Genomic DNA, 115,343 nt, shown 5'->3' on the forward strand with positions numbered 1-115,343 from the left:
TCAAGGTGCTTGCGCTTTTCTTGTGAGAAATAAATTTTTTCTTAATTTATTGAATAAAGAAATTTTTTTTATTATAATTCTTTATAGAGAGAACATTTTTTAGCGTACGAAGTCAGGCTACCAAAATGTAAGCTTCATTTTGTAGGATCAATCATAATGATTGAATCACGAGGAGGAATAAAAGCAGTGAATCAAAACATTGAATTATTAGCTGTCAATACCATTCGAACATTATCCATCGATGCCGTAAATCGAGCGAACTCTGGGCATCCAGGGCTTCCTATGGGAGCTGCGCCGATGGCATATGCATTATGGAACAATCATTTAAACCATAATCCAATAAATTCAAAATGGTTTAACCGGGATCGATTTGTTCTTTCAGCAGGTCATGGCTCAAGCTTGTTATACAGCTTGCTTCATTTGACTGGTTATGATGTATCTATAGAAGATTTGAAGAGTTTTAGGAAGTTAAATAGTAAAACACCTGGTCATCCCGAATTTGGGCACACTGATGGAGTCGAAGCTACAACAGGTCCTTTAGGACAAGGGATTGCGACTGCGGTAGGGATGGCAATGGCTGAAGCTCATTTAGCAGCGAAATTCAACCAAGAAAGCTATTCTGTAATTGATCACCATACTTACGCATTAGTAGGAGACGGCGATTTAATGGAAGGAATTTCCTATGAGGCTATGTCTATGGCTGGTCATATGAAACTTGGGAAATTGATCGTATTATATGATTCAAACGATATTTCGTTAGACGGAGCTTTAAATCTTTCTTTTTCAGAAAATATAAAAAAAAGAGTAGAGTCTGTTGATTGGCATTATTTACGTGTAGAGGACGGAAATAATGTAGCTGATATTACAGAGGCTATTGCATTAGCAAAACAAAACATTGACCAACCGACTCTTATTGAGATTAGAACTATTATCGGTTATGGCAGTCCAAAAGTGGCTGGAACGAATAAGGCACATGGGAATCCACTTGGTGTAGAAGAGGCGCAAGCAACAAAGAAAGTATATGGCTGGAATTATGATGAAGACTTTTTTGTTCCTGATGAAGTTAAATCCCACTTTGAAGAAGGTAAACAAAAAGGAGCTAGACAAGAACAGCAGTGGAATGAATTATTCCAAGCTTATAGTGAAGCTTATCCTGTGCTGGCAAGTGAACTAGATAGCGCCATCAAAGGGGGAGCTTTAATCGATGCTGAAAATATTTTGACCTTTGATGCAGAGAAAACCATTTCAACTCGGGTTGCAAGTGGAGAAGCGATTAACGAATATGTAAAACTAGTACCTTCGATTTTTGGAGGAAGTGCCGACTTATCACATTCGACGATGACCGATATTAAGGGTGAACAAGCATACGCAGTAGAATCATTTAGTGGCCGCAATGTTTACTTTGGGGTGCGTGAACACGCAATGGGAGCTGCAGGCAATGGGATGGCTCTTCATGGAGGAGTGAAGCCTTTTGTAAGCACGTTCTTTGTTTTCAATGATTACCTTCGCCCTTCTATTCGATTAGCAGCATTACAAAAGCTGCCGGTAACGTATGTGTTTACCCATGATTCGATTGCAGTAGGAGAGGATGGACCTACGCATGAGCCAATTGAGCATCTGGCAGCTCTACGCGCGATCCCAGGGCTGACAGTTATTCGTCCATCAGATGCGAATGAAACAGCTAGTGCATGGGCTTATTCATTGCAACAAACGGATGGTCCAGTTGCTTTGATTCTTAGTCGTCAAAATCTACCAGTATTTGAGGAAACAAAAGCAAACATCGACAATCTTTCTAAGGGAGCTTATGTGTTAGCTGAAACGAATGAACAGCCAGATGTAATTTTATTGGCGACAGGCTCTGAAGTATCATTAGCTGTTAACGCGAAAGCTGAATTGGAAAAAGAACAAGTATCGGTGCGTGTTGTAGCCGTCCCAAGCTGGGAGTTGTTCCAAGGCCAGTCAAGCGAGTATAAAGAGCAAGTTTTACCTTCTTCCATTAAAAAGCGTGTATCGATCGAAATGGGGATTTCCCTCGGCTGGGAACGCTTTGTAGGATTTGAAGGGAAAGTATTATCAATTGACACTTTTGGGGCTTCAGGTACAGGAGCTGATGTAATGGAGTTATTTGGATTCACGACAGATAACGTCGTAAAAACCGTTAAATCGGTATTAAATCTTAATTTAGTATAATGATTAGCCCGATTTTAGAATGATTGGTACTAAAGATGAATGTAAACATTCTTTTAAGGATCACTTAAGGGGGATTTCATATGCAAATAGGGTTAATTGGTTTAGGGAAAATGGGATTAAATTTAGGGAAAAATCTAATCGATCAAAACTATGAGGTTATGGCATTTGATATCAATCCAAATACTGTAGAAGAAATGAAAGCATATGGTGCAGTAGGTACGACGAGCTTAAAGGAACTTGTACATTCATTGGAAACACCAAGAATTTTATGGGTGATGGTCCCACATTCTGTAGTGGATTCCGTTTTGAAGGAGATTACACCTTTCTTATCTAAAGGGGATACTGTGATTGAAGCGGGGAATTCGCACTATAAGGAATCTATTCGTCGATACAACGAACTAAGAGAGCTTGGCATCAGCTATTTAGATGCTGGTACTTCAGGTGGTACGGAGGGAGCCCGTAATGGTGCATGCTATATGGTTGGCGGTGACCGTGAAGCATGGGAAGCTGTCGAGCCGATTTTCCGCGATACAGCTGTTGAAAATGGCTACTTATATGCAGGAAAAGCCGGCAGTGGCCATTTCTTAAAAATGGTTCATAACGGCATTGAATACGGAATGATGGCTTCCATCGGTGAAGGATTTGAAGTTCTAGAAAAAAGTGATTTTGACTTTGATTATGAAAAAGTAGCGAAAGTATGGAACAATGGATCAGTCATTCGCTCTTGGTTAATGGAATTAACAGAAAATGCCTTTTCTAAAAATGCTAAGCTGGATGAGCTTAAAGGGACAATGCATTCATCTGGTGAAGGAAAATGGACACTTGAAACCGCTTTGGACTTACAGGCGGCAACTCCTGTAATCGCTATGTCCTTATTAATGCGCTATCGATCTCTTGAGACAGATACATTTACAGGGAAAATCGTAGCAGCACTTCGCAATGAGTTTGGCGGGCATGCTGTGGAAAAGGAAAAAGTAGTTTAATAGAAAGAGGGGCTTCATCAGTGGGGAGTATCTACCACTGATGAAGCCCCTTTTTGGCTGTTCAAGGCGCTTTCGCTTTTGTTCCTGTCTAGCTCCATGCGCTTTCGGCTCTATGGTCTAGTCAAACTGGCAAGACAAGAAAAGAGCATCTTTCCAGTCAGTTCGTCTTATGCTTGTCGCCGATAGGCGGCGCGCCTTTCACTTTTCTTACTAAATTCTTGTTTCTGTAATGACATCCCGTACTTTTTCAATGGAATATTTAGCTTTGTCTTTATTTGTTATCATTAAGTTCACATAGAGGGCATCAATAAGGCTTAATTGGGCAATTCTAGAAGACAAAGCTTCTGACCTATATTCCGTTTCTTCAGCGCTTGTATATAAGGCAACATCTACATGTTGACCGATATAGGATTTTGGAAAGCCTGTAATTCCAATGGTCTTTGCACCATTTTTCCTTGCCGCTTTTAAAATATTAATAGTATCCTTATTCGCTCCAGAGTGAGAAATCACAACAGCAACGTCATGTTCACTTAATTGTGATGCTGACATTAACTGGAAATGAGAATCGATAAAAGAAAAGGCTTTTATCCCCGTTCGCAAAAATTTATGGAAAGCATCCATGGCAATAACAGAGGATCCGCCTGTTCCGTAAAGTTCTACATTATTGGCTTGAATAAGCATGTCAACTGCTTTAGCGATTGCCTTCCCGTCAATAATTTGTAAAGTATTTTCAAGCGTCCTAATATTCGAATTAAATACTTTTTCCGCGATTGTTTTCTCATCATCCAGGTCATTAATATCTTCATGAATTTGCTGCAAAGGAGTCATGGTTTCTGACGCTAATGCAATTTTAAGCGCTTGATATCCTTTAAAACCAATGGTTTTACAAAATCGAAAAACGGTCGCATCAGCTACATTTAAATCAACGGCCACTTCGTTAATCGTACGATGAACGATCCTTTCGGGGTCTTCCAATATATAGTTAGCAATCTTTTTTTCTTTTTCGCTCAATCTAGTATAATAGGAGCGAATTTTTTTTAAACTGTTCTGTGACATCAAAATTTTCCTCTCTAACGAATGTACTATTTGTAGTGTAACATATTCGTTCTAAATGAAAAATTTTTTCATCTCTAAATTAATCTAAAGTTATACTTTTTTTATTATTAGAAATCAATATCATATACGGATTCTTCAAATAAGAGCCATGTATTCAAGGGAGATGTAAGTAAACAGCAGCTTTAGTTAATTTTCCTTCGCTGACACAGGGTATTCCACCACTTCACCAGTTTCAGCATCTTCAATCACAATGCCATCAACATCATCTGCATTTTTAGATGCAAATAATAAGATTGCTTCCGAAATTTCTTCTGCCTGGCTATATGTACAACAACCAACCGTATTAGCGATTGCCCCGTCATTAAAAGTATAACCAACGTTATATTTAAAGGTAGGTTTATTATTTTCCATTGTTCGCTCCTATGTTTGTATTTTATTTTACTAAATAACATTATTGACCTTAGTTATGGGGTTTATTCTTTTTTCAATAAAACAATGGGAAATAAGGTATGTGTTATAGAAAATAGATTTTGATTACAACGGTATTATTTTCGTATACGACATCGACCCTTTTCAATTTGACTATCACTCCAGACCAATCTATCTTAAAAGTCAAATAACAAAACAATAACTATTCTCCAATTCTGCTTCGTTATTTGACTATAGGAAACCACAAATATATTTCAAAATTGTTTATAATCATTATTTCTCATGATCAAATTCAGTTTTAATGACTTGCAATTTATTTTCACCATTGTTTTCTACTACATGTTTAAGCATGGACAATTTATTATTCCAAAATTGTTCGTAAAAAGAAAGCCACTTCTTTAATTCTACTAATGGTTCAGGCTGCAGCCGATAAATTTTCTCCCTTCCTACCTTTTCACCGTTAACCAATCTTGCTTCTGAAAGGATATGAAGATGCTTTGCAATGGCCGTACGACTGATCGGAAAATGGGAGGTGATTTTTGAAATAGGCAGCTCTTTTTCAGAAAGTAATCGAAGGACTTCTCTGCGAGTTGGATCTGCAATCGCTTGAAATACATCATATTTTTCAGCTGATGAAGTCATTTAACCTTCAACAACCTTTTTAAGGCGATCATGAACAATCCCTATCCAACCATTGTCCATTCTATCGCGAATAACAGAACTTTTCTCGTTTGCTTTCGGAAGAATCGTTTCAGGATCTTTCCATCCACTATGAATAAGTGTAAACTCCGTCTTGCCACTTAAATCCTTTAAAATAAACGAAACAATCCAACCATCAGTATCCCATGCAAAAGAAAGTCGATAAGGTTCATTAATTTCTAATACTTTACATGGTGATGGACCAAAAGGGGATTGCAAGTGAAATTCATGTCCAACTATCGGCTCAAAATTATTTGGCATAAACCATGAAGAAATTCCTTCTGATGTGGATACTGTATCCCAAACTTTTTGAATAGGTGCATCAAAAATAACCGTTTGTTTAATATCTTGCAGCGTATTTTGATTATTTATTTCCATATTCATTCTCCTTCAATTTCAAATTTGATATAACACCATTTGGTTTTGTTTTTAATATATAACACCAAAAGGTTTCATGTCAAAAAATTTATTTTAAACATACTTTTTTAAATGAAAAGAATAAACTTTTAAAGGTAGAATGATGTCTATCTTCAGGGCTGAACAAGGTGCTTGCGCAGTTCTTATCACTAAAGAAATTTTTTAAATACGACACTTAAGTTATCTAATCGTTCTACTTGTACAAATATCCTTTGCTGAATTTTTTCCCTTTCTTTTTCATTCTCTAAAAATAAAAGCAAGCTATATTCCAGCTCATCAAGATTTATTTTAATGGCCAATTTCTCATCCAGTAAATATTGCTGATTTCTTTCTTCGGGGCCTGGTAATGGATCTAGTAGACAAAGTGGAATACCTTTATGTAGGCATTCGCTAATCGTAATTCCTCCAGGCTTGGTTAACATGATGTCCATTCGCTCGTAAAGCTCGTTCATTTCCTCTCTTGAAGATATGTATGATATTGATTTAAGAAAAGGGCTTTGAAGCTGCTCGATTTTCTTAAATAGCTGTTGATTTTTCCCACATAGTACAAAATATTTAATTTTTCCTGAAAAAAGGGTTAGGTCAAGCATTTTTTCTATTGGCCCGACCCCTAGATTGCCGCCGGAGACCAGAACATGAAATAAAGGAGCCTCTTTTCCATATGTTTTTTCAGTTTTTTTTGTAATTAACGGATGAATAGGTATCCCTGTAACTGCAATTTTTTTTGGGGAAACACCACGAAGTTCAAGAAAATGTTTCACTGCTTCACTTGGGACAAGGTGAAAATCAATCTGAGTAATTCCCCATACATTATTAATAAAATAGTCTGTATAAGCGTTAATCACAGGAATCGACAACTGCTCTTGTTTCTTTAATAGATTTAATAAATAGGAAGGAAGGCAATGGGTGCAAATAATGAAATCTGGATTTTCTTGCTTGATTAGCTTCTTCATACTATTTAAGAAGATGCGGTCATAGAGGAAATAACGATTATCAGCTTTATAGCTTTGGCTGCGGCATGCATTATGTCGATAGAAATAGCTATAAACAGATGGAATTATTTTTATTGCTTTTAAATAAAATTTGGAAGTAATTTGCTCAACGAAACGGGAAGTATAATGGAAAATATCTACTTTTTTTACCTTTACAGAATCGTCCAATTCTTTAAGGTAAGCACTGATCGCGTCCGCTACTTGATGATGTCCTGAGGGCATTTGTAAAAAAGGAAGTATAAGTATTTTCTTCATGTGATCCAAATCCTTTTTTACTTACTATTCGTATCTATCCCATTTTCCATACCTTAAATTTAATCCGTATTTTACCATTTTTAAAAGACACATGAATTAAACATCCTATTTATTGTAGTCCAATGAAAGGAGAAAGAGTTTGAATGTTGGTGCGTCTCGTTATATTAAATATTTGGAAATATTTAGATCCTATTTATTTTTCTTTTACCCGCCTGCAATATCTTTGTCCAGACAGAAAAGGAGAAGGAGTTTTTCGGGTGAGGTTAACAAAATACAAAGGAAAGGAAGTGTTATTATCAGATGGTATCATGATCTGTAAAAACGATCTTTTGCTGAAAATCCATTTGCATAACGTAAGGCTAATGCAGGATTTCTCATACATTAAAAATGAATTATCAAAGGGAAGAGGCGTATTTAGACGAGTGATGAACTCTATGCCACTTTTGGCTGAATTTATCGATAATCATCCCGAGAAATCCAAGATAAAAGGAATCATTGGAATCACACTCATTAACAAGGGATTTCGGCCGCTTGGATTTGAATGTGTACTTCCGGAAAGTAAACTCTATTCATGGTTTAAAAAAACATCACAAATACCCATTTATTTACTAACATGTTCAAAGATTTCTATTGCACACATAAAAAAACATCATCCAGTTTACTTGATGATGTCTAAAGAGAGGCTAATGGAGAAATACAAAAGAACGGTATAATTAGTTTCCTTCAACTTCCACTAGGACTGTCCCCTCATCCTTACTATAATGTATAGAAGGGAGGGGATATCACAATGGCAGTTTATTTTATTCTGATTGTTTCTGTCTTATTTGGATTAATGATTTTTAAAGCATATAAGAATACAAGAAAAGTAGCAGTAAATACGATTTCCGTTTCTCGACCAAACATTACAGTTTCAGAAAAAAATGTTAAGGTACTTCACCTATCTGATTTGCACCTTGAAAATATATCAATTAACCCAGCAGAATTATATAAAATGATTTCAAAACAACCAATTGATCTAATTGCTCTAACAGGTGATTTTCTTGATCGTAAACGAAGTATTCCTAAACTAATTCCCTATCTTCATGTATTGCAAAAAATAAACCCGAAATATGGGGTTTATGCCGTGTTTGGCAATCATGACTACGTTTTAAAAGGGAAAAACTTTGAAACTTTGAAAAGAACACTTACAGAAAACGGCTGTAAAACACTTCAAAACGAGAATGTTACGATTAAGGTTAATGGTGAGAATTTGAATATAATTGGAATTGATAATTATAGTACTAATCACAGCGATGTTAAAAAGTCCTTTCAAGGGCTGCAAGAAGGCTATAATTTAGTGCTGACCCACGATCCGAATGTTGTACTTGATATGAAAGACATTCCATTTGATTACTTATTATCCGGTCATTTTCACGGTGGTCAAATTCATTGGCCGAAGCCTTACCATTTGATTAAAATGGGTAAGCTTGTACGAATGAAAATGGTTAAGGGGCTGCATTACCACGGTGGAAAGCCTTTTTATATAAGTGAAGGATTGGGTCAAACTGGAGTCAATATCCGTATTGGCAGTCGTCCTGAAATCACATTCCATGAAATTTCATAATGAACTTTTTGTTTTAGCTCTCAGAATTCTGAGGGCTTTTCATTTTCCCTCGAACGGTTTATTATTCGTAAAAGTTAATAGGGTTATACATTTTCAGTGTTGAGTTGGCGTATCATATGAGTTTTAGTATGTTAACAAAAATTGGGCAGCATATTTCTTTTTAAAAATTGACATTCTATATTTTGTTCGATTGATTTAAAAAGGAGGAATATAAAATGACAGTAATCTCAAACTTAAAACAAACGATAACAGGGTTAAAAAGTGCCCAAGCAAGCTTAGAAGGCTTTGCGCTTGATACTGACAACCAACAGGCAAAACAACTTTATCAAAATACAGCTCAACAAACACAACTTATCATTGACCAATTATCTCCACGTCTGCAGCAGGTTGAACAGGAAGAACCACAATACAAACAATAAGAAACACACAAAAATACAATTAGGCTGTGATTATTCAAAACGACATGTATAGGTTTTGAAATTCAACAATTGCCTTAAGACCAGGTAAAACCTAAAGAAAGCTATTTACAAACAACTAGAGGCAAAAAATGCCCACTCAAAATGTGGGCATTTTTGTGAAATTTATTGATGGAAAAATAACTCTAGAAAACGTCAGTTTGAAACCATTATAAAAATAGGGTGATTCAAGTGGTATCTTTATTAGAAAAAAATGCTGAACAATCAAAACCGGTTATTATGCTTGTTATAGATACATTAATGGACCCACCTCTACAAGAAGCTCTAAAAAATAATCAAGCACCAGCATTTAAATTTTTAATAGAGAATGGCATGTATATTCCAGACATGGTTAGTCCTTTTCCAACTATGTCAGTTAATGTTGATACGACGATCCTTACCGGAACCTATTGTAATGAGCATCAATTACCTGGACTTGTTTGGTTTAATGAAAAAGAAAATCGTTTAGTTAATTATGGCAGCCATATTCGAGAATTATGGAAGCTTGGTCTTAATCAATCTCTAGAAGACATCTTATTTAATATGAATGGTGTTCATATAAGCAACAAAGTAAAGACCATACATGAGGAGTTAGACGGTACAGGGAAGGATTCCGCCTCCATAAACGCGCTTGTGAATCGAGGAAATACACCCCACATTTATAAATTACCTTTATTATTAACGTTATTTACTTCTTTTCAAAAAGACCGTTCGACATTAAGTGCAAAAGTTTTTACATATGGTTCATTAAAAAACATAAGTCTATCTAATCGGTATCAACGATTTTGGCAAAAGCTTGGCTTTAATAATTCTTTTTCGGTTCAAGAATTAACTTATTTAATGAAAAAAGATCAACTTCCTTCTTTTACCATTGCCTATTTCCCAGAACTTGACCAAAGTGTACACAAGCATGGACGAATGGATGTAAAGGGAATTAAAAAGGTTGATCAACATTTGCAAAAGATCCTGAATGTTTATCATTCATGGGAAGAGGCTTTACAGAAAAATATTTGGATTACGATCGGGGATAATGGACAAGCATGGATTGATGCTGATCGCCAAATGGCTCTTATTGATCTTAGAAAAATCCTTGGGTTATATCGCATAATGAAACTAAGAGATGGAGTTCAACCAAAAGACCAGATTGTTCTTGCAGTAAATGAACGTATGTCCTATATCTATTCTTTAGATACGAACACGTTACCTATTCATAAACTAATACAAGAGGTAGAAAAGGATAAGCGAATTGACGTCATTGCATGGAAAGAAAATTCATTTATAAAGGTTAGATCTGGTGAACAAAAAGGAGAGCTTGTTTATTCTAAAGACGGGGAATTTGTTGATGCATATAACCAATCATGGTTTATAGAAGGAGATAAAGAAATATTAGATATTACCGTAAATAACCAACAAATTAATTACGGTGACTATCCGGATGCGTTAGCCAGAATAAATAGCAGCTTACATTCTCATGAAGGAAATTTTATCATTGTTAGTGCCAAACCAGGATATGAATTTATTGGTGAAGGTTCTCCGACCCATATAGGAGGGGCAAGTCACGGAGGCCTGCATAAGCAAGATTCTTTAGTACCCTTAATCATCACAGGCACCGAGTCAACACCTTCTTATTCACGATTGGTAGATGTAAAAGAGTGGATATTATCGCTGATAGGTTAGATTGATTCTAACCTTTTTTTAATGGTAGTGAAAGCTGCATTCTTATTAGCAAGTAAGGATTTTTTAAGAGGAGTATACAGGGAGTCAGAGGAAGTTTAAATAATGATCTACGGAAAAGAACAACAAAAACAAATCAATAAAGTACTAGATTATATAGAAGAGAATTTATATGCGTTTATAAAGCATGGCGAAGCCATCACCATCGAAATACAAACATTTATAGCGATCTTTACTCCAACCACTTAACAAGAAAATGGAATCGCCGTATGGATCCAGTTCAAAAGAATCTTGAATCAGTGTGGCTAATCCGTCAATACCTTTTCGCATATCGGTCTTTCCGCAAATGATGTAAATATTTTTCACACTTGTATAGTCGTATTTCACAGATGTTTCAACTCCCTCATGACCGTTTGGATGATGCACGCCGTTGAAGAAGGAGATTTCCGCGTTTGCTGTTTTGATCGTGCAAGCGTTATTGGAAGAGGTTGGTGATGAAGTGGCTGTAAATGAAACTTTATTTTCGGAATGTAGTGTAACGGGGATAATTGTAAGTTTTTGTTGCGACATGTGAATAGCACCTCCTTAAATTGATACGTTCATCGTACCAGGAGGTGCTGCATGTTCATATGCGTTGTTTGATTGGGGGCTTACGAATGAAAAGTGTCTTTTCTTCTGTTTCAAAGGTGTTGTCTCATATCTATTTAGTTGATCATCTGTGGTTAAAGGTCCTTGAAGGTCGGAGTATGAATGAGGCAAGGCAAACTTCTTTTCCACTTCAAGAGAAGATGGAGAAACTGCCCATTGAAGAAATAGAAAAGGAATTTCACACTTTATCAGCTCGTTATATATCTTTTTTTAACAGTCAGGAAGATATGGAAAAGAAATTTATGTTGGATAATCCATATGCAGGATTAAGAGAAACAAGTCTATCTGAATTGGTCTTACATGTAGTGAATCATGGGACCTATCATAGAGGGAATATTTCAGCTATGCTGCATCAATTAGGTGATTCTTCCGTTATGACTGATTATGTTTTTTATTTATATAGAGAAAATCTTCTACATCGTAAATAGGCATGTGAGATAATCCATTTTTTAAAAGTGGAATATTTTTGATCAAACTTTAGAGTTACTCTTACGGTAAAAAGAGGTGCCTTTCTTTATATTTTAAGGCACCTTTTTGTATCATTTTTATATTTTTATCAAGTTAAGAGTTGGGATAGGGCCTCCTGGGAATTTCTATAATTTTCCGCCGGTTGCAAGATCTCCAAGATCTACAGTGGCAAATCCTACTCTATTATTAATATGGGTAACAGCTTCTTTTGCATCAATATCATCGCCGGAAATAAAAATGACACGGTGTCCGCCATTTGTGATGGGATTAGATCCTAGTGTACCAGGTGTCAGCGTGTTGTAGGCTTTCACTACACGTGCCCCTGGAACAAAGTCGGCAAAGACTTGACTTGAAGTTCTTCCGCCTAGATTGGCAATGTTGAAACCAGGTTGAATAATCGGATTTGTTGCATCAATCACGATTCGGCCATTCCATTCAGGTAAGTCAGAAAGTGCTGTTTCTAATTGCTGCCACTGCACAGCAACTAATACAATATCAGCTGTTGCTGCCTCTTTAACAGTAACCGCTTTGCTATTGCCTCCAAGTGATTTTACTAGTAGAGCAAGAGATTCTGGTCAACGTCTATTGCTTAGTAATACTTCATAACCAGCATCTACTACATGCTTTGCAAATGCCTGCCCGATGGCTCCTGTTCCTATAATACCGATTGTTGTCATGTTAATCGCTCCATTCATTTTTTATTTTTTGTATTTTAGATGACCACTCCACCGTCTACATTAATCGTTGCACCAGTCACAAAAGCGGCTTCTGGTGAGGCTAAATAAGCAACCATGCTTGCAATTTCTGCACCTGTACCATAGCGTCCAATTGGAATCATATCTGTAACGATTGGTGCATAAGGACCGTCAGCAGGATTCATATCTGTATCAGTAGGACCCGGTTGAACGTTATTTACAGTTATCCCTTTTGGAGCCAAGTCACGGGCAAGACCTCGGGTTAGACCAGCGACACCGGCTTTAGACATTACATAAAGGCTGTTTCCTGGGAAAGGATTGCTGTCAGCGTTGATGCTCCCGATATTAATAATGCGTCCGCCTTCACCCATTTGAGGACCAGCCGCTTGGACAGCAGCGAAGATTGCGCGTACGTTTACTGCTACCATTTGATCGAATTCTTCTATAGAGAATTGATCATAAGGTTTTAAGTTGGCCATCCCTGCATTATTTACAAGGATGTGAATTCCCCCAAATGTTTTTACTGTCTGTGCAACTGCTCCTTTAACTGCATCTACGTCTGCGCTATCAGCATGAAGTGCTAAGGCGCGTCCGCCTTCTGCTTCAATTTCCTTAACCAAATCCTCTGCTTTTTGTTGTGCACTTACGTAAGTGAAAGCGACAGCTGCACCTTCGCTTGCTAAACGCTTCACGATTGCTTTCCCAATACTGCGTGATCCCCCAGTTACCAATGCTACTTTACCTGTTAATTTTGTTTCTGCCATACCTTAACAACTCCTTCATTTTAATTTTGAAACGATCGGTTCATAATTGCAAATTAAATATATCCCGTGAAGATATAAAATGTCAAGATATTTTATGGAAAAATTTTTAGCTGATTTTACAAAAATGATGGAGATATATTGTTTAAACCCTTGACAGGAGAAAAAGAAATTGAAAATATAAACAAAAGAAGGATTTTTTTAGGGAAAGCAGAAAAAAGATTCATACAATAATACGGTCAGAAATGAGTTGAAGAGAATGAATCAAGCAGCACAAACCTATTGGGATGAATTTTGGAAGGATAGTGTAAAGCCCCGTATTGTAAGTGCCTGGCAGTTTGGTGCGAATCCGGACCATCTTGCAGACTTAGTAATAAAAGGGATCAAAACAGCTACATGCTCAGCTTATGTTTTTTATGAAAGGGAACAGGAGCTACTTCCCTCGACAGGTGATTATAGCATCATTTTGAACAGTAAGGATGAGCCTGTCGCGATTATTAAAACAGTGGACGTCACGTTGACGCCAATGAATGAGGTGAAAGAAGAGTTTGCTTTTGCAGAAGGAGAAGGTGATTTGACCTATCCATATTGGAAGGATGCCCATGAAAAATTTTTCAAAGAAGAGTTAAGTCAAATCGGCCTTAAATTTACAGAAGATTTGCTGCTCGTTTGTGAACGATTTGAATTGATTGATGTTAAGAAGTGAAAAAACGATCTTATATGGGTAGAGTTGATTCCCTCTTTTCTACATAACTAAATATTCTTCCGAACCTTCCTGCATTGATCATTTCGTATTCTGTTTAAGGTGTGATACAATTTTCCTCGAACAATAGATACGGAATTTTTGTGTAAAGGAAGAAACAGATGAACAAAACAGTACCAGTTCAAAAAAACGATTATATAGAAGTTGTATTTGAAGATTTAACACATGATGGAGCGGGAGTGGCAAAGGTTGATGGCTACCCCTTATTTGTGCCAAACGGGCTTCCAGGCGAAAAAGCAAAAATTAAGGTCATTAAAGTAAATAAAGGATACGGGTTCGGTAGATTAATGGAGCTTTTGGATCAAAGCCCTTACCGAGTAGAAGCACCTTGCTCGATTTATAAGGAGTGCGGCGGCTGTCAGCTTCAGCATTTAAGCTATGAAGGACAAATTCAGGCGAAGGAAAAGCATGTTCAAGATGTGATCGCTCGTATTGGAAAACTCAATAATGTAAAAATTCATCCTGTTTTAGGCATGGCCGAACCTTGGCGTTATCGCAATAAAGCTCAAGTTCCTATAGGTGAACAAGAGGGTGGATTAATAGGCGGCTTTTATCAACAGCGTACTCATAAAATTATTGATATGACGGAATGTCTTATCCAGCAAGAAAAAAACGACGAAGTGGTACAAGCAGTAAAAGAAATTTGCAGCAAATATGGAGTCCGTGCCTACGATGAAGGAAGACATAAAGGAGATCTGCGTCATATTATGACAAGATACGGCCTGACGACAGGAGAAGTTATGATCGTTCTTGTTACTCGTACTAGTGAGCTTCCGAATAAAAAGAAAATTGTTGAAGAAATTAATGCACAAATAAAAGGCGTCAAATCCATTATTCAAAACATCAACCCGAAAAAAACCAACGTGATCATGGGGGATGAAACGAAGGTTTTATCAGGAGACGAAGTCATCTATGACTACATCGGTGACATTAAATTTGCCATCTCTGCGCGCTCTTTTTATCAAGTAAATCCAGAGCAAACAAAGGTATTATATGAAAAAGCACTAGAGTATGCGGGTTTAACTGGTGTAGAAACGGTCATCGATGCTTACTGTGGTATCGGGACTATTTCATTGTTTTTAGCTCAAAAAGCTAAAAAGGTACACGGAGTGGAAATTGTCCCTGAAGCGATTGCTGATGCTAAAAGGAATGCTGAATTAAATCGGTTAACCAATGTTGAATTTGCAGTTGGTGGAGCAGAAACAGTAATACCGAGATGGTATAACGAAGGTGTAAAAGCAGATGTTCTTGTTGTAGACCCTCCACGAAAGGGCTGTGATGAAAAGTTATTAGAAACGATTTTAGCAATGAAGCCTAAGAAAGTCGTATATGTTTCGTGTAATCCAGCAACCTTGGCAAGGGATTTGAGAGTGTTGGAGGATGGAGGATATAAGACGGTTGAGGTTCAGCCGGTGGATATGTTTCCACAGACGATGCATGTGGAGTGTGTGGCGAAACTAGAGTTAAAATTATAGAAAACTAATAAACAAAAGAAATCCTTAGTCATATTTCTTTTGTTTTAACTTGTGCTCATTCTGTCTTTCAACATTATGACGAATTGAAAGAATTTGAAGTAGGGTCTTGGGATAAAGAGTGCATGAATGCGTTTCTTAATCAGAATTACGCTGAGATTACTTGGGCTTAGAGTTTTTAGTGAATAAATAAGTAAGTTATAATCAGATATGGGTAAGGAAGTATTGGAAATAATGTAATAAAATAGTGAAGTGAGCATCTAAAGATAGTCAAAATACGAATATACTCCCATATTTGAAAATGATTTAAAAATAAGGAGGAAATCATGGGAAGATTAATTCATTTTGAAATTCATGTGAATGACATGGAGCGGGCAAAGAAATTTTATGGAGAGGTATTCGGATGGTCTTTTCAGGATTGGAGTGATTATGCAGGAATGCCTTACTTTGGAGCGGTGACTGGTAATGAGAATGAACTTGGGATCAATGGTGCTTTGATACAGCGTCAAAGTGCTCCACCGGAAACAAACCAATCTTTAAATGGATTTGCTTGTACAATGGGAGTGGAAAATTACGATTTAACGGAAGCTAAAATTATTGAGAATGGCGGCAAAGTAGCAATGTCCAAATATGCACTCCCTGGAATGGCGTGGCAAGGATACTATATTGATACCGAAGGCAATATATTCGGAATTCATCAACCCGATGTGAAGGCAAAATAGAATCCATGGTAGGTGAATAAAAATATAAATCACAAGTCACGACAGGCATGTCTGAAAATGTGCGTAATATCTGTCTTGCACTTCCTGAACCTGTAAGTCGTAATGATTTCTAAAAGGCTACCAAGCGGTAGCGATAAAAAAACTATAAATTTTTGTGTCTGCTTTATTGAACTAATATCACAGATTTGTTTGAAAGCCTAATAATAAACATATTTAATAGAGGACCTCGTTTCGTAAATAAAACTTTTCCGAAACGGGGTTTTTTGTTATACACTGATACCAAATAATGTGCAGGGATTGCTCTTTTTTGGTCGAAATATTGCATGAAAGGAGAGTATTTCATGGCAGAGGTTAAAACGGTAAAAATTGATGGAGAGAGTGTCCATATATTTAATAGCGTAATCTACATTTTTGAGTCAAGTACAGGATATACCTTGGAATTAGATATGATTGTAAGTGAAGTTGCTGTAAAAAGATATGGAAATGAGGAAAATCTAATTTTAGAGATAGAATTACAAGATGGTAGAGTCATAAATTCATTTATGCATCTAAAAAGCTTTTCAGGAGGATTGCCTCAGCTTAATTTTTTCTGTGAATTGAATGATATTGATGATTATCAGGATTTTCACATAGTGAACGAAAACGATCTTTTGTTTCCGAATATAGAAGAAGGGATCACTTTAGAAGATATTAGAAAATATGAAATGCCTAATGAAAAAATCATACTAAAATTAAATTTACCAATTGTTCAAACTGAATGGCTAAAAAAGAAGAAAAACAAGGAATTAGCTGAAATTTTCAAAGAGGCAATAAATGATTACTGGGAAAAACATGCAATTGGATAATCATTATTCTTACAAGGATGATGAAGGGGGAATTCCGATGGATCTTAGAGATAAGGCAAAAAAGCTTCCTTCTTCACCAGGAGTCTATTTAATGAAAGATTCTGCTGGTAGTATCATATATGTGGGGAAATCGAAACATTTAAAAAATAGAGTTCATTCTTACCTCCAAAACTCCAAGAACCATTCTAAAAAGGTTGAAAAGCTAGTCAAACATTTAAAGGATTTTGACTATATTCGAACTGATACAGAATTTGAAGCTTTTATGCTTGAATGTCGATTAATAAAGGAATTAAAACCAATTTATAATAAATTGATGAAGAGCCCCCAATCATACACGTATATTATGATCCGGATGGATAAAAGGCTTTATCGGATGGAACTGACCAATCATATTAATGAATATGACAGCAATCTTTATTTTGGCCCTTATACAAGCAAGAATACTGTAGAAAAAGCGATTAAAGGTATAAAAGAATTCTTTAAAATGGACTGTAATAATCTATCCAATAAAAGTACTCCATGTTTAAACTATTCATTGGGATTGTGTATGGGGATATGTTTTGAAAAATCAGCGATTGAACAGTACCATCACATCATAAATAGAATCATTGCTTTACTTGAAGGGACTGACACAAGCATCCTTGAAGAATTAAAACAAAAAATGGTCGATGCTTCTAGTAATGTTGATTTTGAAAAGGCAGCAAAGGTTAGAGACTGTATAGATGCAATAAATTCCCTTTTAAAGAAAGAAAAAGTAATTGAATTCACAAAAGAAAATAAAAATATTATTGTGGTTGAATGCGTAGATAACCTCAAGATGAAACTGTTCCTTATTAACAGGAACAAAATTCTTTTTAATCAAATATATGAAATAGAGCCCGCAAATATGGATCTGCTATGTACATTGATTAAATCAAATATTTTAGCCTATTTTCAAATTAAATTCCCTCCATCACCTATTGATATTAGGAAAGATGAGATAGATGAAGCACAGATTATATACAGGTATTTAGAAAGCAAGCTTTGTGAATATTTAATTATACCTGAAAATTGGCTTTATCCTGAAAACCATGACAAAATCGACATAGCCATTAATGAATTTCTAAGCTCTATACTTGCTAAATTTAAAATAAAAATGAAAGAGCATGTGATAGAAACCTCATCCTGCTCTGAAAAAGATTAATATTTCTCTTTATTAAACTTTCAATAGTGTAGTAGTAAAAATGAACATGGAGAGGGGAAATTCCGTGCAAACGATAAAAAAGATTGGTGTGAGGTTTTGGTATCAAACGCCAGTGTCTGAGACGGACCGTCCAATCCTGGGAATGGTGGTTGGTAATGATAAAACGTTAATAATTGATGCGGGAAACTCAGAAGCACATGCGCAATATTTTCTTCATGAGCTTTCTAAAAGGCAGGTTTCTAAACCAAACATCGTTGTTCTAACACATTGGCATTGGGATCATATATTTGGTCTTTCTTCTTTAAGTGAAGCCATTTCTATATCGTCTAATCAAACGAAACATGAGATGGAAAAATTAATTCCTTTATCATGGTCAGATGATGCGTTAAATGAGAGAGTGAAAGAAGGAACAGAAATCGAGTTTTGTGCTTCGGCCATAAAAAAGGAGTTCGCTAATCATCGAAATATTCAAATTACCCTGCCAGATTTAACATTTGAAAATCGGATTGAAATTGATCTTGGTGGTATTACCTGTATTTTGCAGCAAGTAGGTGGCGATCATGCCATTGACTCTGTTGTTGTGTTTATAAAAGAAGAGAAAATCTTATTTTTAGGAGATTGCATTTATCCAGATATTTTTTCAGCGAAAAGAAAGTATACAATCGAAAAAACACTGGCGCTTTTAGATGTATTAGAAACATTTGACGCAGACACCTATGTGCTTTCACATTGGAAACCTATCTCAAAAGCAGAATTCAATGATGAAGTTAATCTCTTAAGAACGATTGCAAAGTTCACTGATAAGTTCAGTGGAGATGGAATGAATATAAAAAAAGAGTATGAGAAACAGTTAATGCGGGAGCTTAATGAGGACGAGATAGAGGTAATAGAATATTTTGTTAATGGTTTCTAAAACGTAAGGATTAATTTAAAGATTTGCAAATAAGAAATTTTCTATAACCATCATAATAATGAAACCTAATCTAGTATTTTCCGTATTAATGATTAAATGTAATTAAAGGAGATGTAAGAATGTTTCTAGCAGAACTTCAGATAGAGGAAAGAAAGGCATTTCTTGAATTAGCTTCACTGATTGCCTCGATTGATGGGAAACTATCTATATATGAAAATACAGTTCTTAAAAAGTATAAAAAGGAAATGGAGCTTGAGAATTATACAATAAAGGGTAATAGCATTGGCGATATTCTTAAGGAATTCAAAGATGATCGATCGAAAACGATCGTTTTAACTGAAATTCTTCAACTTATTTTTTCGGATGGTGTTTTTCATGATCTAGAAAGAGAATCTGTCCAACTAATAAAGAAGTATTTTGAATTCAATCCAAATGAATATGAAAGCTTTAAAGATTGGGTATCAAAAATAAAAGAATTATCAAGCTACCATGAGAGTTGAATATGATTGAACGTCAAAACGTACTTTTCCGTTTTCCTTAATGAAATAGAGCTTATTTAAACATTGTAATGGGTGAGCCAGCTGAGTCATATTGACTCAGCTAGTTAGGCTTTGAATTATTTATCTTGTTAGCCTGAACCATTATTGTTCCATTTTTTTTCGAATTAACGCGATGAGTAGCAATAGTATTGGAATAAGAAGGAAAATAAATGTTTCCAAAAAAGGAATGACCGTTTCAATAAATTTAGATAGTTCTTGCATGCTAGGGGATGCCCAAATACCAAAAAGAGTCATTAATAATCCAAGCGGGAATACAAGAGATCGGTAGTCCGTTATATGTAACCATTGAGCTGTGCCAAAAGCCAGTACATAATAAAATATTGAAAGCTTTAGGAAGACACCCATCACCCAAATGACAATTACGACTGACTCAAATCGTTCAAAAAAAGTGGCAACGCTAATGTATCGGAAAGCAGTAAAGACCGGATACGTATAAGTGGTGACGGATTCTCCAAATAAGAAAAGATTTACAATATTGATATATACCATTGTGATCATGCTGATAACCACTGCGACTACGCTATATTTCATCCCTTTTATGCGATCAGTTAAAAAAGGAAGAAGCATAGAGATTAGAAAAATTTGGTTGAACCAAAGTGATGGTTGAATGGCTCCTTTTAACGAAGAGGTGACACCATGTTCCATTATAGGAAACATATTCTCTACTTTAAAGTCAGGTATAAGAAGAAGAAATAGAATAAATGGAAGCAAATAGACTGGAACAAAAAGTTGGGCAACTCTACCTATTACCTCTAATCCGCCTCGTACAGCGAAGGCACAGACTAGGACCATACTTCCAATGACTACTGGCATCGGTGTGTTAGGGAGAAAAGAGGTAATAACAAAATCTGCATATTCTCTATCAATTAAACCTGATACATATAGAAAATAAAATAAAATGACAAATCCAATTATTTTTCCTAGAAATCGTCCCACAATATGTTGACTATATTGAATAATGGTCTCCTTTGGGAAAATTTTATGCAATTGATAAACAATAAAAGCGGTAAACAAACCACTTAAGGATGCCCAAATTGGAGAAATCCACATGTCTCGACCTGCCTGCTTGCCGGTAACGGAAGGAATGGTCAGAATGGCAGTTGATATGATTGGCATAAGGACGAGAAACATCATCTGAATTGCAGAAATTTTAATTTTTTCATTCATAGTCTTGCCCCTTTTTTACAACTATTTTTCTTCAAGCAGTTTACTAAGTGGCTTAAAAATATAATCAAGCAATTGTGTAGGACCTGGCATATTCGGGAAAAAAAGCAGGAGGACAGCAAGCAACCATCCAAGTGTAGTTAAAGTCACAAAAGTTACTTTCTCCTTTTTCTGATTCGGATTCATTTTTGGCCATTCATAAAATGTTAGAACAACCGCCCAAGTTGTGATCCCAAGTACTGCTAGCCATTTCATTTTTCTTTTACCTCTTCTTTCGTTAATCCTGCTGGTGTAGTAGATAACCCAGATCGCAGCACCTTTGCTTTAATATCTATTTTCACGTCTATCTGCGGAAGAATCTCATCCCAACGATTTTTCTCTTTCTCCCATTGTTTGGGATATTGGCGATGAAACGCATCTGCAAAACCGAATGCATCCACTTTCATCTCTTTCTGCACTTGGTTAAGAGCCTTATTGATACGTTGTTTAATGGTTATTTCTATCTCTTTTTCTATCCGTTTGATGACGGATGGATTCATCATATCCAAATTTGTTTCATTTTGAGTAATCATCCCTTCTAAATCGATTTTTCCAATAATTCCCCATTTATCTTTTTTTATTTTGGGGATTAGCTTCACCGTTTGTTGAATGGGATCTACGGATATTCCTTCATCATTTTTCAGATTTACTGTGATCGCACTCACCTCAATTTCATTTCGTAACCACAATAATCCTCTCGTTGCATATTCATCAATGTTACCGACCATTTTATCTTTCTTAAAAATAGCCGTATCAGTGATCGTAATCGCCTTTTTTCCTTTTTTGCCAACCTTTGACGGTACCATCTTCATGTAAGGCAAGAGAGCTGACTTTGTATCACTTGTTAACATTTGCTCAACATCCTTCACTGTTATCTCTATACCAATACGTTTTTCCGATAATTTTCGAATTCCTTCACCTGTGTAAAGTTCTAACGATGGAGCTGGATCTAGAAAATCAGCTGCTTTTCCATGACTAACAAATAAATAAGCACGTTCCCGAGGTTCTGGGTGGCGAAGTAAAAAGTCCATTTGCCTACGAATTCCTTCTTCTTTGGCAAGCTTCTCTCCAATTATGTACATTTTACAGTGTCCCCAGAAGATTTTACGTGAAAATTTCCCTTCCAGTTTTGATGTAGCATCTGCTATATTTTTTCCAACTACCGATCTCACTAAAGCTATAGGACCCCCTCCACCGCCTCCGCCTCCACTTCCTCCTGAGCCTTGTTGTCCACCACTTGCAGCAGACCGAGGTATCAACACTTGGAGAGTAAGTTCAATTTTTTTGTCTTTATACTTATCAATAGCAACTCCTAGTACTAGTGCCATATCATTGACTTCTTTTCGGTCCCAGCAGCCGGTTAACAAGAAACTACTTGAAATAATGAGAAGAAGGATAAAAATTTTTATGATTTTCTGAAATTGAAAGGGCTTCATCTTTTTCATATCCTCCTCTTTATTCACGCACTCTCTACTGTTTATTCCCTCTGTTTGAACCTGGTTTTTGCATTGGACCTTGACGATATTTGTTGAAATCACCAGTTAAGTGAGGGCGTGTATTCATCTTCCACCATGGAGCTCGAATCAAAGTATCTTTCAACTCACGATATTTCATCGGTGCGTATGGTGAAAGGTATGGAGTCCCAAATGAGCGCAATGAACATAAATGAATGACAATGATAATAATTCCAAGCATAATTCCTAACAAACCAAACATTCCAGCCAGGAAAATCATTGGAAATCGTAACATCCTTAATGTCATCCCTTGTGTATAATGGGGCATCATAAAAGAGGCTATTCCAGTAATAGCAACAACCATGACCATCGGAGCAGAAACAAGGCCAGCTTGTACGGCAGCTTGACCGATAACTAAAGCACCTACAATACTGACAGCAGACCCAATCTGTTTAGGAAGGCGAACTCCAGCTTCACGAAGCGCTTCAAATGTAATCTCCATTAGCAATGCTTCCACCAGTGCGGGAAAGGGAACAGATTCTCTTGAAGCAGCCACACTAATAAGCAAAGCGGTTGGTACCATCTCCTGGTGATACGTAAGGACAGCTACATAGAGTGAAGGTAAAATTAGAGACACGGCCATAAACAAGAAGCGCAATAAACGAATGCTTGAACTAATCAAGGAACGTTGATAATAGTCCTCCGAAGATTGCAGCAAAGAAAAAAAGGTAACAGGTGCAATTAAAACAAAAGGGGTACCATCGATTAATATGGCCACACGTCCTTCTAGAAGATTTGCGGCGGCGACATCAGGTCGTTCCGTATTAATTAGTTGAGGAAAAGGAGAGTAGGGATTATCTTCAATCATTTCCTCAATATATCCACTTTCGAGTACACTATCTATTTCGATGCGCTGCAGTCGATTTTTGACTTCCTCAATAAGAGCTTGATCTACAAGTCCTTCAATATAGGCAATGACAACATCTGTATTCGTATAGCGCCCAATTTTCATTGATTTCATTTTAAGATTCGGACTTTTTATTTTTCGTCTTATGAGGGATGTATTAACCCCTAAAGTTTCAATAAACCCTTCTCTTGGTCCTCGTACAACACTCTCTGCAGTTGGCTCTTCAATTTGTCGTTTATCCCAATTAGCTAATCCTAAAGCAAATCCTCGTTCTTCTTGCTGCATTAAAAGTATAGGGTTCCCATTGGAGATATTCCCTAAGCAATCCGTAACTGTTTGTATTTCTTGAATCTTTGAAATATGTATTTTTTCCTTTAGCGTCTCAAACGAACTGCCTTCGTTTCCTTCAGTATCTGCTGTAAGTGGAGCTAGTATATTATCATTAATTTCTTCTATTTTGGATAAACCCTCTATATAAATCAGAACTGCTTTTGTTTTTCCAGCAATTAAAAACGTTCGAAAGACTACATCAAAGCAATCTTGATATACAGAGCGAAGAACGCGTAGATTATCATCGAGATTGGAAGAAAGCAAATCTTGCTGCTTCGTAATCTGTTGCTGTATTTTTTGCTTGCGAAATCGTTTTCTTAGAAGTTTTCGAAGCAATATTAACCACCCTTTTTTAAAATTAACATATAATTTTAATAATTCTAATCCAATTCAATTCAATGGAAAGCTTTTCTATGTAATAGTTTGCTTTTGTTTCTTACAAATATGTGGTAAAAAATATATTTTCCTGCTTCGAATCCTTCCTTGTAATAGATGCTTACTTTTAATTAGGTGTTGAATAATTAGGCACCCTTTAATTACAGCATGAGCTAAGATGGGAATTGTAAGAAGGAATCAAAATGATTGTGTCCAAATAATGATGTGAATTAACCATATAAACCAAAGAAGCATAAGGTTAAATCGTATACCTTTATTTTGAAGGGATTATGGAACGGCTAAATAAAATAGCCAACACATGGTTGGCTAAAAAACTAATAAGGAATCGGTTGATTAAAAAAATTCGGCTTTTTAATCTCATTTTTATAAGGTTTATGAAAAATATGCGTTGTAGCGGGGGACATAGGAGGGATAAGCCAAGCCCAATTTCCTGTAATTTGTCTTCCGCTTTCCTTTTCTCTTTCTTCAAAAAGCTTAAATTGTTGAGCCGCTGTATGATGGTCGACAATACTTACGCCATCTTCCTTAAAGGAATGTAAGACAGCAATATTTAATTCAAGCAGGGCTCGGTCCTTCCAAAGAGAGCTATTCCTTTTGATGTCTATGCCCATTAATGACCCTATTCTTGGAAGTGTATTGTACCGCCCTTCATCTGCTAAATTCCTTGCACCGATCTCAGTACCCATGTACCATCCATTAAAAGGAGCTGCTGGATAATGAATTCCTCCTATTTCAAGACGCATACTTGAAATAATGGGGACAGAATACCATTTGAGATGTAAATCCTCAAACGAGCTAATATCAGGATGACGAATCGGAACCTCAAGAACGAGTTCGTCAGGTATATCATACATCTTTGGAGCGTTGTTATTTACTTGAACGACTAAAGGCAATACATCAAATGGACCTTCTGATCCTTTCCAGCCTAGCTTTTGACACTCTTCTGTAAAAGCGAAGGAATCTGGATCCCCTATTATTCCTTGTTTAGTGTTGTAACCAGCATAACGAATTAGCTGGTGGTTCCATATGCGTACTGAATTTTGAACGGTTTCCTGTGAAAATACAGTAATGACAGGTCGTATACGTCCTTTATTTGTTGCATAATCAATATGTTCCAATAAGGCATCTTTCATTTCTTCCTCTGTTTTTAAATGCCGTTTATCAATGACATATAAGCTTTCCCAAAACAATCGTCCGATACATCGGTTGCTATTCCGCCATGCCAATTTAGCCCCATATTCCAGCTCTTTAAAGGTATGCTTATAGTATCCTTGCAATTGTATGGCCTCTGTGATCTCAGCCAATCTAATTTGCATATCTATTTCAGACTTATTTGTTTCTCTATAAAAGGTATGAATAAACTGCTCCGCTTCTTTAAGCATTTCTTTATCCAAAAATGAATCCTCCTAAAAAGCTAATGACTATATGATACCATATAGAGTTTTAAAAGGATTATTCATTAGAGTGTAGGCAGTATCCCAGCTATGTTCTAGGTTTCTGTCCGAATTTAAGTAATTCCTTTTGTTGAACGTTTATAATAAAGTACTGCTGTTAGACTAAATGGCATCAAATTTTAATGCATATTTTTCCAAAATGATTTCCTTTTTCCATATATCTTAAAGCTTCTACTGATTGTTCGAAAGGAAATACTCGATCTATGACAGGGCGCATTTTGTTTTGTTGTATTGCTCGGTTCATCGATTCAAACATTTCACGGCTCCCGACAGATATCCCTTGAATATTGACGTTCCGCTGTATGGCAGTGATTATATTAAATCCATCAGCGTGAAAACCTGATAAAATACCAATAATCGTAACTTGACCGCCAATACGAATGGCGTTCATCGATTTATTCAGTGTGTCAGCACCTCCAAGATCCAACACATGATCAGCGCCAATCCCTTGTGTAAATTCAAGAACTTCTTTTTCCCAATCGGGTGTTGTTTTATAATTAATACCAAAGTCTGCTCCTAGTTTCATAGCTTTTTCCAATTTCTCATCACTGCTTGAAGTGACAATGACTTTTGCACCGTGCATTTTTGCAAATTGTAGAGCGAATAAGGATACACCACCGGTTCCTTGTACGACGACAGTATCACCTGCTTGAACTTTACCTTTTGTTACAACAGCATGCCACGCTGTAACTCCCGCACAAGGAAGGGCAGCAGCTTCTTCATCCGTCAAGTGCTCGGGTACATGAACTAATCCATCCTCATGAATGATTGCGTATTCTGTCAATAGTCCATCTTGGGGACTTCCGAGTGTACTTTGTAAACCAACATTATCCGGTACTCCAGAAATCCATTTTTGGAAGAATGATGCGCTAACCCGATCGCCCAGCTTTACACGACTTACGTGATCCCCAATTACAATTACCTCTCCTACACCATCAGAAATGGGGATAAGAGGAAGGGGTAGATTAGGATTATAAAAGCCGCTAATGACACCTAGGTCGCGATAATTCAATGAAACTGCCCGCATCTTTATTAATACTTCATTCGGTCCAGGAACTGGTTTTGGACGTTCCGTTGTCACCAAAGAGTCTAGGCTAAATGTTTTTTGAATCTCAAATGATTTCATTATTAACTTCCCTTCTGCTGTGATATATTTCTTTTACAATACTTTTATAGAACATAAATAAACATTAATATAGAAACTTACTTTTTGTAAGGAGGCACTTTAAAGTGGCTTACGAACCTTGAAGTACGGAGGAGTGGTTTTTATGATGATCAATAATAAAAAACTAAATGCATCGACTTGCAGTTATCGGCTTGTGCTTGAAGTGATCGCTAATAAATGGACTGCACTTGTTTTCTACGCATTGGAAGACGAAAAAAAGAGATATAGCGACTTGAAAAAGCAGATTACAGGGATTTCTCAAAAAATGTTAACCGAGACTTTACGTAAAATGGAGAGGGATGGACTAGTTAAACGTGAGGTATATCCATCCGTGCCTGCGACTGTTGATTATTCATTAACCCCTTTAGGCGAAACATTAATTGAGCCGATGAAAATCCTGCACAAATGGACAGAAACAAATTATGATTTAGTCGTACAAGCGAGAGAAGACTACGATCAAGGAAATTACAATGAAGGCAATGCTTAACAATGGTAGTATAAAGTGCATTATGCAAAGGGAGGCTTTTGATGCAGGTTTATCAAAAAAACATAATAATTAACGAAAAAAAAGTTCCATACACTCATATTGAAAACGGGGGTCCAGTTGTATGTTTTATGTTTTCTGGTGCGGGTTACACGTATGAGAAGCCCTTATTTTATTATTCAACAATGACAATGCTTCATAATGGATATGATGTTGTTCATATCCATTATTCTTACGGGCAGGATATTTTCAATCTTTCATTAGAGGATATCACAAAAATTATTATTAATGATGTAAAGCCCATCATAGCGGAAGTGCTTAAAAATAACCAATATCAAGAAATTGTGTTTTTAGGAAAATCACTTGGTACCATTCCAATTATCGACTGCCTAATGAAAAGCGATAAGTATATGAATTCTAAAATGATTTTACTTACGCCATTATTAAAATATGATTCAATTTTTGAATCACTCTTAACTAGCAATGATTCAATTCTTCTTGTGATAGGAGAAAAAGATCACCATTATATTTCTAGTAAAATTGAAGCTATTGAGAATAAAGCCAATATAATCGTTGAAAAGGTCCCCAATGCTAATCACTCTTTAGATATTGAACCATTTAATACGTTCATGTCCATTACAGCTGTAGAAATGGTAATGAAACGATTAGATGAGTTTTTAAAAGATTAACTTGTTTCATTTATTAAGCAGATTAAATTTTAGGAGGATCTTATGCACATACTTTTTGAGTACAATTGGCAAGTAAGAAAAGAATGGTTAGAATGGTGCACTCAATTAACAAATGAAGAGCTGCTTCTTGAACGTGTTGGGGGAGTAGGCAGTATTCTTCGCACGTTCGTTCATATAATAGACGTTGAATACAGCTGGATAAGGGATCTTCAGGGAAAAGCAGATTGCGAGATAAATATTGACGATTACAACACAATTGAAAAGGTTAAAGAACTGTCAGAAAGTTTCCATAGTGAAATAAAGGGATATCTCCAAAGCTGGTCGATGGAATTAGATAATAAAATCGTGAGAGTGTCTTGGAGTAAAGAGGAGTATACGGCTGGAGAAATTTTAAGGCATATTATAGCACACGAAATCCATCATATTGGGCAACTATCTGTTTGGTCAAGAGAATTGGGTTTACAACCTGTTTCAGCAAATTTGGTGGGGAGAAATCTTTTCGATAAAGAAAGATAAAAACTGAATTTCTTTAAAAAGTATGACTTTAACATCTTTATCTGATTCCATGCAAAAAATTCATTACCTTTGATATTTAACCTTAAACACACATAACCCCGTTCTTGATTTTTTTGACGGGGTTAAAAAATTTGTAACAAAAAAGTAGTTTAAATATAAGTGTTTTTGCATAATCGTTCCTTTTAGCATAAAAAGAATATAACTCATGAGTTGGTTTAGATGAACAAGTTTTATTTAAAATCTGCAGGTTTAAAAAAATTTTCCAACTACTCTTTTATTTCTTTATCATCATATTACTATACAAATTTATTTTTTGATTAATCATTGATTGATAAGACATTAGTTCATCCACTTGTGTTTTTAAGTTTTCTTTTTGTTTTTTAAGCATGAGGATGCGTTGGTCAATTGTTTCGTCCCCCTTTATGATCAGACGAACAAATTCCTTTATGTCTGAAACGGCCATACCAGTCGCTCGGAGGCAGCATACAAATTTTAGTAATTCAATATCTTTTGTTTCAAAAATACGTATGCCGCTTTCATTGCGGTTAACGATTGGAATAATGCCTTCTCTTTCATAATATCTCAAAGTGTAGATAGATAAACCTGTTTGATCTGATACTTGGCCAATCGTATAGCACATAGGTAATCCTCCTGTGTTTATTTTTCCACAATTCAGTTTAAAGTTGGGTGGTTTGTTCAATTTTTAAAGTCTATATATAACTTCTTGTTATATGAGTCTAAAAGACTCTGTACATCTATTCTAGTACTTCCTAATATTACTCTAGCTAATAACTTAAGTTTAAGGCCCACCTATGAAAAAGGTAAGCCTTAAACTTCTCTTATATTATATTTCTTGGTTAGTTGGTCTCACTATTATTTCATTGACAGCTGTATTGTCTGGTTGAGAAATAGCATATAGAATCGAATGGGCAATAGCTTCTGCCGGCAATGAAATTTTCATTGACTCCTCAATACCTTTTTTAATTTCTTTATTCGTAATGATATTTGCCAACTCTGTTACCACTGCTCCGGGTGAAATAATCGTTGTACGAATGTTATTTTTTGCTTCTTCTTGTCTTAAGGCTTCTGTAATGGCCCTAACTGCGAATTTTGTACCTGAATAGACGGCCCATGATTTGTTAACGATGTGTCCTGTTACTGAAGAGACGTTAATAATATGTCCTTGTTTTCGAATTCGCATATACGGAAGAACGGCACCAATTCCATAAAGTACACCTTTCATATTTACATCAATCATTTGATCCCATTCAGCTATTTTCTTTTCGTGCAAGAAAGAAAGTGGCATAATACCCGCATTGTTAATCAACACATCAATTTGTCCAAAGGTATCGTTAGCAAAACTTGCAAGCTCATCTACTTCCTCATGGGAAGTAACATCGGTTACTTTAAATACAGCTGTTCCACCTTGTTTATCAATGTTTGATTTAAGGTCTCGCAAGCGCTCCTCACGCCTTGCAGCAAGTACAACCTTAGCTCCGTTATTAGCTAGAACTTTCGCAGTTGCTTCTCCGATGCCACTTGAAGCTCCAGTTAAAACAACTACTTTCCCGTCAACGTTTAACATGTCTAACCATTCCTTTCTGTTTGTAAGATGTTTTTTAGTATAATACCTCGAGTGAACTCCAGATCAAGGTTTATGTAAAAAATTGTTTATATCAAATGAAATATCGTTATTTTCATTCAAAAGTAGGAAGATTATAGACACAGATTTAGTTCTAGTATTATTCTAATCTAGAATGCAAAAACCTTAGAGCGCCCCAATTAAATAAAAAAAGTTAATGCCTGAACATCGATGGTTTTATTCCATGAGTTCTTGCATTAACCTTTTTTTATTAAGCAAATTTGAGTCATTAATCAAAATTCAATTTATAATCTTCCGCTTTAATCATTTTTAATTTTCTAGAAAAAATGTAGATTAAACCAAGATTCAATGCAATCGGAATAACAAAGAATGTACCTACCATGATTGAAATATTTTTAGTTGTCCATCCATCCTCAGTTAAATTCATATAATTTAAAGGTCCAACTAATCCTGATAACCCGAAGCCTGCGCTATAAGGTGTTCCTTGAATATTTAATATCCCTGCCAATGCCCCAAGAATTGCTGCTGTGATCAACATAGGAAAAGCAATTTTCGGTTTCATAAAAAAGTTTCTCATTTGAATTTTAGGTGAGCCTAATACATGAGCCAATGCCGTTCCAAGTGAATTGGCTTTATAACTAGCCAAGGCTAAGCCTACACCCGCTGCAACAATTCCAAGATTTGCTGCACCAGAACCGATTCCTGAAAGTGAAATCACCGTTGCTACACCTACAGTTGAAAGAGGGGACAAAATAATAAGACAGAAAATAAGTGAAATAATAACACCCATTAAAACAGGCTGTAGTGTCGTCACATTTGCAATAGCGATACCAATTATACCCGTTGATGATTTAACAAATGGCAGAATCAAATAACCAATCATCCCTGGTACTAAAATACTTAAAGCTGGCATTATAAGAATAGAATAGGCTTTTAATCGGTCGCCAAGCAATTGAACAAATAACACGGCCAGTGCAGCTGTAAGACCAGTGTTCACAACGATCCCAATTCCGCTTAAGGCGAATAAACCTTCAGCCGTTTTTTGAATAGAACCACCGCCTACCATTGCAGCTAAACCTACACTCGCTGTTTGGATAGAAGTTAATTTAAACGACATTCCTACCATTACACCAATCATAACAGGAAGCAAACTCATGACAATTACTGTGATATCGAATAAATGTTGTAAGGCAGGAAAATGAGGAATCAAAAGCTTCAGTATTTCTCCTAGCAAAGCATTCGGTATCAACGCAACCACAATCCCAATACTCATTCCATTTAACAACTTGCTAAAAAATTCTTTCATTCTACTAATCTCCAATCTCGAGCACGTTTCATAACGGAGATAATTATAGAAAAATTTCCAGTAGCAGTCAATGGATTTATTAACACTTTACCGCGAAAGTGCGTAAAAGTATTTTTGGTTATAAAGTCAATGGGTTGAAAAAAGTTGCATTTTGTTGTTTTACTGTATCAAGAAAAAGACAAAAGCTCCAGTTTTTAGTCCGGAGCTTTTTCATCTTCCTAAAGTGCTTCTTTAATTACTTTTTTACAATAAAGAACAGATAATAAACCAAAAATAGAATATAACACGGTATAAAGGACCATAACAATAATCATCGGTGTCCAAAGCTCTGCTCCAAATAAGAACCATCCCGACTGAACGGCGAAATAACTATGGAGAAGTCCAATGACTAAAGGAATTCCGAAATTAAAACTTTGTTTTGCTTGAATTCCTATTAACAGGTCTCCCTGTGTGAAACCAAGTTTTCTTAAAATCGTATAATTGGACTTCTCATCTTCACTTTCATCCATTTGTTTAAAATAAAGGATGCATCCAGATGTAATTAAGAAGGTTAATCCTAAAAAGCCTACGATAAACATAATTAGTCCCATGTTTTTTTTCTGATCGTTAATCATATCAAGACGGGAATCATTTTCCTCGCTAAAAGCCATTTTATGAAAAATAACATTGGCTTTTTCAATTTTCGCTTTATCTGTTATATCAATCCCGATATAAATCGATGATTCTTGTTGAATGTCTGGATCTAAATCCTTCTTCAATTGTTCGAAGATCGTTTCGTCCACAATGGCAACGGGTAAGCCTCCTTTTGTAAAATAATAGGAAACGACGAAATCTTTATTTAAACCTACATAATTTTGTGGGATTACATTATTTTTTCCTTTTAGTTCGATTTGTCCTGATTCCTTAAAGCTCATAAATTTTTGCATCAAATCACTATAGCCTGTAAAACGGGTTTCCTCAGGTGACAAATCGATTCCTTTAACCGCTTGCTCACTAATTACTGGAAGAGGCATCTGTTTAGGATCAACGTATAATCCTTTTCTATTTTTTTCTTCTAGTATTTTTTCTATATTGATATTTACCTCAATAACATCAATCTTTTTTTCGGTAGATTTTATGTTATTTGCATTTAATGCTTTTTCAAAATCTGCTGCATTTTGTATATTTGTAATCGAAAAATCGGCAGGTACATTATTTTTAGCCGTTTTTTCTGCGGAGTAGTAAGAGATATAACTTAAGGATAATAAACCAATCGCAAGTGCGGATACGGTCGTAATAATTGTTAATAATAAAGCATTCGATTTTATTCGAAACATAATCGATGAAAGCGATAATACCTCATTAATATTTAAATAACCATCTTTCTTTTTTCTAATCATATTCGCTATAAAACTGACAGATCCTTTATAAAAAAGATAAGTCCCGATTATGACAGTACCTAGTATAGAGATCATAGCAAGGAATAGTTCTTTCATCGTTGTATGGTCTCCATCAAATAATTTTGATGAAATATAATAACCTGCAATAATCAAGATTATGCCAATCACTCCGATGAGCGTTTCAATAAAGGATATCCTTTTTACTTTTCCTTCTGCCATCGAAATTACGCGGAATAGAGATAAAATCGTTTGTCTTTTAATAAATGAATAGTTCATTAGCATAATAAAAAGATAGATAACAGTAAAAACAGCAAGTGTTTGGATTAGTGCCTTCCCAGAAAAATGCAGTCCTGCAATTCCTTCAACATCCGTAATTTTAAATAAGATCATAATGATTAAGCGTGAAGCTGAAAATCCTATGAAAATTCCTATGACTAAGGAGCCGAAATAAAGAAAAAAGTTCTCAGCACTAAGGGTGCGAAATATTTTATTTTTTGTCATGCCAATTAGTTGAAATAAGCCAATTTCTTTACTGCGGCGTTTTATAAAAAGGTTATTGGCATATAACAAAAATATGGCGACAATCACGACAAGTAAGATCGATGCTGTACGAATGGCAGCTGCCCCTTTAATCGAACTTTTTACTTGATCAATGGATGGATCATATTGCAATGTGACAAAGGCGAAGTAAAGCGCAGCACTAAAGCTTAAGGCAAAAACATACAGGTAATAATTTTTCAAATTTTTTTTCAGATTTCGAAGGATGAGTTGATTAATGTTCATGCTGCACCCCGCCTAGTACACCTTGTGTTTTCATAACATCTTTAAAGAAAAGCTGTCTTGTTTGCTCCCCTCTATGTAATTGCGTATAAATTTGCCCATCTTTTATAAAAATGACTCTGCTGCAATAACTGGCTGCAACGGGATCGTGAGTAACCATAATGATGGTTGCTTTTCGTTTTTGATTTAGTTCGCTTAGTTTGTTTAATAAATCGGAAGCAGATTTCGAATCGAGTGCACCTGTTGGTTCGTCAGCGAAAATAATACTAGGTTTATGAATAAAGGCTCGAGCTGCAGAAGTACGTTGTTTTTGACCGCCGGAAATTTCATTTGGATATTTATCTTTTATGCTATAAATATCTAATTCACTTGCTACCTCCTTGAATTTTTGATCAGCTTCTGCTTTGGGAGTTTTTGTAATGGATAATGGCAAAAGAATATTTTCTTTTACTGTCAGAGTGTCTAATAAATGATATTCTTGAAAGATAAAGCCTAGGTGATTTTTTCTGAATTCAGCTAGCTGTTTTTCCTTCAGGCTTGTCATTTCTTGTTCTCCAATTTTGATGCTCCCTTGACTAACCTTATCTATAGAGGAAAGAACATTGAGCAAGGTCGTTTTTCCTGACCCAGATGCTCCCATAATACTAACGAATTCCCCTTTTTCAATGCTAATATCAATTCCCTTTAACACTTCTTGTTTATTAAACTTATTGCCATAGCTTTTATAAATTTTATTTGCTTCTAAAACAATCATGTTGGCACATCCTTTCTTTGATGATTTTATTATAGAAGGTTATGGAAATTACTTCCTTCGATTATCCGAACAAACAATAAAAGCATGTGACACTTTTGTCACATGCCCATGATATTTATGAATTCATTTCTTTTTGGAAAGGTTAAAGTAAAGGATGTACCTACTTCTAGTTTTGATTGTACATGTATATTTATTAATAATGGTTTAGCTGCTTTTTTTGTTAAATATAGCCCCATGCCTGTTGCAGCATTGTCATGATGCTTTGTCGTTGAAGTAAATCCTTTATCAAAGATGCGCGGTACATCCTTGGGATCAATCCCCCGGCCAAAGTCCGTTACTTCAAGGATTGTTTGATCATTTTTCTCATAGCTTTTAATCATGATATCGGTTTTCTCACTATATTTAACAGCATTTGTTAAAAGCTGTCTAAGGATAAAGGCTAGCCATTTCGCATCACTAAGCACTTCCGTTATCTCTAACTCAATATCAAAGCCAATCCCTTTTTGAATACACCATGATTGTAACGTTTTGATCTCGTTAAACACTAAGGTGTTTAAATCTGTCTTTTCAATGTATAAATCATTCTCGATAAAAGATATCCGTTTTTGATGTAGCTGCTGGTCAAGCAGTAGATGAATTCGCAGCCATTCATAAATCAAATGAGATTTTAGCGATGCATCTTCTAATCTCTCAATCATTAAATGCATCGCTGTCAAAGGTGTTTTAACTTCATGAATCCACGACAATAAATCATCCTTCTCTTGAGCTACAGTCATTAGGTTTTGTGATGTGATTTGATTAAGCAGATCTGCTTGGTGAGTGATGCTTTTTTCAATCATTTTTTCAAAAGGACTTTCTGGGTCAGCTAGACCCGCTACGTCAAGATTATACTCCCATTCTTGTAAGCTTTTATAGAATTTCGTTTCTTTATTGTAGCGGATGATTAAAAAAATAGAAAAAATGATAATGAATAAAAAGACGATATACAGAATAGCTTTTAATGGGATCGTCGAATCAATATAAGCAATAAAGATAATAAGGAATTGCATGAATAAAAAAAGGATAATCCAACTGCGCTTTTCTATTAAATATCTTTTAATCATATGTATTTGCCTCTTCAGTAGCAATGTATCCTTGTCCAACCTTCGTTTCAATGAAATGCCCTAAATGAAGCTCATCTAGACGTTTGCGCAGTCGATTAACATTAACCGTTAAAGTATTGTCGCTTATAAAACGTTTATCATCCCATAAGCTATTGATTAATTTTTCTCGACTGACGATTTTATTTTTTTGTTCAATCAGCAGTTTTAAAATGAAAATTTCATTTTTGGTTAGCTCGATCGATCCCGCATGATTGGTAACCGTATTTTTTTCATAGTCCACCGTTGCACCACACCATGTTTTGAGATTTACTTGTTCTGTATTGTAGTTATATACACGGCGAAGAATCGCTTGAATCTTTGCAATGAGTACATCAAAATGAAATGGCTTTTGGATGAAATCATCTGCTCCAAGCTGCATAGACATGACCATATCAGTAGGGTGGTCGCGGGATGATAAAAAAACGATTGGAACGTTTGAATGGGATCGAATCATTCGACACCAATGAAAGCCATCAAATTTGGGCAATTGAATATCAATGATGACTAAATCAGGCTTGATCTCTGTAAATTCTTGAATTACTTTACTAAAATCAATAATCCCATACACATCATATGACCATTGAGTTAACCGTTCTTTGATTTCATTGAATAGAGTTGTATCGTCTTCAATTAACAAGAGTTTAAACATTGGTACCACCACACTATTTGCTTATCTTTACATAAATTTTATATCAAATCCATTATTTGTGCTATATGTGTATGTCTGAAAATAACTGCCTAAATACTAAATACATAGTTAATCATCCATGCTGTCTATTAAAGACGGAAGCTCAATGATTGGATCTAATTTTGGATCCGCTTCAAATGGAAGAATTTCGATCTTGTCTAGTTTAGTAGCAACATCATATTCACCGATCAACGTATCTAATAGAATAAAAGAAGCAGTGATCATGTCGTCGTTTTGGGAATCAAACCCTTTTATATATAAATATAAATTTATTCCATCATCTTGTTGGTCGTATGTGAAAAAAACGTTCTCAGGCAGTAATTCTATTTCATTGAACTTTATATTAAAATCTTCTCCTCTTTGACGGAAAGCGATAATCTTGAAATCTTCAAAATTGGGTGCTTCATTCACAAGACCTTCAACAGCTGGAAATGCAGAAAGAATCCCATCAGCACTTATAATAAATTCCCGTTTTCCATCTACTAAATCAACACTAAATTCAAATGTTAGATCAGGATTTATTTTTGAAAGCTGTTTTTCAAGTTTGTGAAAAAGAGTACCTAGATGCTCCTCATTAAGTTGTAAATAATCATCGGAGTGTTTTACAAACCAAGTCCAAAAATCTTTGTAACTATTTTTCATTTGTAAGTTACCCTTATTAAACATAATAAGCCCGTTAAATCGCTCGTATAAAGCATAGACAGGATATAAAACACCTAAAAAAACAATGACAGCAGGTATTTTGTCAATTGCTGGAAAAATATCTGATAACAAGTCTTTAACCTTTTCCGTTATATAAATAAAAATAGGAATCATAATAACTGCTATAAGTAATAACCAAGGTGTTACACGGCTTTCTTTTAACTTCGTTTTGCAATGAGGGCATTTCATTGTAAAAGGTGATGAAAAGTCTTCAAAGTCATCCAATGTTATCGGAACCTCACATTGAGGACAAGGGACAGATGTTTTCATTACAAGTTCTCCTTTTTATTAAAATGCTGAGTGAAAAGGATGGAATCAATTCCATCCAACACCGAAGCAATTATAACACAGGGAGGTAGATTTTACTAAAAGTTGGAAACTTACTGTCTATTAAATATGAGATAAATATATGAAGAATAAGTAGTGTTAACTAAATAGATCTTAAGGGGAAAATAAATAAGTTTGGTAAAGGAGTCTAGGGCCTCACTACGATCTTATACACTTGCCATAGCATAGGTAAATCAAAAATGCCAAGCTTCCTCGTAAAAAGCGCAGGGCATTTTTGATTTATTGTTTCCATTTTTATTAATGTTGAAAAGCCATGTAATCTAGCGTTTTTCTTTACGAATAGTATGTAACAAATTCACCAACAGGTTTTCTAAGAACATCCCCTCTATAAAAAGAAAGTACCCTCGTAGTAACACGGGGGCACGGAACTCATATGAAATTGAGGAAAATCTTGATATTAAAAAGTTAAATCTTTTTTGGAGTTTATTTTTTTCAAAATATTAGAATGGGAGTAGGAAATCAAAGTATAATATTGTCCTCTAATAGTTCCATGTTAGTAATAAATACTCGATGATTTTTAATAGTTATAATATCATTTCGCTTCAATTGTTTTAGAATTCTGCTAACACTGCTTGCTGTTGATATGCCGCAGAACTTTGCAATTTCTTCATTCGTAACTGGAAAATCAATCATCATTCCATCAGGTGTTCGAACACCAAAAAGATCATACAAATCGTAAAGCTGTGTACAAACAGCACCAAATTTACCATTTAACAACATCTGTTGCATTTTCTTCATAACATAAAGCAAACGGTATCTATAGAAATCTTTTACGTAACGTTGTAATTCTGAGCTCTCATTAATGTCCTTCCAAAATTTCACACGATTAATTCGATAAAATTCAGCAGTCTCAGATTCAACTCGGATATTGTAAGGTGAATCAATAAATTGTGAATACTCATCCCTTAATATTGAAACAATTTCAAGATCTGTAATGTATCTAAGATTAAATTCGCGACCATCATTAGAAATTACACTTGCCTTTACAATACCACTCTTCAAAATATAAGTATAACAATCCTCTACACCTTCAAAGGTTAAATACTTATGATACCTCTTTTGGACAATTGGTAAACGTTTTTTTTCAACATATTCCTTTAACACTCTATTATCCAACAATTTCCCCCCCATCAATGATTAGACCTTAAAAATATGTCAAAATCCGATCTTTTTTTAAATTCATTCGTAATTTACAAATGAAATTAACATTTGTTATGTACTTAAATATATTACCACTGCGTTTTTAATCATTCTACATATTCGTTATACTTTCACTTGTAATTTTATATAAAGAAGGCGATCGAACATGAATTTTTGGATGAATGCAATTATTGATCGACTAGAAACAGCATACCGAACAAGATTCGATATGAAAGCATCGTTCGTATTTTTGAATGATGCTCACCAAGACTCAATAGTATTGGTAAAAATAATGGGAAGTGAATCAAATCAAGACTGTAAGGAATTTCTAGACTTATTCATGTCCACACGTGATCTATTTATTCAACAATTAGTAGATAGATACCCCTCAAATTATCATGATGTAGAAGTACAAATCGAAAAATTAAAAGCTTATTCAAATTAAGGAGATACGAAGTTACATGGAAAAGAAACTTTTTAACAAACACTTTATCGGAATTACATTAATTAACTTTATTGTCTACTTGGTCTATTATCTTTTGATGGTTATCATCGCAGTAATTGCTCAAGATAATTTACACGCTACTTTAAGTGAGGCCGGATTTGCTTCAGGAATATATATTATTGGAACATTGCTAGCTCGCTTATTTATGGGTAAACAGTTAGAACTATTGGGGAGAAAAATCGTTTTACGCGGTGGAGCAATTTTTTATCTTTTTACAACGATCGCCTATTTATTTACCCCAAATATCAGTATTCTATATTTAATTCGGCTTTTAAACGGCTTCGGATATGGAACAATCTCTACGGCAACCAATGCTATCGTTACAGCCTATATTCCTGAAACTAAAAAAGGGGAAGGAATAAACTATTATGGATTAAGTACAAGCTTAGCTGCGGCTATTGGACCTTTCATTGGAATGATTTTAATGAATATGACAAACTTCTATTTTATTATTTGGTTTTCCATTATTTTAATTTCTTTAGTGACTCTTTCTTGCTTTATATTTCCCGTTAAAAATATTCAGTTATCAGAAGTACAAAAAGCTCAATTAAACTCTTGGAGTATTCATAGCTTTATAGAAAAAAAAGCTCTATTTATAGCAGGCATCGCTTTTCTAATGGGACTTTCTTATTCTAGTGTGCTAGCATTCTTGTCTTCTTATACTAAAGTGATTGATCTAGTCACGGCAGGATCTCTTTTCTTTGTGGTATATGCATTAGTAATCACATTCACTCGTCCTTTGAGTGGTCGAATTTTTGATTTAAAAGGTGAACAGTATGTAATGTACCCTAGCTATTTCTTCTTAACAGCGGGTTTATTTTTATTAAGTATAACTACTAATAGTACGATGTTGTTAATCTCTGGCGCATTAGTCGGATTAGGGTATGGTACCTTTATGTCAAATGGTCAAGCCGTTTGTCTCAAAGTTGCTAACGCACACAGAATTGGAATTGCCTTATCTACTTACTTTGTTGGTTTAGATTTAGGATTGGGTGTTGGTCCCTATCTTATGGGTACTTTAAGATCTCTCACTTCTTTTAGGGGTCTATACATCATCGCAGGAGTCATTCCTCTTGTTTGTACTGCTTTATATTTTACTAACAATAAAATTTCACTGAATAAGAGTAAGGGCTATGAAATTAAACTTAATCGGTAAATTTGGACTATGTCAGTTGAAAAACAACATCGAATATATTATGTATACTAAAGAAAATTACGCTTCGATCGTTAGATGGTTTTCTGATTACTATAATGCCAAAGAAATATCTAGTGGTAAGCAAATTTCCTCTAAGTTAAAACCTATTGAATATAGAGATATTTTGGTCTTCTGTCAAGAAAGTGCGGTCCCAAGTCATTTTATCTATAAATGGACTGTAAAATTATTTGGATGGGGCCGTAAAAGGAATGTATGAAGAGCAATTTGAAAATTTAGTAAGATTTATTGAAGAGAAAGCTGAATATGAGTAAAAACCACCGCAAATTTGTTTTGCGGTTTTTTAGTTTCTTAATAATCAATATGGATATAAAAATGCTAATATGAAGAAAAAATACTAAAGGAGAATAATAATAAAATGAAGCTTTTTGAATTTGAAGAGCAAATAGATGACGTCATTTTGCAACGTGGTCGGGATTATTTTAATAATGGAAATGTTGAAGAAATAAAAGAAATAGATAACAATCGATATATTGTCGAGGTTGCTGGTTCAGAGATTTATACAGTAAGTATTAAATTAAATGAAAATGAAGTGATTTTGGAAACCGATTGTGATTGTCCGTATGATTGGGGAGAGTTTTGCAAGCACCAAGCTGCGGCATTTTTTGCATTAAAAGATGAAAAGGAAGGAAATTCAAAGAAGTCCAGAAAGAAAAAAACTACAAAACCTGAAAAAAAAGTTAACCTAAAAACAATTGTATCAAGTCTCTCAAAAGATGATCTCATTAATATTATCCTTGAAAGCTCATACGAATATCCTGAAATAGAAAAGAAGCTTCTATTCAAATACGCTCCAGCTAAGGATGAAATTTCTGTAAGCAAAAAATTGATAAGGGAATATATTAATCGGTCAAAACGTCATGGTTTTATCGAATGGAGATATGTAAGTGATGCGGTACAGGGAGCAGAGATAACACTTGAAAAAGCACAAGCAAAAATAGAGGATGGGGAAACGGAAAGTGCTGTATTGTTGTGTATTGCTGTTTTATCTATTGTTGTAGATATGCTCCAATACTGCGACGATTCAAGTGGAATTGTAGGTGACATCATAAACACTAGCTTAGAGATGATCGATGAGGCAGTATCAGAAGGGATTGATCAACTGAATCAACAACAAGAAAAAACGTTGTTTACGGCTATTTTGAAGGAAGCACAGAATTCACGCTATGAAGGGTGGACGGATTGGAGCATCAGTCTATTAAAAGCTTGTGTCTATTTTGCAGGCAATGCTGATTTAAGATTAACATTGGAAACCTTGTTTAATAGGATGATTGAAAAAGCAGGAAACGATGCATGGAATTCAAAATATATAAAGGAAAATGTAAAGCTTCTTCAGTTGGAACTATTAGAGCAATTCGATGGAGATGAGAAAGTAAAGCAGTTCATCAATGAAAATGTCTATTATAGTCCAATAAGAGAAATAGCGATTAACAGATTGCTTAAAAAAGAAGATTATCATGAAGTAATTCGTCTTTGTAAGGAAGGAGAAGAGGTGGATAAGGAATACCGGGGTCTTGTTTCTCGATGGAAAAAATATCGATTTCAGGCTTATGAAATGATGGGAGCCATATCTGAACAAAAGGCCTTAGCGTTAGAATTTTTATATGTAAGTCATTTTGAGTATTATGCTAAACTGAAAAAATTATATCAGCCAAATGAGTGGGACGAGGTCCTAAAGGAAATTATTTTATATTTTAAATTACAGTCTCATCGTCCATCTGTCTTTTTACAGATATTAATTGAAGAAAATTTAACAGAGGAGATTCTTGAATATTGTAAGAAAAATATTTCTTCCGTACAAACCTTATTTCCATACTTAGTAAAAGATTATTTCGATGAAGTAAATGATCTTTTTATCACTTATATCGAAGCATCAGCTGCCCAAGCGAGTGATAGAAAAAAATATAAGAATGTATGCAGTCTCATCAAAACATATAAAAAGGCATTTGGTGATCACCATGCACATGAAATGATCCAAAGTTTAAGAGAAAAATATATCAGAAGACCAGCGTTTGTCGATGAGCTTGGGAAGATTAAGTAAATATGAACTATTTAAATATCTCTTACCGAATTCGAACTCGTAGACTTTCAGCGTTAGGAGACATATATTGACACATGATAAAATATATGTTATTAAAATAGTGATTAGCACTCAAGTGAATAGAGTGCTAAAATATGATAGTTAAAGTAGTAGTAGCTACCTTTTTTAGCGCATATTTTGAAAGGGGAAAAATAACATGGAAAAAAAGCAATTTCAAGCAGAATCTAAACGACTTTTAGACATGATGATTAACTCCATCTATTCTCAAAAAGAGATTTTTTTACGAGAGTTAATTTCAAATTCCAGCGATGCAATCGATAAAATTTATTACAAAGCTTTAACCGATGATACATTAAGCTTTAACAAAGATGATTACTACATAAAGGTGATTGCAGACAAGGAAAATAGAACATTGAAAATCTCTGATACTGGGATTGGGATGACGAAGGAAGAACTTGAAAATAATCTTGGTGTTATTGCTAAGAGTGGCTCTTTAGCCTTTAAAAAAGAAAATGAATCAAAAGATGGACATGATATTATCGGTCAATTTGGAGTAGGATTTTATTCCGCTTTTATGGTAGCGGACGTCATAACCGTTATCAGTAAAGCTCTAGGATCTGACGTTGCGTACAAATGGGAATCAGAAGGGGCAGATGGCTACACGATTGTTCCATTCGAAAAAGATTCTGTCGGTACAGAAATTATTTTGAAAATCAAAGAAAATATCGAAGATGATCAGTATGATGAGTATCTAGAAGAGTATCGATTAAAGTCTATCATCAAAAAATACTCTGATTTCATTCGCTACCCAATTAAAATGGATGTCACTGGCAGCCGTCCAAAAGAAGGCAGTGAAAACGAATTCGAGGATTATCAGGAAGAACAGACTATCAATAGCATGGTTCCGATCTGGAGAAAAAATAAAAATGAGCTGACTTCTGAAGACTATGAGAATTTTTATCAAGAAAAGCGTTACGGTTTTGACAAGCCGCTAAAACATATCCATACTAGCGTTGATGGTGCGATAAGATATAATGCTATTTTATTTATTCCCGAGAACATTCCGTTTGACTATTATACAAAGGAATATGAGAAAGGGTTGGAGCTCTATTCAAATGGTGTTTTAATCATGGAAAAATGCGCCGACTTACTTCCTGACTATTTTAGCTTTGTAAAAGGAATGGTTGATTCCGAGGACTTATCTCTTAATATATCAAGGGAAATTTTACAGCAGGATCGCCAATTAAAGCTAATTGCAAAAAACATTAAGAAAAAGATCAAAAGCGAGCTGCAAAGCTTATTGAAAAATGAAAGAGAGAAATTTGAAGAGTTCTATAAATCCTTCGGCAGACAGTTAAAATATGGCGTTTATAGTAATTTTGGAAGCGATAAAGAAGTATTGCAGGATTTATTAATGTTCTACTCCTCCAAAGAGAAAAAGCTCGTTACTTTAGATGAATACGTATCAAGAATGCCAGAGGACCAAAAATATATTTATTACGCATCTGGCGAATCAAATGAAAGAATCGAAAAATTGCCGCAAACAGAAGTTGTATCTGAAAAAGGCTATGAAATGTTATATTTCACAGATGATATCGATGAATTCGCCATCAAAATGTTAATGACGTATAAAGAGAAAGAATTCAAATCAGTGTCTAGTGGCGATTTAGGGATTGAATCAGAAGAAAGCAACGAGAACAAAGATTCAGAGACAAATGAAAACAAAGACTTGTTTGACTATATGAAAAATATTTTGTCTGGAAAAGTAAAGGATGTCAGAGTATCCAAAAGATTAAAATCTCATCCGGTATGCTTATCTGCAGAGGGTGAAGTAACGATTGAAATGGAAAAAATATTGAATGCTATGCCTGATAACCAAAATGTCAAAGCGGATAAAGTGTTAGAGATTAATGTAAATCATGAAGTATTTCAATCATTAAAAGATGCGTTTGAAAAAGATAAAGAAAAAGTATCTTTATTTACAAATCTTTTGTACAACCAAGCCTTACTAATTGAAGGATTGGCAATTAATGATCCTGTTGAGTTTTCAAATAACATCTGTAAAATAATGGTCTAAAAAAAAATGAAGCGTGGGCTAAAACCCATGCTTCATTTTTTTAATAATCGTGACTTAATCCTTTAAATTTATGACTTAAGAAAACTAAAAGAATAAGAAATTTCTATGAAATAATTTCATGGAACGCTTTTGAAAATCTTTGTTGTAAAATGAAAGCGTTTTCGTTATAGTGTAGAAAGACATATATCATTCACTGAAAAAAGAAAGTGTTTTTGATCTTTTATTCCTATTTTTCACTCTTTTGATGTTGGTTATCAAATTTTTTACTTTGTGATGTCTAGTCAGTTGAAGGGGAGATCTCATGAAGATTAGAAAAGGCAGCAAGGAATTAATAAAAGACATTAATCGTTATAAGGTCATTAATATTTTAAGAGAGCACCCCTGGATAAGTCGAGCAGAAATTGCCTCCAATAGTGGTTTAAGGCAATCAACGCTTACTTATATTTTAGATGAATTAATGAGTCAGCAGGTCATTGTTGAAGTTGGTGAGTCATTATCTACTGGAGGAAGGAGAGCGAAATTACTAGAATTCAATAAAAATTATGGATTAATCGCTGCGGTAAAGATTGAAGAAGTGCGCAGCTTAGTAGCTATTACGAATATGGATGGACAAATACTAAAAAAAAGTGAAATCCTTTATAAAGAAGATCCAATACCTGAAGACGTTGTGAATATGATTTCCCAGCAAATAAAATGGCTTTTAAATCAAGTAAAAAAGGAGAAGCAATCATTAATGGGGATCGGTGTCCTTTCATCTGGTCTTGTGAATCGGGAAGAAGGCTTCATTATTCGGTCTTCTATTTTAGGTTGGGCTAATATCCCGATCGCCAAAATGTTAGAAAAGGAGTTTCCTAACCTTCCAGTTTTTGTAGATAAAAATATTAATGGTTATGCTTTAGCTGAATTATGGGTTGGAAAAGGAAAAGAATTAAAAAATTTTGCCTTAGTATCCGTTGGGGCAGGATTAGGATTATCGATTGTGATGAATAGACGTATTTATTACGGAGCGATTGGCGGAGCAGGAGAGTACGGTCATACAATCATTCAGGTTGGCGGCTATCCATGTCACTGTGGGCAGCGAGGCTGCTTAGAGATGTATGCTTCAGAATTTTATTTTAAAAACAAAATGAAAGAGCTGCTGCCGGAATATCCAGAAACAATATTAAGGGACTTTCTTTTTGAAAACGTTTCCAAATCAGTAGAAAAAAAAGATGCTTTAGCCATTCGGTTAATGCATGAGATGAGTGAATATTTAGGTTATGGCATTCTGAATTTAATCAATACGCTAAACCCTGAAACAGTTATTGTAGCTGGAGAGGGGATGGAGTACGAAGAATTGTTTATGCCAAAAGTAAAAGAGATCGTGAGAGAGAATTTTTTTTCAAAGGCTGAAATTTATACAGATATAAGAAATAGTAAATTGTCATCAGATGCATGGTTAACTGGTGCTGCGTTACTTGCAATCAATCATTTGTTTAAGGTACCCATATTTGAAGCAGATAGAGTACGAATTTATTAAATAAATCATTGGGGGAAAAAGTAATGAAGAAAAAAGTATCGGTATTGGCTATTATCGGAATGGCATTGATGTTAATTGTTGGATGTTCCAATTCTTCGAATGGTAGTGAGAAGAAAACAGTTAAATTTTTTAATGGGAAAGTTGAATCTGTGGATTATATGAATGAATTAATTGATCAATTTAATAAGCAAAATTCTCAATATAAGGTCGTACAAGAATTTCAAAAAGATGCGAGCAGTGCAATGCAAACGAAACTAGCTTCAGGTGATGTTCCAGATTTAACAAATACAGATGTGACACAGGAATATATTGATGCAGGAAAATTTGAAGATTTATCAAAAGAAGATATTTGGAATCATATTAACCCTAATATTAAACAATTGGTGACAGATATTAAATCAGGAAAGCAATATAAAATAGCTACGAACGAGACAATGGCAGGAATTTTCTATAATAAAGACCTGGCTCCAGAAGGGATTGCTTTTGATACGTGGGATCATTTTATTACGAGTTTAGAAAGCTTGCAGGCTGCAAATGAAGGAAAAGATGCATTGTATCTTGGAGGAAAGGATTCCTGGACCCTTGGTCATTTAATGGAGTTCTGGGGACATGGGATCGTAAAAGAACAATATAGTGTATTGGAAGCGAAAAAATTATTTATTAACAATGATCAATCGGTGTTAAATTTTGCTTCTAGCGATGGACCTATTTATACGTTTGCTGAAAGGTTAGCAGAGTTAAAAGAGAAGGGGCTCATCAATCAAAATGCGATTACGGCCTCCTATGATGAACAAATTGAGAAGTTTGCAAAAGGTGAAGCGATTGCCATTCCTCAAGGATTTTGGGCAATGAGTGCCATTCTTCAAAAAAACAAAGAAATGAATATCGGTTTTATGCCATTTCCATCTATGAAGGATGGTGAAAAACCACTCCTATTGGTAGCCGAAGATTCAACCTATGCGATTCCTAGTCAAGCAAAAAACAAAGAAGGAGCAAAAGCGTTTTTGAAATTTATTCTGAAAGAAGAGAATTTAAAGGGATACAGTGAATTCATGAAATCTCCATCAGCCTTTGAAAATATCGATTCAAACTGGAGTGACAAGAAGAGTGAATTTGAAAACGCCAAAAAAGAAAGTGTAAATATTGGCTTTACCAGCTTTCCATCTGGTTTTTCTGGTGATGATAGCGGTCGATACGTTCAAGCCTTCCTGTCAGGACAATATAAAACTGCACAGGATTTTACTGAAGCTTATAGTGAAGCATGGAATAAAAGTAAGAAGTAGTGAATAGTGGAGGCGTTGTTATCATGAACGTCCGAAATAAATTGAAGCCATTTAAAGCTCGCTATCTATTTGCTTTACCCGCCTTAGTCCTTTTTGCTGTTTTTTTTCTCTATCCTTTTTTCAATGGATTTTGGTTAAGCTTGACCAATTGGGATGGGTTTACAAAGCCACGGTTTATTGGTGTGCAAAATTTCATTGATTTTTTCAAAGATGAGCGGGCCATGTCAGCTGTTAAGAATACGATATTGTTTGCCCTGTTTAGCGCTCCATTATTAAATATTGCTGGCTTGATCTATGCATTGCTTTTAGAAAATAACCGTATCAAAGGAGTGAAGCTGGTACGTACACTTGTGTATTTGCCAGCGATCATTTCTCCTTTAATTATGGCGTATATTTGGACGTTTATCATACAAAATGATGGTTTTTTACCGTCCCTATTTTTACACATGAAGCTAGGATTCTTAGTAAATGATTGGCTAGCAAATCCAACCTCGGCATGGGCGTGGATAATTGGAATCAACGTATGGCAATTCTCTGGAATGACGATGGTGATTTACCTATCAGGGCTGCATGGGATTCCTCATGAAATGTATGAAGCTGCAGAAATTGATGGAGCTGGGTATATTCGTCAGCTTTTTTCTATAAAGCTGCCTAATTTGATGCCTGCTATTACGATCAATGTCATCACCAATATAATCGGTTCGCTTGCCATTTTTGATGCAATCGTTGCGTTGACAGATGGGGGACCTGGCTATGCAACGGAATCGTTAAGTATTTATATTTTACGTATGGTGTATGGAGGATCAACTGGATATGCTGTAGCAGTTGCAATGGTTATGTTCTTTATTACAGTTATTCCTGTGATCACGTATATTTTGCTAACAAAACGGAAAGGGCTGGCCATTTAGGGGGTAAACATGAAAGTATATAAAGTTGCACATTATATGACGTTATTGCTCCTTTCACTCGTGTCAATTATTCCTTTTGGTGTTTTGCTATACCTTGCGTTTACAACAGAGAGTATTAAAAGAAAAGAGGGATTAGGACTTACTTTTTCTAATTTTACAGACACAATTACTAAATTTGATATTATTCGAGCTTTGACGAATTCCTTTGTTATTACTTTCGGAGCCATTCTTATATTAATTATGGCATCTTCCTTCGCTGGGTATGCAATTGCCCGTTTTAAAATCTTTTTTAATAAAGCGATTTACCTATTATTTTTATTTAGCATGATGATCCCAGCGATTATCAATAGCGTCCCATTATATAAAGTTATGCATGCGATTGGCGGAATTAATTCTCGTTGGGCAATGATGCTTCTGCTTGCAGCGAATGCCTTGCCATTTGCCACTTTTTTATATGCAGGATTCATGTCTTCTATTCCTGAAGAATTAGAAGAAGCAGCAATTGTTGATGGGGCAAATCGTTTGCAGGTATTCTTTTATATTGTATTGCCTCTTTTAACACCAGTCACAGCAAGTGTAGTCATCATTAATGGAATTGGCATTTGGAATAACTATTCTCAAGTCGTTTTCTATTTACAGGATCAAGAAGTACAAACCATTCCGCTCGCTATTTCGATGTTTTTCCAGCAATACGGTGCACAATGGCATTTAATGGCCTCAGCAACGACTATGGCTATGATTCCAGCAGTCATCGTCTTCGTATTAGGACAAAAATATTTTATGAAAGGTTTATCTGCAGGTGCAGTTAAAGGGTGAAAACTAAATGTTAAAATATGCAGATATTTTCCCAACGAAAGCACAGTTTCTATCCGATGAAGAGCTTTCTTTTCAGCTTGAATGGTTCGTACTAGAAGCGACGTCCATTCGAGTTCAAGTAGAACTGATCGATCTGGATCAAGTAGTGGATCGGAAAGAGGCTGTATTAGAATCTGAAGGTGGCTATTTTTCACGAGAAATAATTGTTTTTGATAGAAGATCAGAGGGTTTTAAGGGATTTGGAGTAGAAGCAAGTTTATATAAAAATGATAAATTAATAGGATTTGCATCAACTGCATGTGACATCGTTGATTCCCATAAAAAAACAGTACGGTATGGATTTTTAAGTGATTTTTTCGTGGGACAAGAAGAGGATACTGCAAGCTTAGATTGGATGAATAAAATGCATATTAACTACGTTCAATATTATGATTGGATGTATCGACATGATGATTTCATTCCAAAAGAGGAAGTGTTCGCGGATTTATTGGATCGAAAGCTTTCCTTAAAAACCATATGCAGCCGAATAAAACAAGCTAAAAAATATGGAATGCAAAATCTAGCTTACGGGGCTATCTATGGAGCAACGAAAGAGCTATTTGAAATGCATCCAGAGTGGGCACTTTATAACTCAGCGAATGAGCCCATTACATTCTTCGATTTTCTTCATATTATGAACATACATGAACATTCTCCTTGGCACCACTATATCATCAATGAATATAAAAAAGCGATTGAACTTGGTTTTAATGGCATTCATATGGATACGTATGGATTTCCTAAAGTAGGCTTCTCAATAGATGGTATCCTTCAGAATCTAGAAGATCAGTTCCCTGTATTAATAGACCATACGAAAGAACAACTGAAAAGCGTAAAAGAGGATGTTTCATTAATTTTTAACAATGTGGGAAATTGGCCAGTTAATACGGTTGCAAAGGCAAATCAAGAGGCTATTTATATTGAAGTTTGGGATCCTTATACGGATTATGAACATATTCGTAAAATCATTGTGGATGCTAAATCGTGGGGAGGTCATAAACCCGTAGTTTTAGCAGCATATTTGAAGCCTTTTAACGAAGACAACATCATAGGTGCAGAGAATGCGGCTCTTATATTAACCGCGACTATTACGACATGTGGTGGATATCATTTGTTAATAGGAGAAAATAATGGGTACCTTACTGAAGGCTACTATCCTAACTATTATAAAAGCCAAAATAAAGGCTTTAATAACAGAATGCGTAAATACTATGATCATATTGTTCGCTTTATGAATATATGGTTTGATGAATCTTTACGTGATGTATCATTAACTCATTGTAAGGGAGATAATCAAGAATATATCATTGAAGGTGTTAGCTACAGTCCAAATCCGATTTCTGATAAAATTTGGGTTACTATTAAAGAAAATAAAAATATGCAAATGATGTCATTTATTAATTTGAACGGAAATCAAGATACAATATGGAATAAAGAAAAAGTGGTTGTTCCAACGTCCTCATTCAAAGTAAAAGTTCAATTGAATTATAAAGTAGAAAGTGTTTTTTATTCTTCACCTGACCAGGACAATATTATGAAGAAGCTAAAATATGAAATCGTGAAAAACGATCGAGGCATGTATGCTGTTATCGATGTCCCTTCTATTGAAGTATGGGGTACATTAGTTATCAAAAATCAATAAGGGCAAATATATAGTATGGAGGAAAGACGGATCTATTTAGATTCGTTTTTTTTCGTGCATTATATATTCAATGGCCGAAATGTTTAGTTATTGCTTAATAAATTGATTGAAAATTCTGTTGACTCTTTAGCAACGATAGAGTTTATAGTATGAGTATTAAAAATACTTCATCAGTATTTCTGCAGGGCTTGATAATATAGAGGATCTTACTTTTTAATTTGAAACATTGTTACCGCTTATCAAATCAGCAATCCATAAATAATACATAGCATAGGAGTACGTTTAGAATGAAAAAATATTGGGTCATTTTATTTCTTGTTATCGCTAATTTATTTTGGGGTGGGCATTACGTGTTTGGAAAATATGTTGTTGCAGAAATGGATCCATTACAAATTACTTTTATCAGATGGATTATTGCGGTTGTTTTTTTGTTTCCTATTGCCCAAATAATTGAACGCCCTGATTGGAAAAAAGTGTGGAGGAAGTGGAAGCTTCTATTAGCAATGGCTGCTTTTGGAATTATAGGGTATAACTTTTTCTTGTATACAGCGTTGCAATATACATCATCTTTAGATGCAGCGCTAATAAACTCTTTAAATCCAGCGTTAATTGTCTTGTTTTCGGTTATTTTTTTAAGGGAAAAGATCGGTCCGATAAATATTGGAGGCTTGTTGATCTCGTTGCTCGGCGTGTTGCTTATCTTAACGAAAGGACAATTACAGCAAATCTTTAGCATTCATTATAATCAAGGCGATTTAATCATGCTGTTTGTGATCTTTAATTGGACTGTTTACTCCATTTTAGCAAGGAAAATAAAAGGAATTCCTCCAATTTCAGCAACGGCAGCATCAGTCTTCATTGGGATCATTTTATTAATTCCATTTATGATTTTCAATGGTGTTCATTTCCCACACAGTGAACAAGCTATAGTAGGTATACTTTATATTGGTATTTTACCGTCGGTAGGATCCTTTGTATTTTGGAATATAGCTATTCAGAAGATAGGAGCAAGTCGTGCTGGAATCTATTTGAATTTTATCACCGTTTTTACGGCCATTATAAGTGCTTTTCTAGGACAGCCTATTACACTTATCCAGCTTGTTGGGGGTCTACTTGTCTTTTTAGGAGTGTACTTATCTAGTAAAAAAAGTCGTACAATAGAAGTTAAACCGCAGACTTCGTGGGAATTGCGTAAGACAAATAGTTATTAATCTTTTTTAACTTTAAAGAAGGATGATCAATGTCAATAGGATCATCCTTCTTTGTGTTTCATTTATTTGGGAGTGGGTACACAAAAGAAGTGAAAAAATCTTTTTGTTTAGTTGTGAAAAAAACATGTCAATTTTTCTGACAATATAATTGTACACCTTATGAAAAGGTGATATCTTATAAAAAATACAATATACAATATATATAACACAATATATTTATTGGTGTGTAATAAAGATATATTGCATAATGGTATGAAAAGGAGGTACAACACAATTAGCGCAGTCTCTCCTAGTAGCACCTGATTCAAGGCACTAGATTTTTTTATGAATTACCATGTTGGAAAAAAGTGAAATTACTTAATGTTATTAAAAATTTAGGGGGTTATTAAGACGATGAAGAAATTTTCTATATTTATTCTAGTACTTATTTTTACTTTAATTTTATCTGCATGTGGGACAAGCAAAGATAAAACTGAAGAGAGTGCTAGCAGTGGAACAGATTCTAAAAAGACGTTAAGAGTCGTAACGGATGCTGCTTATGCTCCATTTGAATATATGGATAAAGGTAAAATTGTTGGTTTTGATGCCGATTTTCTTAAAGCTGCAGCAAAAGAAGCAGGTTATAAATATGAGCTAGTTCATGTTCCATTTGAGCCATTGTTGTTAGAGTTAAAAAATAAGACAGCAGATGTGGGGATTTCTGCTATTACGATTAATGATGAAAGAAAACTAACATATGATTTTTCAGTTCCTTATTTCTTATCAACAAATAAAATTTTAGTTCCAGAAGACAGTACTATTAAAAGCGCGAATGATCTAAAGGATAAGATTGTTGCGGTGCAAAGTTCAACAACTGGACAGGAAGCAGTTGAAGGACTTTTAGGGAAAAATAATAAAAACATTAAAAAATTCGAAAATACGAATTTAGCGATCATGGAATTAACAAGCGGTGGGGCGGATGCTGTTGTTGCGGATAATACCGTTGTAGAAGAATATGCAAAGAATAATCCAGATAAAAAATTAATTGTAATAGAAGATAAAGGTAGCTTTGAACCTGAATATTACGGTCTTGCTTTTCCAAAAGATGCGAAGATAAAAGCTGATTTTGATAAGGCGATTAATACATTATACGAGAATGGAACTTATGCAAAACTTTATCAAGAATGGTTTAAATCAGAACCAGATATTGAGGATTTAAAAGCACAGCAATAGAAATATATTCAAATAAAAAAAGTTAAGGATTTAGAGAAAAACTGCGTAGCTCTAATCAAAAGCGTTACGCAATTTTTCAGTTTAAAGGGGGAAAATAAATGGACTTTCGAGCGGATATCATCATAGAATATGCTCCTTTTTTATTGGAAGGAACATTGCTGACTGTTGGATTAACTATTGCGGGTATTTTGATTGGAACGGTTTTAGGGCTATTAGTAGGTTTAGGAAAAATAAGCAGAAATAAGCTGATTGCATTTCCTTTTATCAGTTATATTACTTTCTTTCGCGGTACACCGTTATTAGTACAGATTCTTATTGTTCATTTTGGTTTAGTCCCATTATTTACAGGGGGTACGAATGCGATTGCTGCCGGAATTATTGCACTTTCTTTAAATGCCTCAGCCTATATTGCTGAAATTTTTCGTGCTGGAATTCAATCAATTGATAAGGGGCAAATGGAAGCTGCTCGTTCCCTTGGAATGAATCATATCCAAGCGATGAGATATATCATTTTGCCGCAAGCATTTAAAAGAATGATTCCCCCTCTTGGAAATGAATTTATCGTATTAATAAAAGATTCCTCCTTAGTTTCAGTTATTGCAGCACCAGAGCTTATGTACTGGGGAAGAGCGATGGGGGCACAATATTTCCGCGTGTGGGAGCCATACCTTACAGCTGCGTTCATTTATTTATTGTTAACTCTTTCTCTAAGTTTCTTTTTAAATCGTCTTGAAAGAAGGTTTGTAACAGAATGATTAAAGTTGAAAAATTAAAGAAGTCTTATGGTGAACATGAGGTTCTAAAGAATATTAATATTGAAATAAAGCCACAAGAGGTTGTTGTCGTTATCGGTCCTTCAGGCTCTGGAAAATCAACCTTTTTAAGATGTATAAACCTATTAGAAAGCATTACAGATGGACATATTTATATTGAAGGCACAGATATAACAGATGAAAAAACGGACATAAATAAAATTAGAACAGAAGTAGGAATGGTATTTCAGCAATTTAATCTATTCCCTCATATGACAGTTCTTGAAAATATTATGCTTTCTCCAATAAAAGTAAGAAAAATGGAAAAGAAGAAATTAGTTCGGGAAAAGGGATTAGAGCTGCTGAAAAAAGTAGGATTGGGAGAGAAAGCACACGTTTATCCAAATTCATTATCAGGTGGTCAAAAGCAGCGTGTTGCAATCGCAAGAGCTCTTGCAATGGAACCGAAAATTATGCTATTTGATGAACCAACCTCCGCATTAGATCCAGAAATGGTTGGAGAAGTGCTTGAAGTTATGAAACAGCTTGCAAAAGAAGGAATGACCATGGTTGTTGTAACGCATGAAATGGGCTTTGCAAAGGAAGTAGGAGATCGAGTAATTTTTATGGATGGTGGATATGTTGTAGAGGAAAATATTCCAAGTTTATTATTTGCCAATCCCCAGGAAACAAGAACAAAATCCTTTTTGAGTAAGGTACTATGAAAAGCTAACAATGATTCAATATACACTATTGTTACTGAAAAACTGATTGCTATTAAAAAGTCTTTCATTTAATTATATATAAGAAATTGGAAACAATTCTTTAATTTGAGTGTTTTTTTGCTAGTTTATTAATAAGGTAATTGCAGATTAATAGTATAAGTGGTAAATTATAAAATATACATTATACAATATACAATATTATATATTTTAGACTAGTTCAGTTAACTTACTAAGTATTTTCAAATGTTGAAAAGCATAATCGGAAAAATAAAGAAATTTAAACTGAAAATGTTCCATTAAAAAATGGAGAAAACAACAAATATATAAAGTTATAGAAATTAGGAAATCATGTAAACTTGCAATTTAATAAAGTTGAAATTGATTACGATCAAATGATCTCTCTTCGTATTGTATTTGGAGGCGACGAAATGAAGCAAAACTTTAAAACAATGTTAACCAGACTAGGAAGTCATAATCCGAAATCATTGTCTGTTCCTGAAACGATTCCTCTCACTTTAAGTTCAGTGTTTGCCTTTGAAGATGTTGATAGCTTAAATAAAGTTTACGATGGTGAAGCTGAAGGCTTTATTTATTCAAGAATGACAAATCCTGTTCATGAAGCGCTAAAAGAAATGATGTTTACGATTGATGGTGGGGAAGACGCACTTGTTTTTTCTTCAGGAATGGCTGCTATTACCTCTACACTAATAACACATCTAAAGTCAGGTGACCATGTTTTGGCATCTCATGTGTTATATGGGGAAACCTATGAATTTTTAAAATATCAATTAAGCAAATTTAATATTGATGTGACCTTTGTTGATTTTGATCAAGAAGATTTTGAACAGCACTTTAAGCCAAATACGAAAATTGTCTACACAGAAACGATCTCGAACCCGATGATGGCAGTGAACGATATCACAAAATTAGCAAAAGTTTCACATAAACATCATGCAAAGCTAGTAATTGATAATACTTTTGCGACACCTATTGTATGTCAGCCGTTAAAGCTTGGAGCGGATATTGTTGTCTATAGCGCTACGAAGTATTTATGTGGACATGGAGATGTGACTGGCGGCATTATCGTATCGGATAAGGAGACGATTAAAGCCATTGATAAGGTCGGAACGCTTTATGGTGGTTGTATGAGTCCGTTTGATGCATGGATTCTTATTCGTAGTTTAAAAACATTGGAGCTGCGAATGAAGGAACATTCTAATAATGCCTTGAAATTAGCAGTTTTTTTCGAGAGTCATCCAAAAATTAAGAAAGTTTTTTATCCAGGACTACATTCTTCTCCAAACTTTCAGCTGGCTAATTCATTTTTCAATAATGGGTTATTTGGAGGAATGCTAACCATTGATTTAAAAGGAAATGACGAGAGCTATCGTACATTTATTGACAATTTAGAGGGAATAAAATTTGTACCTAGCTTGGCAGATGTTAAAACCTCCGTTTGTTCACCAGCGATCACTTCTCACCGTAATTTAAATGATCATGAACTTAAAGAGGTAGGCATTTCAAAAGGTTTGATTCGAATATCTACAGGTCTTGAAAATATTGAGGATCTCATTTCTGAATTTGAAAAAGTGCTACAACTTATCTAATCTACGATCCTTAATAATACTAAAAGCATAGGAGTACGTTTAGAATGAAAAAATATTGGGTCATTATATTTCTTGTTATCGCTAATTTATTTTGGGGCGGGCATTACGTATTTGGCAAATATGTTGTTGCTGAAATGGATCCGTTGCAAATCACGTTTACGAGATGGATCATTGCCGTTGTTCTTTTGTTCCCAATTGCACAAATAATTGAACGTCCTGATTGGAAAAAAGTATGGAGGCAGTGGAAGCTTCTATTGCCAACGGCTGCGTTTGGTATTATAGGATATAATTTTTTCTTATACACAGCGTTGGAATATACAACATCTGTAGATGCCGCACTTATTAACTCTTTAAATCCAGCCTTAATCGTTTTGTTTTCGGTAATTTTTTTAAGAGAAAAGCTGGGCCTGATCAACATTGGTGGATTGTTTATCTCTTTGCTCGGCGTGTTGCTTATCTTAACGAAAGGACACTTACAGCAAGTCTTTAGTATCCATTATAATAAAGGTGACTTAATTATGCTGTTTGTGATCTTTAATTGGACCGTTTACTCCATTTTAACAAGAAAGATGAAAGGGATTCCTCCCATTTCAGCAACAGCAGTATCTGTTTTAATTGGGATCATTCTATTAATTCCTTTTATGATTTTCAATGGCGTTCATTTACCTTATAGTGAACAAGCTATTGTAGGTATCCTTTATATTGGTATTTTACCGTCCGTAGGATCTTTTGTATTTTGGAATATCGCAATTCAGAAAATAGGGGCAAGTCGTGCAGGCATCTATTTAAATCTAATCACCGTTTTTACAGCCATTATCAGTGCCTTTCTAGGACAGCCTATTACACTTATCCAGCTTGTTGGAGGTCTACTGGTCTTTTTAGGGGTGTACTTATCAAGTAAGAAAAATCAAGCTGTAAAAGTACATGAGAAAACTTCGTGGGAAATGCAAAAGACAAATAGTATTTAATTAATAGATTGATTATTGTCTAAAGTTAAATTAATAAATCAAAAGCCCATTTGACAGAAATGGTTAATGAACCTTTCTGTCAAATGGGCTTTTATTCATAAAATCAGAGTTTATATCTGAAGTTAGATTACTGTCTAGCTCCAGCGCCTATCGACTATCAAACTTCAGGTCTTCTCCCTACGATAAGTCAACATCGATTCGCTGTCGCTCATCGTGTTTCCTTTATCTCAGTCGAAGCCCCTCCAGTTTGTACGTCGATGATCAAGGCACTTACGCTTTTCTTATTTAGAAGTAGGTATATTGTGAATGTCTTGCCGAGCCCATTCTTTAATCTGATGAATATCTTGTGGAGTTGTTCTACAGCAGCCACCAATTAAACTTGCACCATTTGTATACCAATTTTTTGAAATGAGTCCGTAATTTTCATACTGCTGTTCCTGATGCCATGATTTCGTCTGCGCATCGTAGATTTCCCCTGAATTTGGATAAATAATGATTGGTTTGGATGTCACTTTTTTTAATTTTGAAATAACCTGTGGGATATGTGAAATAGATGTGCAGTTCACACCAATTGCACAAATATTAGGGTATTCATTAAAATATGCAACAGCTTCCTCCAAATCAGTTCCATCACTAAGATGTCTGTCATCTGCAATACTGAAAGATAACCAAGCGTAATCATTTGGAAAATAGGATTTAAGTAATTGAGCAAGGACCTTGCTTTCTTTAAATTGAGGAATCGTTTCAAAAGCAAATAAATCAATATTTGCTTCTTTTAGCAACTTCATTCGAGGTAAATGGAATTGTTGAAATTCATCGTCAGATAAATCATAGTTTCCAGTATATTCTGAGCCGTTTGCTAAATATGCTCCATATGGTCCAATGCTGCCTGCTACTAATGGGAACGGTCTTGTGAGCTTCTCTTGTTCTGATAGAGATTCCCAAAATTCATCCCGGGCTGCTTTTGTAATCAGTACCGTTTTTGTAATAAGCTGCTCTGCATCTTGCTCTGACCAACCATTTTTTTTAAAGCCTTCAATAGTGGCTTGGTAAGTGTTAGTCGTCGCTATATCTGCACCTGCACGAAAATAGTCAAAATGGACTTGCTTGATACTATCGGGGGTATCAATAATGGCCTTCGCAGACCATAAATCATGCTTGATATCCACTCCTTTTTTCTCAATTTCTGTTGCTATTGCACCATCTAAAATAACCACGTTGAATTGGTTAATAATTTGTAGAATTGGGTTATTGTTCATCTATAATATGCCGCCTTTTTTTATATAAAGTGAAACTGCCATCATGAGGTTTTCGTTAATTCCTCCTGATGGCTGTCTATTAGATCATATCCTTATGTTTTATTTCCCAATGTTTCTTTATCATCTTCTCTAATTGACTGCTATCTTTGTTTTTAAAGTGCTCTACAATTTCTTTATGATCTTCATTCATTTGCTCTGAAACAGCAAAAAGCTTATTTTGATCATTACTTACATAAACTTGTCTGACAAAACTATTTTGCAATGATTCCAGCATATCAGTAAGCGTGGGATTATTACATTTTTGTTGATAAACATTGTGGAACTCTTTTTGGTATTTCTGATAATCGTTATAGTTTTTTTCTGAAATGGAAATGTTTATTTTTTTTACGTACTCTTCCATTTTTTCAATATCATCTTCAGTAATTTGTTCTAATGATAGAGTAGCCGCTAATGCATCTAGCACACTGACTACCTTGAATACATCAAGCTTCTTTTTTGTATCAAGCTCTTTCACGATAAACCCTCTTCTAGGCAGATACTCGAGATAATTCTCTGAGGCTAATTGGATCAAGGCCTCCCTAACAGGTGTTCGACTAACTTCTAATTTTTTACTTAATTCAACTTCATTTATTTTATGATTAGGAAGTAAAGTACCATTTTGAATTTCAGTTGCAATATAATCATAAACATGGTCTTTGAGTGATTGATATACCTTTTTGATAAGGGGTTCCTCCTTAAGAATAATATTAAATACATTATATAATATATTGAATGTATATGCAGGATTTCAATCTTCTTTTATCTTTCATTTTTTAATTTAACCATGTTCAACAACATAGTTGAAAAAAGCTTGTTATATTTTCTGACAATATAGTTGTGTCTTTGATGTAAGAGTGCTATTTTTTATGTATTATACAATATACAATATATATTACACAGTATAATTTGTATTATCCAGCACGAGTCATGATAAAAGGAGAAGAATCCATGAAAATTTAGTTTTGAATAATAGAAATAGGTATGTTTTAATTTAATTCTGTGATTAGCGATCTTAAAAATTATTAAAACATTAGAAATAAGAGGAGGTTCATTGATGGTAGAGACAAAAAATACAAACGACAGTCCATTAAAACGAACGATGAAAAGTAGACATTTATTTATGATTTCACTTGGTGGTGTTATTGGAACAGGGCTTTTTCTAAGTTCAGGTTATACGATCAATCAAGCTGGTCCAATAGGTACATTACTCGCTTACCTGATTGGGTCTGTTATTGTGTATCTAGTTATGCTCTGTTTAGGTGAATTGACTGTGAAAATGCCTGTCACTGGGTCATTTCATACATATGCCACTAAATTTATTGGTCCGGGAACAGGTTTTACGATGGCATTACTTTATTGGTTAACATGGACAGTAGCGCTAGGTTCTGAATTCACAGCTGCTGGCTTAATTATGCAAAGTTGGTTCCCGGCAACTTCAGTTTGGGCATGGTGTGTATTCTTTATTGTATTCCTTTTTTCCCTAAATGCTTTTTCAGTCCGTTTTTTTGCAGAAACAGAATTTTGGTTTTCTAGTATTAAAGTAATTGCTATTATTTTATTTATATTAATTGGGGCATTAGCTATATTTGGTGTCATCCCTATGTCTGGATACACAGAAGCACCTTTGTTTTCTAATTTTGTAAAGGATGGACTTTTCCCGAATGGATTCGGTGCTGTATTTTTAACCATGCTTGCCGTTAACTTTGCTTTTTCCGGTACAGAATTAATTGGTGTTGCTTCTGGTGAAACAGCTGACCCAGAAAAAGTAATTCCTAAAACGATTCATACAACGCTTATACGACTGATTATCTTTTTTATAGGAAGCATTACCGTGATTTCAGCTTTAATTCCTTGGAAGCAAGCTGGAGTGGATCAAAGTCCTTTTGTTTTAGTGTTTAATAGCATTGGAATTCCATATGCTGGTACCATTATGAATTTTGTTGTTTTAACAGCTATTCTATCATGTGCAAATTCTGGTTTATATGCTGCTTCTCGTATGCTTTGGTCTTTATCAAATGAAAAAATGATTCCAAAAACCTTTGGAAAAGTAAATAAAAGAGGAGTTCCATTTACTGCACTTATTGTCACTACTTTCGGTGGAGTTTTATCTCTAATTTCTAGTGTTATTCCAGCTCAAACTGTATATATTGTATTAGTTTCGATTTCTGGATTAGCAGTTGTGATTGTTTGGATGGGGATAGCTGCATCTCAATTTATGTTCCGTCGTTCCTATATAAAAGAGGGGAATGATGTAAAAGATCTGAAATTCAGAACACCGTTATATCCAATTGTTCCTATTGCAGCTTTCATCTTATGCTTCTTATCTTGTATCTTTGTTGTATTTGATCCAGCACAAAGAATGGCACTATTTTATACCATTCCGTTTGTTGCTTTTTGCTATATTTTTTACTATGTGAGACAAGGCATCATCAATAAGAAGAAAATCCGTTATACAGAAAAAGCTTCATAGACTCTTTTATAATGATAGGATGAAAAAAGGAACTCAAGCTAACATTTCTTGAGTTCCTTAATTATTTACTTATCCTCTAGGTAATCTGTTTTGAAATAAACATCATTTCAATTTAATGATTATTTCTTTATTCATTATAAAAAATCCTCCATATACAAGTTTTTATGATTGAAATTAAATGATACATCATTTACTATATAAATAGATGATATGTCATTTATTAAAAAGGAGAGATTCATAATGACAAAAACAAAAATTCATGTACTTCACACTGGTACTGTCAATGTTGATCGAGCACTGCCATTTCGTGAGAAAACGCTGCATCCACTTCCATTTTCAGGATGGCTTCGACCAAAAAGCTGGAGAATGTGGGTACCCGTCTCCGCCTATTTGATTGAGCATCCAAAGGGTTTAATTTTGGTTGATGCTGGATGGAATGAAGAAATACGCACTAATGAGCGCAAGCATCTTGGCTTTATGGCAAGCACGATGATTAAAGGGGATTTACCAGAGGGCAAATCCATTCGAGAACAGCTTCTGCATTTAGGATATCATGATCGTGATCTTGATCTTGTAATACTTTCTCATATGCATTCAGATCATGTCAGCGGAATTAAACATGTTGCTGGTGCAAAGAAAATTCTCGTTTCTGATATAGAATGGAAAGCTGCTAATAACGATGCCAATTATATTCGCTCTATGTGGGAAGGCGTACCAATTGAAACATTTGAGCTGAAATCAATTCCTTATGGCCCTTACAAATCAGGGATCGATTTATTTGGAGACGGTTCGTTGTATGTAGTATTCACACCTGGTCACAGTAAAGGTCAAGTCTCTTTTCTTGTTAAAACCGATGACGGATGGATCTTGCTTGGGAGTGATGTGGGCTATGCAAGAAAATCTTGGGAACAACATATTCTACCAGGAGTAACAACAAGTGTAGATGAAGCAGATCAATCTTTAATCTGGCTAAGCGAATTTTCAAAACGAGATGATTGTAGAAGAGTAATAGTGAATCATGATACAGAAATTCAGCCACAAGTGATTGTGTAAATAAAAGAATTGCTAAAAAGGAGGTAATATAATCATGGAAGTTTCATTTCATAATGAAATCATTATTAATAACAGTGTTAATAGAATTTACGAATATCTTAGAAAAATGGAGAACTTCTCTAATTGGAATTATGCTGTTATGAATGTAGAACCGATAGGTGATTACAAGGAAAGAAATACTTACAGATTAAAAAGAGATTTAGGTCAGTCGGTAGAAGTAGAAACGGTAACTTTACTAGAGCTTCAACATAATCAGTACCTGCATTTCGAAGCAACCGGTGGAAGATTTCCTTATGAAGCAAAATATGAACTGAAGCAAGTAGGAAATAGGACGTTGCTAAATAATATCGTGAATATGAAGCCAACAGGTTTAAACAGCTTTTTGCTTAAGCTATTCAAAAGTAATATTCAAGCAGAAGTAAAGAAAAATCTAACGGTTTTAAAAAACATCCTTGAATAACGATGCATTATTAGAAAGATTTGTATCTTATTTATAAAATCATTTCTGGTTAATTAATATATTAATATAATTAATATGTATAAATATAAAAAATAAATGCATGAAACCCTCACAAGAGAAACGAAAAGGAGAGGGTTTTTTGTATTATTTATTCCTAACCTGATGCACAGATTGAAAGATAAGAAAATTCATGTATCTTAATAAAATTCAAAAAATATTGAATTAAAACTATTTTCAAATAAGGTAAAAAATACTATAATAATACAAATAGTAGAAAAATGATACATAATCTGTCAGGTTTTTTGAGTTTACAAGAGTTTCTAATGCTAGTTTTTTTCTTAAAGTGATTGTAACTTTACGAAAGGAGGAAAGTGGTGGAAAATCCAATCTTAGAAATAAAAGGTTTACGAACAACTTTTCTATCAGATGATGGTGTGATCCCTGTTGTGAATCATATTGATTTTGAAGTAAGTCCAAAAGAAATTGTTGGGATAGTAGGTGAATCAGGCTGTGGAAAGAGTGTTACGTCCTTGTCTATCATGGGATTAGTTCCTTCTAGTAATGGGAAAGTGGAAGGTGAAATTATCTTTAAAGGTGAGAATCTTGTCGGTGCATCTGAGAAAGCGATGAGAAGTATACGTGGTAATGACATTGCTATGATCTTTCAAGAGCCAATGACAAGTTTAAATCCAGTATTTACGATTGGGGAGCAGCTGATAGAGTCTCTTCAAATTCATAGGAAATGGTCAAAAAAGAAAGCGAAGGAACATGCAATCCTAATGTTGAAAAAAGTTGGCCTGCCACGTGCTGAACAATTGATAAAAGAATATCCTCATCAATTATCTGGTGGAATGAGACAACGCATAATGATTGCAATGGCAATGATCTGTGAACCAAGACTATTAATTGCTGATGAACCTACGACAGCCTTAGATGTAACTATTCAAGCACAAATTTTGGATTTGATGAAGCAGTTAAATCAAGAAACAGATACAGCAATCATTATGATCACACATGATTTAGGCGTAGTCGCTGAAATGTGTCAAAGAATTATCGTTATGTATAGTGGGAAAATTGTTGAAGAAGCTGATGCACGTACGATGTTTAAACAACCAAAACATCCGTATACGATTGGCTTGATTCAGTCTGTACCTGATATGCGTGAGAAAAAGGAACGATTGTATTCGATTCCAGGCCATGTCCCGAAACCGGGTTCCATTGAAGTAGGCTGCCACTTCGCACCTCGCTGTCCTCATGCCAATCATCAATGTGTAACAGAAACTCCCCATTTAACTGTTTTAGAAAACAGACAAAAGGTTAGATGTTGGCTATATCAAGATGGGAAGGAAGAGGATGCGCATGTCAGAACCACTCTTGGAAGTTGAACATTTAAGAAAGAACTTCCCAATTCGTGCAGGGGTATTTGGAAAAAAGATTGGTGATGTTAAAGCTGTAGATGATGTTTCATTTACCATTCAAAAAGGGGAAACGCTTGGACTTGTTGGTGAAAGCGGATGCGGAAAATCAACAACAGGTCGAATGCTGCTAAGACTTCTTGAACCTAGCGAAGGTAAAATCATTTTCGAGGGTAAAAATATTACGAATCTTCCAAAGCAGGAGTTGAGGAAGCTGCGCAGTCAAATGCAAATGATCTTTCAGGATCCATTTGCATCATTAAATCCAAGGCACACAGTAGAAAAGATTCTAGAAGAACCATTAATTGTACATGGGGTAAAAGATAAGGAAGAACGGAAAAACAAAGTTCGTAAGTTATTGGAGATAGTTGGCTTAAATGGTTATCATGCAAATCGCTATCCTCATCAGTTTAGTGGAGGTCAACGTCAGCGTATTGGGATTGCTAGAGCATTAAGCTTAAATCCAAAACTTATTGTGGCAGATGAACCTGTTTCAGCACTGGATGTTTCCATCCAAGCCCAAGTGTTGAATCTAATGAAAGACTTGCAAAAAGAATATGATCTTACATATTTATTTATTGCTCACGACTTAGGGGTAGTTAGGCATATAAGTGACCGAGTTGGCGTCATGTATCTTGGTCGTATCGTTGAACTAGCGGAAAGTGAAGAGCTGTACCAGAATCCAAAACATCCTTATACGAAGGCATTACTTTCAGCAGTTCCTATTGCTGACTTTGATTATAAAAAAGAAAGAATTGTTCTCCAAGGAGATGTACCAAGTCCTGCAAATCCGCCGACCGGCTGTTCTTTTCATACCAGATGCCCTATGGCGATAGAAAAATGTTCTCTTGAAAGACCAATATTTAAAGAAGTTAAACCAGGTCATTTTTCAGCATGTCATCTTGAGGGATGATTTTGCTAAAAAATAAAATTAACAAGAAATAATAATTGGGGGAAAGAAAGAGATGAAGAAAAAGCTTACGGGACTACTCATTTTTATCCTAGTTCTTTCACTTGCTTTAATGGGTTGTTCATCATCCAGTTCTAGCAGTGATGAAGGGAAAGACAGTAATAAGTCTGGTGGTGTATTAGTTTATGGGCGCGGAGGAGATGCTGTTAGTCTTGATCCTGCAACTGTAACAGATGGAGAATCACTAATTGTTGCAAATCAAATCTTTGAAAATTTAGTCTCTTACAAGAAGGACTCAACGGAAATCCAGCCAGAACTTGCAAAATCTTGGGAAGTTTCAGATGATGGTTTAACTTATACATTCAAGCTTCAAGAAGGTGTAAAATTCCAAGATGGAACCGATTTCAATGCTGAAGCTGTTGTGACAAACTTTGATCGCTGGGCAAATGGAAATGTTGAACAATTTCCTTATTATCAGTCGCAATTTGGTGGTTTTAAAGGGGAAGAATCAGCTGTAATAAAAGAGGTAAAAGCGGTTGATAAGAACACAGTTCAATTTACATTATTTAGACCACAAGCACCTTTTTTAAAAAATGTAGCCATGACTCCATTTGGGATCTCAAGTCCTGCCGCAATTGAAAAATATGGAGATAAATATATCGAAAATCCTGTAGGAACAGGTCCATTTAAGTTTCAAGAGTGGAAGCGAAATGATACGATCACAGTGGTTAAGAATGATGATTATTGGAAAAAAGGATTGCCGAAGCTTGATAAGGTCATTTTAAAAGTAATTAAAGATAATTCTGCTCGATTGAACGCTTTAACCAAAGGAGAAGTCGATTTAATCGATGGAGTAAATCCTAGTGATATTGAAAAAGTGAAGTCATCAAAGAATTTGCAATTATTTGAAAGACCATCCATGAACATAGGCTATCTTGGCTTCAATGTTGAAAAGGCTCCATTTGATAATCCCAAAGTACGTCAAGCTATTAGTCATGCTGTTAATAAAGAAGGATTAATCAAAAATTTCTATGAAGGAACAGCTATACCAGCTAAAAATCCAATTCCGCCTTCCATAAGTGGGTACAATGATGACATTAAGGATTATGATTATAATTTAGACGAAGCGAAGAAATTACTAGCTGAAGCTGGATATCCAAATGGATTTAGTGTTGATTTTTGGACAATGCCTGTTGTACGTCCGTACATGCCTAATGGTCAAAAGGTAGCAGAGGCTCTTCAAGCTGATTTTGAAAAGATCGGCATTAAAACAAAAATCGTTACGTTTGAATGGGGTACTTACTTAGACAAGTTAGCAAATGGTGAAGGACCGATGTTCATCGCAGGATGGACTGGGGATAACGGGGATGCAGACAACTTCATGTATGCACTTTTAGACAAAGATGCCATAGGTTCAAATAACTTCTCTTATTATGCAAACAACGATTTTCATGATCTATTAATTAAAGCACAAACAGAGACAGACGAAGCTAAGCGTAATGATTATTATAAGCAAGCGCAAGTCATCGCTCATGATGATGCACCTTGGGTTCCAATTGCGCACTCCACACCGCAATTAGCTGGAAAGAGCACAATTAAAGGCTTTATTCCACATCCAACTGGTTCACAAAGTTTTGCTGAAATTACTGTAAACTAAAATTCATGGGGAGTGCATACTCCCCTTTTTATTAGGCATTAGATACATAAAAAAGGTACCAAATGAAGATAATGCATGTCAATCTTCCGTCTGTAATAGGAAATCAGACAGCGTAAAACTCAATACATTGCTCATTCATTAGACAACTTTTGAAAAAATATTAATGCTAGAAAGGAGTTGACCAGGTAATTGGTTGCTTACACCATACGTCGCTTACTATTACTTATTCCTGTTCTTTTAGGAATGGTCGTCATTGTATTTTCTTTAATTCATGCCATACCTGGGGATCCAGCACAGCAAATTTTGGGGCAGCTTGCAACAAAAGACGCTATTGCTGACCTCAACAAGCAATTGGGACTTGATAAACCACTTACTGTTCAATTCATTGATTATATAAAGGAACTAGTTACCGGAGATTTAGGTACCTCTTTAAAAACGAAGTCACCGATAAGTGAAGAAATTTGGCCTTATTTTGGAGCAACTGCTGAATTAGCCATAGTGGCTATGGTTATTGCCATTATTATTGGTGTGAATGCCGGAATTATTTCTGCGTGGTTTCAAAACTCTTGGTTTGACTATATTTTTATGCTGATCGCTCTAATTGGTGTTTCTATGCCAATTTTCTGGCTTGGATTAATGGAACAATACGTTTTCTCCATTCATTTGGACTTGCTGCCTACCACAGGGCGTGATAATATTCGCAATCCTGTAGAAGCAATTACGAATTTATATTTAATTGATACCTTACTACAAGGAAGATTTGATCAGTTTATCGAGGTGATCCAGCATTTAGTTTTACCAAGCATAGCATTAGCTACCATTCCAATGGCTATTATTGCTCGTATTACAAGATCAAGCATGCTTGAGGTCATGCGTTCAGATTACATCCGGACAGCAAGAGCGAAAGGAATGAAGATGTTTTGGGTAGTTTATAAGCATTCCTTAAAAAATGCGTTTATTCCAGTCTTAACTGTTATCGGTTTACAAACAGGGCTTTTATTGGGTGGAGCGATTTTAACAGAAACCATTTTTGGATGGCCGGGGATGGGAACGTATATTTTTGAAGCCATTCAGTTTCGGGATTATCCAGTGATTCAGTCTGGGATTCTGATTCTAGCGCTAGTATTTGTTCTAATAAACTTAATTGTGGATTTATTATATGCGGCCATTGATCCACGAATTAAATATAGTTAGGGGGGGTTATCAATGCAGCAAGTTTCAACAAATGTAACGCAAGTAAAAGTGGTTGAAGAACAATTGATATCTCCTTGGAAAGAGGGCTGGAAAAATTTCAAGAAAAATAAAGCAGCATTATTTGGATTAGGACTAGTTATATTCTTTATTCTAATTGCCATTTTTGCTGATTTCATTGCACCTTACAGCTATAAAGAAGCACAATTAGGGGATAAACATCTTCCTCCATCTGCAGAACATTGGTTTGGAACGGATGATTTTGGCAGAGATATTCTTAGTCGTGTCATTTTTGGAGCAAGAATATCATTGACGGTGGGCTTTTTTTCGGTAATTGGATCTGTCCTTGCTGGATCATTCCTTGGGATTATTGCTGGTTATTATGGTCGTTGGATTGACGGTATCATATCACGTATATTTGATATATTACTAGCTTTTCCAAGTATCTTGCTTGCGATAGCGATAGTAGCAATGCTTGGCCCATCATTGCAAAATGCATTAATCGCTATTGCTATTATTAATGTGCCTACCTTTGGCCGATTAGTTCGCTCAAGGGTGTTGTCAGTAAAGGAAGAAGAGTATATTACTGCAGCAAAAGCGATTGGGATGGGAGATGGACGTATTTTATTACACCATATACTCCCTAATAGTATTGCACCCATTATCGTCCAAGGTTCCTTGGCTATTGCTACTGCCATTATCGAAGCTGCTGCATTAGGGTTTCTAGGTTTGGGTGCACAGCCTCCTTCACCTGAGTGGGGGAAAATGTTATCGGATTCCAAGGATTTTATTCTTCAAGCACCATGGACAGTATTTTTTCCTGGAATTGCGATCATGTTAACGGTGCTTGGGTTTAATTTGATGGGTGACGGGCTTCGAGATGCCATGGACCCACGGATGAAAAACTAATTAACAAACTGCGGGAATTTTTCTTGCAGTTTGTTTTAGGTTTTAGTTGATTACGTTCAATTTTTTATTCTATAGAAAACTTCTTTTTCACTTGAAATTACCTAGTCTATTTTTCAAATGTTAATCTTATTCTTATTTAAATTAATAAATCTTTCGTGTATTATTTATATAAATGACACATCATCTAATGAGTATTATATAATGGAATCATCATTGCCGATTTAAAGAGTAATCTAAATGCTATATAAACCATCATTAAATAGCCTTACGCTCTAAAATTATTGCAAAGGAGCATCTTAAAATGGAAAAAAGAAGTTTGGGGAAATTTGGCCCCACTGTATCCGCAATTGGTTTAGGTTGTATGGGAATGAGTGAATTTTATGGCAATGCAGATGATAAGGAAGCACAAAGTACAATTCTTACAGCTCTTGAATCAGGGATTACGTTTTTAGATACTGCAGATGCATATGGTACTGGAAATAATGAGGAGTTAGTCGGTTCTGTTTTAAAGGAATGGAGTGGTGAGGCTTTTGTAGCTACAAAATTTGGGGAGAACGTTATCCGAAAGCAGGAATGATAGGAATAGAAGAGAGTTAGAGACGATTAAGTAAAGAGCCTTCTTAATAAATAAACGGTTAAGAAGGCTCTTTCCTAATATGTGCATGTATTACAAACGAATTATGGAAAATTAAAAGTCATGAGTCCAGTTCAATACCGAACTCATGCCCAGGAAGCTGCCTAAGAATCCCCACCTTCATGCTTGGAAGGTGGGAGATGACTGCTCCCTGTATTGTTGTATTCAGCTTTGTTTATAGATACTACTAAACAAATTTCGATTAAATGTTGAATCGGTTTAAACGCTGTTTCCTTCTATAATAAAGGTAAGCGGAAAGACCTCCAACAAAAAGCAATATACCTACAATGAATTGATTGAATATATTTGTTGCTGTGTTCGGTAGAGCATGTCCATTAGTAGTACCCGAATTAGTAGATCCGTTAGGTTGATTTATGTTCGACGGATTCGTTGGACTGTTAGGTTGATTCGGGTTCGACGGATTCGTTGGTCCGTTTGGTTGATTCGGATTAGATGGATTATTAGGCTGATTTGGATTCGATGGATTCGGGTTTTCACCAGTCTTCATCTTCTCAAATACAGCATATTCACTAAAGTGATCAACATGCCCGTATACAACGCTACCTTCATAGTCAGTTTCGACTTCGGTGAATTTATTTCCATTTCGATCAACATAATAAACTTTAGGATTTTTTGCTTCTTTATCAAGGAAGAAGGCTAGCGTCACTTTGTCTTTGAAATTCTTCAATTCTTTACCATCTTGCTGAATCGAAAAATCATAAACATCGGTTAAAGCATCTTTAATAGGTTCTGATTTTACTAGCTTAATAACAGTATTTGCTTCTTCCAAGTTTGCAGACGGGATCATTAAGCCTACTTTTTCATTTTTAATCGTGAGCACAGGATTTGGACGTGCTTTTAATAGTTGAACCTGCTCTTTTGTAAGATTCAGTTCGATTGATTTTAAGTTTTTAGTATTAGGTAATTGAACGACAACATCATTAGCCTGCTGCACATAAGCATTAAATGATTCATCGAATATCACTTTTGCGCTGTTATTTTCTATAGCAATAGAAGGTTCGAAAATTTCTGTAATGCGCCCCTCTACAACAGGAGAAACGGTTTTATCTTTTTGTTTATCTAAGTACTGTGTAAATACTACATAGTCGGCGATCCCTAAATCTTCTCCATTTTTTCCTTCTTTAAGGACATCATAACCATCTCCGCCTTTTCCAACAAAGGCATTTGTTACTATTTTGTAAGTTTTATTCATGTCGATAGGTGAGTAAGAGCCATCCTCATTTTTTACTTCCACACTTAAAATTCGCTCGCCAGCTGGTCTTGATTTTGTAAAGCTATATCTCATGCCAGCGACTTGTGGGAAGGCACCTGCCACAGTTTCCACATTTTTCACACCGTTTTCCAAGGCTTTAACGATTTGCTCACCAGTTAGATCAACAAGATAGATCGTATTTCCAAATGGTAAAACAGTTCTGACTTCACCTAATGTGATGTCGCCTTTATCGATTGGACCGCGAATTCCTCCTCCATTTTGAATTGCAATGGAAGTGGAAGCACCTTTAATGGTGCTTCTGGCTTTATCAAGCATGCCATCAGCAATTAGGTTTCCGAGATTTGTTTCTTTTGTTCTAACATTATTGCGAACACCATCAAGCTCAACGCCTGCTTTTCCGACAACTTCATTCTTTATCGCATCGAGCTGGTTTTTGTAGTCAGAAAGAAGGGCTTTCGCTTCCTCATTTTCAGGAACATTTTTATCAAGGGTAATTAATTCTCCAGTGGTTACTTCCGGAATAACAATCCCTTGGTCATTAAATGCTACATCAAGGCGCCCTAAATAATTGCTGAACTCGTTTGCTTGAACGACAACTGTTGGCGTATCATCATTATTGATAATGACTGGTTGATCAACTTTTGTATGGGTATGTCCTCCCACAATGACGTCAATGCCTTCTACATCTTCAGCAAGTTTTAGGTCGCGTTCATAGCCAAGATGCGATAAAGCAACGATTTTATCGACTTGTTCGTTATCAGTGATCTTTTTAACTGTTGTTTTTGCTGATTCTGTTGCCTGGTTAAAGACAATGTTTTCACCAGGACTGGAAGCCTCAACCGTATCTTCTGTTGTCAGTCCGAAAACGGCTACTTTTTCTCCGTTAACATCCATTACAACATAAGGATAAATACCCGGATCTTTTACTTCGCCTGCCATAAATAAAGTTTGCTGTTTTAATAGACTGCTAAGTGCTGGCTCTTTGCTAAAATCCAAGTTAGAACTAACAATTGGGAAGTCAGCATCTTTGATGAATTGAGCTAATGTTGAAGGACCATCATCAAATTCATGGTTTCCTAAAGTCATAGCATCATATCTCATTAGTTTCATAAATTCAAGATCGGCTAAGCCCTTCCACTCTGTATAATACAGATCTCCTGAGAATACATCACCTGCATCTAATAAAAGGTTATTTTTTGTCGTGTTACGTATTTCATCTACTGCTGTTACTCGTCTAGCTACATTATCTAAATGGGCATGTGTGTCATTCGTATGCATGATCGTTAAATCCCATAAAGGTTCTTCTATTCCGGACTTTGGAAGATACATCTCATACTTAGCAAATCCGCTTTCTAAAGTTTGTACATAAGAAATATTGTCACCAGTGAATTCTTGTGCTTTTGGAGACGATTCAAATGTAACTTTTACATCACCGAATACAGGAGCAAAAGACCAGTTGCCATCTGCTGATGGGTTAATCGTTTTTTGTTCTGTAATATAGTCATTTAGTACTTGTCTATTTTCTACCGTTGAGCTAAAAACAACTTTATCGGCTTTAATATTAGGGAAATAGCCGCCGCCAGAAGCGCGATAGTTATTTGAGACAACGAGAAATTCTTGGTTAGGGTCAATGTCCTTCCCTTCGTATTTCAAATTCTTAATTCTTGATGCTTCAGGATTTGCAGCCGTGCCATCTCTTTTGTATTTAGCAGGCTCTGTGACATCAATTTGATAGGTAACCCCATCAATGACATCAAAGTTGTAAGTAGGGAAGTCCGAATTTACTAATGCTTGTTCTTCTGTTTTATTAGGGTCAATTTGGTTAAATTGGCCAGCAGACATTTCGAGCCATTCTTTAACTTCTGCGCCTGTCAGCTTAAGAACGTATACGGTATTATCGTAAAGATATAGGTCTCCGATGTTTTTAATCGCAAGGTCACCCTGTGCAATGTTTGTATAATAATCTGCCCCATTGCGTCCACCGGCTTTAAATGGAGCACCAGCAGATAAAATCGGTAAATTCTTATATTCACTATCGGCTAATTCTTTTTCAGCAAACCATTTTTGTGCATCTGTCACAATTTGAATCGAAGGATCATCTTGTACAAGTGCAAAGAAGCTGTTAATCGGTGCTTCAGTTTTTCCGACAGGTGTTCTGACATATTGTAGGGTTTTTTCATGAGCCTCTTTAATGGCTTCCGCTACTTTTGGATCAGGAGCGGTGACAGTAGTAATTGGTTCCGCTGCTGATTTAGAGTCAATGACTTTCCAATCGTCTGTTTCCTTTTGCAATTTTAAATCAATGACACCAAGATGGCTTCCCCAGTTTTTCGGCATGACAACTGGAATACCATTGATCGTTCCTTTTGCGACATCTATATTAGCAATGCCTTCATACTTTTTGTTACCAGGAAATAGATCATGCTGATGACCTGATACAATCGCATCTATGCCCGGCACTTTTAAGGCAAGGTCGAAAACGGCATTTTCAGCATTCTCACCTTGCTCCTGTGTTTCGATACCCGTATGAGCGAGCACGATAATAAGGTCAGCGCCTTCCTTTTTCATCTCAGGAATAACTTTATTAGCTGATTCAACAATATCTTTTGTGATCACTTTACCGTCAAGGTTCTTTTTGTCCCATGTATTTATTTGTGGAGGAACAAAACCAGTATAGCCGACTTTAAGCGTATGCTTGATGCCGCTATTGTCAGTAACCTCTTTATCAACAATTTTATAAGGAGCATAACGATAGCTGCCATCAAGATTAAACACGTTTGCGTTAACAATCGGAAAATTAGCAGCCTTTAAGCTGTTATCAAGAAATTCAAGACCATAATTAAATTCATGATTTCCGAGAGTACCTGCATCGTAATTTAGTATATTTAAAGCTTTGAATATTGGATGACTTGCCCCATTATCGAATTCTTGTTGATGCTTGTATACATACTCTCCAAGTGGACTGCCTTGAATAAGGTCGCCGTTATCGACAAGGATCGTGTTTTTGGCATTATTTCTATGTTGATTAATTAATTGAGCTGTTCTTGCTAGACCAAATTTACTTGTTGGTGCATCGCTGTAATAATCATAGTCCATTATGTTGGCGTGAAGATCAGTAGTTTCAAGAAGCTGTAAATCTACGACAGGTAACTCTTCTGCTTTTGCAGGTGTTGCAATTAGGTATGAGGGTATAAGACTAAGAAGCAATAGAAGGACTGCAAAAATATGAAAACTTTTGCGAATAAGATGATGCTTTTCTTTTTCCATAAAATCCACCTTTCAACAATTCTTGAACTTTCTACTATATTTTCGATGTTATTTGATAAATTCCTTTAACATTAATGTTAATTTTTGTTATAAAAATGTAAAATTATTAATAATTTTCTACAAGTTACCTAATTAATTGATGAAATATGTTGAAAAAGGAAAAATAGATCGTAAGAGCATTCTTTACAATAATAACAGCGGTACCCCTTATGAACAGTTGTCATCACTGAAGATATTATTGTTGTTGATCAGCAGGGGATTATTATTGCTTCAACGGATGATCAGAGAATAGGTTCCATTTATGTGGGAGCTCGTATTGTCGTGAAAACAAAGAAAAGCTTTATATTTGAAACAAATAAAAAAATGGACGAAAATAGATGTAGAAGCTTAAAGGGTATTGGATTTTTTTATACCGCTTTCACCTTTATAGATTTAGATTTTTGAAATCGTTTACATTTGTATGATGATCCATCGTTATGCTATTGCATTCCTACTATAATTAAGGGTAAAAGGGGGAGTTCTTTGATGCTTAATGAATCTATTAAAAAGAAATTGTTAAGAATTGTAGGAAAGAATAATTTTAAAGATTCCAATGAAGCTAGACTTGTCTATTCTTATGATGCCACACCAAACTTTCAGTCTTTACCAGATGCTGTGATCATGCCGGAAAATAGAGAACAAATTCAACAAATAACAAAGGTTTGTAATGAAGCAAAAATTCCTATTATTCCACGAGGATCAGGTACCAATTTAAGTGCAGGAACCTGTCCAATTAAAGGAGGCATTGTCCTTCTTTTTAATCATATGAATCATATTCTAGAGATTGATGAAGAGAATTTAACGATCACCGTTCAGCCAGGGGTCATTACACTTGATTTAATAAAAGCAGTTGAAGCAAAGGGATTATTTTACCCTCCCGATCCAAGTTCAATGAAAATATCGACAATTGGCGGGAATATAAATGAATGTTCAGGTGGGTTAAGAGGGTTAAAATATGGCGTGACTAAAGACTATGTATTAGGTCTTGAAATGGTTTTAGCGAATGGCAGCGTGTTTCGGACTGGTGGGAAACTGGCAAAGGATGTTGCAGGGTACGATTTAACAAATTTATTTGTCGGTTCAGAAGGAACGCTAGGAATTGTTACCGAGGCGATTTTAAAGCTAATCCCTATTCCTGAAACAAAGAAAACACTATTAGCCTTGTTTGAAGATATGGATGCAGCAGCTAAAACGGTTTCCGCGATTATTGCACATAAAATCATTCCTGCTACACTTGAATTTCTTGACCAGCCAACCTGTGAGGTCGTTGAAGCTTTTGCAAAGGTAGGTCTACCAACTGATGTAAACGCTGTCTTATTGATCGAGCAGGATGGACCTTCTGAAGTAGTAGAAAGGGATATTCAGCGAATCTCCACGATTTGTCGCGATGGCAAAGCTGTTTCTGTGAAAATAGCTGCTTCTACGCAAGAAGCGGAGTCTTTATCTACCGCAAGAAGGTCGGCATTATCAGCACTTGCACGCTTGAAGCCTACTACCATACTAGAGGATGCGACAGTGCCTCGCTCGAAAATTAGCGAGATGGTCTATGCCATCAATGAAATTGCAAGAAAATATGATTTGAAAATTTGCACCTTTGGTCATGCTGGAGACGGTAATTTGCATCCTACATGCTTAACAGATGCACGTGATCAGGAGGAAATTCATCGCGTCGAGCAAGCATTTGAAGAAATTTTCGAGAAAGCGATCGAGCTTGGTGGAACCATTACTGGGGAGCATGGGGTAGGTGCAATGAAGTCCCCTTATTTGACTTTAAAGATAGGCGAAGAAGGAGTGGCTGCTATGAAAGCCATTAAGCATGCATTAGATCCAAATGGAATCATGAATCCAGGGAAGATCTTTGCCAAAGATTCTCGTAAAAGAGTGGTGGTGCAAGCATGAAGTCAACCATAAAAAAAGAAATTCAAGAAGGATTTCAAGAGCGTTTAGACTATGACGAGCTAATGAATTGCATGAGATGTGGCTTTTGTTTACCTACTTGTCCTACCTATGGACAAACCAATCGGTATGAAGCAGCCTCTCCTAGAGGAAGAATTGCCCTAATGAAGGGAGTAGTTGACGGGTTAATAGAACCGGATGAATCGGTTGAAGAACAATTGAATCTTTGTTTAGGTTGTCGTGCTTGTGAGCCTGTTTGTCCTTCAGGTGTGAAATACGGACATTTACTAGAGGAGGCTCGGGATATTATTCAACAAAAGAAGAAGCATTCAATTCCCGTTCGGGTACTAAGACACATTGTGTTTGATCAGCTTTTTCCTCATAAGGAACGTTTAAAAAAGATGCATCATTTTCTTTCATACTATCAAAAAAGCGGCTTGCAAAAGTTCGTCCAAAAAAGCCATCTCTTAAATATTATGCCTGGGAATTTAGCAATGATGGAAAAAATTCTTCCTGTCATAGCCGATAAAATGGAGCTGAAGCAGCGTTCTTCTATCCTTCCAGCTAAAGGGACTACATCAAGAAGGGTTGCGTTTTTTACTGGCTGCTTAATGGATACGATGTTTTTGCATACAAATAATGCGACAATTGAGCTTTTGCGCTTAGCTGGGTGTGATGTAGTGATTCCTGAGCAACAAGCTTGCTGTGGAGCCTTGCATGCTCATGGCGGAGAGAAGCAAATGGCTAAGAAATTAGCAAAACAAAATATTAAAGCGTTTGAGTCATTGGATGTAGATGATATTGTTTTAAATGCTGGAGGCTGTGGAGCTCTTTTAGTGGAATATGATCATTTATTGAAGGATGAAGTGGAGTGGAAGGATCGAGCTGAAGCGTTTGCTCATAAAATAAAGGATTTCTCTGAAATTCTCGTCGAACTAGGCTTTATTGAAAAAAATTTATCGCTATCAGAACAAATCATCACTTACCAGGACTCATGTCATTTACGAAATGTTATGAAAACCGCTCGTGCTCCGAGGTTGTTAATACAGGCAATTAAAGGGACAACCTATAAAGAAATGGAAGAAGCGGATCATTGCTGTGGATCAGCGGGCATATATAATTTAGTAGAACAAAAAATGTCAATGCAAATTTTAGATTACAAGATGGAGAAAGTAAAATCGGTAAATGCCCATACGATTGCTACGGCAAATCCAGGATGCCTTTTGCAAATGAAGCTTGGTATTGTTCGAGAAGGATTAGAAAAGAGTGTTCGAGCTGTCCATTTAGCTGATCTCTTGCTGGAAGCTGTACATGAATGATCGGGAAAGAGGATTTAATCGTAGGAGATATTAAAAAGAGACTTTTTAACGGATAAATGGTTAAGAAGTCTCTTTCTGGAATTCTTTTTTAAAGGTTTTGTTAAAGAATTTTGTTAATAGAAGCGATAATTGACACATTCAAGTGAAACGCAGTTTCACACGTTTTGAAGCTAATCTCTCACTTAAATTTGGCTCATAATGATGCTGCAAACACCTACAATGATTAAAAATATTCCGCTATAGCTAATCGTAAATTTGAAGAGGTCACTATCACGGCCTGCTAAACCAACAGCGGCTGTAGCAATAGCAATCGATTGTGGAGACAGCATTTTCGCTATGTCTCCTCCAATGACATTCATCGCTACTAATGAAGCTGGGTCAAGTCCTATCTGTGTCGCTGTTACAGATTGTAACGGTGCTAACAAGGTGCCGCTGCTGACAACAAAGCCGGTTAAAAAAACACCAAGCCAGCCTAGAACGGGTGCTAAGAATGGAAATATCTGACCTGTATTTGACAGCGCTAATCCTATTGTTGAGGATAAGCCAGAGTAGGTACAAACATAGGCAAGTGCTAGTACACTACATATGGTTAAGATAGGTGACCATAGTTCTTTAAAGGTTTCTATAAGACTCGCTCTAAATATTTTACCATTTGCTTTAAAAAGGAGCATCGAAATGAAAATAGTTAAAATGATTGCTGATGTTGTGCTTGTTAATAAGTCAAGCTTATACATAGCATCGAAAGGAGTTGGAATTTTCACAATGGGTGCTTCACGGATTACCTCTTGATGCAAATTTGGAATCTTGAAGTAGAGAACGGTTTTATATAATAGCCCACCAGGTTGTAAAGCTTCTTTTATCACGTGTAGATTCATAATGGTGACAAACACTGTAAGAATAATGTATGGCAACCAAGCAAAGAAGATCTTACGAGCTGAATAATGTGGAATAAGTGTTTCAATAACTTTATCTTCTTTATTAATTCGAAAGGTTTCTTTTGGCTTCCAGAATCGTAACAAGATCATTAATGCGATAATACTGGAAACGGATGCAAATATATCCACTAATTCGGCTCCTAAGAAGGTGGAAATGATATATTGCACGATACCAAATGTCAGCCCGCAGGTTAAGATGGCAGGCAAGGTTTGGCGTACACCTCTTATCCCATCAATGATGAAGACAAGTAAAAATGCAATCAACAGAGCGATGATTGGCATAATGTTTGATGTATATTGGGAGACTAGTAATGGATTTAAATTGGTTAATCCAGCAGGTGCCGTTACAGGAATCCCCATCGATCCATACACACCGCTAGCAAGGTTGGCGATTAAACAAAGACCAGCAGCATAAATAGGACTAAATCCTAATCCAACAAGAATGGAGCAGGTTATGGCAATTGGTGCACCATAACCTGCAGTACCTTCAAGAAATGCCCCGAAAGAAAATGCGATAATTAGCACTTGAATCCTCTGATCCCCTGTAATAGATGTAATGCTTCCTTTAATAACATCAAAGTACCCAGTTTTAACGGTTATTTTATAAAGAATAATAACGCTTAAAACAATAGAAGCAACTGGCCAAACACCAGATAACATCCCATACATGGCAGAACTTAGAAACATTTTAACTGGAAACTTATATACAAAGACTGAAATAAACCCCGCAAAAAGGACACTAATTAATCCTGAAATATACCCCTTTATATTATAGAGTGTTAACAAAGCGATAAAGAGCATAATAGGTAAAGCTGCAACAAATGTGGAAAGCCACATGCTATCCATTGGATTATAAATCTGATTCCATGTTTCCATACGTATACATCTCCAACTTTTTGTTTCTTATGTAAGTATTTTTTTCTGCACTAATCAGTTTTCATTAAATTTATATAATAGAACTAATATCTAAATTATAGAACTACATTCAATTTTATCAAGGTATCATAACGATATTCTTATCTGTTATAGAGGTATTTGTTGTGTGTTACAATAGATGGGAAAGTTGGAAAGATAAGATATTTATCATCTGTAAACGTTTTAATGATATAGAAAAGGCTTTAAAAGTTCGAAAAATGATCCTTACATACTATTTGACAAATTTATGAACAATTAAAAATATAACAGTTTATTTAATTAGTTGGAGCTTGATATCTATCTAACTGTAAAAAAAAAGCACTCTTTTTTAATGGAGTGCTTTTTGAGCTTCTTGAATTGTTTTATTCCAGTTGGCTGAACAATCTTCTGTTGTACAAGAAGATTGTTGTCCACAGCTAGAACATTTGCCTTGAGTACTTTTTCGTAAAAATTTGAATAGGTGATACAGTGCATAACCAAAAACGATACAAGCGATAATTATATTTACAATCATCTGTTTTCCGACTCCTTTTTTATCCGATATAAATAGAAGAATAATGAATCTGCAAATATGGAAGTTTCACTTATGCAAAACCAAGAATCCTTCCAATTGTATGAATGATTAGAGCAACAAGATAAGCGGTAACTAAAGGATAGATAACAGAGAAGGCAGTCCATTTAAATGATCCTGTTTCACGTCGAATAACCGCTACTGTTGCTAGACAAGGAACGTAAAGTAGAACAAATACCATAAAGGTATAAGCTGATAGTGGGGTGAAAAAGCTGTTCATGGTGACAGCTAATTGCCCTTCTTGAACTTTATAAATTATTGCCATTGTCGAAACGACGACTTCTTTTGCTAAAAAACCGGTCATTAAGGAGGCAACAGCTTGCCATGTAGCGAAACCGAGCGGCAAGAAAACAGGAGCAATCGCTCCACCGATAAGAGCCATAAAACTATCCTCCATATCCACACCGAATCCACCTGGTCCTGCATATGAAGATAACCAAATAAAGACTGAGCCAGCTAGAATAACTGTTCCAGCTTTACGAACGAAATTTCGGCCTTTTTCCCATGTACTTCTCCATAACGTTTTCGCTTGAGGCAGTCGGTATGGAGGTAGCTCTATAATAAAGGTAGATTGTTCATTTTTTAGTAGAGTAACGGATAAGATTTTTGTCACCACTAACGCCATAATAATTCCTAATATATACATAGAAAAGACTACCGTTGCTCCATTTTTTACAAAAAAAGCACTAACGAATAAGGCGTAGACAGGAAGTCTTGCCGAACAACTCATAAATGGATTGACTAAAATCGTCATTAACCGTTCTTTTCGCTGTTCGATTGAGCGCGCAGCCATAATTCCTGGAACATTGCATCCGAAGCTAATAATCATAGGAATAAATGCTTTTCCGTTTAGTCCAAAAAACTCCATGATTCGGTCCATTACCACTGCGATACGAGCCATATAGCCTGAATCCTCAAGTAGAGATATGAAGAAAAACAGTACAAAAATTTGTGGGACAAAAACAAGGACCCCTCCAACCCCAGCGATGATACCATCAACAATTAAAGCTTGTATAAAAGAAGAGGCTCCGATGCTTGAGAGAAGCTGAGTTGCTAAATTAGTAATCGTTCCGCTAAAAAATCCGTCTAATAGGTCCGAGAACGGAGCACCAATCCAAGTGAAGGTGACATTAAAGATAAGATAAATTAGACCGAGAAATATGGGCAATCCAAACAATCGATGGGTAACAACTCGATCAAGTCGATCTGTAAATGTTGGGGACGTCTTTGTTTCTTTTTCCGCACATTGCTGAACTAGTTGATTAATAAAAAGCTGCCTCTTTTCAAAAAAATGCACATTCATTTTCATATGCAGCTTGTGTTCTGCATCTTTTCGAATGGTTACGAGTTTATCAAATGAAGGGTGATTTTGAAACTCTGCTTCCACAGCACGATTGCCAGTTAAAAACTGTATGGCTAACCAGCGATTGCTGTTTGTGAGAATTTGAATCTCATCAATCGCACTTTCTGCAATCTCGCCATAATCTAATATAAATGGAGCGGAAGGTATATCTTCTTTTAACGTCAAAAGAAGCTCGTTAATTCCTTTACCGCTACGGGCAATGATATTGATAACAGGAATATGTAAATATTCACTAAGCTTTTTTGAATCAAATGTAATACCTCTTTTTTTAGCAACATCTATCATATTTAAGCCAATGACTAGCGGCTTTTCATATTCAAGTGCTTGGATCGTTAGCTGCATGCTTCGCTCAAATTGAGAAGCATCTACAATATTAAGCATGCTATTGAATTCACCAGAAATTAAAAAATTGGTTACGACAGCTTCATCTTTTGAAATAGGGGTGAAATCATAGACGCCTGGAAGATCAACCAATTGATTTTCTTGTTTTTTGATTGTACCGACCTTTTTTTCAACAGTTACACCGCTCCAATTGCCTACATATTCATAAGAATCAGTTAAAATATTAAATAATGATGTTTTTCCAGTATTGGGATTTCCTAGAAGTGCAATCATGTTCATAGGTTTTCCACCTCAATCTTTGCTGCATCACATTTTCTTATACTAATCATCTGTCCTTGACATTCAAAAACACATGGACCACCTAAAAAAGCTTTTTGCTTCATACAAAGCTCACTGCCCTTTTTCAGGCCAAAAGAAAGAAGGCGGCGCTCAAGAGAAGGGTTTAAAAATTCAGAATTTTTAACGGATACTCTAATTCCAATACTCACTTTATCTAGATACATCAATAGCCCTCCTTTTTGTTAATGATAATCATTTTCAATGTAATTTTAATTATACGGTAGGATATTTTTTTCATCAATACAGTTGAAGTAGATATTTAGGATTCTAACGATAGTTGTCACAAAATAAACTTATTTAAACGTTTTCATTAACTTCGCTCTGTTCATTAGGGTTAAGTTAACTTTATTCCTTGAATATAGGTAAGATGAATTCGTGGGTTTCAGCTTTTCTTGACTGTCAATGGATGGAGGTATAATATAATAAATGACCTATCATTTATTTGAGAAGAATGAATTTAGATATATTGTAGATTATAAAGAAAAAGGTGAGAACACATGGATAATCAGTATGTGAAAGCTGAAGCATTGCGTTATGTGATCCTTGCAACTCAAAGACTTGGGAATCGGATGTTGAATGATTTATTAAAGGAAATTGAGTTAACAGCCTCGCAAGCAGAGGTTATCAGAGTTTTGGAAGAATGGAAAAGTCTTTCACTTAAAGAGCTGGGGAAGCTTCTTATTTGTGAGACTGGAAGCCCATCGCGTCTGATTGAACGGATGTATCAAGATGGTCTTGTAGAAAAAATAGTGGATCCAAATGACTCAAGATTTTTAGTCTTACAGTTAACAGATGAGGGGCAAGAAAAAGCAAAAGCGATAAAACAGATTGAAAATCAGCTTTATGATGAATTTAAGAAGTTATATTCAGAAGAAGAACTGGAGAATATCATTACATTCTTAATGCGATTTTTAAAGGATCAACCTGTACAAGAAGCGTTGAAAAATCGTGGATTTAGCTCATAATCCATAGAATTAACGCTTATTTAACTAGTACCATTTCTTAAGCATACATGGATAAGAAGAAAAAATAACCACTTTATCACAGTTTAAATATTATTAATGTGATATGTATCACTATCTTTTTATGTTTTTTTCCTTATAATCACTATATAAATAGTGATTGAATAGGAGATGGAAGCATGCTAGATAAAAAAACGATTGATATTGTTAAATCAACTGTTCCAGTTTTAGAAGAATACGGTGAAAAAATCACGACCAGGTTTTATGAGTTATTGTTTCAAAATCATCCTGAGTTATTGAATATTTTTAACCATGCAAATCAAAAACAAGGGAGACAACAAAAAGCATTAGCTGGAACCGTTTACGCAGCTGCTCAATATATAGATAATTTGGAAGCTATAATTCCAGTGGTAAAACAAATTGCTCACAAGCATAGAAGTATCGGTATTAAAGCTGAGCAATATCCTATAGTGGGAAAACATTTGATTTTAGCAATTAAAGATGTTTTAGGAGATGCGGCTACACCAGAAATTATTAATGCTTGGGAGAAAACCTATGCAGTGATAGCGGATGTTTTTATTAGTGTAGAAGCAGAGATGTATAATGATTCTGCTAATCAAGTGGGGGGGTGGCGTGATTTCCGAAGCTTTGTAGTGATTAAAAAAGTAACGGAAAGTGATGTTATCACTTCATTTTATTTAAAACCTCAGGATGAAAAAGCGATTTCATCATTTAAGCCAGGACAATATATTAGCATAAAACTGAGCATTGACGGAGAGAAGTTTACCCATATTCGTCAATATAGTTTATCTGATTCTCCAGATAAAGATTATTATCGAATTACAGTAAAAAGAGAAGATGGCAATCAAACACCGGATGGAATTGTATCGAACTATTTGCATGAAAAAGTTGGAGTAGGAGATATCTTACATGTAAGTGCACCTGCAGGTGAATTTATATTGAATACCAATCAAGAAACACCATTAGTTTTGCTAAGTGGCGGAGTAGGAGTGACGCCAATGGTAAGTATGCTGAACACGGTAATAAAGCTACAGCCAAATCGAGATGTTACGTTTGTTCATGCGACTGCTAATGGCAAGGTTCATGCTATGAGAGATTGGATCAAGGAAGTTACAATTGAGAATTCTAATGTTAAATCGTATGTTTTTTATGATTCACCTACGGAAGAAGACCGAGCTAATAAAAATTTTGATCAAGAAGGTTATGTCACTTTAGAGTGGTTAAAAAACCATGTGACCGTAAAAAACACTGAATTTTATTTTTGTGGTCCAGTTCCATTTATGAAGTCTATTTATAAAAATTTAATAGAACTAGGTGTAGAAAAACAGCAAATCCATTATGAATTTTTTGGACCAATGAGTACATTCGAAAATGAATGAGAAAGGGGCTGACTTAGCAATAAGTCAGCCTCTTTCGTAATTCCGCTTTTCTATCTTTCAGCTAGTTCGATGTGTTCGACCATGTCTGGATTACATAAATCCGTGTGATAGTATTCTTCAGAATTTGGCATAACTAAATCAAGATTTTTTTGTTGTGCGACCTCGATGATGCCTTCTATCATTTCGTAGCCATATACATGCCCACCGACTTGTTCGTCTTTATCCAAGAAGTGAATATGATAGCCAGTTACACCAATTCCTTGAATGAAAGGAGGTGTCCAAAATCCGACCATTGTACCGCTAATGTAATCAAAATGGTACGTAGGTTGATTCTTTACAGCTTCCACTAAAAGCGGGTATGGACGTTTTTGTTTAGGAACAACACGAGTATCAACATATTTGAACGTACCTTGAATCTTCACTGCGTAAAAGACATTTGGTCCAACACTTTTGGAAGAAATGATTTCTTCAATCTCTTTTTGTGTTGCTCCGCCTTCAATCTTAAATGAAAAGTCGGGCTGAAAATAAGAAATACTTGCATATGGTGTTGTTTCATGTGGGGATTTTTTATATGCTTTCCCATCTTGCCGTACTTGGTATGCTTCTCCATTTATAATGATAAGCTCTCCATCAAAGTTGTCTAATGTTCCGATGCCGTGATCCCCGTGCTTTAATAACTCTTCAAACGTAATCGTACCACCAAATACTCCACCAACTAATGCAGCCATTGTTGAATATTGATACAATTCATTTTTTTGATTTGTTTTTAACATGTCTAACACCTCTTATTAAGTATTCCTTTTAAAACAATGCTAAGTAACTTCCTATTTATATAAGGCTTAAAATCATACTACACACGCCTACAATGATTAAAAATCCTCCGCTATATTTGATCGTGAATTTGAAGAGCTCGCTATCACGCCCAACTAAACCAACAGCAGCCGTGGCTACAGCAATGGATTGCGGCGATAGCATTTTCGCCATATCTCCACCAATGACATTTATCGCTACTAATGATGCAGGATCAAGCCCAATCTGTGTTGCTGTAACGGATTGTAAAGGTGCAAACAAGGCTCCGCTGTTCACAACAGATCCAGTTAAAAAGACGCCAAGCCAGCCAAGAACTGGAGAGAAGAGTGGGAATAATTGACCTGTATCAGCAAATGCCAGCCCCATTGTCGAGGATAGACCAGAATATGTACAAACATAGGCGAGTGCTAATACGCTGCAGATCGTTAGGATAGGTGACCATAATTCTTTAAAGGTTTCAGAAATAGTAGCTTTAAACATTTTTCCATTGACCTTGAAAAGGATCATTGTAATGATAATGGCTAAAAGAATCGCTGTTGTTGTATTTGTAAATAAATCAAGTTTATATATGGCATCGTATGGTGTTGGTGTTTTCACAATAGGTGTTTGACGAATAACTTCTTGATGTAAGCTAGGGATTTTAAAGAAGAAAACCAATTTATATAAGAATCCACCTGGTTGTAAAGCTGTTTTAATCACATTTAAATTAAAAATCGTTACAAAAACAGTTAATAGAATAAAAGGAAGCCATGCAAAGATGATCTTTCCACCTGAATATTGTGGAATGGATATTTCTTCTGTTTTTTCTTCCTTATTAATGCGATATATTTCTTTTGGCTTCCAAAAACGCAATAAGATGATTAAGGCAATAATACTTGCGATTGATGCAAAAATATCTACCAATTCAGCACCTAAGAAGGTTGTTATGATTTTTTGAACGACACCAAATGTAATTCCACACGTCAAAATGGCAGGCAAAGTTTGGCGAATTCCTTTAAACCCGTCAATAATAAAGACTAGTAAAAATGCGATAAGCAGGGCGATGAACGGCATAATGTTAGATGTGTATTGTGAAACAAGCAAAGGATTTAAATTTGTTAAACCAGCTGGTGCTGTAACAGGAATTCCCATTGCCCCATATGCACCGCCAGCAAGATTTGCAATTAAACAAAGACCTGCAGCATAAATTGGACGGAAACCTAATCCGACAAGAATGGAGCAGGTAATGGCAACTGGTGCTCCAAATCCCGCTGCCCCTTCTAGAAATGCACCGAATGAGAAGGCGACAATTAATACTTGAATTCGTTGATCAGCTGTAATAGATGTTATGCTTCCTTTAATGACATCAAAATAGCCTGTTTTAACAGTAATTTTATAAAGAATAATGGCAGTTAATACAATGGATGCGACAGGCCAGATACCAGCTAATACACCATATAAGGCAGAACCGACGAACATTTTAACCGGAAAATGATAAATAAAAATTGAAATCAAACCTGCAAAAATGACACTGATGAAGCCTGAAACATACCCTTTTAGCTTTAAAACCGTTAAACAAATGATAAATAATATGATCGGCAAAGCGGCGATTAAAGCTGAAAGCCAAATATTGCCCATCGGATTGTATACTTGATTCCATGTTTGCATAAAAACATCTCCAAAAATTTATTATCTTTTTGTATTTACATGATCTAACTTCTTTTCAGATAAAGTGCGGATTTTAAATCGTTTTTTTTTATTGCACATAGTAGGGACAAAAGGTGTGATGGCCAAGCCAAGTTGTTAGAAAAGCTTAAGAAGCAACTTTCAAACAACTTGGTTTATGTTATTGACCATTCCAAGGACCTTGCAAACTTATACTAATTGATCAGGCAGCAAAGTTTTGGCTAATTCAATATTGTTTTTGTAATCAACAGGGATATCTACAACAACTGGTCCAACACAATTAAATGCTTCTTTTAACACTTTTTCCAAGTCTTCAGGTTTTTCAACTCGCAAGCCTTTAGCGCCCATAGATTCTGCGTATTTAACAAAATCGACTGGACCTAACTTAACGGCTGCATCTTTTCCATATTTTTTTACTTGTTGGAAGCGAACCATGTCATAGTAGCCATCGTTCCAAATTAAATGGACAATAGGGCATTGTAAACGAACAGCTGTTTCAAGCTCTTGACTTGAGAATAAGAAGCCGCCATCACCAGACATAGAAAGCACTTTTTCACCAGGACGTACGATAGATGCTGCAATGGCCCAAGGAAGTGCTACACCTAATGTTTGCATTCCATTAGAGAAAAGCAAACGGCGCGGTTCATAGCTGCGGAAGTAACGTGCCATGTAAATATATAGAGATCCAACATCAACTGTAACAGTCACATTGTCGTCGATTAAAGAACGAATAGTGCTCACCAATGTGATAGGGTGTACTGTATTTTCCATGTTTGAACCAGCAGGTGCTAACTCAGGGGTGTCAATTTGTTTACGTAATTTATCAAGGAGCTGCATAGCGATTTGATCAAGCTCAAGTGTATCTAATTTTGCATTGATACGATCAATAGTAAGGGAGATGTTTCCCATCAGTTCGGTGATCGGATGGTAGTTGTTATCAATATCAGCTGGAACGTCATCCAAATGAATGATAGTTTTATCGTTTTCTTTATTCCATAAGATGGGGTCATATTCAATTGGGTCATAGCCAATAGTTACAATCAAGTCGGAATTATTTAATAATACATCCCCTGGCTGGTTGCGGAATAAACCAACTCGGCCAAAGAAGCAATCTTCTAAGTCACGAGAAATGACTCCAGCTGCTTGGAATGTTTCAACGACAGGTACCTTTACTTTTTGTAATAGCAAACGGAGAGAAGAGGTTACCTCTGGAGAACTCGCTCTCATACCTAATAGGAAAACGGGTAGTTTAGCATTTTTTAAATGTTGAACTAGCTTCGCAACTTCTTCTTTTGTTGCAGGACCCGTTGCTGGAAATGGGGAGGCTGGAACGGCTTTTGTATCAACATCTGGAGCAGAGATTACATCTTGTGGAATACTGACAAAAGCGGCACCTTTACGACCTTCAGTAGAGGCACGGAACGCATTAGTTACAGCTTCAGAAATATTAAGGGGATCATTAACTTCGACGCTATATTTAGAAACATGTTTCATAAATTCTGCGTTTTGTAAAGCTTGATGTGTTCGTTTTAAGCTATCTGCACGTGATACGTTTCCTCCAATAGCAACAACAGGATCTCCTTCAGCATTTGCTGTAACTAAGCCGGTTGCTAAATTTGTTACTCCAGGTCCTGAAGTAACGAGGCATACACCAGGTTTTCCAGTTATTCGACCAATTCCGCCGGCGATTAAAGCGGCGTTTTGTTCATGTCGGCAAACAACCACTTTAGGGCCGCGTTCTTCTAATACGTCAAACGCTTTGTCGATTTTAGCACCAGGAATTCCGAATACATGAGTAACCCCATTGTTAATTAAAGTATCTACTAATAGGTCGCCACCGGATACTTTTTGTGAATTAACGTTTTTTTCTTGTTCGATGATCATTATTTCTCAACCCTTCCCTGTACTAATAAAATTTTAAAAATTTGTATAACAGATTTATATTTCAAATTATAGAACTATGTTTAATTTTATCAAGACTTCAGTGTTGGATTTCAGACTGTTATACTCTAAATTCATGTGTGTTATAATAGGGAAAGAAGTTGTTTTTATTTCATACTTTTAGTTTGAAAACGTTTGAAATTGGAAAAATGTCTATATATGTATCTTTGAAATGACTTTAAAATAAATTTTGACAAATTTAAGAACGTTTCAAAATTATAACAGTTGAACGATCAATGTATTTATGATTGTTTAATAATCTTCAAACTAGAATTCCATATTCTATGTAGAGCTTAAATGAATAATTATTGTGTGATAAAAGCTACTGGATCATAAATTATGTAGATTATGTAACAGAGGATGAATTTAATTTTTTAAGAAAAAACCTTGCACAATAGCTAAAATGTTAGGCATTGTGTCCAAGTTTTATCAATTTATCAAACAATAATGTTACATCATATTAATAGTGTAATTTCTTTAATCCAAATGAAAACTTCATTCCTTTACATAACATTCCTTCTGTTGACAAATACTGTTAGAATCAGTAACTTTTCGGGAGGTATAGTTATGCAAAAAGGATTATCGGCATGGTCTTTGACAATGTTAGCTTTGGGGACTGTAATAGGAGGTTCATTTTTCATAGGTGCTGCAGTAGGCATTCGAACAGCAGGACCATCCATTATCATTTCATATATTTTAGGTGGTATTCTAGTATATTTCATTCTATTTGCGCTATCAGAAATGACGGTAGCAGACTCATCCCCAGGTTCTTTTAGAACCTTTGCAGAGAAGGCTTTTGGTCCAGGGCTGGGCTTTGTTGTGGGCTGGGTATATTGGACAGGACTTATTTTGGCAATGTCAAGCGAGGCAACTGCTGTTTCCATGATCGTAAGAGGTTGGATTCCTTGGATATCCCTGCCAATATTAGGATCAATCATTATTATAGGCGTTACTCTTCTTAATTTATTAGGAGCTGAACGCTTAAGTAAGTTAGAGAGTGGTCTAGCAGCTGTAAAGCTTTTTGCGATTGTAGGATTTGTTATTTTTGGATTGGTGTTAATTGTTGGTTTAATGCCAGGTGTTCCGAGGGTTGGAGCAGGGGAGCTTACGGCTGAGCCGTTTTTTTCGGCAGGGATTGGAGGCATTGCTGGGAGTATGCTTATTGTCATGTTTACATATGCAGGTTTTGAAGTAATTGGTTTAGCTGCTTCTGAAACAAGAGACCCTCAGAAGACAGTTCCAAGAGCGATTACGTATACGGTAATTGGATTAGTGGGGCTTTATCTTGCTGCGATAGCTGTATTGCTCCCTTTAATTCCAACCCGTAATCTTACAGAGGAAACAAGTCCTTTTGTAGCTGCACTTTCACGCTTTGGCTTTGGCTGGGCTGGAAACATCATCAATATAATATTAGTATCAGCTATTCTCTCTACGATGTTAGCAGCAACCTTTGGCTTAGGGAGGATGATCAGATCTTTGGCAGATGAAGGACATGCTCCGTCCTGGTTAAAAGCAAAAGGAAATATTCCATATAGAGGAATTTTATTTTCGGGGATTTCGATGCTTGCTGGTCTTGGACTGGGGCTTCTTCTTCCTAAACAGGTCTATTTGTTTTTGCTAAGTTCAGGTGGTTTTGCTCTCCTATTTACCTACGCTATCATTATCGCTACCCATTATAAGCTGCGTAAAAAAATGGAATGTAAAGGAAAGTGTCAGCTTCCTGGTTATCCTTATTCTTCCTGGTTCACGTTCCTATGTCTAATCGCAATTATTGTTAGTATGCCGCTCGTTCCCGGTCAGGGTGCTGGTCTTGCTGCGGGATTAGCGTTAGTCGCATTATTTGCAATCATTTATTGGGCTGTTAAATTTCGTACCCGTTCAATGGCAGCAGTATTCGCAAAGGAAAAAGTAGGGGGAAGTACGTTTGAAAAATGGCAGATGAGAACGAGTATGGAGGCTTCAGAAGAAATTTATCCTAGGAAAGATAGAGAAGAGAAAAGAAAAGAGTAAGTACAAGTCATTAAGAATGCGTGAATGTCTAAGTAAGAGAATATGGTTAATAAGAAGAGTATCCATCTTTTTTGATCTAGTTTTTTTCAAGTGTAAGTAAAAACCTAACATCGACCAGGATGACTGTTAGGTTTTTGCTTTTTTATATTTTGATATTGATTAATGAGAATCGCAGTTTCTGGATATACTGACTGTTTAGTGTAAAAGTTGAGATTGTTGCTCAAGCTGATTTGTTGCGTGATCGATGATTGTTTTGGCGGAACAAGGTTTGTAAATCTGGTGCAGATTTTTTTTCATCATCGTCGTTAATGCCTCATTTTGTAACACTTTATGAACATGATGAACGGTTTCTTCAATCGAATTGGAAACAAAAGAAGCACCTTTTTCTGTAAAATATTGAGCATTTTCAGCTTCTTGTCCAGGTACTGGTTTATGGAAAATTAAAGGGACTTGCAAGGCAGCAGCTTCAGTAATCGTGATCCCGCCAGGTTTTGTGATCATGCAATCGGATACAGCAAATAATTCATGTATTTTTTCAACATACCCATATAAGAAAAAGGAGTCTGGATAGAGTATACACAGTGGAAGAAGTCTTTCGTACAAGCTTACATTCTTTCCACAAACAAGAACAATCTGATATGAATTTTGAAGCAGAAGCTGACAAAGTTCTTTTACATTTTTTAATACACCATGTGCCCCTGCAAGAATTGTAATTACTTTTTTTTGAGGAGACAAATGATATTTTTGATAAATGGCTTTTTTATCAAACAGTCGTTCAAATTCAGGACGAATGGGAATACCACTTATCGTGATTTTTTGTTTGTGAATATTTTGTTGTATTAGTGAAGTTTTGACAGATTGAGAGCTAACAAAATAATGATCAATAAACGGATTGATCCAATATGGATGCACACAATAATCGGTAATAACTGTATAAGTAGGAATGAGATACTTAGCCTTTTTGATCGTAAAAGGTGCAACATGAAGAGGAAATGTTGACAATACATAAACGGGACGGTTGTCTATTATAAGTTCCAGTAGTCTTTTACGACCAAGATATTGGGAAAAATGGGCAAGTCTTTTAGAAGGGAGCTTGTTTGTACCATAATAAAACCACTTGTAAAAAGATGACCCATATGAAAATGTTTTAATAAATAATGATTGTGTGATATTGGAAAAGGCAGGATGGGATTCCCCAAATAGATCGGATACAACTGGTTTAAACCCATTTGTCTTAAGCTCTTCGGCAATTACATTTGCTACCTGGAGGTGACCGCTCCCATATCTAGCTGTAAGAATTAATACTGAAGGACGCATTGAAAGAAAACCCTCCTATTGTCTTTTATTCAGAATAACAAAAATATTTTATGGGAATATGAACAGAAAATAAAAATTTGTAAAGAAAATAAAAATATATGATTAACTTGGATTTGAAAGTGAATGTAGTTAAAAGAATGAGAAAATATGATACCAGTATACTGGCAGTTTTATTTTTCAAGTTATGTATTTGCAATAAAAGTCCAGTAGGATACTAATATGTATGCTAAAACGGTACTAAAAGTGCTGCCTTTTAATTTTTGAAAGTGAATAAGTTTTGTTTTGACACGGTAAAAAAATGCAGGAGCTTTGTGACAAAGATTGGTGACAATCTAAATTAGAAGTTTTATACTGCAATTAAGTAAACTATAAGTTTACTTAATTGCACATAAAGTGAAACTTCCATCAGTGGGGGGTTCTTTCATCCTCCTGATGGTTAGTTGAACCAATCGGGCATTAACGAGCAGTTATCCCCCACCTTCGCTTCTTTGATACTCTAAAGCTTAGAGGTGGGGTCTTACTGCTCGTTAATGCGGGACAAATGAAAGGGTGTGTTAAATGGGGATAAATGAGAGAAAACAGAAGGAAAAAGAAATTCGTCGAAACGATATTATTGACGCAGCTGAACGAGTTTTTTTTGCAAAGGGCTACTCAGCGGCAACAATGGATGATGTCTCGAAAGAAGCAGAGTTTAGTAAAAGAACGGTGTATGTCTATTTTAATAGTAAGGAACAGATTTATTTTGAAATTATGCTAAGAGGCTACAGATTATTAAAGGATATGCTAGAAAAAGAATGGGAAAATAAAAGAGCTGGTGATTCATTAAATTACATTAGGAAAATGGGACGAATCCTTTTTGATTTTAGCAAAAAATATCCAGATTATTTTGAAGCAATCGTTGAATATGAAAATGGGGAAAAGGATTTTGATAAAGGAGTCACAGATCAATCAAGGGAAGAGTGCTATACATTGGGAGAGCAAGTATTTGGATTTTTAATTTACGCATTAAAGGATGGAGTAGAGGAGGGGGGAATTCGTAGGGATTTAGATTTGAAGAATACAGCACTCATATTATGGTCATGTGTAGTTGGTGTCTTTACAATGGCAAAGAGAAAGTCTAATTATTTTCAACATTTTCATCAAAAAAACTCTGAAGATTTAATACCTGAAGCATTTGAACTTTTAATAAGATCCATACAAAGTTAGAGATGGGGTAGAAACGAAATGAAAAAGGTGAAAAGGAAAATGATCATCCTTACAATAACGATAGCAGTTTTACTAGTCGGAATTCTTTCAACCTTTCTTATAGCAAGTGGTATTTTTTTAACACCAAAATATTTAGAGCCATGGAAGAAAGGCTATGCACAGCAATTTGATGATCCTCGATTAAGGTTAGTATCACATGGGCTACTAGCCGCTAGTGGTCACAATATGCAGCCATGGATCATACGCCTTGATAAAGTAAATCCTAATGTATTTTACTTATATGCTGATTCAAAAAGGCTTGTTCAACAGGTGGATCCATTTGCAAGGCAAACGCTCGTTTCTCAAGGAACTTTTTTAGAATATGTGAAGGTAGCAGGAGATGAACAGGGCTATGAAACAAGTTTGGACTTATTTCCAGATGGAGAATATGATGAACAGAAGTTGAAGGAAAGCATGGATACAAAGGCTGTAGCAAAAATTACTATAATGAAAGTAGAAAGAAAAAGTAGTGAACTTTATCCATATCTTTTTTTACCAGACACAAACAGATCTGTATACGAGAAAACACCTTTATCCAATCAACAAATCAAGCAGTTGATAGAAATGAATGATGAAGCGGATGTAAAGATAAAGATTTTTCAAGATGATTATAATAAAGAAAAACTTGGAGTGTTTGCAATAGAAGGAGCGAAAATAGAATCTAAGATTCATAGAATCAATGAAGAGTCTGGAAAAATTTTTCGTGCTAATGAGTATCAAAAAAATAAATATCGGTATGGATTTTCCGTTGAAGGCCAGGGGATATCAGGAATGAAGAAACACATTATGCAGGGCTTACTGACGCTTATTCCTTCAATCAATAATGAAAAAGCATCTGCTGATTTATTTGTGAAGTCAACTCAAGTTGGAGTAGACCACACTCCAGCATATGCGATGATTATGACGAAAGATAATAGCCGAAGCAGCCAGGTGAAGGCAGGAATGATCTACAGCCGTCTTGTTTTGACTGCACACAGTATGGGCTTTGTGATGCAGCCGCCTAGTCAAGTATTAGAGGAATACCCAGAAATGAGCGAGCAGTATCTTAAAATACACAAAGAATATGCCATAGATGGAGAAACAATTCAGATGTTTGTTCGCTTAGGCAAACCAACCAATGGTTCTCCGAAAAGCATGAGACAAGATGTAATGGATTTTATGCAGAAATAGCAGTTGTGTATTGAGGGGAAAATATTCTATTGAAAAACGTTTTTTAAATTAAATACAGTAATTAAAAATCATAGAATATCTCTATGATTTTTTTGTTGTTTAACAATACTAGCTTTCATAAAAGTCCCCGTCTTTGTCAACCTAAAAATTAATTCAGGAAATGATGATATTTTCATGAAAAACATGAACATTTAACAAAATCAACAGGGGATATTGACAAATTATAGCAATCGGTGACAGTAAATGACCATGAATGTCGTTCTTTGTAGATAAAAGATTGTTCTCAATTTAAATATAGTAGAGTTAAAATGAAAGAGTAGGAAAATATTTCAAGGGGGTCTTATAATGAATTTAGGAAAAAAAGTACTGGGTATAGCAGCAAGCAGTATTTTGGCATTGTCATTATCCACTTTTACATTTAGTCAAAATACATATGCAGCCTCACAATCTTTAAGTAAAAATTATTTGATTGCTTATGGACAAGCTTTGCCAAAAGACTATCAAAATGAAATTGAAGAAGCTGGAGGAGAAGTGGTTGCAGCTATTCCTGAAATTGGAGGGGTAGAAGTTCACTCATCGGACCCTAATTTTCTTAAACAGATAAAACAAAATACTAAAATAGTAGCTGCCAACATTGAAAAAAATTTTAAGTTAGAACAAGAAGAGCCATCTGGTGCTGATAGTTTACCAGTCACACTAACGCCTGATCCAGATGGCACTTATTGGAGCTATCAATGGGATATGCAGCGTTTAACTAATCAAAAAAATTCGTATGCTCTAGAAACTGGGGGCACAGAAATAGATGAAAAGGTTGAGCATAAGGCAATAGTAGGGATTATTGATTCAGGAATTGACTATGATCATCCCGACTTAAAGGCAAACTTTGTAGGCGGAAGAAACTTTGTTCCTGCTGGTGGATACTATTCAGATAATCCAGCTGAAAAAGGGGATCCTAACGATGTGCTGGATCTAAATGGCCACGGAACGCATGTAGCTGGATCCATCGCTGGAAATGGAAAAGTGAAGGGAGTCGGCCCAGATTTGGGGGTTCGTGCTTACCGAATTTTTGATGCGAATGGCAGTGCTCCAACTTCGCCAATCGTACAAGCCATTGTTGCAGCTGCAAATGATCAGGTTGATGTGATCAACATGTCTATCGGTGGTTTCGATAACTTGAAGTACTACTACGAGGGCGAGCGTTATAACGATGTAGCAGATGTTGTGCTCTGGAAACGTGCTGTTCAATATGCTGTTAATAAGAATGTAACGGTAGTCACTGCAGCAGGTAATGAATCACTAAATTACAATGACAAAAAATCATTAACAGATTACATGAATGAAGTGTATGGCGAATATGGAATCCTATTTAAAGGAGTTTCTATTGAAGTACCAGGTGGAACCCCAGGAGTGATAAATGTTTCTTCATCTAATTCATGGTCAACTGATAAACTAGCCTTTTATTCAAACTATGGGAATGGTTTTATTGATGTAGCAGCACCTGGAGGAGACAATGGGCCAACATACGATGCAACGTCTGATTTAAATAAACGTGATTTTACGTATCGCACATTATCTGCATGGCCTACTTATTTAGAACCGTATTTTACTACTGTAACAGAAGGCTATGCATTCTCGCATGGGACTTCCATGGCTGCACCAAAGGTAGCTGGTATAGCAGGAGTAATTAAAGCGGCTCATCCGAATTATACACCAGCACAAGTAAAGGCTCTTATCGCAAAGACTTCATTTGATTATGGGAAAAAAGGGAATGATCCTTTTTTTGGAGCTGGCGAAGCCAATGCGTTTAATGCTTTAATTTACAAATAGTAAAACTTGGGTATGCCCAAAAGGACCATTTTAGGTAGCTTTTGGGCAATTTTTTTTTGCAGGGAAAAAGTTAAGTTGTATTTAAATGGACGATTTTTTTTGAGAGATGATTATGGCTATTAGCCGTACCTCTAATTAATATTTATTCAGTTCCTATTTTTACCTTTAGTTGTAAGCCAATCGCTATGCTTGAAAGAAAAATGATCATATTAATAGGTCCTATAATATCTTCCCATAAATGTAAGGAATAAAATTTCGTGGATGAATTACTTATTAGTAAAGATTGATACGGCTTTAGAATAAAAATATTAATTTAATATTAATGAGACAATAATAAATGTTAAAAAAGAAAGCAGGATCGAAGTAATAAACATAGCAAAAAGTGGTTTAATCGCTTTTTTGCGAAGTTCTTTAAGGTTTACATTTAATCCCAGTCCTACCATGGCCATTGATAATATAAATGTTGTCACATTTGAAATATAGCTCATAACATGTTCTGGAACGAAAAAATTCTTTCCAAGTACATAGCTGCCAAAGAAACTCATTAAGATAAACCCTATTAAAAACGAAGGGAACTCAATTTTCGTATCAGGTTGAATTTTTCCTGTTCGTTTCATCCAATACATCAAAATCATACTGAGTGGAACTAACAAAAAAACTCGTCCCAATTTTGCTAATAGACCAATCGCCAGTGCATCTTCTCCTGCAGGTGCAGCTGCTAAAGCTACATGTGCAATCTCATGTAAACTGATACCTGCCCAAGTCCCAAATTGAATATCAGTTAAGTTAATAAATGATCTTAATGTAATATAGGCAATAGAAAATACAGTCCCTATTAGAGCGATAATGCCTACTCCAATGGCAGTATCCTCTTCTTTTGATTTCAGAATTGGAGATACTGCGGCAATTGCGGCTGCACCGCAAACACCAGTCCCAATTCCAAGAAGAAGAGATATAGAAAAATCGGCTTTTAGCCACTTGGCTAATAAGATAGTTAAAAAGATCGAGAATACAATGGTGCCGATGTCAAGGCTCAGCAATCCAAATCCCTGATGAAACACGGTATCGATATTTAGCTTTAAACCGTATAAGATGATAGCAAATCGTAATAAATTCTTAGATGAAAATTGAATTCCTGAACGTAGTTTTTCTGGATACCCCCAAATTTGTCGATAGATCACTGCAATAATAATGGCACTGGCAAGTGGACCTATATAATTAAATCCCGGAATTTGTGCCATACCATAACCGCATAATGCAATAACAAATGTTAAACCAATTCCTTCAGCCATCAATCGATAAGATGTTAATTTATTTGATTGTTTTATCGTCCTTGCTACTAAAAAATACTTCTTCGTTTTTATGATCATCTCTTCACGTCCATTCCACTACTTATTTATAGATTAAAAGATATTATTAAATAAGAAAAATAAATGATTATTATCGTTATGATAAGTAAAATAGTATAATAAAGAATTAAGATGATTATAAGAATGGAGGAATGAAGTTGGATCAGCTATTACATGTTTTTGTAACTGTAGCTCAAAAAGAAAATTTCACACGTGCTGCAGAAGAATTACATATGACTCAGCCAGCAGTCAGTCAATATATTCAAACACTCGAACGAAACATTGGCACAAAACTATTAGAACGAAGCAATAAATATGTCCGATTAAATAAAGCAGGTGAAATTGTCTTTCATCATGCAGCAGAAATATTAGGAATCTATACGCGAATGCAGTGTTTGGTCGATGATTTAATGAATAAGGCAAGTGGAAATATTCGTATAGGAGCAAGCTATACATATGGGGAATATGTTCTTCCTCATATCATTGCTTATTTGCGTGAAAAGTATCCGTTGATAAAGCCTGCAATTACGATTGCCAATACCAAAGAAGTTGAAGAGCTAGTTATGGCTCATCAATTAGATATCGGAATTGTAGAAGGGGAGTTTAAAAACGAGAAATTATATATGGAACCATTTGCGGAAGATAAAATGTTTATTGTCGTATCAGCCAGCCATCATTTAGCAAATCAAAAGGAAATCGAGTTATCTGAGTTGGGATCAGAAATCTGGATTGTCCGAGAAATGGGTTCCGGAACACGAGAAGCTACAGAGAAAATGTTTGATAAATACCAATTTTATCCATCTGATATCATGGAGTTTGGTAGTACTCAAATTATAAAAGAAGCCGTTGAAGCTGGATTGGGCATTACTTTATTATCACATTGGACAATTAGAAAAGAGGTTTCCCTTGGGACATTAAAGGTACTTAATATAAATGGACTTCCCTTTTCTCGGAGCTTCTCGCTTATTAAACAAGCTACCCCTTTTAATACCAAAGCTGCGGAAGTTTTTTTAGATGTTTTACGTAGCAATGTGGTATTGCAAAAATTAAATAGTGAATTGAATTAAAGTACCTTTTAAATAATAAGTAAGACCAAGTTTCAAGTAAACAAATATATTTTTTAGATAAAGTTCACAATTTAAAGTGAAGGATATATTGGGAAAATGATGTTCAAATTGTATAATGATAGATAGTATTCTAATACAATTTGAAAGGACGTATGAAATGGATAATATTGATCAGCAGCTGATAGAATTGCTTCAAAATGATGGAAGAATGACAGTTAGTGATTTATCGAAACAATTATCGTTAAGTCGTCCAAGTATTTCTGAACGGTTATTCCGTCTGCAAGATAAGGGGATTATTGAAAGATTTAGCGCAATCGTTTCACCAAAAGCAGTTGGGCGGGATACATTGCTGTTTATTCAAATAAGTGAATTAAAAACATCTCCGCAGGAATTTGAAGAATTTATAAAGAATGATGTTGATATTCTTGAATGTCATCGAGTAACTGGCCCTGTATCACATTTTCTAAAAGCAGCTGTAGGCGGGATGGAAGGTCTTCAAATGCTTGTTGATAGACTTATTCCCTTTGGAAATATCAACACATCCATTGCCCTTAAATCCGCAGTAGAACATCGGAATATTATTCCGATCAATAAATTAACGTGATTTTTTAGTCAGTAGTACGTGTTGAAAACGATTAATAGTCAAATTAAAAATATGTAATATGTAAAGCGAGTCTTAGAAATTAGTTTAGGAACTCGCTTTTTTATGTGAGGATAAATTACATCTTGTAGAAAATCTTGTAACTTCATAAAGCAGGCTGAGTTTTAGGAAATAATAGATGAATTCAGCAGAAATATTATAGTGGATAAAAATTGTTTATTTGTAAATTATTATAAAAAAATATAATTCATTAAGTTAATATTTTCAATGTGAATTTGTTTTAGGATAATTTCATTCAAAATGAATGTATTTATTTATAAATACATTCATTTTATTATATAAAAAACAGTATTTATATCTTAATATTGTTCAAAAGAAAATTAAAAATTATTAGATTATTAAGAAAGGAAGGTAGTGTTTAGTAGACTTTTGGCTTGGAAATTCACGGGAAATATTTATGGTTGATAAAAAATCAAGTGGATTATAAAATGGACAAGTTAGAAAATCTAACAAGAAATATCAATCACTATTCATTTTATCTTGGAGGAAAACGTATGAATCTTTTTCGAAAAAAGTCGATTGACTTATTATTGTCTCAAGCGAACAACAAAGGATCTCATTTAAAAAAAGATTTAGGTGCCTTTGATTTAACGATGCTTGGGATTGGAGCCATTATTGGTACAGGTATATTTGTTTTAACTGGAGTGGCTGCCTCTTTACATGCAGGTCCAGCACTTGTTGTTTCTTTTGTATTATCTGGACTTGCTTGCTTATTCGCGGCCCTTTGTTATTCTGAATTTGCTTCGTCAGTTCCTACATCTGGAAGTGCTTATACATTTAGCTATGCCACCTTTGGAGAGCTAATTGCATGGATATTGGGGTGGGATCTCATCTTAGAATATGGATTGGCTTCTTCAGCTGTTGCAAGTGGTTGGTCTGGATATTTCCAAGGACTCCTTTCAGGTTTTGGGATACATCTGCCAACAGCCTTAACGAGTGCATATAATCCTGAAAAAGGAACGTATATTGATTTGCCAGCAATTTTAATTATATTTCTTATTACGACTTTGCTTATTAGCGGTGTGAAAAAATCGTCTCGATTTAACGCCATTATGGTTATTGTGAAGGTTAGCGTTATCCTTTTATTTATTTTTGTAGGTTTTAATTATGTCAAGCCGGAAAATTGGACACCGTTTATGCCGTTTGGTTTCTCCGGAGTTGCGGTTGGTGCTGCCACTGTATTCTTTGCTTATTTAGGATTCGATGCTGTTGCTACAGCGGCTGAAGAAGTAAAGAATCCTCAGCGTAATATGCCAATTGGAATTATTGCTTCTCTAGCTGTTTGTACCGTTCTTTATATTATTGTGAGTTCGATTCTTACTGGAATTGTCCCTTATACAGAATTAAATGTTAAAAACCCTGCTGCATTTGCTCTTCAATATATTCATCAAGATTGGGCTGCTGGATTTATCTCTCTTGGTGCTATTGTAGGGATCACAACGGTATTACTTGTTATGCTGTATGCTCAAACAAGGCTGTTCTATTCAATGAGTCGTGATGGGTTATTACCAAAGGTTTTATCAAACGTAAACACAAAAACAAAAACACCTATTGCCAATACACTTATTACAGGTGCTATTGTAGCTGTTTTTGCAGGGTGTGTTCCATTGAATAAATTGGCTGAGCTTGCAAATATCGGTACATTATTTGCATTTATAGTTGTTTCCATTGGAATTCTTGTATTAAGAAAAACACAGCCAGAATTAAAAAGGCCTTTTAAAGTACCGTTTGTACCAGTAGTTCCAATCTTATCAGTTCTATTTTGCGGTTTTTTGATTATTCAGCTTCCAGGTTATACATGGATGAGTTTTTGTATTTGGATGGTCATTGGGTTAATCGTTTATTTTGTTTATGGAAGAAAAAATAGTGAATTAGGAAAAGAGGAAAATAAAAATCAAGTCGCTTAACTATTTTGGTTTTACATTACGGTGTACTTGATTTTATTAAAAAAACTAAAAAAGTGAACTAGGGTTTTAAGGATTGTGTTAGGGTTGTTTTTTATTCTAGGAATAGGTGGGAGTTCACAGGTGGCTGAGAAAAAAGAGAATTCAACAGCAGAAAAAAAGGAAATAAAAAGCAGCAAGCAAGTTACACAATCACGTCTCGATATTATCTTAGAAAAAGGCGTCATTCAAATTGGAACATTTGGAGACTATAAGCCTTTTACTTATTTGAATCCATCTATGAAACAATTTGAAGGATTTGATATCGATGCAGCAAACCTTTTAGCAAAGGACTTAGGAGTAAAAGTAGAATTTGTACAAACTTCTTGGCCAACATTAATTAAAGATCTTCAAGATGATAAATTTGATATTGCCATGGGTGGAATTACAAGAAATTTTGAAAGACAAAAAATTGGACATTTAAGTCCAGCTTATTTTTCAGATGGAAAAATTCCGTTAATTCGAGACGAAGATAAGGACCGTTTTAAAAGCCTGGAAGATATCAATCAGCCATCTGTACGAATTGGTGTAAACCCAGGGGGAACAAACGAACAATTTGTAAGAGCGAATTTATCAAATGCAGAAATTACGGTCGTGCAAAACAATTTAGATGTTCCAAAAATGGTGGCTGAAGGCAAGGTGGATGTCATGATCACAGATAGTGTTGAAGCAAGAAATTATGAAAAAAGTGACAGCCGCTTATATGCTGCTTTAAAAGATCAGCCATTCGCTATTTTTAATTTAGGCTACTTAATGCATCGAGATGACTTAGCCTTTCAAAATTGGGTACAGCTTTGGGTAGAAGAACATAAACTGCAAGGTACTTTTAAAGATTTAGAGAAAAAATGGATTGATGATTAGAAAAGCGGAAGCGCCTTGATCATCGACGTACAAACTGGAGGGGCTTCGACTGAGATAAAGGAAACACGATGAGCGATAGCGAATCGATGTTGACTTATCGTAGGGAGAAGACTTGAAGTTTGCTAGTCGATAGGCGCTGGCCGATTAAGTTCGCCACGGCCTTATGCCTTCATCGGCACTAGTACGTCCTGTACGTCGGAGCTAGACACCAGTCTACCTTCAAAAAGTTATACTTTCTAAAAGGGTAGTTCTCTTTGATTAGAGAGCTGCCCTTTTTTGTGGTCTTGTAATTTCAAAATGAATATAAAATAATAAAAATATATTCAAAATATTAATTGAAATCCAAAAAATAATTCATATTTACATATAAAAAGACAAAATTATATTCTATTATTAATTTATCGGATATCGAAAAAATCCTATTACAGTAGCTGGAGGTAAGATCATGACAACAAAAATAATTGCTAGAAAAAATCTTGAAAATATAAGTGCTTATGTGGCAGGTAAGCCTATTGAAGAAGTTCAGCGTGAATTAGGACTTGAACGAATTATTAAATTAGCTTCGAATGAAAATCCATATGGCTATTCACCCTTAGCAAAAGAAGCGATGCTTTCTGAAATGGAACAAACCCATTTTTATCCGGAAGGAATGGCACCAGCATTAGCAGCAAAGTTAGCTGAAAAACTTCAAGTTGAAAAGGATCACATCATTATCGGAAATGGTTCTGATGAGATTATTCGTTTGTTAACAAAAAGCTATATTGAACCAAATGATGAAGTCATTATGCCTGATGTTACTTTTCCTCGTTATGAAACGAACACATTAATTGAAGGTGGTACCCCGGTGCTTGTTCCTCTAATTGATGGTATTCATGATTTACAGTCTATGTACAACGCGATTACAGAAAAGACGAAAATGATTGTCATCTGCAATCCGAATAATCCTACAGGAACGATCGTGGAAAAAGCAAAATTAACAGACTTTATAAACAAGGTCCCTAAACATATTTTATTAATCATGGATGAAGCCTACTATGAGTATGTCAATGATAATGAATATTTGGAAACGATCCCTTTTCTTAACACGAATTCAAATCTCGTCATCCTTCGTACTTTTTCCAAGATATACGGATTAGCATCCCTGCGAATTGGCTATGGGATTATGCATCCATCTATCATCGAAGAATTAGTGAAAGTAAAAGATGCTTTTAATACGAACCGATTAGCGCAAGCGGCTGCTTTAGCTTCTTTAGATGACGATGCTTTTGTAGATTATTGTGCTACTGAGAATGAAAAATGCCGAAAATATATAGAAAATGAACTAACGAAGATGGAGCTAGAATTCTATCCATCTCATGCTAATTTCTTGATGATTAAGCTGAATCAGCATGGCAAAGAGATATTTGAAGGATTGCTAAAGCAAGGAATTATCATTCGTTCTGGTCATTTACTCGGCTACGACCAAACAATACGCGTTTCTATTGGAAGTCAGCCTGAAAACGAAGAATTTATTAAAGCATTACAAAAATTGATCGGTTAATCTCATTAACGAGGAGTACAAAAAATGAAGAAAATGTTAAATATATTACTAGGATGTCTAGTTTTGAGTATCGGGGTTCTCATTTTGAGACATTCCCATCTTGTTACTGGTGGAACGGTTGGACTATCACTAAGTTTTTCTTATCTATTCCATATGCCTTTTACATTATTATTTTTTATCGTCAATATCCCATTTTATATTTTTTCTTTTATTCAAATGGGTTGGAAATTTACTATCTCAACGATTTTTGCTGTCACCGTTTTATCGTTGATAACAAGTGTTGATCAATGGCTTCCTGCCTTTTCTGTTTCACCATTAATAGGGGCCATCGTTGGAGGAGTCATTAACGGATTTGGTTTATCGATTCTATTTTTGAATAGGGCTTCGCTTGGAGGATCTAATATTCTTGCATTATTTTTACAGAAAAAATTCAACTGGAATCCAGGAAAAATTAATTTTCTTTTCGATTTTATCGTAGTGATTTCAGGGATATACTTTTTCGGATTTCTTAAAGGACTTTGTTCAATCTTATCTATTGTGATTACATCTAGCATTATCAGCTTTTATAAAAATAGAATTGCGATATCAAATCGTTCTGATAAAGAGAGGGAAGAACATTCTATTAAATCAAAAGTGGTTATGAATTAGATCGAATCCATGTAAAGCTATAGTTAATCTTGAAGGAGAAGCAGTGTGCAAACCAAAGAACAAAGTTGCATTCTTGAGTGGTTTGGCTGCTTCTTGCTTCAAAATATAGATTTATAGACGTACTAGACAAAAGTTAGACTTAATGATAAACTCAAAAAAGTTTGATTACTACAGGATTCTACTAAGTTAAACATAAAAAGACGGATAAACCTCTAGTTTTAAAAATATCCAAAATTAGTTTCAAACTATATTAACTCCCATTTTTTTCACTCCCTCTATCTATGACTAATACAACAAACTCCCATTTAATATGGAAAATCGTAGTGGACCTATTCTTCATACAGAATGCTTAAATAGAGCACATCATCAGCTCGTAGAGGTTCTTTTGTAGAAGGGTTAAGTGAGATACATACAAAGTATTACCGAAAGAAACTTTGTAGCTTTTTATTTATTACAGAAATTTATTTTTTAAAGAAAAGAGGATTTGGTAATGGCTCATACTACTGACATTTCAAAAACTAGACGCATTACAAGTAATATCTTTAAAGGTTCAGTTGGCAATCTAATTGAATGGTACGACTGGTATGTCTATTCTGCTTTTGCCATATATTTCTCATCTCAGTTCTTTCCTCAAGGAGACCCAACAAGTCAACTGCTTAACACGGCTGCAATCTTTGCTGTTGGCTTTCTAATGCGTCCATTAGGAAGTCTACTGATGGGACGTTATGCTGATCGCTATGGTCGCCGTGCAGCTCTTTCACTTTCTATTACGATTATGGCTAGTGGTTCTTTAATTATTGCCTGCACTCCAAGTTATAGTACTATTGGCTTGCTATCTCCTATTATTCTAGTTTTAGCACGTTTGCTTCAAGGATTATCTTTAGGGGGAGAGTATGGAACCTCCGCAACTTATCTTTCTGAGATGGCTAGCAGTGGTCGTCGTGGTTTCTATTCTAGCTTTCAATATGTCACTCTTGTAGCTGGACAGATGGTAGCATTAGGAGTTCAAATCATTTTACAGAACATCTTGAGTGAAGCTGATATGATGTCCTGGGGATGGCGTATTCCTTTTATCATTGGTGCAATCGGAGCGTTAAGTGTTTTATGGCTGCGTCGCACAATGGATGAATCAGAACAATTTTCTAAGATGGATTCTAAAGCCCGAAAGAATGCTGGTACACTTAAAACTCTAATGAAGCACCCTAAGGCAGTGTTGACAGTCGTAGGACTAACTCTTGGCGGAACGGTCGCTTTCTACACTTACACAACATATTTACAAAAGTTCATGGTAAATTCTGTAGGACTTGACAAAGGTGTTGTCAGTTGGATTAACTTTATTGCTTTACTTATATTTGTTGTACTTCAACCTTTAGGTGGCATGCTCTCTGATCGAATTGGACGTCGCCCTTTATTAATGAGTTTTGGTATTTTAGGTATGTTATTGACAGTGCCTTTATTCTTATTAATGAAGCAGACGAATAATCCTGTTGTAGCTTTTTTACTCATGATGATTGGGCTTATCATTGTAACTGGTTATACGTCTATTAATGCTATTGTAAAAGCTGAGCTCTTTCCAACTGAAATTCGCGCTCTTGGTGTAGGTCTTCCTTATGGTCTTACCGTTGCCATTTTTGGTGGAACAGCCGAATTTATCGCATTATGGTTAAAAAGCATTGGAGTTGAATCACTGTTCTTTTTCTACGTATCTGCCTGTATTGCTATAAGTTTTATGGTCTACTGGCGTATGGGTGAATCTTCGAAAGCCTCACAGATAGAAGCTGAGCTGGAAGCTGAACAGAAGCTAACAACTAATAAATCATCTCATAAATAACGAGTAATCAAAACATTCTTTTCAGGTGATAGACTTGGGAAGAATGTTTTTTTATGATTAAATATGAACTTTTTAAAGGTAAACTGGTGTCTAGCTCCGACGTGCAGGACGTACTTGTTTAAGCATGCATCTAGAGTTACGAACACTCCAACGACAACCCCTGATTGAGTTTTTAAATCATGGATGGAAAAGAAAGTCTTCGTATTCAAACGGAGTGTATCGAAAAAGCGCAAATGAGTCATCAACTAATCTTAGGTATGGATGATGTTGCGATTCGCAAAGGCCATACCTATAATACAGGTCTTCATGATTTGCGTGGAGAAAGCTTTCTTGACTTTATTGCGGGACGAATTACGTTCTCATTATCGGATCCATCCTGAATTAGTATCCATTCAGCCAACAGCTGTCGTGATGGATTTATCTAAAGGGTATCATAACTTTGTCCAAGAAGTTTATCCAGCAGCAATCTGTTGACCAAATATCAAAAGAGATTACCAAGTGTTTGATCTGTCACTTGTTTCACTGTAATAATAACTTGCTATTTTTCACCCTTTGTGAGTACAGTTTAAAACCTTTTGTAAAAGCGGATTTTATATAAAAAACAACTGCCGATTCGATTTATTGAAATTCGCGATATGGTTTAATTACCATCTAGCGTGCTAAAGATAATGATAAGTTGATTTTTGTGCGATTTTTACAAATATTAATGAATAACACTGCAGGTGCGATTTACTTTGTGGCAAGGTGGCTTTATATTAAAATTTATTCGATTTTAGACAGTAGGGTTGGTGAACAATGTGAAGCTGTTAATAGCTGAACGTGATAGTAATGAAAGAACGGCAATCGAGTGGCTTATCTCTGTTTATTCACTTCCAATTAATAAGGTATTCACTGTAAGTACTTTATGGGAAACAATGGAAGTATTAGAAAGAGAAGTACCGGATATTCTGTATATAGAATTAGATATGATTCCAAACGAAGAGTGGACTTCGATTACAAAATACGTAAAATATTTCAATCCCAATGTTATAGCTGTCACAGCTGAGGCAACATTCGAACGAGCCAAACAAGCGATTGAATGGAGAAGTGTTGAATTGTTAGTAAAGCCGTTAGATCCTGTGAAAATTAAACACTGTTTACAAACAGCCCTTTCAGTTGCTAATAATCAAAAAACTAACAATAAACCATTAGCTCATGCTAATGAGACTTATTCCTATCATTCTTTATTCTTACAAGAAGAGCAATCTGCTGTGAATGTTGTATTAATGGTGCTTCAGACAGAAGACGTGCAGAAACTTCCAGAGTTAATCAGATTTTTGAATTACTATCCTTTCAGAAAACAACCGGTCATTCTACCATTAATAGATATGGCTGTTTGTCTGTTTCAATCTTCGATTCAGGATATTAAAGAAGAGGCATCAAAAATATTACGAGAATGGGAAGTTGACAGTATTGAGCCGGTAGCGGCAGTGATTGTTCCTTCCGATGCAGGTCACAAAACAATACATGAGATGTATCAAACTGCCCAAAGATTATTGGAGGTAACGTTTTTTATTGGTTATCGACAAGTCATTCTACCTGAATCCACATACGAACGCTGGCAGGAAATAGATCCATTTCTGACTCCAAAGGAGCAGCAGGAATGGATTGAAATGTTAGAACAATTCGATAAGCAAAAATTGAAAGAATGGATGTACAATGAATTTTTATATGTTGAAACACCATTCCCAAATCCAGAAAAACTTAGAACTAGGCTGACGAGTATTTTAGCTCAAATCAGAAGGTTCATGAAAACGAATCAATTAGATCAGCAAGAAACAGAAAAATATTACACAAAGATTTTTACTGATATATTGTATAATCGAGTGTTGTACAGAATTGTACAAGAAATGCTGCTGTTTCTTTATGAACTGATTGATCGTGCAAAACAGGCAGATCAATTATTAAAAAAAGATGTTATTGAAAAGGGAGTTAGCTATATCGAAACTTATTATGGTGATCATAATTTAACACTTGAGAAAGTCGCAAAAGTCGTAAAGAGAAATCCAGCATATTATAGCCATTTATTGATGAAAAAGTATGGCATATCTTTTAGTCAATTAGTAACAAATACAAGAATAAAAGAGGCAAGGAGACTTTTATCTACAACAGAATTATCTATTAAAGAAATTTCATACCAAGTAGGTTTCTATAATCCAAACTACTTTTCCCGAATTTTTAAAGAATCCACTGGAATGACACCTCGTGACTATCGAAATAATAACTAGGATTAAAACTTGAAAATTATTTAGAAATCCTAAAATAAATGAAGAAATCTAAAAAAAACATACTTTATTCATTTTTTTATTGTCAGAAAATATTACATAATTCGAAAATATTTATTAATTTCCGGAAAGAATGTGTCTATTGTTAGCTATTTCAATATCTTATAATTTTCATTAATTAAAGAAAACTACAAACATTGGGAACAATCACTTCACAAGATACATTACAAAGACGCATTTTCCATTTGTTTCACTATGCTTCTTTCAAAAAGAATTTTAAAAGTGTGATTTTCTTTATTGTTAAAGCGAAAAGTAGGAGGGATATTGATGACAGTAGCGACAAAAAAAGAGAAAAGTATAAAAACAGTTACAGACACGAAGCAGAAAACACGTAAAGGTGTATTCTGGCCAGCTTTTCTAGTTGTAGGGGGTGGGGCAGTTCTTGGAATCGTTAATAACAAGCTATTAACAGATATTTCTATGAATGGATTTGTAGGTTCATTGCGGGGGCTTGGATGGCTCTATCAAATTATATCCATAGTGGCATTAATCATTGTAGCTGTTGTAACGTTTTCAAAGTTAGGGAATATACGTTTAGGTGGTGAAAAAGCCAAAGCCAAATATTCATTTGGAACTTGGTTTGCCATGGCATTAACTGGCGGAATTGCAACAGGTGTCATCACATACGGAGTTAATGAACCAATTATTTACTTTAATAATATTTATGGGGAAATGGAAAAGACGGGAGTTGAACCTGGCACTCCTCTTGCAGCAATCTTTGCTATGGGACGCACTTTTTACAACTGGTCATTTATTCCTTATGCAATGTATTCTTTAAGTGGTTTAATCGTTGCTTATATGTATTTTAATCGAAAAAAATCATTGTCGGTAACAGCAACTTTAATTCCATTGTTTGGAGATAGAATTACTAAAGGGTTTTGGTCAAATGTAATCGATACTTTATCTGTATTGGCAATTGCTCTAGGATTGGCATCTTCTCTTGGAGCAGGACTGGCGTTGGTTGGATCTGGAATTGAAACAACATACGGTATTCAACAAGGACCTCTTGTGTGGCTTGCTTTAACATTCATCATCACGCTCGTTTTTACTATTTCGTCTTTAAAAGGATTGGATAAAGGGATTCGCTTTCTGGCAGATGCCAATGCAAAAGTCTTTTATATTCTGCTTGCTATCCTTTTAATTATCGGACCATTCTTGTATATTGCACGAACAGCCACTGCAGGTCTAGGCTATTGGTTACAAAATTTCTGGCAATGGGGTCTTGATCCAATTGATATTGGTGGAGAAGCTCTAGTAATGTGGTGGACACTGTATGATTGGGCGATTTGGATTGCTTTCGCGCCATTAATGGGGATTTTTCTAGCAGCAATCTCATATGGCCGTACGCTTCGTCAATTTATGATTGTTAACTGGATTATGCCTTCTGTATTCAGTATTATTTGGTTTAGTGTTTGGGGAGGAACGGCTTTAAATTGGCAACAGAACAAAGTGGTCGATCTAGCAAGCACTATTACAAATAGCGGAGCAGTAGCAGGATTGTGGGCATTCTTAGGAAATCTGCCTATGGGGGTAATTATTATACCAATTGTAATGCTAACATTAATCCTTTCTTTTTCTACGGCTGCTGACTCAATGGTTCGGACAATTTCTATATTATGCACCTCAAATATTAATCATGATAAAGAACCTTCTAGTTGGAAAAAAATAGTTTGGGCACTTTCAATAGGAATTATTGCATTCGTTATGGTTGCTTCTGCTGGAGGAGCACAGGGCGTTGATGGGGTTAAATATCTAGCAGCTCTTGGCGGAACGGCTGTTTTGTTCATCTTTGTGCTGCAAGTTATATCCGCTATTAAAATGTTTTTTATTGATAAAATAGAAAAAGGAGAGTAGGGGAGAAAGTAGTGCTAATAAAAGAAATAAAAAAAGTGACCCTTGGTGGTCCTCTAACAATAGAGGAGTTTATAGCTGTTGCTCGTTTTGGAGCTGATATCGAATTTTCTGATGACTACTGTAATCGGGTAAAAAAATCTCGCCAACTTGTTGAAAACTGGATAAAAGAAGACAGAGTAATGTATGGAGTCAATACTGGCTTCGGTGCTCTGTCTAAGGAATTTATATCTTCGGAAGAAACAGCTCAATTACAAAAAAATATTCTCTTATCCCATGCTACTTCTGTAGGAGAACCGTTAGCAGAAGAAGACGTACGTGCCACAATGCTTATGGTTTTGCAAAATTTAGGTCAAGGATATTCAGGAGTTAGACTGGAAACTTTGGAAATGTATCGCCAATTTTTGAATCTGCGTTTAACTCCGTGGGCTCCACGTGAAGGATCAGTCGGTTATTTAAGTCCGGAAGCCCATATGGCTCTTGTGTTGATTGGTGAAGGAAAAGCATATGTAAATGGGGAGCTTATGCAGGCGAGCGAGGCTTTAGATAAAGTTGGGGTAGCACCCATTGTTCTTTCAGCAAAAGAAGGTTTAGCACTTATTAGCGGAACAACAACTTCAACGGGGATTGGAGCTTTAGCATTATACGATATGTTAAACGCAGTAACAGCAGCGGATATAATCGGTACCATGTCGTTAGAAGTGTTGAAAGGAACCATTCGAGCTTTTGACGACCGCTTGATGAGTGTCCGTCCGCATCAGGAACAAAGAGATACAGCAAAGAATATTAGAAACATGTTAGATGATTCCATGATTGCCAAGAAATATATAAAGCACCGCTTGCAGGATGCTTTGTCATTACGTGCTATTCCCCAATTGCATGGAGCTGCTAAAAAAACGCTGCACGATGCCTTAAAAACATTTGAAATAGAAATGAATTCTTGTACGGATAACCCTATTTTGTGGCCGGATGAAGAAGGTATTGGAGCAATTTCGGGATGCAATTGTGATTCATCCTATGTTGGTATAGAGTTAGATTCCATGTGTATTGCTGCTACTGCAATTGGTAAAATGTCAGAGCGACGAAATAATCGTCTTATTAATGGTCAACTTTCTGAATATCCGTCTTTTCTTATTCAAAAGACAGGATTAAATTCGGGATTGATGATTCCTCAATACACGCAAGCAGGCCTTTTAAATGATATGAAGATATTATCCCATCCAGCAACAGTGGACACTATTCCTACTTCTGCCGATCAGGAAGATTATGTCGCGATGGGATATAATGCAGCCAAAAAAGCACGAGAAATAGCTAAAAAACTGGAATATGTATTAGCGATTGAACTGTTGTCTATTTATTCTGCCCATCAGTTTATAGACAATGATTTGCTGCCAGGTTCCGCCTCCAGTGCCGTTTTAGATTTCATTTCTTGTTCTGTACCAAACATGGAGGAAGATATTTATCTTTATCCTCACATCGAAACATTAAAAGAATTCATTCATTCTAGTGCCATTATAGAATGTGTAGAAAAAGTAATTGGAAAATTACTCTAGTAGGCATTAAAGGCTAGTATTCTTGAACATACCAATTTACCTTTTTAAAACATCCTAACTTATCGAATAAATAAGTTAGGATTTCCTTTTTTTAATAAATTTAATGTTTTGAAAGAAAATGCTATAAGAAGGAGGTAACTAAATGGAAATTCATTTGGTAGCAAAAGATCAATTAGAAGCGAATGGAATTCGATGGGTAATAGAGTCGCATTTTACAGGGATTCAATTGAAGTTGTGGGATACGATGGAGTCTTTTGAAAATGGTGTCGAGAAACAGCAGCCAGACCTCGTTATCTTAGATATGGATGGATGGGAGGATGAAAGTGAAAAGTTTGACAAAATAAGAAAAAGGCTTGGCATGAGATGGATAGGAATTTCATCTGAAAGAATATTTCAAACCGCTTATCGTGCGCTTCGTTTTCGTGCAGAGGACGTTTTGTTCCGTCCCTTTTCCCCAACAGATTTAATTAAACGTATTCAACAGCTGCGTTATCAACTCAAAAATGAAAAGATTTCTATTTTAAATTATGCAGCAGGAGAAGCAGACTTGTTTGATATTGACTACCCGGATCTTTTCTTAATAGATAGGAAGCAAACAAATTCAATAGCAATGGTCGCACTGTTGACACCTTCTTCCGAGGCACTTTCGTTAGTATACGACGCATTACAACGGTACTCTTTTACTGAGAAGAATCGTATATTTGTTTTTTCTGATTTTATTTTATGCGTACAGGAAAGTAAAGAGGCGGATGTAATGAAAGAAGAGTACTATACTTTTCTTACCCGCTGGAAAGATTTTATGGATGAACCGCTTGCAATTGTCATTAAGATTGCAATAGGAGATGATTCCTTAAAGAATATATACGAGCAAACACGCCAATTAACAAGGAGAATTTTTTTTGAAGGGTATGACATTATTTTAGCGGAAGAAAAACTTTTTTTTCGGGAAATGGATCCATTTCTTACTCCTTTAGAACAGCGTCAATGGATTGAAATGCTTGAAAAAAGAGACATAAAGACCATTCGGAGCTGGATAGAAAATGAATTTCTAACTTTTCAGCCTCCCTATCCGGATCCGGAAATCATTCGAGTTCGCCTGACGAGTGTTCTGGCACAAATTCGTCGTCACATGAAATCATACAATCTTCAAAGTGCTTATTGGGAAGCAATCTATCATGAAGTTTTTCAGCAAATTGTACACAAACCCGTCATTTATCAAATTGTTAAAGAATTGCTTGTATTTACGACTCGGCTACTTCAGCAAGATCATGAACAATTACAAGATGGACCACGCTCGCTCGTTGAAAAAGCAAGGGAGTTAATGGAGAACAATTATTGGGATGCACAATGGAATTTAGCAGCATGCGCTGATGCACTGCGAGTTAATAAAAGCACTCTTAGCCGCCGCTTTGCAGCAGAGTCCAGCCAAACGTTTCGTAATACACTGCACCAAATACGTATTGGAGAGGCGAAAAGGCTATTACAAGAAACTGATTTGTCATTAGAAGAAATTGCACACTTAACAGGTTATTCCCATCAAACGTATTTTAATGCGAAATTTAAAGCACTGGAAGGATGTACTCCTTTAGTATATCGATCAAGACTGTGATCTGAAAGTAAAGAGTGTGGAACAAATTATAAAATAAACAAAAAATTAAATAAAATATGAAATAAATTATAAAAAAATCACTAAATTATAATCCGAATATTAAGTCATATGGAATAAAATATCTATAACAAAACACAGGAGGTAAAAGGATATGAAGATAAAATTTGAAGAGAAAGTAGTGCGCTATCGAGGAACAACTTTAAATACAAAAGGCTGGGAACAGGAGGCTGTTCTTAGAATGTTAATGAACAACTTAGATCCAGAAGTTGCTGAGCATCCAGAGAAGCTGGTTGTGTATGGTGGAATCGGAAAAGCAGCAAGAAATTGGGAATCGTTTGATCAAATTGTGGCTTCATTAAAAGAGCTAGAAAAAAACGAAACATTACTTATTCAATCAGGAAAACCGGTAGCCATCTTTAAAACACATGAAGCAGCACCGCGTGTTCTTCTGGCAAATTCAAATATTGTTCCTGCATGGGCCAATTGGGATACTTTTCATGAGCTCGACAAAAAAGGGCTGATGATGTATGGGCAAATGACAGCTGGAAGCTGGATTTATATTGGCAGCCAAGGAATTGTACAAGGTACGTATGAAACATTTGCTGAGTGTGCAAAGCAGCATTTTAATGGCAATCTAGCAGGAACGATTACAGTAACAGCAGGATTAGGCGGAATGGGCGGCGCGCAGCCTTTGGCGGTTACAATGGCAGGCGGAGTGGTAATTGGAATTGACGTAGATAGAAGCCGCATTGAAAAGCGTATAGAAACCCGTTATTGTGATGTCCTTTCCGAATCACTTGATGAGGCTATTACTCTAGCAGAAGAAGCTAAAAAAGCAGGAAAGCCGCTTTCGATCGGATTGCTTGGCAATGCTGCTGAAGTGCTGCCAGAAATGATTAAACGAGGTTTTATTCCGGAAATTGTAACAGATCAAACTTCTGCGCATGATCCATTAAACGGCTATCTTCCGATTGGATTGTCTATGGAAGAAGGGGCAACACTTCGTGTGCAAAATCCAAAAGAATATATTAAACAATCAAAAGCTAGTATGGCTGTACACGTTCAGGCAATGCTTGAGATGCAAAAGCAAGGAGCGGTTGCATTTGATTACGGGAACAATATCCGACAAGTGGCCTTTGATGAAGGAGTAGAAAATGCTTTTGATTTTCCGGGATTTGTTCCAGCTTATATTCGACCTCAGTTTTGTGAAGGAAAAGGACCGTTTCGCTGGGTAGCTTTATCAGGTGATCCAGAAGATATTTATAAGACTGATGAAGTTATCTTAAGAGAGTTTGCTGATAATAAGCACCTTTGCAACTGGATTAAGATGGCCAGAGAAAAAATTGAGTTTCAAGGGCTGCCTGCACGCATTTGCTGGCTTGGGTATGGAGAAAGAGCACGTTTTGGAAAAATTATTAATGAGATGGTTGCTTCTGGAGAACTTTCAGCACCAATTGTTATTGGACGCGACCACTTAGATGCAGGTTCTGTAGCTTCACCAAACCGTGAAACAGAAGCAATGAAAGATGGTAGTGATGCCGTAGCAGATTGGCCTATTTTAAATGCCTTAGTAAATACGGCTGCCGGCGCAAGCTGGGTTTCTGTTCACCATGGGGGCGGCGTAGGAATGGGCTATTCTTTTCATGCTGGAATGGTAGTCGTTGCTGACGGTACGGAAGAAGCAGCTGCACGACTTGAACGGGTTTTAACAACAGATCCTGGTATGGGCGTTGTTCGACATGTGGATGCTGGATACGATTTAGCTATTCAGACTGCGAAAGAAAAAGGCATGAACATTCCAACTCTAAACGAAAAAGGTTGAGGTAAAATGACAGAACTTTTATATATTAAAAACGCTTCACAAGTTATTACTGTAAGTGGAGGAAGCACGAAGCCGAAAACTGGTCAAGAAATGTCCGAAATCGGTGTCATTGAAAATGGAAGTGTTGTAGTAGAAGATGAAAAAATAATTTTTGTAGGTTCAGATTCTGAAGCTGAGAAATATATCAACACTTTAAAAAAACCACTGACCACGATGAACGCTGAAGGAAAAGTATTAACTCCTGGATTGATTGATCCTCATACTCATATTGTTTTCGCGGGCAGCCGTGAAAAAGAATTAGAAATGCGCCTAAAAGGTGCAAAATATATAGATATTTTAAAAGCTGGTGGTGGTATTTTAAGTACCACCTCTCATACCAGAGAAGCGTCTGAGGAGCAGTTAATTGAAGAAACGATAAAACGTTTGAATCGTTTTCTTCAATATGGTGTAACGACTATTGAAGCAAAAAGCGGTTATGGATTGACAGTAGAAGATGAATTAAAACAACTAAGAGCTGCTAAAAAACTAAATGAACAGCATCCTATTGATCTTATCTCCACTTTTATGGGGGCTCATGCAGTGCCAATTGAATACAAAGAAAAACCGGATGAATTTGTAAAGCTTGTGGTTGAGGAGATGCTGCCGCAAGTTGCTCAGGAAAAATTAGCGGAATTTTGTGATGTTTTTTGTGAAGAAGGTGTATTCACGGTTGAGCAGTCAGAATATATCCTTGAAGAGGGAAAAAAGTGGGGCTTAATTCCCAAGATCCATGCAGATGAGATTGTACAATTTGGTGGTGCTGAATTAGCAGCAAAAGTAGGCGCTGTTTCTGCAGATCATTTATTAAGAGCATCAGAAAATGGGATTAAGCAAATGGCAGAGCAGGGCGTTATTGCGGTCCTTTTGCCTGGTACAGCTTTCTTCCTGATGACAGAACCAGCAAATGCCAGGAAAATGATTGAATCTGGCGTTCCTATAG

97 protein-coding genes and 3 pseudogenes (1 of these 100 only partly in view) are annotated in these 115,343 nt (G+C 35.6%); 64 read left to right on the top strand and 36 right to left on the bottom strand.

The genetic code is table 11. From position 1 onward, the window contains the following. The first annotated feature begins 186 nt into the window (after positions 1–186). On the top strand, positions 187–2,190 hold the full coding sequence (tkt, locus tag FDO66_RS00280) for a transketolase (protein ID WP_141430410.1): 2,004 nt from the start codon (positions 187–189) through the stop codon (positions 2,188–2,190). A gap of 80 nt (positions 2,191–2,270) precedes the next feature. Beyond that, a complete protein-coding gene (gnd, locus tag FDO66_RS00285) occupies positions 2,271–3,173 on the top strand; it encodes a phosphogluconate dehydrogenase (NAD(+)-dependent, decarboxylating) (RefSeq protein ID WP_141430411.1) in 903 nt (300 codons plus the stop codon). 210 nt (positions 3,174–3,383) lie between these two features. Here the strand turns inward: gnd and FDO66_RS00290 are convergent, their stop codons facing one another. The 5 genes from FDO66_RS00290 to FDO66_RS00310 form a co-directional block, all read right to left on the bottom strand. Beyond that, on the bottom strand, positions 3,384–4,229 hold the full coding sequence (locus FDO66_RS00290) for a MurR/RpiR family transcriptional regulator (protein ID WP_141430412.1): 846 nt from the start codon (positions 4,227–4,229) through the stop codon (positions 3,384–3,386). Between the two features lie 186 nt (positions 4,230–4,415). Then, positions 4,416–4,640 carry a hypothetical protein gene (locus FDO66_RS00295; protein ID WP_141430413.1) on the bottom strand — a complete coding sequence of 75 codons (225 nt, stop codon included), beginning with the start codon at positions 4,638–4,640 and terminating at the stop codon, positions 4,416–4,418. A gap of 291 nt (positions 4,641–4,931) precedes the next feature. Next, on the bottom strand, positions 4,932–5,300 hold the full coding sequence (locus FDO66_RS00300) for an ArsR/SmtB family transcription factor (protein WP_141430414.1): 369 nt from the start codon (positions 5,298–5,300) through the stop codon (positions 4,932–4,934). Then, the gene (locus tag FDO66_RS00305) at positions 5,301–5,729 is read right to left on the bottom strand and encodes an SRPBCC family protein (protein ID WP_141430664.1); all 429 of its coding nucleotides are present in this window, start codon (positions 5,727–5,729) and stop codon (positions 5,301–5,303) included. A gap of 194 nt (positions 5,730–5,923) precedes the next feature. Beyond that, positions 5,924–7,021 carry an MGDG synthase family glycosyltransferase gene (locus FDO66_RS00310; protein ID WP_141430415.1) on the bottom strand — a complete coding sequence of 366 codons (1,098 nt, stop codon included), beginning with the start codon at positions 7,019–7,021 and terminating at the stop codon, positions 5,924–5,926. Positions 7,022–7,164: 143 nt separating this feature from the next. On the opposite strand from FDO66_RS00310, the gene FDO66_RS00315 reads away from it, so the two are divergent. The 4 genes from FDO66_RS00315 (at position 7,165) to FDO66_RS00330 (ending at position 10,756) form a co-directional block, all read left to right on the top strand. Further along, positions 7,165–7,734, top strand: a complete 570-nt coding sequence (locus FDO66_RS00315; RefSeq protein ID WP_141430416.1) for a YkoP family protein — start codon at positions 7,165–7,167, stop codon at positions 7,732–7,734. Between the two features lie 74 nt (positions 7,735–7,808). Further along, positions 7,809–8,624 carry a metallophosphoesterase gene (locus tag FDO66_RS00320; RefSeq protein WP_181444390.1) on the top strand — a complete coding sequence of 272 codons (816 nt, stop codon included), beginning with the start codon at positions 7,809–7,811 and terminating at the stop codon, positions 8,622–8,624. A 215-nt stretch (positions 8,625–8,839) separates the two neighbouring features. After that, positions 8,840–9,043, top strand: coding sequence for a DUF1657 domain-containing protein (locus tag FDO66_RS00325; protein WP_141430418.1), 204 nt, complete (start codon positions 8,840–8,842; stop codon positions 9,041–9,043). A gap of 276 nt (positions 9,044–9,319) precedes the next feature. Next, positions 9,320–10,756, top strand: coding sequence for an alkaline phosphatase family protein (locus FDO66_RS00330; RefSeq protein ID WP_141430665.1), 1,437 nt, complete (start codon positions 9,320–9,322; stop codon positions 10,754–10,756). Between the two features lie 165 nt (positions 10,757–10,921). On the opposite strand, the gene tnpB is transcribed toward FDO66_RS00330, so the two are convergent. Then, positions 10,922–11,323, bottom strand: coding sequence for an IS66 family insertion sequence element accessory protein TnpB (gene tnpB, locus FDO66_RS21135; protein WP_258535512.1), 402 nt, complete (start codon positions 11,321–11,323; stop codon positions 10,922–10,924). Between the two features lie 86 nt (positions 11,324–11,409). Between tnpB and FDO66_RS00345 the strand changes: the two are divergent. Then, positions 11,410–11,829, top strand: a pseudogene (locus FDO66_RS00345) (DinB family protein); the annotation flags it as partial. A gap of 165 nt (positions 11,830–11,994) precedes the next feature. Here FDO66_RS00345 and FDO66_RS00350 read toward each other — a convergent pair. Then, a pseudogene (locus FDO66_RS00350) lies at positions 11,995–12,564 on the bottom strand (NADPH-dependent F420 reductase). A 17-nt stretch (positions 12,565–12,581) separates the two neighbouring features. Further along, entirely contained in the window at positions 12,582–13,328 is a 747-nt protein-coding gene (locus tag FDO66_RS00355) for a 3-oxoacyl-ACP reductase family protein (RefSeq protein ID WP_141430421.1), read from the bottom strand. Positions 13,329–13,584: 256 nt separating this feature from the next. On the opposite strand from FDO66_RS00355, the gene FDO66_RS00360 reads away from it, so the two are divergent. The 7 genes from FDO66_RS00360 (at position 13,585) to FDO66_RS00390 (ending at position 19,723) form a co-directional block, all read left to right on the top strand. Further along, positions 13,585–14,031, top strand: a complete 447-nt coding sequence (locus tag FDO66_RS00360; protein ID WP_141430422.1) for an ASCH domain-containing protein — start codon at positions 13,585–13,587, stop codon at positions 14,029–14,031. Positions 14,032–14,189: 158 nt separating this feature from the next. After that, the gene (rlmD, locus tag FDO66_RS00365; RefSeq protein ID WP_141430423.1) at positions 14,190–15,563 is read left to right on the top strand and encodes a 23S rRNA (uracil(1939)-C(5))-methyltransferase RlmD; all 1,374 of its coding nucleotides are present in this window, start codon (positions 14,190–14,192) and stop codon (positions 15,561–15,563) included. 323 nt (positions 15,564–15,886) lie between these two features. After that, positions 15,887–16,282, top strand: coding sequence for a VOC family protein (locus tag FDO66_RS00370; protein WP_141430424.1), 396 nt, complete (start codon positions 15,887–15,889; stop codon positions 16,280–16,282). Between the two features lie 341 nt (positions 16,283–16,623). Then, the gene (locus tag FDO66_RS00375; protein WP_141430425.1) at positions 16,624–17,127 is read left to right on the top strand and encodes a hypothetical protein; all 504 of its coding nucleotides are present in this window, start codon (positions 16,624–16,626) and stop codon (positions 17,125–17,127) included. Then, positions 17,096–18,310: a GIY-YIG nuclease family protein gene (locus tag FDO66_RS00380; protein WP_258535513.1), complete on the top strand. Its 1,215-nt coding sequence runs from the start codon at positions 17,096–17,098 to the stop codon at positions 18,308–18,310. Before FDO66_RS00375 ends, FDO66_RS00380 begins: the two co-directional genes overlap by 32 nt. Positions 18,311–18,374: 64 nt before the next feature. Next, on the top strand, positions 18,375–19,223 hold the full coding sequence (locus FDO66_RS00385) for an MBL fold metallo-hydrolase (RefSeq protein WP_141430426.1): 849 nt from the start codon (positions 18,375–18,377) through the stop codon (positions 19,221–19,223). A 119-nt stretch (positions 19,224–19,342) separates the two neighbouring features. Next, the gene (locus FDO66_RS00390) at positions 19,343–19,723 is read left to right on the top strand and encodes a hypothetical protein (RefSeq protein ID WP_141430427.1); all 381 of its coding nucleotides are present in this window, start codon (positions 19,343–19,345) and stop codon (positions 19,721–19,723) included. A gap of 141 nt (positions 19,724–19,864) precedes the next feature. On the opposite strand, the gene FDO66_RS00395 is transcribed toward FDO66_RS00390, so the two are convergent. From FDO66_RS00395 to FDO66_RS00420, 6 genes are all read right to left on the bottom strand, one after another. After that, positions 19,865–20,950, bottom strand: coding sequence for a GerAB/ArcD/ProY family transporter (locus tag FDO66_RS00395; protein ID WP_141430428.1), 1,086 nt, complete (start codon positions 20,948–20,950; stop codon positions 19,865–19,867). Between the two features lie 21 nt (positions 20,951–20,971). After that, on the bottom strand, positions 20,972–21,202 hold the full coding sequence (locus FDO66_RS00400) for a hypothetical protein (RefSeq protein WP_141430429.1): 231 nt from the start codon (positions 21,200–21,202) through the stop codon (positions 20,972–20,974). After that, positions 21,199–22,422 (bottom strand): Ger(x)C family spore germination protein, encoded by a 1,224-nt coding sequence (locus FDO66_RS00405; protein ID WP_141430430.1) that lies wholly within the window; start codon positions 22,420–22,422, stop codon positions 21,199–21,201. The genes FDO66_RS00400 and FDO66_RS00405 overlap by 4 nt, the downstream gene beginning before the upstream one ends. A gap of 34 nt (positions 22,423–22,456) precedes the next feature. Then, positions 22,457–24,016 (bottom strand): spore germination protein, encoded by a 1,560-nt coding sequence (locus FDO66_RS00410; RefSeq protein WP_395939740.1) that lies wholly within the window; start codon positions 24,014–24,016, stop codon positions 22,457–22,459. Between the two features lie 371 nt (positions 24,017–24,387). After that, entirely contained in the window at positions 24,388–25,467 is a 1,080-nt protein-coding gene (locus FDO66_RS00415; protein WP_141430431.1) for a nitric oxide synthase oxygenase, read from the bottom strand. 172 nt (positions 25,468–25,639) lie between these two features. After that, complete coding sequence (locus tag FDO66_RS00420) at positions 25,640–26,653, bottom strand: zinc-dependent alcohol dehydrogenase family protein (protein WP_141430432.1); 1,014 nt, start codon at positions 26,651–26,653, stop codon at positions 25,640–25,642. Positions 26,654–26,795: 142 nt separating this feature from the next. On the opposite strand from FDO66_RS00420, the gene FDO66_RS00425 reads away from it, so the two are divergent. The 3 genes from FDO66_RS00425 to FDO66_RS00435 are packed head-to-tail and all read left to right on the top strand — an operon-like array spanning position 26,796 to position 28,381. Beyond that, complete coding sequence (locus tag FDO66_RS00425) at positions 26,796–27,179, top strand: winged helix-turn-helix transcriptional regulator (RefSeq protein WP_141430433.1); 384 nt, start codon at positions 26,796–26,798, stop codon at positions 27,177–27,179. Between the two features lie 41 nt (positions 27,180–27,220). Continuing rightward, complete coding sequence (locus FDO66_RS00430; protein WP_141430434.1) at positions 27,221–27,865, top strand: alpha/beta hydrolase; 645 nt, start codon at positions 27,221–27,223, stop codon at positions 27,863–27,865. Positions 27,866–27,907: 42 nt separating this feature from the next. After that, positions 27,908–28,381: a DinB family protein gene (locus FDO66_RS00435; protein ID WP_141430435.1), complete on the top strand. Its 474-nt coding sequence runs from the start codon at positions 27,908–27,910 to the stop codon at positions 28,379–28,381. Between the two features lie 274 nt (positions 28,382–28,655). Here FDO66_RS00435 and FDO66_RS00440 read toward each other — a convergent pair whose 3' ends face one another. The 9 genes from FDO66_RS00440 to FDO66_RS00480 all read right to left on the bottom strand — a co-directional run bounded on the left by FDO66_RS00440 (position 28,656) and on the right by FDO66_RS00480 (position 38,199). Next, positions 28,656–29,021, bottom strand: a complete 366-nt coding sequence (locus FDO66_RS00440) for a MerR family transcriptional regulator (RefSeq protein ID WP_141430436.1) — start codon at positions 29,019–29,021, stop codon at positions 28,656–28,658. A gap of 204 nt (positions 29,022–29,225) precedes the next feature. Continuing rightward, a complete protein-coding gene (locus tag FDO66_RS00445) occupies positions 29,226–29,966 on the bottom strand; it encodes an SDR family oxidoreductase (RefSeq protein ID WP_141430437.1) in 741 nt (246 codons plus the stop codon). Between the two features lie 286 nt (positions 29,967–30,252). Next, a complete protein-coding gene (locus FDO66_RS00450; RefSeq protein WP_141430438.1) occupies positions 30,253–31,290 on the bottom strand; it encodes a PTS sugar transporter subunit IIC in 1,038 nt (345 codons plus the stop codon). 218 nt (positions 31,291–31,508) lie between these two features. Continuing rightward, the gene (locus FDO66_RS00455; RefSeq protein ID WP_141430439.1) at positions 31,509–33,452 is read right to left on the bottom strand and encodes an ABC transporter permease; all 1,944 of its coding nucleotides are present in this window, start codon (positions 33,450–33,452) and stop codon (positions 31,509–31,511) included. Further along, the gene (locus FDO66_RS00460; RefSeq protein ID WP_141430440.1) at positions 33,442–34,203 is read right to left on the bottom strand and encodes an ABC transporter ATP-binding protein; all 762 of its coding nucleotides are present in this window, start codon (positions 34,201–34,203) and stop codon (positions 33,442–33,444) included. Before FDO66_RS00460 ends, FDO66_RS00455 begins: the two co-directional genes overlap by 11 nt. Before the next feature lie 98 nt (positions 34,204–34,301). Continuing rightward, positions 34,302–35,306: a sensor histidine kinase gene (locus FDO66_RS00465; RefSeq protein WP_141430441.1), complete on the bottom strand. Its 1,005-nt coding sequence runs from the start codon at positions 35,304–35,306 to the stop codon at positions 34,302–34,304. After that, complete coding sequence (locus FDO66_RS00470) at positions 35,299–35,994, bottom strand: response regulator transcription factor (RefSeq protein WP_141430442.1); 696 nt, start codon at positions 35,992–35,994, stop codon at positions 35,299–35,301. Before FDO66_RS00470 ends, FDO66_RS00465 begins: the two co-directional genes overlap by 8 nt. Before the next feature lie 108 nt (positions 35,995–36,102). Beyond that, the gene (locus FDO66_RS00475; RefSeq protein ID WP_258535515.1) at positions 36,103–37,005 is read right to left on the bottom strand and encodes a hypothetical protein; all 903 of its coding nucleotides are present in this window, start codon (positions 37,003–37,005) and stop codon (positions 36,103–36,105) included. Positions 37,006–37,542: 537 nt separating this feature from the next. Next, positions 37,543–38,199: a Crp/Fnr family transcriptional regulator gene (locus tag FDO66_RS00480; RefSeq protein WP_141430443.1), complete on the bottom strand. Its 657-nt coding sequence runs from the start codon at positions 38,197–38,199 to the stop codon at positions 37,543–37,545. 190 nt (positions 38,200–38,389) lie between these two features. Here FDO66_RS00480 and FDO66_RS00485 point away from each other — a divergent pair, with 190 nt between their 5' ends. The 15 genes from FDO66_RS00485 to FDO66_RS00555 all read left to right on the top strand — a co-directional run bounded on the left by FDO66_RS00485 (position 38,390) and on the right by FDO66_RS00555 (position 56,741). Next, a complete protein-coding gene (locus FDO66_RS00485) occupies positions 38,390–38,668 on the top strand; it encodes a hypothetical protein (protein ID WP_141430444.1) in 279 nt (92 codons plus the stop codon). Positions 38,669–38,684: 16 nt separating this feature from the next. Next, positions 38,685–39,884, top strand: coding sequence for an MFS transporter (locus tag FDO66_RS00490; RefSeq protein ID WP_141430445.1), 1,200 nt, complete (start codon positions 38,685–38,687; stop codon positions 39,882–39,884). Between the two features lie 415 nt (positions 39,885–40,299). Beyond that, positions 40,300–41,982: an SWIM zinc finger family protein gene (locus FDO66_RS00495; RefSeq protein ID WP_141430446.1), complete on the top strand. Its 1,683-nt coding sequence runs from the start codon at positions 40,300–40,302 to the stop codon at positions 41,980–41,982. A 196-nt stretch (positions 41,983–42,178) separates the two neighbouring features. Then, positions 42,179–44,059: a molecular chaperone HtpG gene (gene htpG / locus FDO66_RS00500; protein WP_141430447.1), complete on the top strand. Its 1,881-nt coding sequence runs from the start codon at positions 42,179–42,181 to the stop codon at positions 44,057–44,059. A 301-nt stretch (positions 44,060–44,360) separates the two neighbouring features. Next, positions 44,361–45,578 carry an ROK family transcriptional regulator gene (locus tag FDO66_RS00505; RefSeq protein ID WP_141430448.1) on the top strand — a complete coding sequence of 406 codons (1,218 nt, stop codon included), beginning with the start codon at positions 44,361–44,363 and terminating at the stop codon, positions 45,576–45,578. 23 nt (positions 45,579–45,601) lie between these two features. Next, positions 45,602–46,861, top strand: a complete 1,260-nt coding sequence (locus tag FDO66_RS00510; protein WP_141430449.1) for an ABC transporter substrate-binding protein — start codon at positions 45,602–45,604, stop codon at positions 46,859–46,861. Between the two features lie 23 nt (positions 46,862–46,884). Beyond that, positions 46,885–47,769, top strand: a complete 885-nt coding sequence (locus FDO66_RS00515; RefSeq protein ID WP_141430450.1) for a carbohydrate ABC transporter permease — start codon at positions 46,885–46,887, stop codon at positions 47,767–47,769. A 9-nt stretch (positions 47,770–47,778) separates the two neighbouring features. Next, complete coding sequence (locus FDO66_RS00520; protein WP_141430451.1) at positions 47,779–48,585, top strand: carbohydrate ABC transporter permease; 807 nt, start codon at positions 47,779–47,781, stop codon at positions 48,583–48,585. Between the two features lie 7 nt (positions 48,586–48,592). After that, a complete protein-coding gene (locus tag FDO66_RS00525; RefSeq protein ID WP_141430452.1) occupies positions 48,593–50,266 on the top strand; it encodes a glycoside hydrolase family 66 protein in 1,674 nt (557 codons plus the stop codon). A 287-nt stretch (positions 50,267–50,553) separates the two neighbouring features. Beyond that, on the top strand, positions 50,554–51,477 hold the full coding sequence (locus tag FDO66_RS00530; RefSeq protein ID WP_141430453.1) for a DMT family transporter: 924 nt from the start codon (positions 50,554–50,556) through the stop codon (positions 51,475–51,477). A 393-nt stretch (positions 51,478–51,870) separates the two neighbouring features. Continuing rightward, entirely contained in the window at positions 51,871–52,689 is an 819-nt protein-coding gene (locus tag FDO66_RS00535; protein WP_141430454.1) for a basic amino acid ABC transporter substrate-binding protein, read from the top strand. 98 nt (positions 52,690–52,787) lie between these two features. Beyond that, the gene (locus tag FDO66_RS00540; RefSeq protein ID WP_141430455.1) at positions 52,788–53,444 is read left to right on the top strand and encodes an amino acid ABC transporter permease; all 657 of its coding nucleotides are present in this window, start codon (positions 52,788–52,790) and stop codon (positions 53,442–53,444) included. Further along, positions 53,441–54,166, top strand: coding sequence for an amino acid ABC transporter ATP-binding protein (locus FDO66_RS00545; RefSeq protein ID WP_141430456.1), 726 nt, complete (start codon positions 53,441–53,443; stop codon positions 54,164–54,166). Before FDO66_RS00540 ends, FDO66_RS00545 begins: the two co-directional genes overlap by 4 nt. A 356-nt stretch (positions 54,167–54,522) precedes the next feature. After that, on the top strand, positions 54,523–55,773 hold the full coding sequence (locus tag FDO66_RS00550; RefSeq protein WP_220095133.1) for a trans-sulfuration enzyme family protein: 1,251 nt from the start codon (positions 54,523–54,525) through the stop codon (positions 55,771–55,773). Between the two features lie 44 nt (positions 55,774–55,817). Next, positions 55,818–56,741 carry a DMT family transporter gene (locus tag FDO66_RS00555; protein ID WP_141430457.1) on the top strand — a complete coding sequence of 308 codons (924 nt, stop codon included), beginning with the start codon at positions 55,818–55,820 and terminating at the stop codon, positions 56,739–56,741. A gap of 281 nt (positions 56,742–57,022) precedes the next feature. Here the strand turns inward: FDO66_RS00555 and mmuM are convergent, their stop codons facing one another. From mmuM to FDO66_RS21140, 3 genes and pseudogenes are all read right to left on the bottom strand, one after another. Next, positions 57,023–58,000 carry a homocysteine S-methyltransferase gene (mmuM, locus tag FDO66_RS00560; protein WP_141430458.1) on the bottom strand — a complete coding sequence of 326 codons (978 nt, stop codon included), beginning with the start codon at positions 57,998–58,000 and terminating at the stop codon, positions 57,023–57,025. 79 nt (positions 58,001–58,079) lie between these two features. Next, positions 58,080–58,514, bottom strand: a complete 435-nt coding sequence (locus tag FDO66_RS00565) for an FCD domain-containing protein (RefSeq protein ID WP_258535516.1) — start codon at positions 58,512–58,514, stop codon at positions 58,080–58,082. Between the two features lie 9 nt (positions 58,515–58,523). Further along, positions 58,524–58,766, bottom strand: a pseudogene (locus tag FDO66_RS21140) (GntR family transcriptional regulator); the annotation flags it as partial. Between the two features lie 327 nt (positions 58,767–59,093). Here FDO66_RS21140 and FDO66_RS00570 point away from each other — a divergent pair. The 9 genes from FDO66_RS00570 (at position 59,094) to FDO66_RS00610 (ending at position 68,681) form a co-directional block, all read left to right on the top strand. Next, entirely contained in the window at positions 59,094–60,509 is a 1,416-nt protein-coding gene (locus tag FDO66_RS00570; RefSeq protein WP_141430460.1) for an amino acid permease, read from the top strand. A gap of 240 nt (positions 60,510–60,749) precedes the next feature. After that, positions 60,750–61,562 (top strand): N-acyl homoserine lactonase family protein, encoded by an 813-nt coding sequence (locus tag FDO66_RS00575; protein ID WP_141430461.1) that lies wholly within the window; start codon positions 60,750–60,752, stop codon positions 61,560–61,562. A 34-nt stretch (positions 61,563–61,596) separates the two neighbouring features. Continuing rightward, the gene (locus FDO66_RS00580; RefSeq protein ID WP_141430462.1) at positions 61,597–62,022 is read left to right on the top strand and encodes an SRPBCC family protein; all 426 of its coding nucleotides are present in this window, start codon (positions 61,597–61,599) and stop codon (positions 62,020–62,022) included. Between the two features lie 371 nt (positions 62,023–62,393). Beyond that, positions 62,394–63,407, top strand: a complete 1,014-nt coding sequence (locus FDO66_RS00585) for an ABC transporter ATP-binding protein (RefSeq protein ID WP_141430463.1) — start codon at positions 62,394–62,396, stop codon at positions 63,405–63,407. Further along, positions 63,382–64,350: an ABC transporter ATP-binding protein gene (locus tag FDO66_RS00590; protein ID WP_141430464.1), complete on the top strand. Its 969-nt coding sequence runs from the start codon at positions 63,382–63,384 to the stop codon at positions 64,348–64,350. Before FDO66_RS00585 ends, FDO66_RS00590 begins: the two co-directional genes overlap by 26 nt. Before the next feature lie 52 nt (positions 64,351–64,402). Next, entirely contained in the window at positions 64,403–66,004 is a 1,602-nt protein-coding gene (locus tag FDO66_RS00595; protein WP_141430465.1) for an ABC transporter substrate-binding protein, read from the top strand. 189 nt (positions 66,005–66,193) lie between these two features. Beyond that, the gene (locus FDO66_RS00600; protein WP_141430466.1) at positions 66,194–67,198 is read left to right on the top strand and encodes an ABC transporter permease; all 1,005 of its coding nucleotides are present in this window, start codon (positions 66,194–66,196) and stop codon (positions 67,196–67,198) included. A gap of 12 nt (positions 67,199–67,210) precedes the next feature. Then, positions 67,211–68,104: an ABC transporter permease gene (locus FDO66_RS00605; protein ID WP_141430467.1), complete on the top strand. Its 894-nt coding sequence runs from the start codon at positions 67,211–67,213 to the stop codon at positions 68,102–68,104. Between the two features lie 301 nt (positions 68,105–68,405). After that, positions 68,406–68,681 (top strand): aldo/keto reductase, encoded by a 276-nt coding sequence (locus tag FDO66_RS00610; RefSeq protein WP_141430468.1) that lies wholly within the window; start codon positions 68,406–68,408, stop codon positions 68,679–68,681. A 259-nt stretch (positions 68,682–68,940) separates the two neighbouring features. Here the strand turns inward: FDO66_RS00610 and FDO66_RS00615 are convergent, their stop codons facing one another. Beyond that, positions 68,941–73,239 (bottom strand): bifunctional 2',3'-cyclic-nucleotide 2'-phosphodiesterase/3'-nucleotidase, encoded by a 4,299-nt coding sequence (locus FDO66_RS00615; RefSeq protein WP_141430469.1) that lies wholly within the window; start codon positions 73,237–73,239, stop codon positions 68,941–68,943. Positions 73,240–73,461: 222 nt separating this feature from the next. On the opposite strand from FDO66_RS00615, the gene FDO66_RS00620 reads away from it, so the two are divergent. The 3 genes from FDO66_RS00620 to FDO66_RS00630 all read left to right on the top strand — a co-directional run bounded on the left by FDO66_RS00620 (position 73,462) and on the right by FDO66_RS00630 (position 76,493). After that, the gene (locus FDO66_RS00620; protein ID WP_141430670.1) at positions 73,462–73,683 is read left to right on the top strand and encodes a sugar diacid recognition domain-containing protein; all 222 of its coding nucleotides are present in this window, start codon (positions 73,462–73,464) and stop codon (positions 73,681–73,683) included. A gap of 81 nt (positions 73,684–73,764) precedes the next feature. Continuing rightward, positions 73,765–75,177, top strand: coding sequence for a glycolate oxidase subunit GlcD (glcD, locus tag FDO66_RS00625; RefSeq protein WP_141430470.1), 1,413 nt, complete (start codon positions 73,765–73,767; stop codon positions 75,175–75,177). Then, a complete protein-coding gene (locus FDO66_RS00630; protein WP_141430471.1) occupies positions 75,174–76,493 on the top strand; it encodes a (Fe-S)-binding protein in 1,320 nt (439 codons plus the stop codon). Before glcD ends, FDO66_RS00630 begins: the two co-directional genes overlap by 4 nt. Positions 76,494–76,675: 182 nt before the next feature. On the opposite strand, the gene FDO66_RS00635 is transcribed toward FDO66_RS00630, so the two are convergent. The 4 genes from FDO66_RS00635 to FDO66_RS00650 form a co-directional block, all read right to left on the bottom strand. After that, positions 76,676–78,304: an L-lactate permease gene (locus tag FDO66_RS00635; protein WP_141430472.1), complete on the bottom strand. Its 1,629-nt coding sequence runs from the start codon at positions 78,302–78,304 to the stop codon at positions 76,676–76,678. Positions 78,305–78,671: 367 nt separating this feature from the next. Then, on the bottom strand, positions 78,672–78,857 hold the full coding sequence (locus FDO66_RS00640; protein ID WP_141430473.1) for a FeoB-associated Cys-rich membrane protein: 186 nt from the start codon (positions 78,855–78,857) through the stop codon (positions 78,672–78,674). A 70-nt stretch (positions 78,858–78,927) separates the two neighbouring features. Then, positions 78,928–80,898 (bottom strand): ferrous iron transport protein B, encoded by a 1,971-nt coding sequence (gene feoB, locus FDO66_RS00645; RefSeq protein ID WP_141430474.1) that lies wholly within the window; start codon positions 80,896–80,898, stop codon positions 78,928–78,930. Next, positions 80,895–81,122, bottom strand: a complete 228-nt coding sequence (locus FDO66_RS00650) for a FeoA family protein (RefSeq protein ID WP_181444392.1) — start codon at positions 81,120–81,122, stop codon at positions 80,895–80,897. Before FDO66_RS00650 ends, feoB begins: the two co-directional genes overlap by 4 nt. A gap of 333 nt (positions 81,123–81,455) precedes the next feature. Here FDO66_RS00650 and FDO66_RS00655 point away from each other — a divergent pair, with 333 nt between their 5' ends. Further along, entirely contained in the window at positions 81,456–81,923 is a 468-nt protein-coding gene (locus FDO66_RS00655; protein WP_141430476.1) for a MarR family winged helix-turn-helix transcriptional regulator, read from the top strand. A 176-nt stretch (positions 81,924–82,099) separates the two neighbouring features. Continuing rightward, positions 82,100–83,320, top strand: coding sequence for an NO-inducible flavohemoprotein (gene hmpA / locus FDO66_RS00660; protein ID WP_141430477.1), 1,221 nt, complete (start codon positions 82,100–82,102; stop codon positions 83,318–83,320). A gap of 50 nt (positions 83,321–83,370) precedes the next feature. Here hmpA and budA read toward each other — a convergent pair whose 3' ends face one another. From budA to alsS, 3 genes are all read right to left on the bottom strand, one after another. Continuing rightward, entirely contained in the window at positions 83,371–84,093 is a 723-nt protein-coding gene (gene budA, locus FDO66_RS00665) for an acetolactate decarboxylase (protein WP_141430478.1), read from the bottom strand. A 55-nt stretch (positions 84,094–84,148) separates the two neighbouring features. Beyond that, the gene (locus FDO66_RS00670) at positions 84,149–85,777 is read right to left on the bottom strand and encodes an L-lactate permease (protein ID WP_141430479.1); all 1,629 of its coding nucleotides are present in this window, start codon (positions 85,775–85,777) and stop codon (positions 84,149–84,151) included. A gap of 207 nt (positions 85,778–85,984) precedes the next feature. Beyond that, positions 85,985–87,679: an acetolactate synthase AlsS gene (alsS, locus tag FDO66_RS00675; RefSeq protein ID WP_141430480.1), complete on the bottom strand. Its 1,695-nt coding sequence runs from the start codon at positions 87,677–87,679 to the stop codon at positions 85,985–85,987. Between the two features lie 624 nt (positions 87,680–88,303). Here alsS and FDO66_RS00680 point away from each other — a divergent pair. Then, a complete protein-coding gene (locus tag FDO66_RS00680; protein ID WP_141430481.1) occupies positions 88,304–89,746 on the top strand; it encodes an amino acid permease in 1,443 nt (480 codons plus the stop codon). A 195-nt stretch (positions 89,747–89,941) separates the two neighbouring features. Here the strand turns inward: FDO66_RS00680 and FDO66_RS00685 are convergent, their stop codons facing one another. Then, on the bottom strand, positions 89,942–91,063 hold the full coding sequence (locus FDO66_RS00685; RefSeq protein WP_141430482.1) for an MGDG synthase family glycosyltransferase: 1,122 nt from the start codon (positions 91,061–91,063) through the stop codon (positions 89,942–89,944). Positions 91,064–91,621: 558 nt separating this feature from the next. Between FDO66_RS00685 and FDO66_RS00690 the strand changes: the two genes are divergently transcribed. From FDO66_RS00690 to FDO66_RS00700, 3 genes are all read left to right on the top strand, one after another. After that, positions 91,622–92,269 (top strand): TetR/AcrR family transcriptional regulator, encoded by a 648-nt coding sequence (locus tag FDO66_RS00690; protein ID WP_141430483.1) that lies wholly within the window; start codon positions 91,622–91,624, stop codon positions 92,267–92,269. An 18-nt stretch (positions 92,270–92,287) separates the two neighbouring features. After that, positions 92,288–93,478, top strand: a complete 1,191-nt coding sequence (locus tag FDO66_RS00695) for an Acg family FMN-binding oxidoreductase (RefSeq protein ID WP_141430484.1) — start codon at positions 92,288–92,290, stop codon at positions 93,476–93,478. Positions 93,479–93,823: 345 nt separating this feature from the next. Then, entirely contained in the window at positions 93,824–95,305 is a 1,482-nt protein-coding gene (locus FDO66_RS00700) for a S8 family peptidase (RefSeq protein ID WP_141430485.1), read from the top strand. Between the two features lie 308 nt (positions 95,306–95,613). Here FDO66_RS00700 and FDO66_RS00705 read toward each other — a convergent pair whose 3' ends face one another. After that, on the bottom strand, positions 95,614–96,597 hold the full coding sequence (locus tag FDO66_RS00705; protein WP_258535528.1) for a YeiH family protein: 984 nt from the start codon (positions 96,595–96,597) through the stop codon (positions 95,614–95,616). Between the two features lie 215 nt (positions 96,598–96,812). Between FDO66_RS00705 and FDO66_RS00710 the strand changes: the two genes are divergently transcribed. The 14 genes from FDO66_RS00710 to hutI all read left to right on the top strand — a co-directional run. Beyond that, entirely contained in the window at positions 96,813–97,721 is a 909-nt protein-coding gene (locus FDO66_RS00710) for a LysR family transcriptional regulator (protein WP_141430487.1), read from the top strand. Positions 97,722–97,878: 157 nt separating this feature from the next. Continuing rightward, positions 97,879–98,325 (top strand): Lrp/AsnC family transcriptional regulator, encoded by a 447-nt coding sequence (locus FDO66_RS00715; RefSeq protein ID WP_141430488.1) that lies wholly within the window; start codon positions 97,879–97,881, stop codon positions 98,323–98,325. 551 nt (positions 98,326–98,876) lie between these two features. After that, the gene (bcaP, locus tag FDO66_RS00720; RefSeq protein WP_141430489.1) at positions 98,877–100,289 is read left to right on the top strand and encodes a branched-chain amino acid transporter BcaP; all 1,413 of its coding nucleotides are present in this window, start codon (positions 98,877–98,879) and stop codon (positions 100,287–100,289) included. A 120-nt stretch (positions 100,290–100,409) separates the two neighbouring features. Next, on the top strand, positions 100,410–101,186 hold the full coding sequence (locus tag FDO66_RS00725; RefSeq protein WP_258535517.1) for a transporter substrate-binding domain-containing protein: 777 nt from the start codon (positions 100,410–100,412) through the stop codon (positions 101,184–101,186). A 445-nt stretch (positions 101,187–101,631) separates the two neighbouring features. Beyond that, positions 101,632–102,726: a histidinol-phosphate transaminase gene (gene hisC, locus FDO66_RS00730; protein WP_141430491.1), complete on the top strand. Its 1,095-nt coding sequence runs from the start codon at positions 101,632–101,634 to the stop codon at positions 102,724–102,726. Positions 102,727–102,750: 24 nt separating this feature from the next. Further along, positions 102,751–103,374, top strand: coding sequence for a YitT family protein (locus FDO66_RS00735; protein ID WP_141430492.1), 624 nt, complete (start codon positions 102,751–102,753; stop codon positions 103,372–103,374). A 490-nt stretch (positions 103,375–103,864) separates the two neighbouring features. After that, a complete protein-coding gene (locus FDO66_RS00740; RefSeq protein WP_141430493.1) occupies positions 103,865–105,205 on the top strand; it encodes an MFS transporter in 1,341 nt (446 codons plus the stop codon). 179 nt (positions 105,206–105,384) lie between these two features. Continuing rightward, complete coding sequence (locus FDO66_RS00745; RefSeq protein WP_141430494.1) at positions 105,385–105,585, top strand: transposase; 201 nt, start codon at positions 105,385–105,387, stop codon at positions 105,583–105,585. A 417-nt stretch (positions 105,586–106,002) separates the two neighbouring features. After that, positions 106,003–107,472, top strand: a complete 1,470-nt coding sequence (locus FDO66_RS00750; RefSeq protein WP_141430495.1) for a response regulator transcription factor — start codon at positions 106,003–106,005, stop codon at positions 107,470–107,472. Between the two features lie 324 nt (positions 107,473–107,796). After that, entirely contained in the window at positions 107,797–109,383 is a 1,587-nt protein-coding gene (locus FDO66_RS00755; RefSeq protein ID WP_141430496.1) for a BCCT family transporter, read from the top strand. 11 nt (positions 109,384–109,394) lie between these two features. Continuing rightward, positions 109,395–110,933, top strand: coding sequence for an HAL/PAL/TAL family ammonia-lyase (locus FDO66_RS00760; RefSeq protein WP_181444394.1), 1,539 nt, complete (start codon positions 109,395–109,397; stop codon positions 110,931–110,933). A gap of 142 nt (positions 110,934–111,075) precedes the next feature. After that, positions 111,076–112,542: a response regulator transcription factor gene (locus tag FDO66_RS00765; RefSeq protein ID WP_141430497.1), complete on the top strand. Its 1,467-nt coding sequence runs from the start codon at positions 111,076–111,078 to the stop codon at positions 112,540–112,542. 151 nt (positions 112,543–112,693) lie between these two features. Continuing rightward, on the top strand, positions 112,694–114,364 hold the full coding sequence (gene hutU, locus FDO66_RS00770) for a urocanate hydratase (RefSeq protein ID WP_141430498.1): 1,671 nt from the start codon (positions 112,694–112,696) through the stop codon (positions 114,362–114,364). Positions 114,365–114,370: 6 nt separating this feature from the next. Then, on the top strand, positions 114,371–115,343 hold the 5' portion of the coding sequence (gene hutI / locus FDO66_RS00775) for an imidazolonepropionase (protein ID WP_141430499.1). It continues 308 nt past the right edge of the window; only the first 973 of its 1,281 coding nucleotides appear in the window; its start codon is at positions 114,371–114,373; its stop codon lies off the right edge, out of view.

It is taken from the genome of Bacillus sp. 03113, assembly GCF_006546985.1.
In the GTDB taxonomy this organism is placed as follows: Bacteria; Bacillota; Bacilli; order Bacillales; family Cytobacillaceae; genus VATK01.

Excerpts from the sequence above, each read along its gene's own strand:
- gnd (WP_141430411.1), top strand. The coding sequence starts at position 2,271 with ATGCAAATAGGGTTAATTGGTTTAGGGAAAATGGGATTAAATTTAGGG.
- FDO66_RS00290 (WP_141430412.1), bottom strand. The coding sequence starts at position 4,229 with ATGTCACAGAACAGTTTAAAAAAAATTCGCTCCTATTATACTAGATTG.
- FDO66_RS00295 (WP_141430413.1), bottom strand. The coding sequence starts at position 4,640 with ATGGAAAATAATAAACCTACCTTTAAATATAACGTTGGTTATACTTTT.
- FDO66_RS00300 (WP_141430414.1), bottom strand. The coding sequence starts at position 5,300 with ATGACTTCATCAGCTGAAAAATATGATGTATTTCAAGCGATTGCAGAT.
- FDO66_RS00310 (WP_141430415.1), bottom strand. The coding sequence starts at position 7,021 with ATGAAGAAAATACTTATACTTCCTTTTTTACAAATGCCCTCAGGACAT.
- FDO66_RS00315 (WP_141430416.1), top strand. The coding sequence starts at position 7,165 with ATGTTGGTGCGTCTCGTTATATTAAATATTTGGAAATATTTAGATCCT.
- FDO66_RS00320 (WP_181444390.1), top strand. The coding sequence starts at position 7,809 with ATGGCAGTTTATTTTATTCTGATTGTTTCTGTCTTATTTGGATTAATG.
- FDO66_RS00325 (WP_141430418.1), top strand. The coding sequence starts at position 8,840 with ATGACAGTAATCTCAAACTTAAAACAAACGATAACAGGGTTAAAAAGT.
- FDO66_RS00330 (WP_141430665.1), top strand. The coding sequence starts at position 9,320 with ATGCTTGTTATAGATACATTAATGGACCCACCTCTACAAGAAGCTCTA.
- tnpB (WP_258535512.1), bottom strand. The coding sequence starts at position 11,323 with ATGTCGCAACAAAAACTTACAATTATCCCCGTTACACTACATTCCGAA.
- FDO66_RS00355 (WP_141430421.1), bottom strand. The coding sequence starts at position 13,328 with ATGGCAGAAACAAAATTAACAGGTAAAGTAGCATTGGTAACTGGGGGA.
- FDO66_RS00360 (WP_141430422.1), top strand. The coding sequence starts at position 13,585 with ATGAATCAAGCAGCACAAACCTATTGGGATGAATTTTGGAAGGATAGT.
- rlmD (WP_141430423.1), top strand. The coding sequence starts at position 14,190 with ATGAACAAAACAGTACCAGTTCAAAAAAACGATTATATAGAAGTTGTA.
- FDO66_RS00370 (WP_141430424.1), top strand. The coding sequence starts at position 15,887 with ATGGGAAGATTAATTCATTTTGAAATTCATGTGAATGACATGGAGCGG.
- FDO66_RS00375 (WP_141430425.1), top strand. The coding sequence starts at position 16,624 with ATGGCAGAGGTTAAAACGGTAAAAATTGATGGAGAGAGTGTCCATATA.
- FDO66_RS00380 (WP_258535513.1), top strand. The coding sequence starts at position 17,096 with ATGATTACTGGGAAAAACATGCAATTGGATAATCATTATTCTTACAAG.
- FDO66_RS00390 (WP_141430427.1), top strand. The coding sequence starts at position 19,343 with ATGTTTCTAGCAGAACTTCAGATAGAGGAAAGAAAGGCATTTCTTGAA.
- FDO66_RS00395 (WP_141430428.1), bottom strand. The coding sequence starts at position 20,950 with ATGAATGAAAAAATTAAAATTTCTGCAATTCAGATGATGTTTCTCGTC.
- FDO66_RS00400 (WP_141430429.1), bottom strand. The coding sequence starts at position 21,202 with ATGAAATGGCTAGCAGTACTTGGGATCACAACTTGGGCGGTTGTTCTA.
- FDO66_RS00405 (WP_141430430.1), bottom strand. The coding sequence starts at position 22,422 with ATGAAGCCCTTTCAATTTCAGAAAATCATAAAAATTTTTATCCTTCTT.
- FDO66_RS00420 (WP_141430432.1), bottom strand. The coding sequence starts at position 26,653 with ATGAAATCATTTGAGATTCAAAAAACATTTAGCCTAGACTCTTTGGTG.
- FDO66_RS00425 (WP_141430433.1), top strand. The coding sequence starts at position 26,796 with ATGATGATCAATAATAAAAAACTAAATGCATCGACTTGCAGTTATCGG.
- FDO66_RS00430 (WP_141430434.1), top strand. The coding sequence starts at position 27,221 with ATGCAGGTTTATCAAAAAAACATAATAATTAACGAAAAAAAAGTTCCA.
- FDO66_RS00435 (WP_141430435.1), top strand. The coding sequence starts at position 27,908 with ATGCACATACTTTTTGAGTACAATTGGCAAGTAAGAAAAGAATGGTTA.
- FDO66_RS00440 (WP_141430436.1), bottom strand. The coding sequence starts at position 29,021 with ATGTGCTATACGATTGGCCAAGTATCAGATCAAACAGGTTTATCTATC.
- FDO66_RS00445 (WP_141430437.1), bottom strand. The coding sequence starts at position 29,966 with ATGTTAAACGTTGACGGGAAAGTAGTTGTTTTAACTGGAGCTTCAAGT.
- FDO66_RS00450 (WP_141430438.1), bottom strand. The coding sequence starts at position 31,290 with ATGAAAGAATTTTTTAGCAAGTTGTTAAATGGAATGAGTATTGGGATT.
- FDO66_RS00455 (WP_141430439.1), bottom strand. The coding sequence starts at position 33,452 with ATGAACATTAATCAACTCATCCTTCGAAATCTGAAAAAAAATTTGAAA.
- FDO66_RS00460 (WP_141430440.1), bottom strand. The coding sequence starts at position 34,203 with ATGATTGTTTTAGAAGCAAATAAAATTTATAAAAGCTATGGCAATAAG.
- FDO66_RS00465 (WP_141430441.1), bottom strand. The coding sequence starts at position 35,306 with ATGATTAAAAGATATTTAATAGAAAAGCGCAGTTGGATTATCCTTTTT.
- FDO66_RS00470 (WP_141430442.1), bottom strand. The coding sequence starts at position 35,994 with ATGTTTAAACTCTTGTTAATTGAAGACGATACAACTCTATTCAATGAA.
- FDO66_RS00475 (WP_258535515.1), bottom strand. The coding sequence starts at position 37,005 with ATGAAAACATCTGTCCCTTGTCCTCAATGTGAGGTTCCGATAACATTG.
- FDO66_RS00485 (WP_141430444.1), top strand. The coding sequence starts at position 38,390 with ATGAATTTTTGGATGAATGCAATTATTGATCGACTAGAAACAGCATAC.
- FDO66_RS00490 (WP_141430445.1), top strand. The coding sequence starts at position 38,685 with ATGGAAAAGAAACTTTTTAACAAACACTTTATCGGAATTACATTAATT.
- FDO66_RS00495 (WP_141430446.1), top strand. The coding sequence starts at position 40,300 with ATGAAGCTTTTTGAATTTGAAGAGCAAATAGATGACGTCATTTTGCAA.
- htpG (WP_141430447.1), top strand. The coding sequence starts at position 42,179 with ATGGAAAAAAAGCAATTTCAAGCAGAATCTAAACGACTTTTAGACATG.
- FDO66_RS00505 (WP_141430448.1), top strand. The coding sequence starts at position 44,361 with ATGAAGATTAGAAAAGGCAGCAAGGAATTAATAAAAGACATTAATCGT.
- FDO66_RS00510 (WP_141430449.1), top strand. The coding sequence starts at position 45,602 with ATGAAGAAAAAAGTATCGGTATTGGCTATTATCGGAATGGCATTGATG.
- FDO66_RS00515 (WP_141430450.1), top strand. The coding sequence starts at position 46,885 with ATGAACGTCCGAAATAAATTGAAGCCATTTAAAGCTCGCTATCTATTT.
- FDO66_RS00520 (WP_141430451.1), top strand. The coding sequence starts at position 47,779 with ATGAAAGTATATAAAGTTGCACATTATATGACGTTATTGCTCCTTTCA.
- FDO66_RS00525 (WP_141430452.1), top strand. The coding sequence starts at position 48,593 with ATGTTAAAATATGCAGATATTTTCCCAACGAAAGCACAGTTTCTATCC.
- FDO66_RS00530 (WP_141430453.1), top strand. The coding sequence starts at position 50,554 with ATGAAAAAATATTGGGTCATTTTATTTCTTGTTATCGCTAATTTATTT.
- FDO66_RS00535 (WP_141430454.1), top strand. The coding sequence starts at position 51,871 with ATGAAGAAATTTTCTATATTTATTCTAGTACTTATTTTTACTTTAATT.
- FDO66_RS00540 (WP_141430455.1), top strand. The coding sequence starts at position 52,788 with ATGGACTTTCGAGCGGATATCATCATAGAATATGCTCCTTTTTTATTG.
- FDO66_RS00545 (WP_141430456.1), top strand. The coding sequence starts at position 53,441 with ATGATTAAAGTTGAAAAATTAAAGAAGTCTTATGGTGAACATGAGGTT.
- FDO66_RS00555 (WP_141430457.1), top strand. The coding sequence starts at position 55,818 with ATGAAAAAATATTGGGTCATTATATTTCTTGTTATCGCTAATTTATTT.
- mmuM (WP_141430458.1), bottom strand. The coding sequence starts at position 58,000 with ATGAACAATAACCCAATTCTACAAATTATTAACCAATTCAACGTGGTT.
- FDO66_RS00570 (WP_141430460.1), top strand. The coding sequence starts at position 59,094 with ATGGTAGAGACAAAAAATACAAACGACAGTCCATTAAAACGAACGATG.
- FDO66_RS00575 (WP_141430461.1), top strand. The coding sequence starts at position 60,750 with ATGACAAAAACAAAAATTCATGTACTTCACACTGGTACTGTCAATGTT.
- FDO66_RS00580 (WP_141430462.1), top strand. The coding sequence starts at position 61,597 with ATGGAAGTTTCATTTCATAATGAAATCATTATTAATAACAGTGTTAAT.
- FDO66_RS00590 (WP_141430464.1), top strand. The coding sequence starts at position 63,382 with ATGTCAGAACCACTCTTGGAAGTTGAACATTTAAGAAAGAACTTCCCA.
- FDO66_RS00595 (WP_141430465.1), top strand. The coding sequence starts at position 64,403 with ATGAAGAAAAAGCTTACGGGACTACTCATTTTTATCCTAGTTCTTTCA.
- FDO66_RS00605 (WP_141430467.1), top strand. The coding sequence starts at position 67,211 with ATGCAGCAAGTTTCAACAAATGTAACGCAAGTAAAAGTGGTTGAAGAA.
- FDO66_RS00610 (WP_141430468.1), top strand. The coding sequence starts at position 68,406 with ATGGAAAAAAGAAGTTTGGGGAAATTTGGCCCCACTGTATCCGCAATT.
- FDO66_RS00615 (WP_141430469.1), bottom strand. The coding sequence starts at position 73,239 with ATGGAAAAAGAAAAGCATCATCTTATTCGCAAAAGTTTTCATATTTTT.
- glcD (WP_141430470.1), top strand. The coding sequence starts at position 73,765 with ATGCTTAATGAATCTATTAAAAAGAAATTGTTAAGAATTGTAGGAAAG.
- FDO66_RS00630 (WP_141430471.1), top strand. The coding sequence starts at position 75,174 with ATGAAGTCAACCATAAAAAAAGAAATTCAAGAAGGATTTCAAGAGCGT.
- FDO66_RS00635 (WP_141430472.1), bottom strand. The coding sequence starts at position 78,304 with ATGGAAACATGGAATCAGATTTATAATCCAATGGATAGCATGTGGCTT.
- FDO66_RS00640 (WP_141430473.1), bottom strand. The coding sequence starts at position 78,857 with ATGATTGTAAATATAATTATCGCTTGTATCGTTTTTGGTTATGCACTG.
- feoB (WP_141430474.1), bottom strand. The coding sequence starts at position 80,898 with ATGAACATGATTGCACTTCTAGGAAATCCCAATACTGGAAAAACATCA.
- FDO66_RS00650 (WP_181444392.1), bottom strand. The coding sequence starts at position 81,122 with ATGTATCTAGATAAAGTGAGTATTGGAATTAGAGTATCCGTTAAAAAT.
- FDO66_RS00655 (WP_141430476.1), top strand. The coding sequence starts at position 81,456 with ATGGATAATCAGTATGTGAAAGCTGAAGCATTGCGTTATGTGATCCTT.
- hmpA (WP_141430477.1), top strand. The coding sequence starts at position 82,100 with ATGCTAGATAAAAAAACGATTGATATTGTTAAATCAACTGTTCCAGTT.
- budA (WP_141430478.1), bottom strand. The coding sequence starts at position 84,093 with ATGTTAAAAACAAATCAAAAAAATGAATTGTATCAATATTCAACAATG.
- FDO66_RS00670 (WP_141430479.1), bottom strand. The coding sequence starts at position 85,777 with ATGCAAACATGGAATCAAGTATACAATCCGATGGGCAATATTTGGCTT.
- alsS (WP_141430480.1), bottom strand. The coding sequence starts at position 87,679 with ATGATCATCGAACAAGAAAAAAACGTTAATTCACAAAAAGTATCCGGT.
- FDO66_RS00680 (WP_141430481.1), top strand. The coding sequence starts at position 88,304 with ATGCAAAAAGGATTATCGGCATGGTCTTTGACAATGTTAGCTTTGGGG.
- FDO66_RS00685 (WP_141430482.1), bottom strand. The coding sequence starts at position 91,063 with ATGCGTCCTTCAGTATTAATTCTTACAGCTAGATATGGGAGCGGTCAC.
- FDO66_RS00690 (WP_141430483.1), top strand. The coding sequence starts at position 91,622 with ATGGGGATAAATGAGAGAAAACAGAAGGAAAAAGAAATTCGTCGAAAC.
- FDO66_RS00695 (WP_141430484.1), top strand. The coding sequence starts at position 92,288 with ATGAAAAAGGTGAAAAGGAAAATGATCATCCTTACAATAACGATAGCA.
- FDO66_RS00700 (WP_141430485.1), top strand. The coding sequence starts at position 93,824 with ATGAATTTAGGAAAAAAAGTACTGGGTATAGCAGCAAGCAGTATTTTG.
- FDO66_RS00705 (WP_258535528.1), bottom strand. The coding sequence starts at position 96,597 with ATGGCTGAAGGAATTGGTTTAACATTTGTTATTGCATTATGCGGTTAT.
- FDO66_RS00715 (WP_141430488.1), top strand. The coding sequence starts at position 97,879 with ATGGATAATATTGATCAGCAGCTGATAGAATTGCTTCAAAATGATGGA.
- bcaP (WP_141430489.1), top strand. The coding sequence starts at position 98,877 with ATGAATCTTTTTCGAAAAAAGTCGATTGACTTATTATTGTCTCAAGCG.
- hisC (WP_141430491.1), top strand. The coding sequence starts at position 101,632 with ATGACAACAAAAATAATTGCTAGAAAAAATCTTGAAAATATAAGTGCT.
- FDO66_RS00735 (WP_141430492.1), top strand. The coding sequence starts at position 102,751 with ATGAAGAAAATGTTAAATATATTACTAGGATGTCTAGTTTTGAGTATC.
- FDO66_RS00740 (WP_141430493.1), top strand. The coding sequence starts at position 103,865 with ATGGCTCATACTACTGACATTTCAAAAACTAGACGCATTACAAGTAAT.
- FDO66_RS00745 (WP_141430494.1), top strand. The coding sequence starts at position 105,385 with ATGGATGGAAAAGAAAGTCTTCGTATTCAAACGGAGTGTATCGAAAAA.
- FDO66_RS00755 (WP_141430496.1), top strand. The coding sequence starts at position 107,797 with ATGACAGTAGCGACAAAAAAAGAGAAAAGTATAAAAACAGTTACAGAC.
- FDO66_RS00765 (WP_141430497.1), top strand. The coding sequence starts at position 111,076 with ATGGAAATTCATTTGGTAGCAAAAGATCAATTAGAAGCGAATGGAATT.
- hutU (WP_141430498.1), top strand. The coding sequence starts at position 112,694 with ATGAAGATAAAATTTGAAGAGAAAGTAGTGCGCTATCGAGGAACAACT.